Origin of the sequence: Methanoplanus limicola DSM 2279 (assembly GCF_000243255.1) — an archaeon.
Classification (GTDB): domain Archaea; phylum Halobacteriota; class Methanomicrobia; order Methanomicrobiales; family Methanomicrobiaceae; genus Methanoplanus; species Methanoplanus limicola.
Genome location: NZ_CM001436.1, coordinates 3,012,518 through 3,127,860, shown reverse-complemented (window position 1 = coordinate 3,127,860; position 115,343 = coordinate 3,012,518). Strand labels below are relative to the sequence as shown.

The 115,343-nt window shown below is 44.4% G+C and carries 98 protein-coding genes (2 of these 98 running past the window's edge); 39 read left to right on the top strand and 59 right to left on the bottom strand.

The genetic code is table 11. The features are described from left to right. Positions 1-113, bottom strand: the 5' portion of a protein-coding gene (locus tag METLIM_RS14930) for a DUF86 domain-containing protein (protein WP_048146094.1). 391 nt of this gene lie to the left of the window's left edge; only the first 113 of its 504 coding nucleotides appear in the window; it begins with the start codon at positions 111-113; the stop codon falls past the left edge of the window. 110 nt (positions 114-223) lie between these two features. Next, positions 224-652, bottom strand: coding sequence for a nucleotidyltransferase domain-containing protein (locus tag METLIM_RS14925; protein ID WP_004079749.1), 429 nt, complete (start codon positions 650-652; stop codon positions 224-226). Between the two features lie 192 nt (positions 653-844). On the opposite strand from METLIM_RS14925, the gene nadX reads away from it, so the two are divergent. The 3 genes from nadX (at position 845) to nadC (ending at position 3,525) form a co-directional block, all read left to right on the top strand. Then, positions 845-1,603: an aspartate dehydrogenase gene (nadX, locus tag METLIM_RS14920; protein ID WP_004079748.1), complete on the top strand. Its 759-nt coding sequence runs from the start codon at positions 845-847 to the stop codon at positions 1,601-1,603. 174 nt (positions 1,604-1,777) lie between these two features. After that, positions 1,778-2,680, top strand: a complete 903-nt coding sequence (gene nadA, locus METLIM_RS14915; RefSeq protein WP_004079747.1) for a quinolinate synthase NadA — start codon at positions 1,778-1,780, stop codon at positions 2,678-2,680. Continuing rightward, complete coding sequence (nadC, locus tag METLIM_RS14910; RefSeq protein ID WP_004079746.1) at positions 2,680-3,525, top strand: carboxylating nicotinate-nucleotide diphosphorylase; 846 nt, start codon at positions 2,680-2,682, stop codon at positions 3,523-3,525. The genes nadA and nadC overlap by 1 nt, the downstream gene beginning before the upstream one ends. Positions 3,526-3,843: 318 nt before the next feature. On the opposite strand, the gene METLIM_RS14905 is transcribed toward nadC, so the two are convergent. The 7 genes from METLIM_RS14905 to METLIM_RS14875 all read right to left on the bottom strand — a co-directional run bounded on the left by METLIM_RS14905 (position 3,844) and on the right by METLIM_RS14875 (position 11,872). Then, the gene (locus tag METLIM_RS14905) at positions 3,844-4,332 is read right to left on the bottom strand and encodes a chemotaxis protein CheW (RefSeq protein WP_004079745.1); all 489 of its coding nucleotides are present in this window, start codon (positions 4,330-4,332) and stop codon (positions 3,844-3,846) included. 24 nt (positions 4,333-4,356) lie between these two features. Beyond that, entirely contained in the window at positions 4,357-6,786 is a 2,430-nt protein-coding gene (locus METLIM_RS16315) for a methyl-accepting chemotaxis protein (protein ID WP_004079744.1), read from the bottom strand. Between the two features lie 342 nt (positions 6,787-7,128). Continuing rightward, positions 7,129-8,982, bottom strand: coding sequence for a ferrous iron transport protein B (feoB, locus tag METLIM_RS14895; protein ID WP_004079743.1), 1,854 nt, complete (start codon positions 8,980-8,982; stop codon positions 7,129-7,131). After that, complete coding sequence (locus METLIM_RS14890; protein WP_004079742.1) at positions 8,983-9,630, bottom strand: metal-dependent transcriptional regulator; 648 nt, start codon at positions 9,628-9,630, stop codon at positions 8,983-8,985. A gap of 113 nt (positions 9,631-9,743) precedes the next feature. Next, on the bottom strand, positions 9,744-9,980 hold the full coding sequence (locus METLIM_RS16795) for a hypothetical protein (protein ID WP_157202334.1): 237 nt from the start codon (positions 9,978-9,980) through the stop codon (positions 9,744-9,746). Further along, positions 9,929-10,393, bottom strand: coding sequence for a methionine-R-sulfoxide reductase (locus tag METLIM_RS14880; protein ID WP_004079741.1), 465 nt, complete (start codon positions 10,391-10,393; stop codon positions 9,929-9,931). Before METLIM_RS14880 ends, METLIM_RS16795 begins: the two co-directional genes overlap by 52 nt. Before the next feature lie 132 nt (positions 10,394-10,525). Next, positions 10,526-11,872, bottom strand: a complete 1,347-nt coding sequence (locus tag METLIM_RS14875) for a PEGA domain-containing protein (protein WP_004079740.1) — start codon at positions 11,870-11,872, stop codon at positions 10,526-10,528. A gap of 200 nt (positions 11,873-12,072) precedes the next feature. On the opposite strand from METLIM_RS14875, the gene METLIM_RS14870 reads away from it, so the two are divergent. Together METLIM_RS14870 and METLIM_RS14865 are read left to right on the top strand one after the other, a co-directional pair. Further along, a complete protein-coding gene (locus METLIM_RS14870) occupies positions 12,073-13,872 on the top strand; it encodes a YIP1 family protein (protein WP_004079739.1) in 1,800 nt (599 codons plus the stop codon). A 3-nt stretch (positions 13,873-13,875) separates the two neighbouring features. Continuing rightward, the gene (locus METLIM_RS14865) at positions 13,876-15,252 is read left to right on the top strand and encodes a PKD domain-containing protein (protein WP_004079738.1); all 1,377 of its coding nucleotides are present in this window, start codon (positions 13,876-13,878) and stop codon (positions 15,250-15,252) included. Between the two features lie 87 nt (positions 15,253-15,339). On the opposite strand, the gene gpmA is transcribed toward METLIM_RS14865, so the two are convergent. From gpmA to METLIM_RS14850, 3 genes are all read right to left on the bottom strand, one after another. Continuing rightward, on the bottom strand, positions 15,340-16,086 hold the full coding sequence (gene gpmA / locus METLIM_RS14860; RefSeq protein ID WP_004079737.1) for a 2,3-diphosphoglycerate-dependent phosphoglycerate mutase: 747 nt from the start codon (positions 16,084-16,086) through the stop codon (positions 15,340-15,342). Positions 16,087-16,136: 50 nt separating this feature from the next. Beyond that, positions 16,137-17,618, bottom strand: coding sequence for a zinc ribbon domain-containing protein (locus METLIM_RS14855; protein WP_004079736.1), 1,482 nt, complete (start codon positions 17,616-17,618; stop codon positions 16,137-16,139). A gap of 197 nt (positions 17,619-17,815) precedes the next feature. Next, positions 17,816-18,403 carry a DUF2115 domain-containing protein gene (locus tag METLIM_RS14850; RefSeq protein ID WP_004079735.1) on the bottom strand — a complete coding sequence of 196 codons (588 nt, stop codon included), beginning with the start codon at positions 18,401-18,403 and terminating at the stop codon, positions 17,816-17,818. A 124-nt stretch (positions 18,404-18,527) separates the two neighbouring features. Between METLIM_RS14850 and METLIM_RS14845 the strand changes: the two genes are divergently transcribed. After that, positions 18,528-20,165, top strand: a complete 1,638-nt coding sequence (locus METLIM_RS14845) for a ribonucleotide reductase N-terminal alpha domain-containing protein (RefSeq protein ID WP_004079734.1) — start codon at positions 18,528-18,530, stop codon at positions 20,163-20,165. Between the two features lie 78 nt (positions 20,166-20,243). On the opposite strand, the gene METLIM_RS14840 is transcribed toward METLIM_RS14845, so the two are convergent. The 3 genes from METLIM_RS14840 to METLIM_RS14830 form a co-directional block, all read right to left on the bottom strand. After that, positions 20,244-21,140 carry a hypothetical protein gene (locus METLIM_RS14840; protein ID WP_004079733.1) on the bottom strand — a complete coding sequence of 299 codons (897 nt, stop codon included), beginning with the start codon at positions 21,138-21,140 and terminating at the stop codon, positions 20,244-20,246. Positions 21,141-21,236: 96 nt separating this feature from the next. After that, entirely contained in the window at positions 21,237-21,707 is a 471-nt protein-coding gene (locus tag METLIM_RS14835; protein ID WP_004079732.1) for a hypothetical protein, read from the bottom strand. Positions 21,708-21,966: 259 nt separating this feature from the next. After that, a complete protein-coding gene (locus METLIM_RS14830; RefSeq protein ID WP_004079731.1) occupies positions 21,967-24,000 on the bottom strand; it encodes a sodium-translocating pyrophosphatase in 2,034 nt (677 codons plus the stop codon). 597 nt (positions 24,001-24,597) lie between these two features. On the opposite strand from METLIM_RS14830, the gene METLIM_RS14825 reads away from it, so the two are divergent. After that, positions 24,598-25,311 (top strand): hypothetical protein, encoded by a 714-nt coding sequence (locus METLIM_RS14825; RefSeq protein ID WP_004079730.1) that lies wholly within the window; start codon positions 24,598-24,600, stop codon positions 25,309-25,311. A 231-nt stretch (positions 25,312-25,542) separates the two neighbouring features. Here METLIM_RS14825 and METLIM_RS14820 read toward each other — a convergent pair whose 3' ends face one another. After that, positions 25,543-26,184 (bottom strand): TMEM175 family protein, encoded by a 642-nt coding sequence (locus METLIM_RS14820; RefSeq protein WP_004079729.1) that lies wholly within the window; start codon positions 26,182-26,184, stop codon positions 25,543-25,545. A 349-nt stretch (positions 26,185-26,533) separates the two neighbouring features. On the opposite strand from METLIM_RS14820, the gene METLIM_RS15855 reads away from it, so the two are divergent. Then, positions 26,534-28,279 (top strand): MASE3 domain-containing protein, encoded by a 1,746-nt coding sequence (locus METLIM_RS15855; RefSeq protein WP_217177988.1) that lies wholly within the window; start codon positions 26,534-26,536, stop codon positions 28,277-28,279. 49 nt (positions 28,280-28,328) lie between these two features. Here the strand turns inward: METLIM_RS15855 and METLIM_RS14810 are convergent, their stop codons facing one another. Then, entirely contained in the window at positions 28,329-29,555 is a 1,227-nt protein-coding gene (locus METLIM_RS14810) for an adenosylhomocysteinase (RefSeq protein WP_004079727.1), read from the bottom strand. 102 nt (positions 29,556-29,657) lie between these two features. Here METLIM_RS14810 and METLIM_RS14805 point away from each other — a divergent pair, with 102 nt between their 5' ends. Both METLIM_RS14805 and hisF read left to right on the top strand, forming a co-directional pair. Continuing rightward, positions 29,658-29,912, top strand: a complete 255-nt coding sequence (locus METLIM_RS14805) for a hypothetical protein (RefSeq protein ID WP_004079726.1) — start codon at positions 29,658-29,660, stop codon at positions 29,910-29,912. 99 nt (positions 29,913-30,011) lie between these two features. Continuing rightward, positions 30,012-30,824 (top strand): imidazole glycerol phosphate synthase subunit HisF, encoded by an 813-nt coding sequence (gene hisF / locus METLIM_RS14800; RefSeq protein ID WP_004079725.1) that lies wholly within the window; start codon positions 30,012-30,014, stop codon positions 30,822-30,824. 103 nt (positions 30,825-30,927) lie between these two features. Here hisF and METLIM_RS14795 read toward each other — a convergent pair whose 3' ends face one another. From METLIM_RS14795 to METLIM_RS14785, 3 genes are all read right to left on the bottom strand, one after another. Further along, positions 30,928-31,863, bottom strand: coding sequence for a Rossmann-fold NAD(P)-binding domain-containing protein (locus tag METLIM_RS14795; protein ID WP_004079724.1), 936 nt, complete (start codon positions 31,861-31,863; stop codon positions 30,928-30,930). Between the two features lie 219 nt (positions 31,864-32,082). Next, positions 32,083-32,229, bottom strand: coding sequence for a hypothetical protein (locus METLIM_RS17230; RefSeq protein WP_217177987.1), 147 nt, complete (start codon positions 32,227-32,229; stop codon positions 32,083-32,085). Beyond that, positions 32,214-32,456 (bottom strand): AbrB/MazE/SpoVT family DNA-binding domain-containing protein, encoded by a 243-nt coding sequence (locus tag METLIM_RS14785; protein WP_004079723.1) that lies wholly within the window; start codon positions 32,454-32,456, stop codon positions 32,214-32,216. The genes METLIM_RS17230 and METLIM_RS14785 overlap by 16 nt, the downstream gene beginning before the upstream one ends. Positions 32,457-32,804: 348 nt before the next feature. On the opposite strand from METLIM_RS14785, the gene METLIM_RS14780 reads away from it, so the two are divergent. Then, complete coding sequence (locus METLIM_RS14780) at positions 32,805-33,317, top strand: hypothetical protein (protein WP_004079722.1); 513 nt, start codon at positions 32,805-32,807, stop codon at positions 33,315-33,317. Positions 33,318-33,429: 112 nt separating this feature from the next. Here the strand turns inward: METLIM_RS14780 and METLIM_RS14775 are convergent, their stop codons facing one another. The 8 genes from METLIM_RS14775 to METLIM_RS14740 all read right to left on the bottom strand — a co-directional run bounded on the left by METLIM_RS14775 (position 33,430) and on the right by METLIM_RS14740 (position 43,429). Then, the gene (locus tag METLIM_RS14775; RefSeq protein ID WP_004079721.1) at positions 33,430-34,323 is read right to left on the bottom strand and encodes a mechanosensitive ion channel family protein; all 894 of its coding nucleotides are present in this window, start codon (positions 34,321-34,323) and stop codon (positions 33,430-33,432) included. Between the two features lie 2 nt (positions 34,324-34,325). Beyond that, complete coding sequence (locus METLIM_RS14770) at positions 34,326-35,339, bottom strand: hypothetical protein (RefSeq protein ID WP_004079720.1); 1,014 nt, start codon at positions 35,337-35,339, stop codon at positions 34,326-34,328. A gap of 158 nt (positions 35,340-35,497) precedes the next feature. Continuing rightward, positions 35,498-37,114 carry a phenylalanine--tRNA ligase subunit beta gene (gene pheT / locus METLIM_RS14765; RefSeq protein WP_004079719.1) on the bottom strand — a complete coding sequence of 539 codons (1,617 nt, stop codon included), beginning with the start codon at positions 37,112-37,114 and terminating at the stop codon, positions 35,498-35,500. After that, a complete protein-coding gene (gene pheS, locus METLIM_RS14760) occupies positions 37,114-38,751 on the bottom strand; it encodes a phenylalanine--tRNA ligase subunit alpha (protein ID WP_004079718.1) in 1,638 nt (545 codons plus the stop codon). Before pheS ends, pheT begins: the two co-directional genes overlap by 1 nt. Before the next feature lie 5 nt (positions 38,752-38,756). Then, positions 38,757-40,010, bottom strand: a complete 1,254-nt coding sequence (locus tag METLIM_RS14755) for a tryptophan--tRNA ligase (RefSeq protein ID WP_004079717.1) — start codon at positions 40,008-40,010, stop codon at positions 38,757-38,759. A 20-nt stretch (positions 40,011-40,030) separates the two neighbouring features. Continuing rightward, on the bottom strand, positions 40,031-41,026 hold the full coding sequence (gene endA / locus METLIM_RS14750; RefSeq protein WP_004079716.1) for a tRNA-intron lyase: 996 nt from the start codon (positions 41,024-41,026) through the stop codon (positions 40,031-40,033). A gap of 130 nt (positions 41,027-41,156) precedes the next feature. Next, positions 41,157-42,002: a deoxyribonuclease IV gene (locus METLIM_RS14745; RefSeq protein WP_004079715.1), complete on the bottom strand. Its 846-nt coding sequence runs from the start codon at positions 42,000-42,002 to the stop codon at positions 41,157-41,159. A gap of 23 nt (positions 42,003-42,025) precedes the next feature. After that, positions 42,026-43,429, bottom strand: a complete 1,404-nt coding sequence (locus METLIM_RS14740; protein ID WP_004079714.1) for an aldehyde dehydrogenase family protein — start codon at positions 43,427-43,429, stop codon at positions 42,026-42,028. Positions 43,430-43,654: 225 nt separating this feature from the next. Between METLIM_RS14740 and METLIM_RS15850 the strand changes: the two genes are divergently transcribed. After that, a complete protein-coding gene (locus METLIM_RS15850) occupies positions 43,655-46,210 on the top strand; it encodes a PAS domain-containing protein (protein WP_004079713.1) in 2,556 nt (851 codons plus the stop codon). An 82-nt stretch (positions 46,211-46,292) separates the two neighbouring features. Here the strand turns inward: METLIM_RS15850 and METLIM_RS14730 are convergent, their stop codons facing one another. The 18 genes from METLIM_RS14730 to METLIM_RS14635 form a co-directional block, all read right to left on the bottom strand. Continuing rightward, positions 46,293-47,747 carry a methyl-accepting chemotaxis protein gene (locus METLIM_RS14730; RefSeq protein WP_004079712.1) on the bottom strand — a complete coding sequence of 485 codons (1,455 nt, stop codon included), beginning with the start codon at positions 47,745-47,747 and terminating at the stop codon, positions 46,293-46,295. 332 nt (positions 47,748-48,079) lie between these two features. Next, positions 48,080-48,466, bottom strand: a complete 387-nt coding sequence (locus tag METLIM_RS14725; protein ID WP_004079711.1) for a HEPN domain-containing protein — start codon at positions 48,464-48,466, stop codon at positions 48,080-48,082. Next, on the bottom strand, positions 48,463-48,780 hold the full coding sequence (locus METLIM_RS14720; protein WP_048146088.1) for a nucleotidyltransferase domain-containing protein: 318 nt from the start codon (positions 48,778-48,780) through the stop codon (positions 48,463-48,465). Before METLIM_RS14720 ends, METLIM_RS14725 begins: the two co-directional genes overlap by 4 nt. Positions 48,781-48,872: 92 nt before the next feature. Next, positions 48,873-49,505, bottom strand: coding sequence for a hypothetical protein (locus METLIM_RS15845; RefSeq protein WP_004079709.1), 633 nt, complete (start codon positions 49,503-49,505; stop codon positions 48,873-48,875). A gap of 36 nt (positions 49,506-49,541) precedes the next feature. Next, positions 49,542-51,326 (bottom strand): DUF3821 domain-containing protein, encoded by a 1,785-nt coding sequence (locus METLIM_RS15840; protein WP_004079708.1) that lies wholly within the window; start codon positions 51,324-51,326, stop codon positions 49,542-49,544. Positions 51,327-51,881: 555 nt separating this feature from the next. Continuing rightward, positions 51,882-52,751: a TdeIII family type II restriction endonuclease gene (locus tag METLIM_RS14700; RefSeq protein ID WP_004079706.1), complete on the bottom strand. Its 870-nt coding sequence runs from the start codon at positions 52,749-52,751 to the stop codon at positions 51,882-51,884. Between the two features lie 2 nt (positions 52,752-52,753). Next, positions 52,754-53,980 carry a DNA methyltransferase gene (locus tag METLIM_RS14695; protein WP_004079705.1) on the bottom strand — a complete coding sequence of 409 codons (1,227 nt, stop codon included), beginning with the start codon at positions 53,978-53,980 and terminating at the stop codon, positions 52,754-52,756. A gap of 92 nt (positions 53,981-54,072) precedes the next feature. Further along, on the bottom strand, positions 54,073-55,503 hold the full coding sequence (locus METLIM_RS17225) for a PKD domain-containing protein (RefSeq protein WP_004079704.1): 1,431 nt from the start codon (positions 55,501-55,503) through the stop codon (positions 54,073-54,075). Positions 55,504-55,722: 219 nt separating this feature from the next. Next, a complete protein-coding gene (locus tag METLIM_RS14680; protein WP_004079703.1) occupies positions 55,723-56,682 on the bottom strand; it encodes an isocitrate/isopropylmalate dehydrogenase family protein in 960 nt (319 codons plus the stop codon). Further along, on the bottom strand, positions 56,679-57,485 hold the full coding sequence (locus METLIM_RS14675; RefSeq protein WP_004079702.1) for a DUF7714 family protein: 807 nt from the start codon (positions 57,483-57,485) through the stop codon (positions 56,679-56,681). The genes METLIM_RS14680 and METLIM_RS14675 overlap by 4 nt, the downstream gene beginning before the upstream one ends. Further along, on the bottom strand, positions 57,482-57,955 hold the full coding sequence (locus METLIM_RS14670; RefSeq protein WP_004079701.1) for a LeuD/DmdB family oxidoreductase small subunit: 474 nt from the start codon (positions 57,953-57,955) through the stop codon (positions 57,482-57,484). The genes METLIM_RS14675 and METLIM_RS14670 overlap by 4 nt, the downstream gene beginning before the upstream one ends. Before the next feature lies 1 nt (position 57,956). After that, on the bottom strand, positions 57,957-59,168 hold the full coding sequence (locus tag METLIM_RS14665; protein ID WP_004079700.1) for a 3-isopropylmalate dehydratase large subunit: 1,212 nt from the start codon (positions 59,166-59,168) through the stop codon (positions 57,957-57,959). After that, positions 59,165-60,292: a homocitrate synthase family protein gene (locus tag METLIM_RS14660; protein ID WP_004079699.1), complete on the bottom strand. Its 1,128-nt coding sequence runs from the start codon at positions 60,290-60,292 to the stop codon at positions 59,165-59,167. The genes METLIM_RS14665 and METLIM_RS14660 overlap by 4 nt, the downstream gene beginning before the upstream one ends. Next, a complete protein-coding gene (locus tag METLIM_RS14655; protein ID WP_004079698.1) occupies positions 60,273-61,454 on the bottom strand; it encodes a thiamine pyrophosphate-dependent enzyme in 1,182 nt (393 codons plus the stop codon). The genes METLIM_RS14660 and METLIM_RS14655 overlap by 20 nt, the downstream gene beginning before the upstream one ends. Next, positions 61,455-62,429, bottom strand: a complete 975-nt coding sequence (locus METLIM_RS14650) for a radical SAM protein (protein WP_004079697.1) — start codon at positions 62,427-62,429, stop codon at positions 61,455-61,457. After that, positions 62,426-63,304 carry a methanogenesis marker protein 11 gene (gene mmp11 / locus METLIM_RS14645; RefSeq protein ID WP_004079696.1) on the bottom strand — a complete coding sequence of 293 codons (879 nt, stop codon included), beginning with the start codon at positions 63,302-63,304 and terminating at the stop codon, positions 62,426-62,428. Before mmp11 ends, METLIM_RS14650 begins: the two co-directional genes overlap by 4 nt. Beyond that, the gene (locus tag METLIM_RS14640; RefSeq protein WP_004079695.1) at positions 63,288-64,244 is read right to left on the bottom strand and encodes a DUF1743 domain-containing protein; all 957 of its coding nucleotides are present in this window, start codon (positions 64,242-64,244) and stop codon (positions 63,288-63,290) included. The genes mmp11 and METLIM_RS14640 overlap by 17 nt, the downstream gene beginning before the upstream one ends. A 153-nt stretch (positions 64,245-64,397) precedes the next feature. Further along, complete coding sequence (locus METLIM_RS14635) at positions 64,398-65,654, bottom strand: TolB family protein (protein ID WP_048146080.1); 1,257 nt, start codon at positions 65,652-65,654, stop codon at positions 64,398-64,400. A gap of 223 nt (positions 65,655-65,877) precedes the next feature. Here METLIM_RS14635 and METLIM_RS16790 point away from each other — a divergent pair, with 223 nt between their 5' ends. From METLIM_RS16790 to METLIM_RS14615, 4 genes are all read left to right on the top strand, one after another. Further along, positions 65,878-66,108 (top strand): hypothetical protein, encoded by a 231-nt coding sequence (locus tag METLIM_RS16790; RefSeq protein ID WP_157202332.1) that lies wholly within the window; start codon positions 65,878-65,880, stop codon positions 66,106-66,108. Between the two features lie 15 nt (positions 66,109-66,123). Continuing rightward, a complete protein-coding gene (locus tag METLIM_RS14625) occupies positions 66,124-66,411 on the top strand; it encodes a hypothetical protein (protein ID WP_004079692.1) in 288 nt (95 codons plus the stop codon). 238 nt (positions 66,412-66,649) lie between these two features. Next, entirely contained in the window at positions 66,650-67,132 is a 483-nt protein-coding gene (locus METLIM_RS15835; RefSeq protein ID WP_052300935.1) for a hypothetical protein, read from the top strand. After that, the gene (locus tag METLIM_RS14615; RefSeq protein ID WP_004079690.1) at positions 67,107-67,844 is read left to right on the top strand and encodes a winged helix-turn-helix transcriptional regulator; all 738 of its coding nucleotides are present in this window, start codon (positions 67,107-67,109) and stop codon (positions 67,842-67,844) included. The genes METLIM_RS15835 and METLIM_RS14615 overlap by 26 nt, the downstream gene beginning before the upstream one ends. Positions 67,845-68,021: 177 nt before the next feature. Here the strand turns inward: METLIM_RS14615 and fhcD are convergent, their stop codons facing one another. Further along, positions 68,022-68,909, bottom strand: a complete 888-nt coding sequence (gene fhcD / locus METLIM_RS14610) for a formylmethanofuran--tetrahydromethanopterin N-formyltransferase (protein WP_004079689.1) — start codon at positions 68,907-68,909, stop codon at positions 68,022-68,024. A 590-nt stretch (positions 68,910-69,499) separates the two neighbouring features. Between fhcD and METLIM_RS14605 the strand changes: the two genes are divergently transcribed. The 10 genes from METLIM_RS14605 to METLIM_RS14560 are packed head-to-tail and all read left to right on the top strand — an operon-like array spanning position 69,500 to position 79,209. Beyond that, on the top strand, positions 69,500-69,769 hold the full coding sequence (locus METLIM_RS14605) for a 4Fe-4S binding protein (RefSeq protein ID WP_004079688.1): 270 nt from the start codon (positions 69,500-69,502) through the stop codon (positions 69,767-69,769). 24 nt (positions 69,770-69,793) lie between these two features. Next, on the top strand, positions 69,794-70,951 hold the full coding sequence (locus METLIM_RS14600) for a 4Fe-4S binding protein (RefSeq protein ID WP_004079687.1): 1,158 nt from the start codon (positions 69,794-69,796) through the stop codon (positions 70,949-70,951). Between the two features lie 16 nt (positions 70,952-70,967). Further along, complete coding sequence (gene hdrC / locus METLIM_RS14595) at positions 70,968-71,549, top strand: CoB--CoM heterodisulfide reductase subunit C (RefSeq protein ID WP_004079686.1); 582 nt, start codon at positions 70,968-70,970, stop codon at positions 71,547-71,549. Positions 71,550-71,552: 3 nt separating this feature from the next. Continuing rightward, the gene (gene hdrB, locus METLIM_RS14590) at positions 71,553-72,458 is read left to right on the top strand and encodes a CoB--CoM heterodisulfide reductase subunit B (protein ID WP_004079685.1); all 906 of its coding nucleotides are present in this window, start codon (positions 71,553-71,555) and stop codon (positions 72,456-72,458) included. Between the two features lie 13 nt (positions 72,459-72,471). Next, entirely contained in the window at positions 72,472-74,499 is a 2,028-nt protein-coding gene (locus tag METLIM_RS14585; RefSeq protein WP_004079684.1) for a CoB--CoM heterodisulfide reductase iron-sulfur subunit A family protein, read from the top strand. Then, positions 74,500-74,925, top strand: coding sequence for a hydrogenase iron-sulfur subunit (locus METLIM_RS14580; RefSeq protein ID WP_004079683.1), 426 nt, complete (start codon positions 74,500-74,502; stop codon positions 74,923-74,925). A gap of 24 nt (positions 74,926-74,949) precedes the next feature. Then, positions 74,950-75,342: a molybdopterin dinucleotide binding domain-containing protein gene (locus METLIM_RS14575; RefSeq protein WP_004079682.1), complete on the top strand. Its 393-nt coding sequence runs from the start codon at positions 74,950-74,952 to the stop codon at positions 75,340-75,342. A 14-nt stretch (positions 75,343-75,356) separates the two neighbouring features. Beyond that, on the top strand, positions 75,357-76,670 hold the full coding sequence (locus METLIM_RS14570) for a formylmethanofuran dehydrogenase subunit B (protein WP_004079681.1): 1,314 nt from the start codon (positions 75,357-75,359) through the stop codon (positions 76,668-76,670). A 4-nt stretch (positions 76,671-76,674) separates the two neighbouring features. Continuing rightward, on the top strand, positions 76,675-78,390 hold the full coding sequence (locus METLIM_RS14565) for a formylmethanofuran dehydrogenase subunit A (protein WP_004079680.1): 1,716 nt from the start codon (positions 76,675-76,677) through the stop codon (positions 78,388-78,390). Positions 78,391-78,408: 18 nt separating this feature from the next. Then, positions 78,409-79,209, top strand: coding sequence for a formylmethanofuran dehydrogenase subunit C (locus tag METLIM_RS14560; protein ID WP_004079679.1), 801 nt, complete (start codon positions 78,409-78,411; stop codon positions 79,207-79,209). Between the two features lie 226 nt (positions 79,210-79,435). On the opposite strand, the gene METLIM_RS14555 is transcribed toward METLIM_RS14560, so the two are convergent. From METLIM_RS14555 to METLIM_RS14505, 11 genes are all read right to left on the bottom strand, one after another. Next, a complete protein-coding gene (locus tag METLIM_RS14555; protein ID WP_004079677.1) occupies positions 79,436-80,224 on the bottom strand; it encodes a formylmethanofuran dehydrogenase subunit C in 789 nt (262 codons plus the stop codon). Further along, a complete protein-coding gene (locus METLIM_RS14550) occupies positions 80,221-81,921 on the bottom strand; it encodes a formylmethanofuran dehydrogenase subunit A (RefSeq protein WP_004079676.1) in 1,701 nt (566 codons plus the stop codon). The genes METLIM_RS14555 and METLIM_RS14550 overlap by 4 nt, the downstream gene beginning before the upstream one ends. Then, positions 81,918-83,207: a formylmethanofuran dehydrogenase subunit B gene (locus tag METLIM_RS14545; protein WP_004079675.1), complete on the bottom strand. Its 1,290-nt coding sequence runs from the start codon at positions 83,205-83,207 to the stop codon at positions 81,918-81,920. The genes METLIM_RS14550 and METLIM_RS14545 overlap by 4 nt, the downstream gene beginning before the upstream one ends. Further along, a complete protein-coding gene (locus tag METLIM_RS14540) occupies positions 83,204-83,587 on the bottom strand; it encodes a molybdopterin dinucleotide binding domain-containing protein (protein WP_004079674.1) in 384 nt (127 codons plus the stop codon). Before METLIM_RS14540 ends, METLIM_RS14545 begins: the two co-directional genes overlap by 4 nt. 375 nt (positions 83,588-83,962) lie before the next feature. Next, positions 83,963-85,816: a molybdopterin biosynthesis protein gene (locus METLIM_RS14535; protein ID WP_004079673.1), complete on the bottom strand. Its 1,854-nt coding sequence runs from the start codon at positions 85,814-85,816 to the stop codon at positions 83,963-83,965. After that, positions 85,810-87,012 (bottom strand): molybdopterin molybdotransferase MoeA, encoded by a 1,203-nt coding sequence (locus METLIM_RS14530; protein ID WP_004079672.1) that lies wholly within the window; start codon positions 87,010-87,012, stop codon positions 85,810-85,812. The genes METLIM_RS14535 and METLIM_RS14530 overlap by 7 nt, the downstream gene beginning before the upstream one ends. After that, positions 87,009-87,194 carry a hypothetical protein gene (locus tag METLIM_RS14525; protein ID WP_004079671.1) on the bottom strand — a complete coding sequence of 62 codons (186 nt, stop codon included), beginning with the start codon at positions 87,192-87,194 and terminating at the stop codon, positions 87,009-87,011. The genes METLIM_RS14530 and METLIM_RS14525 overlap by 4 nt, the downstream gene beginning before the upstream one ends. Before the next feature lie 299 nt (positions 87,195-87,493). Beyond that, a complete protein-coding gene (locus METLIM_RS14520) occupies positions 87,494-89,047 on the bottom strand; it encodes a hypothetical protein (RefSeq protein ID WP_004079670.1) in 1,554 nt (517 codons plus the stop codon). After that, complete coding sequence (locus tag METLIM_RS14515; protein WP_004079669.1) at positions 89,044-90,009, bottom strand: vWA domain-containing protein; 966 nt, start codon at positions 90,007-90,009, stop codon at positions 89,044-89,046. The genes METLIM_RS14520 and METLIM_RS14515 overlap by 4 nt, the downstream gene beginning before the upstream one ends. Then, a complete protein-coding gene (locus tag METLIM_RS14510) occupies positions 90,010-90,924 on the bottom strand; it encodes a DUF58 domain-containing protein (protein ID WP_004079668.1) in 915 nt (304 codons plus the stop codon). Continuing rightward, a complete protein-coding gene (locus tag METLIM_RS14505) occupies positions 90,921-91,931 on the bottom strand; it encodes an AAA family ATPase (RefSeq protein WP_004079667.1) in 1,011 nt (336 codons plus the stop codon). Before METLIM_RS14505 ends, METLIM_RS14510 begins: the two co-directional genes overlap by 4 nt. A gap of 222 nt (positions 91,932-92,153) precedes the next feature. Between METLIM_RS14505 and METLIM_RS14500 the strand changes: the two genes are divergently transcribed. From METLIM_RS14500 to METLIM_RS14465, 8 genes are all read left to right on the top strand, one after another. After that, positions 92,154-96,122 carry a NosD domain-containing protein gene (locus tag METLIM_RS14500; RefSeq protein ID WP_004079666.1) on the top strand — a complete coding sequence of 1,323 codons (3,969 nt, stop codon included), beginning with the start codon at positions 92,154-92,156 and terminating at the stop codon, positions 96,120-96,122. A gap of 43 nt (positions 96,123-96,165) precedes the next feature. Next, positions 96,166-96,870 carry a hypothetical protein gene (locus METLIM_RS14495; protein ID WP_004079665.1) on the top strand — a complete coding sequence of 235 codons (705 nt, stop codon included), beginning with the start codon at positions 96,166-96,168 and terminating at the stop codon, positions 96,868-96,870. After that, positions 96,867-97,682, top strand: coding sequence for a hypothetical protein (locus METLIM_RS14490; RefSeq protein WP_004079664.1), 816 nt, complete (start codon positions 96,867-96,869; stop codon positions 97,680-97,682). Before METLIM_RS14495 ends, METLIM_RS14490 begins: the two co-directional genes overlap by 4 nt. Before the next feature lie 2 nt (positions 97,683-97,684). Next, positions 97,685-98,227, top strand: a complete 543-nt coding sequence (locus METLIM_RS14485) for an ECF transporter S component (protein ID WP_004079663.1) — start codon at positions 97,685-97,687, stop codon at positions 98,225-98,227. Then, a complete protein-coding gene (locus METLIM_RS14480) occupies positions 98,211-99,692 on the top strand; it encodes an ABC transporter ATP-binding protein (protein WP_048146076.1) in 1,482 nt (493 codons plus the stop codon). The genes METLIM_RS14485 and METLIM_RS14480 overlap by 17 nt, the downstream gene beginning before the upstream one ends. Before the next feature lie 439 nt (positions 99,693-100,131). After that, complete coding sequence (locus METLIM_RS14475) at positions 100,132-100,956, top strand: hypothetical protein (protein ID WP_004079661.1); 825 nt, start codon at positions 100,132-100,134, stop codon at positions 100,954-100,956. A gap of 208 nt (positions 100,957-101,164) precedes the next feature. Next, complete coding sequence (locus METLIM_RS14470; protein WP_004079660.1) at positions 101,165-106,573, top strand: Ig-like domain-containing protein; 5,409 nt, start codon at positions 101,165-101,167, stop codon at positions 106,571-106,573. Between the two features lie 307 nt (positions 106,574-106,880). Then, positions 106,881-108,128, top strand: a complete 1,248-nt coding sequence (locus METLIM_RS14465) for an ATP-binding protein (protein ID WP_004079659.1) — start codon at positions 106,881-106,883, stop codon at positions 108,126-108,128. Between the two features lie 350 nt (positions 108,129-108,478). Here METLIM_RS14465 and METLIM_RS14460 read toward each other — a convergent pair whose 3' ends face one another. After that, entirely contained in the window at positions 108,479-108,703 is a 225-nt protein-coding gene (locus tag METLIM_RS14460; protein WP_004079658.1) for a hypothetical protein, read from the bottom strand. 624 nt (positions 108,704-109,327) lie between these two features. Here METLIM_RS14460 and METLIM_RS14455 point away from each other — a divergent pair. The 5 genes from METLIM_RS14455 to METLIM_RS14435 all read left to right on the top strand — a co-directional run. Next, positions 109,328-110,143 carry an energy-coupling factor transporter transmembrane component T family protein gene (locus tag METLIM_RS14455; protein WP_004079657.1) on the top strand — a complete coding sequence of 272 codons (816 nt, stop codon included), beginning with the start codon at positions 109,328-109,330 and terminating at the stop codon, positions 110,141-110,143. Between the two features lie 8 nt (positions 110,144-110,151). Next, the gene (locus METLIM_RS14450; RefSeq protein ID WP_004079656.1) at positions 110,152-112,737 is read left to right on the top strand and encodes a PEGA domain-containing protein; all 2,586 of its coding nucleotides are present in this window, start codon (positions 110,152-110,154) and stop codon (positions 112,735-112,737) included. Positions 112,738-112,977: 240 nt separating this feature from the next. After that, on the top strand, positions 112,978-114,009 hold the full coding sequence (locus METLIM_RS14445; RefSeq protein ID WP_004079655.1) for a substrate-binding domain-containing protein: 1,032 nt from the start codon (positions 112,978-112,980) through the stop codon (positions 114,007-114,009). A gap of 90 nt (positions 114,010-114,099) precedes the next feature. Further along, entirely contained in the window at positions 114,100-114,786 is a 687-nt protein-coding gene (locus tag METLIM_RS14440) for an ABC transporter permease (RefSeq protein WP_004079654.1), read from the top strand. 5 nt (positions 114,787-114,791) lie between these two features. After that, positions 114,792-115,343: the 5' portion of an ABC transporter ATP-binding protein gene (locus METLIM_RS14435; protein WP_004079653.1), read on the top strand. Its footprint extends 531 nt past the window's final position; the window shows 552 of its 1,083 coding nt (coding positions 1-552); the start codon lies at positions 114,792-114,794; its stop codon lies off the right edge, out of view.

Sequence of the window (115,343 nt, the reverse complement as noted above, 5' to 3'; positions counted from 1 at the left end):
AGTATAGTGAAAGTTCTGTCGTACTCAGTTCCCATGAAAAATCTCTCCCTGATTTTTTTATCTGTCTGACAATTGTTATATGGTGCTATGAATTCTTTATTATGTCTTTTCAATTCCGGTTTTCATTTGTTTTTCATTTATCTCAACAGCAGTTTTTCGGTCTCCGAATTTCAGAACGGACTTTCTGGTGGGACCGCTGTAGTTATTAATTATTTCCGGCTAATTATTTCAGGCTGAATGAACTGATAAACCTCTTATTAACTCTCCTTCGCATTGGTTCAGAATCAAAGTACTCAAGCAGGTTAGCTCTTGTAATATCCCGGAGATACCGGCTGTCCCTTGAGAAGAGAAGTATTCCGTCGTATATTATTCCCATTTTGACAGTAATTGGCATAAGGCTGAATATCTCAACATCCAGAACCTTTGAGGAGTATGACCCGGCTGTCTCTATCTCATTTCTCTCAGCCGGTTCTCTGAGGAGAACTGCAATATCAATATCGGAGTATGGCTTTGAACAGCATTTTGCATGTGAGCCGAAGAGATATACTGCCATGACAAAAGGATATGCCATCAGCTCCTCACATACTGATTTCACAAGTTCCTTCTCGTCATCAGTCAGATCAGACTCATTCAGTTTTTCCGGAGAATACATATCCTGATTTACAATATACTGTTGATTTCACTTATTATTTCTCCTCCTTTAATTACTCAGGATGCAAAAAAGTCACTCATGAGCAACGGCTCACAGACGATAGATGATAAATATAAGTTTTTCATAGGAGAATTAAAAAAACCCTGAATCAATAAAAATCCTTAACCACTTAAAAGCACCAATAATAATGAAATGATCAGGGTCGGTCTGCTTGGATGCGGCAATGTGGCTGAAGTTATTGCAAAGGATAGTGCAGGATTTGAGATTTCTGCCCTATATGATGTGGATTTCCGGCACTCAAAACACCTGTCAGAATTAACAGGTGCACCTGCTTTTGAGAACTTTGAGGAGTTCATCTCATCGGAATTTGACATAGTGGTAGAAGCTGCATCAGTAAGTGCAGTTCTCACCCATGCAGAGGATGTCCTGAAATCCGGAAAAGACATCGTAATTCTATCCGTTGGTGCATTTGCCGACCCGGAATTTGCTGCAGCAATAAAAGATACTGCAAAAAAATCAAAAAGGACAGTCAGAATCCCTAGCGGGGCAATAATGGGCCTTGACAATCTGAAGATTGGACAGATCTCAGAACTGAAGAGGCTTTTATTAAAGACTACCAAAAACCCGAGATCCTTAGGCATAGAAACGGATGAGAAGATTCTTCTCTTCTCTGGCAGGGCGGATGAGTGCATAAAGCAGTACCCCAAAAACATTAATGTTGCAGTAGCGCTCGAAATAGCATCCGGACACGAAGTTGACGTTGAGCTGTGGGCAGACCCGGAAGCTGACCGCAACACACATGAAATATTTGCAGAAGGGGAATTCGGGGAGTTTTACCTGAGAATCAGAAACAACCCGTGCCCCGATAACCCTGCAACAAGTTACCTCGCTGCACTTTCAATAATAACCCTGCTCAAAAACCTCGAAGAACCAATAAAGATTGGGACCTGAGAACTCCGGAAGGATAAACCCCGGATAATTATATATGCTGTGCTCTGCCAGCATATAATTAGTATAACAGATTTCGGGGGAGATATAACTAAACTCCCTCTTAATATCAGATTTGTCCGGTCACGAAAATCCTAAAAACCCGAAAAATTCAAAAAAATCTGGAATGAGCCTGCTATGACAGTACAGGAAGAGATAATAAAACTAAAAAAAGAGAAAAATGCGATAATCCTTGCCCATAACTATGAACCCCCTGAAATCCAGGACATTGCCGATTTTACGGGCGACAGCCTTGAACTTGCTCTCCGGGCGACTGATGTAACTGAGGATATCATCATATTCTGCGGTGTCTTATTCATGGCAGAGACCGCAAAGATCTTAAATCCTAAGAAAAAGGTCATCCTGCCGGCAGAAGATGCCGGCTGCCTGCTTGCTGATCAGTTAAGTGCAGAGATGATAAAATCGGCCAGAGAGGAGTACCCTGATGCAGAGGTCGTATTGTATGTAAACTCTACTGCCGAATCAAAAGCTTACGCAGACATAGTCTGCACCTCAGCAAACGCCATTGATGTCGTAAAATCTCTCAAAAGCGACACTATACTCTTTGGACCTGATTCAAACCTTGCATCCTATGTTCAGGGGAATCTCCCGGACAAGAGGATAATTCCGCTGCCAAAAGGCGGAAACTGCCCTGTGCATGAGGTATTTACTCCCGATGATGCCATATCCTCAAAAGATAGGGGGTATACAGTAATATGCCACCCTGAATGCCCGGCAGAGGTGCGTGAACACTGTGATATTATAGCGTCCACCGGAGGCATGATGAGAAATGCAGAACTCTCGGATAGATGGGCTGTAATGACCGAAAAAGACATGGTTTACAGACTCAGAACAGAATATCCCGGTAAGGAATTCCTCGCATTTGAAAAAGCGGTCTGCAAAGACATGAAGAAGATCTCTTTAAATGCCGTTTTAAACTCCCTTAAGAGCGAAACTCCGGAGATAAACCTCTCCAGAGGTGTTATGAAGAGAGCTGAATCATCGATCAGACGGATGATAGAACTGAGCAGGAATAAATAATGACAATTATCCGGAAACTCCTTGAATATCTCGATGAGGATATGCCTTTTGGCGATGTCACATCTGCGGTCATAATTCCGGATGTCAGCGCCGAAGCAGAGATCATCTCAAAGGCAGAAGGTATAATTGCCGGTCTTGAGGAGTCATCGCTCCTGTTTGGTCATCTCGGCCTGACTGTCCGTTTCCTTAAGCAAGACGGCGATCCGGTAAAACCCGGTGATCTGGTGATGACAGTATCCGGCAGTGCAGGAAATATCCTGACCGCCGAGAGGACCTGCTTAAATATCATCAGCCGTATGAGTGCCATTGCAACGAAAACAGACAGAATCGCATCATTCGTCCGATCAGCAAACCCAAATGTAAGAATCGCCGCTACCAGAAAGACAGCCCCCGGCCTGAGATATTTCGATAAAAAAGCGGTTGTGACCGGCGGTGGAGATCCTCACCGTGACTCCCTCTCTGACGGATTTTTAATAAAAGATAATCATCTTGCTCTCTGCCCGCTTAAAGAGGCAATACTAAAAGCAAAGAAGTATTCTGCGTATAAAAAGATCGAAGTTGAGGTAGAAAAGCCGGACAATGTCCTCATCGCCGCAGAGACGGGTGCCGATATCCTACTCCTTGACAATATGACTCCTGAAGATGTCATCCTCTCATCAGAGATGTTAAATGATGCCGGACTCAGAAAAAATGTTATTCTTGAGGTTTCAGGCGGCATTAATCCCGAAAATATTGAATCCTATGCTGTATGCGATATAGATATAATAAGCATCGGGGCACTGACACACACTGTTGAATGCTTCGATGTATCCTTAAATATCAGGGGCGGGCAAAAATCCGCCTGAAAAAAGTATTATATTTTTCCGGTTATTAAATGGCCGGTATTATGTCTCTAATCCGGATAATTTCACTTTAATTTCTGGTTTAATCTATAATCCGGAGTGTTCCTGTCGTTCGGGTTTTACTGGGTTCTGGTTTTAATTATCATTTATTCTGGATTTTAAGAGATATGGCGGTTATGATCTTCTTTTTTCCCTGTCTTTCATGTTCTGTTGCCGGCACCTCCTTATTTACAGACTTTTCCCTTTAAATCCGGTTATTTTTCACTGCCGGAAGATTCCCTCTGGGGGCTAACCGGATTATCTCCGGCAGAACGGATCATTTTATTGCAGGTGCTGTTCTGTTTTTACTCCTTCTTCACTGAGAGTATTTTTCAATATCCCTCCAATATCAATCCATATCACAAGATCCTTCTTATCTGAATCCTGCTCATTGCTGATTTTAATTATGCCCTTTATATATGCCTCTTTTGAGAAAGAGGTGTCCATCTTGTCAACATCTTCATCTGATATCTGAAGGACACTTTTTACATCATCTACAATCATTCCGATTTTAGAACCTCCGACAGCGTCGGCGACAAGGACAATTATCTTTTTTGATTCTGAATCTCCACCCTCCGGGAGTTCCATAAGCCTGTTAAGATTGAGAATATTTGTTATTTCACCACGTAGATTGATAATTCCGGCAATATGTGGTGGTGCTTTTGGTACCGGAGTTATCGGCATCATCTCTACGATTTCCTGTGCCAGCTGTATATCGAGGGCATACCTCGTCCCTGCGATCTCAAACTGCACAACATCAACTGCTGTCATAATATCTTCTCCCTGTCAGTCTTTTCAGGTTCTGAACCTGCCCATCTCTCTCTCAAGATCTCTTGACAGTTCATTTACCTCATGGATTGCACTGCTGATCTCCTCAACCGAAGCACTGGCTTCCTCTGCAAGGGCTGCAAGCTCTTCCGCCTCTCTCTGCACGTCCTTGGTCATGTGGGTGCCCCTGTCGGCAGAAGTTACCACATTATTTGCAATATTGGCCTGATCCTCAATCGCCTTTGTAATCTCGCCGATATCTCCGGATACCCGTCCTGCATTCACAATAATTGTATTGAGCGCTTCAAGTGCTTTTGTAACGCTTGAGACACCGTCCACAATCTCATTGTTGGCCGATTTTATCGAACTTGCAGTTTTTTCACTGCTCTGCCCTATTGAGGATACCACCTTGTCTATCGAACTGGTTGCCTCCCTTGCCTCAGCAGCAAGGTTTTTGACCTCCCCTGCGACTACAGCGAACCCACGGCCATGCTCTCCTGCCCTTGCCGCCTCAATTGCTGCATTCAGTGCAAGAAGATTTATCTGTCCGGTAATGTCGTTAATCAGCTTTACGACATTGTTGATCTCCTTTATCTGTTCGGTAAGGGAATTGATCTCGGTGACACTCTGGTTTGCGATAACCTCAACATTGTTCATCTTGGAATTGGCATCATTGCCGAGCTTCTGAGCCTCCTTTCCTATCTCTACGACGTGATTTGCAGCGGTGAATACCTCCTGTGATGTTCCGGCAATCTCCTCATTTGATGCCGACAGGTCAGCAATCTGCCTGTTAATATCCTCTATCTGTTCAAGAAGTGATTTTGTCAGTTCCGCCGTCTTCTGGCTTGTTGTTGCAACTCCCTCTGCTGCCTTTGCTACCTCATCAGTACCCTTGCTGACCTCATTGGAGTTCATAGCAACCTTCTGTGCAATTCCGGTTGAGGAGTTGATGGCTTCAGATACTGAAATGCCTATATTATTGACTGCTTCCTTAAATACTCTGAATTCACCCTCCATCCTGAGCTTATCATTGACCCTGACACCAAAATTCCCGTCTGCAAGTTCTCCTGAAACCCTTATTGCCTCGGTAACCGGAATTTCCACAGCATCAAGCATCTTGTTTATGCCGTCTATCACTTCTTTGTATGCACCCTCATATGCACCGGCATCAGCACGTTCATCAATTCTGCCCATTACGGCGTTGTCGCTCAGACGGACAACATCCTCAATCATATCATTGATATTCTCCATCATTCTGACTAAGGAAGGGAGCAGTTCATCCTTCTCGCTCCTGCGTCCGATCTTTTTCAGTTCGTCAAGCCTTGAGAGGTCCCCTCTTGAGGTCCTTGCCGCGATATCCTGCACATTTAACAGCCTCATCTTTACAAGGCTGACCTCTTCGGTAATGTTTGAGTATATGCCCTCGTATTTTCCGGAAATGTCAACAGTATAGTCATTGACTGACATCTTCTTTAAGACATTTTCAACCTCAGTGATTGCCTGAAGTCCGTCTATGGAGCTGTTGATGTTCTTTCTGAGGATGTCAAATTCACCCCTGAACTGCTCGTCAATCCGGTCTGGTATTTCACCTCTGGCAATCATTTTAATTCTGTCATTGACTATTACAAGCGGTTCCCTTATTCCGGATGATATTTCATTGAGTTTTTCTATAAGTTCTCTGTACACCCCGTTATGGTCTGAAACTTCAGCTTTGTGCTTAAGTTCTCCGTTTGTAAGTGCCACTCCAATGTTTTCCGCCTCTTTTACTACGGCCATGACACTGTCCCTGACTCTGGCAATGCTTCTGTTTATATCCTCAATCTCTTTTTTTATCTCACCTGTGTACTCATCTGCCTCCCCGGCAGCGAGGCTGAGGTCAGGGTCACCAAGAGAGATCTTTTCAAGGTTTTTGCCTATTTTTTCAATCTCTCTGCCAAGGTATTCAGTGATGCTCTCGGCCTCTGACACATCGACAATTGAGGTGTTGATATGGGTTACGGCGCCCGATTCATCAGTAATTGGTGTACTGAATATTCTGACTGAGTACTGCCTGCCCCTGAAATCAGCTTTAAAAAGCCCTTCAACCTTCTCCTTTCTCTCAAGTGCATCAGGTGTTCCGAAACCTTCAGTTTTATCAATATTAAATTCCTTCCTGAATCCTCTGATGTCAAGTCCTGTAAGCTCAGACTTTGATCTGCCTGAAAAGACTATCATCTCATCATTGGCATCAGTTATCTTCAGTTTTTTATCAAAGAGGACCATAGGTACAGGGGTCTTCATGACTGCTGTATAGAGAAAGTCTGCTTTTCCTTCAGTCTCCGCTAATTTATCCGCCAGTTTTTTAACCGAATCTGCAAGACCGCAGGCCTCAGGAGGTAGTTCCTGTAGTCCGGAATCCGGAATACCTTTTCCGGCCAGAATTCCATTTATTATCTCTTCAAATTTGTCGTAATCCATAATTTTTCACTCCTTATTGTCTCTGCTGTCCGGCTGCAACTGATGTGCGCCTTTTGCAGGGATTGTTACGGTATTGTAGTGGCTGAATGCCATATATATATTTGCTTATTGGCCAGATGTGGCTTTATTTTTGAAAATATTGTCTTATTGTGGCTATTGCTGTGCATTAATATCTGTCATATCTGTATTCTGTTAAAACAATGCAGAATGGTAATGTTTAATATATATAATTATCTTGTGAATTTTGAATTTTGACAAATTTCTGCCGTAAGTTTTCCCGTTTTAGTTGATGTGGTAAATGTCAGAAAAAAAGCTGAAAAAATGTATATTTATATTTTTGCTTCAGAGGTATGACCAGATGAAATGAATCAGTGACCCGACAATGAGGCCGAGAGTAAGTGTATATGCTGAGACCAGAGCGGCGATCTTAACTCCCATCTCACGGTATAACACTGCAATTGTGGATATACAAGGTACAAAGAGGACGCTTACCACAGCGAATACATATAGCTGTATTCCTGTCATTACACTGCCTAAATCGGCAGTCCCGGCAAGAATCGCAAGCGTCTCAAAGGCCATCTCTTTTCTGAGTATCCCAAAGAGCAGCGATGTCGAAGCGTAATCCGGCAGTCCAAGCGCTGCATCCATTGCCGGTGCAAATACATCCTGGAATGCCTGAATTATCCCGCCGTACTGCAACAGTCCAAGCACTATACTGCTTACAAGCAGAATCGGCATTGCTATGAATATAAACTCCTTCATATGCAGCCATGCCCTTGAGAGTGTCTGCTTAGCTTTCGGCATTCTTAGAGGAGCCATCTCAAGTATCATCCCGTACTGCTCTCCGGGTGTGAACTTTGTAAGTACAATTCCTGTGAGCGCAATGAGAGCAAAGACTATCAGATATACTGATAACGCAGCCGGAACTCCGACAAATACAGCAACAATTCCGGCGATGATGACTGTCCTTGCCGAACAGGGCACCATTGTAATCAGAAACGATGCGATGACCCTCTCCCTCTTTGAGAGATGGCGTATGCTCATCACTGCCGGAACATTGCATCCGAATCCGAGGACCATCGGGATCAGTGCCTGCCCGTGCATCCCGATTCTGTGCATCGCCCGGTCGGCAAGAAAAGCCGCCCTTGTCATATAGCCTGAATCCTCAAGGATTGAAATTAATATATAAAAAACAAATACAAATGGAAATGCTATTCCAAGACCTGCCTGGAGGGCAATTACAAACGAGAAGCTGACCTGCTCGGTGAGCGGGTCAAGGCCCATAGCCAACAGAGGTTCTACGGCATACTGTTCAAATAAAGATACTATCATCTCTTCAAGAAAAGATCCGACAAAGAACACAATCATAAGTGTTGAAAGCAGTATCAGGGCGAGTATGGGTATTCCCGGAAAATACCTTGTCAGATATTTTTCGAACCGGAATTCTTTCTTCTCCCCTTTTTCACTTGTGACCTCTTCTGATATCTTCGCTGCTTCATTATGTCTGTTTGTGGCCATTATCTGGTACACAGACATCCTGTGCTCCTCTTCAATCTCGGCCGATATCGTCTCGGCGGTATCTGTCAGTTCAGGATTCTGCATTATCCCTTCAAGTGTGAGAATGGCCTCAAGCCTTGAACATTCAGATAATTTTACAAGGCTTCGTATTCCGGCTTCAACATGCCTGTCATAGGGCACCCTTGCTTTTATCTTTGATGCCGTCTGAAGGGCAGCAGGAATTATACTGCCTATATTCTTTCCTTCGGTTGCCGTGGTTGCGATAATTTCGCACCCTAAGATGTCGGAGAGTTCTGCAAAATTAATGTGAATATTCTGCTTTTCTGCTTCATCTATCATATTGAGGACGACGACAGTCGGAATTTCGTATTCCGCGATCTGGAGCAGAAGATAGAGGTTTCTCTCAAGGTGGGTTGCGTCAAGAACCGCTATGAGGGCATCAACATGTTCATTTCTGAGGTATTTTCTGACCTCCTCCTCCTCTTCAGATTTTCCGTCAAGTGAGTATATACCCGGAAAATCAATTATCTCAAATTTTTCCTTCTTATAGCATACATTTCCCGAACAGAGGTCCACTGTTGTCCCCGGAAAATTTGAGATCTCAACCCCGATTCCGGTCAGCTGATTAAATATAAGGGATTTTCCGACGTTTGGGTTTCCAATAAGTGCAAACTTCATCTATTCTTCCTTTTTCTCAACAAAGACTGTATTTGCAATCTCCGGGCTTATGGCAACTTCACTTCCCTTTACTTTTATGAGGAGTGCTCTCCTGTCAAGCTTTCTGACAATCTCTATTGTCTCACCCGGAACTATACCCAAATCGTTCAGCCTGAAGCCTCTCCCGGGCCTGCCTCCGACACCAACGACCTTCAGTTTCTCCCCTTCACCAAATAATGTCAGCCTCTCGGCTGTGGTCTCAATACATGGTCTCTGTCCCTGCCTCCATCCGTGGCATCTCCCCGGCCTGATCAGATATTCATTCAGTTTTTTTATTGTGTCATCAGATGCAGAGTGCTCAATCTCGCATGCCTCCCTGGAGGCTGTTTCCGGATCCATTCCAAGCATTTCGGTGAAGAAGCATTCCAGAACTTTATGTTTCTTTGCGATGCAGCGTCCTTTTTTTAATCCTTCTTCTGAGAGCCTGATCTTCCCGTCCGGAAGAATATTCAGGTAGCCTTCTGACTCAAGGGCAGTAAGATCATTTTCGGTTTCAGATATGCTCCGCCCCATATGCTCTGCAAGAATCTCTTTATTATTGATATTTTGTGAGATCTCCGGCTCTCCGGATAATATCTCAAGGTAGTCTTCACATAATTTTTGATCCATTCAAAACCCTCTTAGTTTTATCTCCGATTTTAGAAATTGTTTTTGCAGGTCTGGCATTGTTCAAAAAAACCTGAAATAAGTATTTTCCGGGATTTTTATGCTATTAATGTACATTATCTACCGGCTGAATATCTCTTCTCTTCACTCTTCTCTTCACTCTTCTCTTCACTCTTCTCTTCACTCTTCTCTTCACTCTTCTCTTCACTCTTCTCTTCACTCTTCTCTTCACTCTTCCGGCAGTATTTCCGGTAGTGCTGCCGTTTCGCGGTGGTATTGCCTCTTCTTCCGGAAAAGATTTTTATCTGCCGTTTTTTTCCCTGACAAAATCGAGAGATACTGAATTTACACAATGACGTATATTTTTCTCTGTAAAACCCTCTCCCTTAAAGATGTGGCCGAGGTGTGCCCCGCATCGTCTGCATACAATTTCAGTGCGGACGCCATCCTTATCCGGTATCTCTCTGACAGAGTCGGCTATCCGGTCATCAAATGACGGCCATCCGCATCCGGATGAAAATTTTGAACCGGAATTATATAGTTTTGCTCCGCACCTCCTGCACGTATAGATTCCCTCTTCAGAATGGTTGTTGTATATTCCGGAAAATGGCCTTTCTGTTCCTTTGTGTATTATTACTCTCTTTTCTTCGGGAGTCAGTTCCCTGTATTTTTTCTGTTCCGCGGTTTTATTGTTGAACTGAATGTCCTTATTTTTGTCTGATTCTCTCTCATCCGCATCTTCATTTTTTTCAGAATATTCTGCCATAATACTGCCTTCTTCTCCTTTCATCTGACAATAATGTCATTGTGTCTCTCCGGCTTGATTATGTTTCCGGCTAAAAAAATTATTTTCTGAAAAAAAGAGTGCCTTTTTAGGATTATTTATGGAAATTATATTTCAGTCTTCTCTTCGCCTTCTTAGCGTTATAATTATGCAGACTGCCATGAATGCTGCAAATGCCGGTAAAAATCCGAATCCGGGAGTGATGGCTGTTGGAATTACGGATGGTGTATCTGATGTCTGTGAACTTTCTGGCGCAAGTCCAATTGTGAGCGGTTCTGTCTCTCCGGCAGTGGCAGTGATCTTTGATATTGCGTCCTGGTAGCCTGAAAGTCTTAGTGTTACGGTATGCTGACCTGGATTTACGGCTGTAACTGTGGACGGTGTGACTAGTCCGGTGTAGATGTTGTCAAGGTATATCATCGCACCCGGCGGAGTGGATGTTACCTGTAATGACCCTGTATTCTGAGATGACGGACTCTCTCCCATCACCGCGTTTATTATGACAGGTTCTCCGCCCCGGACAATATTGACATTTGTTATGTAATTCGGGTAGTCATCAAGAGTCAGGCTTAATGTATGCGGTCCTGCTGCTACATCTCCTATAGGAAATGGCTGTCCTGCCATTGTCTCCCCTTTGTATATCCCGTCAAGGTGAATCTTTGCCCCTGCGGGGTCTGAGGTCACAAGAATTTCCTGTGACTGGTCGATTGATTCAAGCGTGGCATGGACTGATACCTGCCCTCCGTCATAGACATTTACTGACTGTTTCCAGTTGTAATATCCGTTTTTTGTAACCGAAATTTCAACCGTTTCGGTTGAAAGTCCGGTTATGACATAGGGCGTCCTCCCGACAATCTGCCCGTTCAGCGATACAAAGGCATCTGTTGGATTGGATGTTACAGAAATCGATCCCGGTGACTGGAGTGTAAGATATACATTCTGTATTGTTCCGGCAGTGACATAGACATCGGTCTCTGCATTCTGGTACCCGTTGTATTCGGCCTCAACTCTGCACGAACCTGCCCTAAGTCCTGAAATGGTCAGTGGCGAGAGTCCCTGGTAGATGTCATTGATGTGAACCCTTGCCCCTGTCGGGTTTGTGGAGATATAAAGGGATCCGTATTCCGACTGTGTGGGTGAAGCCATAGGGTTTAGGGTGATATATACGTCACTTGTCTCTCCTGCCGGCGGTGTCGCCGGAAGTGATGTTGATGCCGTATAATAGCCTGATTTCTGCACGGTTATTGTACTGTACGGTGTGCCTGTTGTATATACTCCGACTGACAGCACACCTGAGTTTATCTGACCTTTGTATGTACCGTCAAAATATACATCGGCACCGTCCACATTGCAGTGAATGCTGTACCACCCGACACCTTCGCCTGTTGCTGCTGCGGCATGTACTGTTATCAGGAGTAACAGAGTTAATGCAGCCGCCAGTAACTGTTTATTGTATCTCATGTATCAGATATTGGAAGAATTGGTTAATCTATCTTTGGAAGGATTATCGTTCTCATTTGTCTGACTTCCGGCATGCCGGAAAACCTTCAGTATTTCATTATTTCTGCTCTTACAACAAATCCTTTGTATACTGCCGTCAAATACTTTTTATCAAAACAGGCAGGCTCTGATGCTGGCAGACTGCCTGGATATTAAACCGGGTGATTTTAACGAGAATTCCTGAACTTGGAAGCGGTGAAGAGATTATTCTTGAGATGGCCTCAATTGGGGTTAAATCGATTGAATTCAGACTTTTCCTTACAAACAACCGAATAATTCTTGCGGAAGACAGGACTAAGATGAGTGCACCTGTTGAAGTTCCTCTTCAGGTGCTGAAGTATGTCAGTGCGGGCCGGAATTTATCCGATGAACCGACACTTTCACTCTCCCTTTCTGCACCTGATGGTTCACAGAAGAAGATGGTCCTGGTTTTTATTCAGGATTTTTCCGGTACAAGGGATGCAGAGTGCAGTTATCTTCAGCGTGAGATCGAGTCACTGATCTCAGTTGACAAGTCTTCAAATCAGTTCGCAGGGAAGGGTTACGTTCCGCGTTCCGGTGGGAGAGCAGAGCCTAATGTTAACAGCCGGACATCTCCGGCAGGTGTATCTTCTGCAAAGATCTCTCTTTGTGCGCCTAATGTCGTTGTCAAGTCCAGGGAATATACTCTGAGGCTTGAGGATAAGGTATTCCTGCTTGTTGATGAGAACAAACCCAATAAACCAAGTCAGATTCCTCTTGATGCGGTCCGGAGTGTTGAGGGGCTGACAGGTGAAAGCGGTGAGCCTGAGTTAATCTTCATGGTTGAAGCCGGAAACGGCAGTATGAGAAGGATGGTTCTCTCTTTTTCCGGGTGGTATGAGGGAGGGCGTTTTGCGGAGCGTGATGCCTGGGTATCGGTAATTCAGGATTATATTGCAACAGGTGAGTTTGGAAATCCTGTGCTTGCCGGATTTCTGGCTGACGGGAGTTTCCCGTCAGGTTCTCCGGGCGCGGGCAGTAGCAGTGGCGGTCATTCACAGGAAGTTTTGGACAGTTCACTCTCAGGATTTGATGCAAAACCGCCTGTATCTTCAGCCTGTCCTTCATGCGGCGGAGTTATTCCTCCGGGGGGAAAGTTCTGCAGTTTCTGCGGCAGGGAGTTTTCCGGTGACATTCCGGCGCCTTTTCCGGGTTCCGGGGCTTCTGTGGATGACGGAATTCCGGGCGGCTCCGGAATTTACGATGCTGAGGGCGGAGAATTTATGGATGATGCACCGCAGAAGTCCGGCACCGGCAGGATGGGAAAACGCCCACTGTCCAAAACCACGAAGAAGAGAGTTAAGAGGAGGAGAACTCCCCGGAAAGGTGTTTTCTCCGGCAGTGAAAAGCGTCCCGCAATGGCAGACAATACCATTCCGGGAAGGATTGTCAGTTTTCTGACAAACCCTTCCGGTGGATTCCAGATGACTAAGGGGCAGGATCCTGTCGATGCAGTGCCGTACTTTGCCCTTGTTATAGTGGTGTTTTCATTTGTGAATTCATTTTATCTCTTTCTTATTGGCGGTGGTGCCAGTGCGGCTGAGTATCCGGTGTTCTCATCATTCGGAGATTTGTGGGGCATGGTCACCGGTATGCTTGAGATGGTGGTTATTCTTGTGCTAATTACCATTCTTGCCGGAATTTTCCTAAGGATAGGGCTTATTATTGCCGGATTTAAAGGCAGCAATGAGGATGAGATAAGAATTGCGATGTACTCGGCAACGCCTTTCATCGCCGGAGGTATTATCCCGTTCTTTGGTCTGATTATCGCACCTCTCTGGTCCGCGTACCTGCTTATGACCGGAGCAAGGGAGACTCACGGTACAACAACCGGTCAGGCACTGATAGCGGCAGGGTTCTGCATTGTTATGACAGTTCTGCTCTTTGGGTTTTTTGTCTCAGCCGGAGATTCGGGTTTTTCAATATTTGGAGGTGTATGAGGTATGAAGATGAATGCTGTTATTTTAATCATATCTGCGGGCCTGCTTCTGATAGTCTGTCCCGTGTCTGCTGCAACAGCAGACTGGACTTCTTCTCAGGGTGAGAATTCAGAATATCTGACTGTCAGTTTTACAGGCAGTATTTCCGGTGCAAACGCTTCCACAGCTTCCCAGTGGGTATGGAATTTCGGTGACGGGACCACAGGGACAGGACAGACAACCACACATACATATGGCACTCCGGCGTCTGATGATGATCTGATATGGACCGTAAACCTTACAGTCACGACCGATGCTATAGACGGTTCTGAAGTAATTCGGGTGGCAGACAGGGATATTACACTGACCGAACCCTCTCTTCACGCCAGTTATACTGTATCCCCATCATCTTCAGGCGATGCTCCGCTGACTGCGACTTTTACAGATGCAACTTTCGGCAGGCACCGCATTATATCCTGGGATTTTAGGGACGGAAGTTTAACAACGACCCAGAATCCTGTAACACACACATTTGAGACTCCCGGACAGTATTATGTTAAACTTACTGTTAACAGAGATAGTTCTCAGGACTCCTGGGAGAAAAAAATTGAAGTTTTGAACCCAACTCCTGTGCCCCTCTTTCACACAAATGTATCATCCGGAAAATATCCTCTCACTGTTCAGTTTACAGATGACTCCGGGATCTCTTATGGGAATATTACCGGATGGTCATGGGACTTTGGTGACGGATGCACCTCATCTGAACAAAATCCGGTTCACACATACAATGACGTCGGTAATTATGACGTTAAATTAACGGTTACGAGTAATGCGGGCAAATATGACACTTTGACCCGCACAGACTGTATCAATACAGAATCAGGTTTTTCTGTATCATTTTATGCCGATAATACTACTGGCCGGGCACCGTTTACTGTGAAATTTACATCCACTTCGACCGGAAATATAGACAGTTATTTCTGGAAGTTTGAATGTGAAGATGTTCATTCTGATTTTTCCACCAAAGCCAATCCCGAGTACACATTCAGGCATGCCGGGGAATATACGGTTACACTTAAGGTGACTGTATCTGAAAACGGAACCACATTCTCGGATAATGCAACAAAAAAAGATTATATTACAGTGACTGAAGCACCAGTGACGGCGACTGCAACACCGACTGCCGCACAGACTACAGCAACTCCAACACCTACAGCAGCACCTGCGGAAGCGAAGAGTGCATTAAATGAGAGTGATATGGCATTTGCTGCCGGAAATTCAGGCGGAACAAAGATATTCGGACTTCCCGGAACTGAATTTTTCAGGGGGAAGTTTGTCAGGTACCACGGTTTTTACCAGGATTACCTGCATTTTATCACATCCATCTTAGGGATGAGATAATTCCGTAATATCAGAATTAAAACCGGAATTAAAAAAAGAGTATCCCGGAATATCCGGGAACTGATATATTATTCTATCAGGCGGGGATTACTTCTTCTTTCCCTGATCTGCAACCGCCTTAGCAGCAGCCTCTATCTCATCCTGGTTGCCAAGGTAGTAATGCTTAATCGGCTTTAAATTTTCATCAAGCTCATAGACCAGCGGAATTCCGGTTGGGATATTAAGTTTCGGAATATCTCCGTCTGAGATATTGTCCAGATGCTTTACAAGTGCCCTCAGACTGTTGCCGTGTGCGGCAATAATTATCCTTTTTCCGGATTTGATTGCCGGAGCAATCTCATCTTCCCATACCGGCAGAAAGCGTGCGACAGTATCCTTCAGGCATTCTGTACCCGGTATATCCTCTGGTCTTAGCGCGGCATAGCGGCGGTCATGAACAGGATGTCTCTCATCGTCCAAAGAGAGTGCCGGAGGTGCTGTATTGTAATCCCTGCGCCAGATAAACACCTGCTCCTCACCGTATTTCTCTGCTGTTTCCGATTTGTTAAGTCCCTGAAGAGCACCGTAATGCTTCTCATTGAGCCTCCATGAGCGTGTGACCGGTATCCACATCAGGTCCATCTCATCAAGGGTTATCCAGAGTGTCCTTATGGCCCTCTTAAGAACTGAGGTGTATGCAGCATCAAACTCATAGCCCTCGTCCTTCAGCAGTTTCCCTGCCGCTCTGGCCTCAGTTATACCTTTTTCCGAGAGGTCAACATCTGTCCATCCGGTAAACTTATTCTCCTTATTCCAGATACTCTCCCCGTGCCTGAGTAATACTACCTTGTACATCTAAAAACTCCTAATAATGTATCCGGCTTAAAAAAAAAGTATCTTGTCATTTACAGACTTGCAGTAACTGTCACACTGCCGCCTGTTTCTGTTGTGCTTCCGGTTGCCTTAACCATAGAATCCTTAATAATTTCAACAACCATTTCTTTCCCCGGACCGCCATCAGCCTTTGTAAAGGTAGCGGTAATACTGCCTGACGGGCCTGTTATAGGGAATGACTGTGATCCGAATTGCTCCTCTAATCTCTGCATGTTTGAGCCTGAGCCGAATGTACCGTCCCATTCACCCGGATAATATACCCAGACCTCCCATCCTTTATCGTAATTGGCAGTTGTCTGCGAAGTGCCTGATGATGTGGTTCCTGATGAGGTGCCGGTATTTGTATTGTCTGCCGCCGCACCTGTTCCTCCGTTATTGACTTCCGCACCTCCGCCTGAACCGCCAAACATTCCGGATGTGAAGGCAAATGCAACAACACCTATGACAACAACTGCGATTATTGCCGGAATCAGAATCTTTGGCAGACCTCCGCCCATTCTTCCGCCCCCGCCGTAGTCATCATAAGGATCGCGCCCGCCCCTCTTATTCGCCTTCTTCTGCTCTTTTCTGTATCTTGCCTCCTCCTTCTGTCTCTCTTTTTCAGCTTTCTTCTCTTCTCTTAAAGCTGCTTTCTCATTCCGGTCAGGTTTCCTGCTGGTTCTCGTTCTCTGACTGCTCTGTTCATAATCATGATATCCCGGGTCATCAGCAAGGCTGTATCCGCCGCCTGAAGGAGTCGGAGGTGTACGGTAGTTGTCCTCCGGAAATCCGGTATGCCTCTGTGCTGGAGGAGGTGGCGGCGGTACGAAACCTCCCGCCTGTCTGCCCATATCGTCAGGGTACGCCGGACGTGAAGGCGGCACAGGTATATGCGCCGGTGCAGGCGCGGCGGCTCTGCCGGGAACCGGCACCACTTTTCCGCCACAGGACGGACAGAATGCAGAATCCACAGGTATATTTGAGCCGCAGAAACGGCAGAACTGTCCGGCTCCTCCGCTCTGTGTGTGGCTCTCCACCTGTACCGGATTTTCGTTCTGTTGCCGCAGTATCTGTGGGGCAGTCTTTTGCGTATTTACGTTTGCAAAGGGATCGCCGCCACCTGACATCGCCTGAACAGGAGGTGTGACTGCTGCCGCAGGTGCGGCTGTATCCTTCTCAACCAGTCGTCCGAGTTTTTCAATCCAGTCGTCCCTCTCTGCAAATCTGTAACCCTCTTTCTGTGTGAAATTAAGGATCATGTCGCCCTTATCCCCTTCAGGCTTCTGCACTGAGAATATGATTCTTGGAATTCCTTTTTCGTCAGCTGAAGGAGTATAGTCCTTTATAAATCCAAGGGGAAAGACAAGTTCCTTTCTTTCATATAGTTCGTCTCCTTTTTTTGCGAATATTATCCTTTTATCTGTCAGAAATGCATCAAAATCTACATTTTTTACCCTGACATCAGGCGAAGACTTTAATAATCCCTCTCCCTGTCGTAATTTTGGCTGGTACATACTAATGAATTTTAATTATGTCAGGAATATGTTTTAATTTAACCGGATGGTTCCGGTTATTTTATGCTGTTTTTCCTGTGATTGGCAGGAGTTTTATAACGGATACTCATCTTCCGGAATTCTGACTCTTTAATATGGGTGGATTTTACTGAATATTTCGTGGAGGTTTTCTTATCCGGTTCCCGGCGCGGGACAGTTCACAGATAATCTGGGTCCTGAAGTGCCGGGCAGAAATTGCATATTGAGTTTGGTATCTCTTCCTCCTTCTCCCTGATAGGGCAGTAATATTTCCCGGCCGTTTTCCTGACCACCGCTCCGCCCGGGAATGGTGTCCCAACCGGATGTCCGGGTTCTTCAAGTACAAACATGGCATATGCATTCAGGAGATAGTAAAAAAGGCTGAATGACGGATATCTGTCATCGGGTATGAATGACGGGAGATTTACATCTGATTTGAAGCACCCTTCTGGAATCATCATGCAGAAATTTCTGTATGTGTCAATGTCATGAACCGGTCCGCTGTACTTTGAGAAATCACCGTCACGGTACTTCGTGATAAGTTGATGATAGCGCCCGAAGAACCATTCTTCAGCATATGGCCTCAGTTTCTTCCTGTAGATTTCAGGCAGAATCTCAATATCGTACCTCACCCTTGCACCGATCATCTGGAGATCGTACATGCTGAACTTAAGCAGTTCTACTGCAAGGTATTCGGCAAGTGCCCCTCTCATTTCAATTGAAAGCATTTCAGATGATATTCTTTCTATATTCTCTTTTGTATCCATAATATCCGGTTTTAATTATATTCTCTCCTTCTCTGTTAACTTTTTTTGGCAATCAGTGTGATACAGGGTCTCATTCACTCCTGCCAGGTACTTATTTATTCTTTCCGGGTGACTGGAAAATCAGGTGGTTTTTATTCTCCGGTCATATGATGAAATATCAGGAGATCTCCTCAGGGCACGCTATCTCCTGCCCGGCGAGTCCGGATACTGTGATATGTGCAGGCGTGTGGCCGGATATATCGGGGCGTGTGATGAGGAGAAGAATGAATTTGAAGAGATAATGCTCTCTAAAAAATTCCTGCCAAACTCTCCGACTCTCATGAATGCAGGCTCTGGTAAAGGGCAGTTGTCAGCCTGCTTTGTCCTTCCGGTAGGGGACAGCATAAGGGAGATATTTGAAACCCTGAAAAATTCCGCTATTATTCATAAAAGCGGCGGCGGCACCGGTTTTAATTTCTCATCCATAAGACCGTCAGGTTCTCAGGCCGGATTTCCGGGCGGTAAAGCCTCAGGGCCTGTATCATTCATAAAGATTTTTGATTCTGCCACAGGTGTTATTAAACAGGGCGGGCGCAGAAGAGGTGCAAACATCGGTATTCTGGATGTTGACCATCCTGATATTATTCCGTTCATAAATTCCAAGAGGGCGGAAGGCCGTCTTAGAAATTTCAATATCTCCGTAATGGCCGATGACAGTTTCATGAGATCGCCGGATGATGGTATCCTTGAAATTATAGCCGGAAATATCATCAGAAACGGAGAACCGGGCATCCTCTTCCGGGATACAGTCAACCGGAAGAATAAAGTGCCCGGACTTGGCGTGATTGACGCGGTAAACCCCTGCGGTGAAGAGCCTCTTCTTCCGTTTGAGAGCTGCAACCTTGGCAGCCTCAACCTCTCCGAATTTGTATCGTCCGGAGAATTCCGGTATGACCTCTTAAAAAAATCTGTCAGGACTGCCGTTTGTTTTCTTGACAATGTCATTGATAAAAACCGTTATCCGTTAAAAGAGATTGAAGATGCAACCCTTAAGACGAGAAAGATCGGTCTTGGGGTTATGGGATTTCATGACATGCTGATAAAACTCGGCATTCCGTATGAGAGTCCCGGAGCACTCCAGGCGGCAGGGGGTATAATGTCGCTTATTGAATCTGAATCTGTCGGGGAGAGCAGAATTATTGCAGAAGAAAAAGGGGCATTTCCCGCAATTGGGGGGAGTATCTGGGAGTTTCCGGTGAGAAACGCAACGACAACGGCAATTGCGCCCACTGGTTCTATAAGCCTTATTGCCGGATGTTCGTCCGGAATTGAACCGTTATTCGGCCTGGCTTACCTGAGAAGGCATCTTGCCTCCCGTGAATATTTTATTGTTCATCCTCTCTTCTCAAAGGCTCTTGATTCCGGGTTTCTAAAGGATAAATCCGGAATTATATCTGAGGCTTACAGTAAAGGGTCTATTTCCGGGCTTGAAAGCCTCCCTGAAGATTTCAGGGCACTCTTTAAGGTGGCAGATGAGATCGGCTGGAAGGCACATATCGATATGCAGGCGGTTTTTCAGGACCATGTACATGCCGCAGTAAGCAAGACGGTCATGCTTCCTGAACACTCCGGCACTGACGATGTCATTGATGCAATCTATTACGGGTGGAGAAAAGGTCTGAAAGGTCTGACTTTCTACCGCAATAAGAGCAGAAGAGATGCTGTGATGACTACAGGGGATGGATGCGTGATTCTTCCGTGCCGCAGCGGATTTTGTGCCTAAAAAAGCTGATAAATTTAATTTTCAGGCAGATTTTCGGGCAGTAAATCCCGGAAATTCCGCCTCTCCTTAAGTTTTTCCTCAGTCCCTTCTGAAGGCCGCAAGAAGAATGAATGCCGCTGCAACTCCTCCCATTGCTGCAAATCCTGCAAATCCGGGTGAAGACGTTGTTGAAGGGGTAGGCTGGACCGGTGGTGCCGGTGTTTCAGGCACTTCTGTCTGAACTGCTGTTGGGGCCTCAGTTGCTGTGGTTTCTTCAGGCACATCGGGGATCTCAGCAGCCAGAATTGCACTTCTCTGCATGTCATAGATTGTAAAGTCAGAGATGTCCTGCGGTCCTGTCATCATCTCCGCTCCGGGGCAGAGGGATGATGATGCCTCTCCGAAGTTGTAGGTTATCTTCAGGACATACTGGTTGTCGCTGTGATAGCCGAATATACGGGTCATGCCCTCAGCGAGTGTCCTCTTCTCAATCTGCCTGTCTCCCTTATAGACTGTCACTGTTGCCGAGGGTGCAGCGCATATCGTTCCCTCGCATGCATTGCAGTTTGGGGTTGTAGTATATTCTATTGAGTACCCGTCATAATATGGAGACAGAAGTTTTGCCGGGTCTCCGAATACCATAGTCAGGCGGCTTTCGGTTGTGGTTGCTGATGAGATTTTTCCTATGGCAACCCATTCTCCACCGGCACCACCAAGGATGCATGCCTCAACAAGATCTCCCTGCTTTAATTCATTGTATATATGCGGATTGTCTGTGCTTCCGGCAACAATGTTGTTTTTAAGACTGCTTTTTGCGTATGGTACCCATTTTCCGCCTTCATAGACTTCAGATACCTGCATGGTCATAATCTGTTTTGAAGGTTCAAGTCTTGAGACCTTTCCCTTGTAATTCTCTTCCAGAATCACTGCTGAAGCACTGACTGCCAGAAGTGAGACTGTTAACAGTAATAATACACATCTCGTATAATTTTTCATCCGGAAATCCTCCCTGGAATAATATATTCTCTATATAGTCCGGGATTTTAAAAAAGGTTTGTTTATATATTTATCATCCGGCAGGTAAATTCCGGTCTATTTTTTTATCTTCTTTCCCGCATCCTTAAGGATATACTCAAGTGTCCGGGTAAGTTTTTTTCCGGCCTTCTTTGCCTTCTTCTCTATATGCTCTCTGCCTTTCGGTGTGCCAAGAATGGTATTCCCAAGGTCAACAACATCTTCAATGGCCCTTTTTACTGAATCCCTGGCTTCATCTATTGTCTGTTCGACATCTGTCTCATCCTGACTCTCATCCTTTTTTTTCCCGGATTTTTTCCGCTTATCTCCCTTTTCTTCGCCTGATTTCTCTTTTTTCCCTTTCTTTTTCTTTGATTCAGCCTCCCCTTTTATCCGTGACTCTTTCTCTTCTTTATCATTGCTTATCTTCTCTTCAGCATCCCTCTTTGTATCTCCGGCTTTCTTCTCTGCTTTTACATTCCATTCTTTTGTTATATTTTTTCTCTCTTCCGGAATGATATCCTTGTATTTGTATTTTTTTCCGACCATTTTTAAGAAAACTCCATTATTTTTTGTGACTGATCTTTTACAGACTGCAATTTAGGCTGTCTGTTTATAATTACTATGAAGCATGTTAAAAGTAATTAATATTTTCTGAGTTCCCGGCTTATGTTTATAATTGCGGATTGTATACTCTTTTAATGGTGTCATATCAGCTTACAATAACTGTTTAATGACTAAAATAATGACGAAATATGTCGGTATGTCTGTCTGCAAAGAAAAGTGGGCAGATTTAAAAAAATTATTTTCAGATTATGAAGAGCGGTGCAAAGACCACTGCCACAATTGTCATAAGCTTGAGCAGGATGTTGATCGCAGGCCCGGATGTGTCCTTGAAAGGATCTCCTACTGTATCTCCTGTAACTCCTGCCTTATGTGCTTCTGATCCTTTTCCACCGTAATTTCCAAGTTCTATGTACTTCTTTGCATTGTCCCATGCACCACCGGCATTTGCCATTGTGATTGCGAGCATGAACCCTGATACAAGTGAACCTGCCAGGAGTCCGCCGAGAGCACCAGGTCCGAGTATATATCCTACAACCAGTGGTGCAGCTATTGCAAGAACTCCCGGAGCTATCATCTCTTTCAGAGCAGAATTTGTGGAGATTGCTATGCATGTCTCATAGTCCGGGTCTGCTTTTCCTTCCATGAGTCCGCTGATCTCCTTAAACTGCCTGCGGACCTCTATTACAATCTGATAAGCCGCTCTTCCGACAGCCATCATCGTCATGGATGAGAAGAGGAAAGGCAGCATTGCTCCGATTAAAAGACCGATGAAGACACCTGAGTTCATGACATCGATATATTCAAGCCCGACTGCTATCCCGTAGGATGAGAAGAGTGCCAGAGCGGTAAGGGCTGCTGAACCGATTGCAAAACCCTTTCCTATTGCAGCTGTTGTATTGCCAACTGCGTCAAGGGTGTCTGTAATCTTTCTGACCTCGGGTTTCTGGTGGCTCATCTCTGCTATACCGCCTGCATTATCTGCAACAGGGCCATATGCATCAACTGCGAGTGAAATTCCAAGGGTTGCAAGCATTCCCACAGCTGCAATTGCAATGCCGTAGAGTCCTGAGAGTAAAAAGGATACATAAATGGCCACACCAATCACAAGGACAGACCAGACTGTTGACTCCATACCTTTTGCAAAACCGGTGATTATGTTTGTAGCTGCTCCGGTTTCACATGATGCCGCAATGGTAATCGTCGGCTTTCTCTCATATGATGTATAATACTCTGTTATCTGTCCGATTATGAATCCTGCAATAAGACCGGCAATTGTTGAGAGGAATACATTGAATCCGTATTCTCCAAGCATCATTCCGGTTATGAAGTACGTTGCAATAACCACGAGGATGAGTGCTGCAATAAGGCCTCTGTTAAAAGCCATATGGATGGCAGACGATTCTGTCTTCGTTGTCCGGACGAAGAATGTCCCGATTATTGCGGAGATAATACCCACTGCTGCAATTATAAGTGGCAGAAGTACAGTGTTCATCACCGGAATTCCGGGGAATGTGAGTGCAGCTGTTGACGCACCAAGAAGCATAGTGGCAAGAATTGACCCTACGTATGATTCATAAAGGTCAGCACCCATTCCTGCTATGTCGCCTACATTGTCGCCGACATTGTCTGCAATGACTGCCGGATTTCTGGGGTCGTCTTCAGGTATGCCTGCCTCAACCTTTCCTACAAGGTCAGCACCGACATCTGCCGCTTTTGTAAAGATACCTCCTCCAACACGTGCGAAGAGTGCAATTGAGGATGCTCCCAGTGAAAATCCTGCAAGTGTGTTTACAATGACAGATATCTCACTTCCCGCAAGTATATTTGAAAGTCCGATAAATGCCACTGAAAGCCCGAAAAGTCCGAGACCGACAACACTCATTCCCATAACTGTTCCGCTTGCAAACGATACTTTGAATGCTTCAGCAATACCGCGTGTTGCGGCATTTGTTGTCCTTACATTTGCGTAGGTTGCTGTAAACATTCCAATATATCCTGCTGTTGCGGAGAGAACTGCACCGAGGACAAAACATCCTGCGGTAAGAATTCCGTTTGGCAGAAGTACTGCAATAATAACTGCAAGTACAACGACAAACACGGCTATTGCACGGTACTGTCTGTTAAGATAGACCATTGCGCCGGTGTGAATTGCCGCTGCAATTTTTTTCATGACATCAGTGCCTTCACCCTCTCTCTTCACCCGCGTGTATGAGACGCCGGCAAAGATGATTCCGAGAATGGCACAGAGAGGTGCCAGATATATCAGCATATCCATATTATAACCATCCATAAGTGCATAATCACTGTCCGGAAAAAAGTTAAGATATTTCTTCCGTTGACTGGATAATTTTCAGTTTTAATGAGAATTATCCGGCGAATTGCCTCAGGTATAATTTGCTTATAATTGTTATTTTTTATAATAAATATAAACTGTTTAGAAAAATATTTCCATCCTGCTTATTTCAATGTTTTGTAGAATTAATTTTTGGGCCTATATAATCTCTGTATCTCTAAATAGCTGGCATTAATCTCTTTATTTTTTTGAGGCATTTTGAGTATTAAAGGCTTAATTATATGGTATGAACTGGTTTTTCAGCCTGTGCGGCAGAAATAATGAAAATATCTGCTGCATTGCAGAGTTCAAAGCGGCAGGTCATAATTCTTTAGGGATGCACTGTCTGAATTAATCCCTGAATATTTCTGAGAACTTTTTTCTCCATAACGCGGGAATAAATGCCTGAACCGGCTGATAATTAAGCCTGATGCCGGAGGCGAGGTCCACATGTGAATTTCCGGATATGAGGGGCAGCAGCTGTACTGTTACTGCTACTGCTTCGCCAATATTATCTGCATTGGGATTGAAAGAATTACGATGAATAATAGTCTTTTTCTTCTGTTTGCAGGATTAATATGCATCGTCTTCTCATGCGGCTGCATGAATGAGGAGATTAGTCTTGGTAAAGGCCTTTCACCTGAAAAAGTGTCCTTTGAATCTGAAGTATTTCATTATGATGACTATATTGAGTTTGTTTACCGGCCTGACAGTCTCATACCGTCCACATATTTTGTGACATATTCTGCTGATGTCAGCGGCAGCACTTTCTATGCAGAATCTGACAGAAAGTATGACGGAATTTTCAGAGATAAACCATTTAAGGTCAGAATTCCGCTTGACAACCGGACGTATGAAACGATTGGCTTCAATATTGCAGTTGTGGATCACTGGGGAAGGACGGTTGAGCAATCTGAACTATCTGTTGAAGAGATGGAGGCATCTTGGGCGGATCTCTCCCTGAGTGTATCTGATCTTCTGACCGGTTCTGATTATGGCAGTCTTGTACAGGTTTCCGGCAGGGTATCTGGTCTTAATACTGATGAGTCTGACTTTTTCAACCTGACATCAGGGGGCAGCACTGTCAGGGCATTTTACCGTGATATTGTCCGTGAAACCGGCACAGCAATGCCTGATGCAGATATATCGGCTCTCTCTGACGGAGACTATGTTATATTGTCCGGTGAGCTGCAGAAAGGCGGGAATTTCAGCAGCAGAAATGATTTCTGGATCTATGAGGTTATAGATCTCTGAAATTATAGATGGCTCTTCGTCAAATTGTGTGGGTAGTTATTACAACTTCTATCAAATCATCCGCCTTTTCAGAAGGATTATATCGAACTCCTTAAGGCAACTGAAAGATTCATGGAGTTTGTGGCTGAATTGCAGGCTCAACCGATCAAATCTTACCCATACAAAACAGCGAAGAACCTTATAGATCTCTGAATTATCCGGTATTAATTCAAATCCACCTTATTTTTGTTTCTATCCGGAATTATGGCTGTTCAGTTGGCTTTGCCTTTTTTTGTAGACTCTTTTTATTATCTGGTGGAATGCCGGTATGAGCAGAAAGAGGAATGTTGAACCTGTTGAAGATACTGTATATGCAAAGATTATGATTATTATGCATATTACAGGGACCACGAGGCTTTTTGCGATAAAGTATTCAATATATTCCTTTTCGATATCTCCGGATATAAGGCCGCCTTTTGAATTTGCATAATATATTGCCATAAGATTGAGTGACCCGATCAGGAACAGGTTGCCTGCATAAACTGCCACTGCCGGTGGATATTCACCATAGTCACCTATAAGATCGGTTGTGAAAGGTACAAGCGCTACAAAGAAGAGTGTCAGAATATTAAGCCAGACATAAGTATTGTCCACTTTTTTTATTGTTTCTGTCTGCCTGTGGTGTGCACACCAGAATGATGCCAGAACGAAGAAGGCTATTGCATAATGCATTAACTGCGGCAGAATAGTCTTAAGGGCCGGTATGATGCTGCTGCCGTCTGTTATCGGAATTTTTGATATATCTATCGTAAGAACGGCAAGAGTGAGGGCTATAGCATAAATTCCATCGGTCAGGGCTTCAATTCTGTTCTTATTCAACTGGCGTGATATCATTGTTATTTCCCGTTCTTTTTTGTGGGCTGAAGTTCACAGATGTTTTAATATTTCGGCAGGTTTGAGTTATAAATTATTATAATTTGTGTATTTCCCGGATTTATAATTATATCCGGGCTGTCTTTTCCGGAATAATATCTGCCCGGGTTTCATCTTCTCTTTTGAATTTGTGAATTCTTTTTTCACAGGTTATTCCGGGATCTAATCTTTTTTTGAATTTGCAGTTACTTTAATTAACTTTCAGAATTACCTCTTTAAAGTTTATATGGATCCTTTGCCGGCAGAAGATGGGAATAACAATTTATCTGACAGTGAGATGAGCAGTATCAGCAGCAGGTTCATTTTACTGATGATTATTCTTGCTGCTCTCCTCTCCTCCCTGTATAGCTATGTCCTCTTTCATACGATGATTGAGCTTTTTACAGTTGTAATTACCGGCCTTATCTTTGTAATTGTATGGAATCTTAAGGACAGAATTGATAACAATTTCCTGCTTGTGATAGGTGTTGCCTGCTTTTTTATAGGGGCTTTTGATTTTCTGCATACAATATCCTACAGCGGCATTGATGCTTTTGATACAGGATCTTCTAACCTTGCAACTCAGTTATGGATAATATCAAGATATATTGAAGCCTTCACTTTTCTGTCCGCAATACTTCTGTTAAACAAAAGAACTAATCCCTACAGGCTTTTTTTATTGTATCTCTTCCTTTCAGCCGGATTGCTTCTTACAATCTCTCCTCTGGGCATATTTCCGGACTGCTACATCGAAGGGGAAGGTCTGACGCTCTTTAAGATAATCAGTGAGTATATCATATGTGCCGTTCTTTTTGCTGCTCTTCTTCTCCTTTACAAAAATAAGGATTACTTTGATCCGGATATTCATGTATTAATATCTGTCTCCATTATATTCACAATTTTAGCTGAAATCTCATTTACTACATATCTGAGCGTCTATGGCTTTTCAAATCTGATCGGGCATATCTTCAGGATAATTGCATTTATATTTTTGTACAAGGCGTTTGTGGAGTCTGCCCTGAGAAGGCCGTTTACAACCATTTATCATCAGCTAAAGGAGAGTGAGCACCAGTTTAAGATAAAGTTCATCTCTCTTTTTGACAATATGGCCGACGGTGTTGCATTTTTTAAGGTGATATTTGATGAGGAGGGATGTCCTTATGATTTCTGTATGCTTGAGGTTAACAGACATTATGAAACAGTAAGGGGTATACCCAGGGAGAAAGTCCTGAATAAATGTTCCTCAGATCTGGACAGTGAAATAATCAGGGAACATTTTGATGAGATTATGGGTGTCATCCGGACCGGAAATCCGGCCAGGTTTGAGTCTTACTCATCTGATTCAGGCCGTTATTATGTCTGCTCAGTCTTCTCCTATGATATAGGTTATTTTGGAATAATTTATTCTGATATTACTGAAAGAAAGCTCTCGGAGAATATGCTCAGGAATTCTCTTGAAGAGAAGACGGCTCTTTTGCAGGAGGTTCATCACAGGGTCAAGAATAACCTTCAGGTTATAATCAGCCTACTTGACTTAAACAGGCATGAATCCGGGAATGAGATGATAAATGAAGTCCTTAATGAGACCCAGTCACGTATTATTGCTATGTCTCTTGTTCATGAAGCAATTTATCTCTCTGATAAGGTCTCCACCATTGATGCAGACTCACATCTCAGAACCCTTGGTCTGGAGGTGCTTGCCTATTATGCAGCAGACTGTGACATCATACTTGATGTGGAAGCGGACGGGTGTTTTTTTGACCTTAAAACCGCAATTCCAGTAAGCCTTGTTTTCAATGAGCTTATTACCAATTCTGTCAAATATGCCTTTAAGGGCAGGAAAAATGGCAAAATAACCTTCCGGGGTGAATGTAAGGACGGTTATGCCAATATGATATACTGTGATGACGGTATCGGAATAAGCGGAGATATAGATCTCATCAATTCCAGGTCACTTGGAATTACAATAATTACAAGTATTGTCCGTTCTCAGCTGGACGGGACTATTGAGCTTGTTAAGAATGAAGGTGTCTGCTGGAAGATTCGTTTTCCGCTTAAAAAAAGGTATGGTGCCTGATTCTGCATTATGTGCAGTTCAGGCCGTAATCAGTTCAGTTAAATACTATTTATGTTCCGATATCCCAGGAGTTCATATAATGCTCCTGTTCTTCGGTAAGCCTGTCTATCTCGACACCGAGTGACTTCAGTTTTATTGAGGCTACACTGACGTCTATCTCATTCGGAACTTCATATACTCCGCCTGTAAGTCCGGGTCCCTCCCTCAGGATATAATCCGAACAGAGTGCCTGGAGTGCGAAGGAGAGGTCCATGACCTCAATCGGGTGGCCCATGCCTTTCATTGTTGCAAGGTTTACAAGGCGGCCTTCAGCAAGTATGTTGATCCTCTTGTTGTCAATGATGTAGGTCTCTATACTGTCCCTTGCCTCGTATCCGTCCTTGTTTGCCTCAAGCCAGGGTATGTCTATCTCGACATTGAAGTGTCCTGCATTGGAGAGGATTACACCGTCTTTCATATTCCTGAAGTCTTTTTCAGAGATGACGGATGTATTTCCGGTTGTTGTCACAAAGATGTCTCCTATCTTTGCGGCTTCTGCCATTGACATTACATGGTATCCGTCCATGTGTGCCTCAAGTGCCCTTCTTGGGTCGATCTCGGTTACGACAACCTTTGCACCGAGTCCGTGTGCCATCTTTGCAAGTCCCCTTCCGCAGTACCCGTATCCGGCAACGACAAACCATTTCCCGCCTATGAGGCTGTTTGTGGTTATCATTACTGCTGAGAGTGCACTCTCTCCTGTACCGTGGACATTGTCAAAGCACCTCTTCATAGGTGTGTCATTGACGGCTATTACCGGAAATTCAAGTGCTCCGTCTGCTGCCATTGCACGCAGGCGGTGAATTCCGGTTGTTGTCTCCTCGCATCCGCCCACGATATTGTCCAGGAGTTCTCTTCTTCCGGTGTGGAGCCTGTGTATCAGATCCATTCCGTCATCGATTGTGACTGTGGGGTTCTGATCCAGCACTTTGTCGATTGCTGCGTAGTAGTCTTCATTGCTGCATGCACGCTGTGCGTAGCAGTGAACGCCTTTTACCCTGTCAAGTGCCTCTGCGACATCGTCCTGTGTGGAGAGAGGGTTGCATCCTGTGATGTAAACCTCTGCACCGCCTGCTGCGAGAGTTTCGACAAGAACTGCGGTCTTTGCCTCAATGTGGAGTGCCATTCCGATCTTCTGACCTGCAAGCGGTTTTTCAGCCTCAAATTTCTTTCTGATCTCCCCGAGCACTGGCATGTACTGCCTGGCCCATCCCATTTTAAGTTCTCCTGATTTCAATATATCACCTAAATTATCTATGATATCTATTAGTTTTCTGACTGATAGGTAATAGTTATTTATCCCTGGGTGTAAAACGGTTTAAGAATTTCAGGTTTTTTTATGGGTAATCTTCGTCCTGTTGATGTACGGCTTAAGGAGGAATTATTGAGATATGGCGAGAATGTGCCGGTTAATTCCTATGTGGACATGGATGAGGGGACTCTCTGGAAAAAACTCCCGTCCGGAAAGATGCGCAATATTACCCGTGATCCGAGAAATGTCCTGATTGCTCTTGAGCATTATGGTATTGGTGTAGAGGAGACGAGGCAGCGCTGCCGGGAAGGGAGAATCAGGTGGGATGAGTTTAAGAAATAGGTGGTATTTTTAGCCTATTATGCGTAAATCCGCCTGCCAGAGTCCGGCGGCAGTTCAAAAAGTGTAAATACGTTTGAGAGTTCAATATATTCTTCAGCTATGGCATTAACCAAACGTATAATTCCCTGCCTTGATCTGAAATCCGGGCGTGTTGTGAAGGGCACGAACTTTTTAGGCCTTCGTGATGCCGGTGATCCCGTTGAGCTTGCGTGCCGCTATAATGACCAGGGTGCGGATGAAGTAGTATTTCTTGATATTACTGCATCAAAAGAGGGGAGAAGTGCCCTTATTCATGTCATCGAGAGGGCGGCGGATGAGCTGTTTCTCCCGCTTACTGTTGGTGGCGGAATAAGTACGACTGGTGATATGACTGCCCTTCTGCGTGCAGGTGCGGATAAGGTATCTGTCAATACGAGTGCCGTTAAAAATCCCGGACTCATCAATGAAGGTGCGGAGATGTTTGGGAACCAGTGTATTGTTGCGGCGATTGATGCCCGCCGGAATGATGAGATGAAGGACGGTGTGAATGAGATTGTTATGCCTGACGGAAGTGTATGCTGGTATGAGGTTGTAATCTACGGGGGCAGTAAACCTACCGGCATTGATGCCGTTTCATGGGCGAAGGAGGCTGAAGAGCGTGGCGCCGGTGAGATTCTGCTGACCTCGATGGAGACTGACGGCGTTAAGCAGGGTTTTGACATTCCGGTAACTGCAAAGATTGCGTCTGAGGTTGGAATTCCGGTTATAGCCTCCGGCGGTGTGGGCAATATTCAACATTTTTATGACGGTTTTGTTAAAGGTCATGCCGATGCCTGCCTTGCCGCGTCAGTCTTTCACTTCGGCGAGATGACTGTCAGGGACGTTAAAGAGTACCTGCTCAGAAGGGATGTTCCTGTCCGGATGGACTGGTAACACCTGTCCTGTATAGTTTTATATGCTGTTTTTTTTGATTCCGGCAGCTTTTTTTTGCTCTGCCGGGATTTCTGCATTCTGCGGGACTTATAATATATATTTTTCAGGGGAAATTCAGCTTAATAGTGTTTTCTGAGATTATAACTGCCTTTGCTATCGCAAGGTCCTGAATGGCAAGTCCGGTGGAGTCAAATATTGTGATCTCATCACTGCTTCTTCTGGCTTTTTTTCCGAGCACATACTCCCCGATTGTGCCGGAAATCTCTTTTTCGGTATAATATCCGCTGCTTATGGGTATATTTATCTCCCCGGAATGAAGGGCCTGTGCATAGTCGTCCACAATTACTGTTGCCCTTTTCAGCAGAGTTGCTTCAAGCTCCTGCTTGCCGGGTGCATCAGCCCCTATGGCGTTTATATGGGTTCCTTTGTTTATCCATTCATCCTTTACTACCGGTTTTACGGAAGGTGTTGTGGTCACGAGGAGGTCACAGTCGCAGACCTTCTCAGGTTTTTCTGACCTGCATTCATATCTGCTGTATAACTCACATAGTTTCTCTGCATTTCTCCCGTCCCGGCTCCATATCCTGAGTTCTTCTATCTCAAGCTCAGCGGCGGTTGCCGCAATCTGGGCCTTTGCCTGATTTCCGCTTCCCATTACTCCCATTACAACGCTCTTCTTCGGGGAGAGGTGCTTTGCGGCAACTGCACCGGCGGCGGCTGTCCGGAGGTCGGTCAGTTCTGTTGCATTCATCAAAGCATATGGATATCCGGTTTTTGGATCGATTAGTATAAGAAGGGCCATCACAGTCGGAAGTCCGTGTTCCCTGTTGTTGGGGTGGACATTAACCACCTTCACTCCTGCTATATTTAAGGAGGGTATATATGCCGGCATTGTCCTGAAATCACCTTTGTCAAAGAAGATGTAGGATTTTGGCGGCATCCGGACATTTCCTCTCCCGTGCTCAGAGAATGCCTCTTCTATTGCATTATTTATTAATCCGAGATCTGCATTCTCGCTGGGATTGGGGTAATATCTCATATTAAATGGATAATTGTAATGGTTAAAAAGAGTTTTCTCCGGTGAATATGTGAACCATTACCTCTTCAACCTGACTGATTTTTTCTATTTTTAGTATTCCTGCCGAATATATTACGATTTTTTTTATCCATTGTGAATATTCTCTGTGTCCGTGCGAAGCTCTTTAGGTTTAAACTGCCTCTCTCAAAATCTGAATTGGTAATCTCAACAGAATAGTTGTCATTTCTTTGCCGGCGTTATCTGGCATACAATAATATCTTCTCCTTCAGGAGTTGCTATTACCAGAACAGGCCTTCTCTTAAAGTCAGATAGATCAGAGAATGGAAATGGTACAGCCAGAACTTCCCCTTTTACAAATTTTTCCATGCTTTATCTTCTTCTTTTGAAAGCCAGTCTTTTGCCAGCACTTTTTCACTTGCGTGTGCACATGATAAAGCATCATCTATCTCCTCAAGTGGTCTTATTTCAATTCTGTCGTCATATGCCAGAAATGCAACTTTAGTTCCTGTCCCAAACATATCCCTGATGCTTTTTGGGATGACAATCTGGCCTTTTTCTGTTATTGTTCCGGTTTTCATATCAATAAGTGGCATGGGTCTTACATTTCTTATTTGTAAGATGTGATATTTAACTGATTGTCTAATACCGGATATCTGTATATTCCAGATTATGAATCCGGGTTTCCTGAGGGGATGTCTGACTAAATAATGATTTAATGCTCTTAAACAGCTGTTTAAGATAATAATGTTCAGGTTAAGCAGGGATTATACCGGACAGCAATTAATACTGTTTAAGGCTGTAATTTATTCATGCCCGGGGAACTCCAATGCTTATCTGCTGTTGGCACATCTGTATGCTGTAAAAAGAATATCTGCAATGGATGATTATTAAGTGATTAATTTTATCTGGATTAAAAATAATGTAAGTCAACAGGTGTTATTATGGATTCAGGTTTAAAAGCATTTATTCTTATTACAGCTCTTTTTATGGTCGCTGTTATGGCTGCCGGATGTTCGGATACGGTTTCACAGCCGGTGCCGGCAACGGTGGCAACCCCCGTCCCTGCTGCGGTTTCAACCCCGCAGGCGACATTGGAGATTCCGACAGTGCAGGAGACTGAGTGGACTGTCTGGCGTGAGGGAACAAACACATTAAATCCACTAGGCGGTTATTTTACATATACTCCGAGTGCACACGGACAGAGATTTGACAAATTAAAGGTTGAAGTTAAGGCTAATCATCCGATAACTGTCCTCTTCTTAAATGATGAGAATCTTAAGGCATTTAACACTAAGATGGCGACAAATACCGGAGAATATGAGACGATTGCAAGATACGATGATGTAAATTACAAAGTTATTGAACAGTTCTCAGCTGAACCTTTAAATGTTGTACTCTGGAATCAGGGCAATAAACTGGTAACTGCGGATGTAAATATCTGGTATGCCGAGTAATATTCCCGGAAAAGATAGTTACGTGGTATTGCGGGCAGAGATACTGAACAGTTTTCAGATGTATTTTCAGAATTCCGGATATTAATCCGGAATGTCTTACATTGTCCGGATCTTAGTCTCTTTTTAAGCTGACACTGTCATTAACGTTTAAAAAACTGTCCATTATTCCGCCTGATACTTCATCATCTGCATATGTTTTTGGTTCATAAACAGAAGGTGGCTTAATCCCGTTTTTCTTCATCTCATTCCATGCACGCACTGTCATATCTGACATAAACTCAAATTCATACCTGAGATCATTTACATACGCTTTTGCCCTGATTCTTGTAAAGTACGGGTAATTTTTGGTTAATATCGTATATGGCCTGTCACTTGTAATATATACATATCTGGACGACACTACTGCATCTCTCATAATTCTCATTGCTTTCTCTATATCAGAATCAGAACTGATGTATATATCATTTACAATCATCATCTCCATTGAGCCTGCATTTCCGGATGAGACACTTTTATCGAAGATGAAAAAGTTTGGAATTGAGACTTCAGAGTCGTCCGGTGTAACAATTCTTGTTGCCCTAAGGCCGATATCCGTTACTTCCCCATAACTGTCCCCGACTGAGATCTTATCTCCGATCTTAAAAGGACGTTCAAATATAATCACAAGCCCGCCCAGAATATCTGCAAAGACATCCTTCAGACCAAAACCGATTGCAGCACCAAACAGTCCGGAAAATGCGACAAGAAGGGATAGTGACGGCCCTATTATCTGTATTATTGCAAGGTAGAGGGCGACTGCATAGACGATGATTTTTAGCAGCGGAATCATCATTGCTATTGCAATCCTGTACTGGCCCGCCCTCTCCGAAAGTCGCATTAGCAGAAATCCTGAGATTTTCACAACCGCCCATGCAAGTATCAGAATATATGCTATTGATATCAGAAGTCCGGGGTCAAATTTATCAAAGGATATATTGCTTATATCAGAAGTTATGCTGTCAGCCATAATTACCACACCATCCTGATTCTTTTGAGGTAGTCCCTTGCCTGAACAAATCTGAGTGGATCTATCGAATATCTCCCGCCTTCATTGAAGATAATACCGTGCAGGGTGAGTTCAAAGAGTTTTGCGACAGAATCCTCTGTTCCTGTCATGTCAGTGATCTCCTTTTCAGATAAAGCGCCCCATGTAATTATCAGCAGCAGAATATAGGACTCATTATAGTTCAGACTGATATCAGAGTCCCTCGATGAGATCCCGGAAAGCCTGAACTGGTTATCATTAACTGATTTTCTCCATAATTTCTTTGCAACGCCCAGGTTACCCCCCGATATTGAAGTAATCCTTTCAAAGGCGTACTCTTCCGCATCACTGCCAGTCAGTACTTTTTCCACATTGCTCTCATATACGGGTTTTGGGAAGGGGACTGTCTTCTCTGAATATGGTAATTTCTTCTCATACCAGTCAATATAAATGCGTTTCCGGTCAGATTTCGGGCGGTCATCGATATATTCTGTTTTTTTCTCAGACTCTCCCCTGATAATCTCCATCAGCATATCAGGTTTTGCCGGTTTTATACGTATAACCTCCTGAAAATATGAATCTGCACCGGTTGCTGCTGATATGTAATTCCACGCGAAACAGTTCCAGAATGTGATATATATCCTTTCATCTAAAGATATCTCTCTTAAAAATCCGGTGAGGTTTTCATATCCGCCAATTCTTCTGGAAAAGAGGTAGTGGCAGCCCTCAAGAATAACAATATCCTTATCCGGGCATATCTCAGTCTGTTCGGGATATTTGTACTGAACTGATCCAAATTTGTGCCGGCAGACTCTCTCTTTAAGAATGTCGTGAAGTCCGTTTATTATAAGATAATCTCCGGCATATGGCTCTGATATGACAGCAATATTTTTGATTGAACTGTCCTGCGATATTTCGATCCTTTTAATTATTTCAGAGATCTCCCTGCCAAAAGGCAGGCCGGCATATTCAGCCCCGCTATCAGAACCGGAATTCATATTCTTTTATGAATTCTGAAAGCATTTTAATATTTGCAGGAAATCTGATGGGCTGTAAAAAAAAGTCACTCATGAACCAGCCGGTTCACAGATAATGAATGAAACAGTGTATTGTTTCATAGGAGATAGGGGAGATCTCCGGAGAGCTCTCCTGAAATTTACCGGTTCATCACCCTGAGATCAATCTCAAATCCGGCAACAGGCTCTGCCATCTCAAAGTTCACGATAACCTGTGGGTGAATCTCGCCGAATGACCCGATCTTTTTATTTTCCACATATATATCGCCCCTTCTTCCGTCAAGGAACGCCGGGTCGTCAGATTCTTCGACTCTGTATTCGAGATCTGCCTCTCTCATGAAGAGATCTACAACTGCATAAATCTCTGAGAAGTCCGCCTCAGTGTGCATCGTAACACCGGCAAGCTTCTGGAAGGTTTTTTCATCTTCAATCACATCTCCGGTTGAAAAGAGCCTCTGCGGAAGCTCCCTGTGCTGGTTGTTCCTGAGAGTCTCCATTAACAGAGGCAGAATATCGGTTCTGACAAGGGTCTGCTCCTCTGATATCGGGTGCTTTACATAAAGAGTATAATCAGGTTTTTTCCTCTGCATATTTGAGTACATAACCCTCTCGTTTGAGAGTGTAAAGGGCATCATCTCAAGATAGCCTGTGCCTGCCATGATTGTACGTGCAGTGCCCATGATTCTGTTCACCGGATTTTCATGCCCGATTGTTGATGTCGGCGGAAGCAGTGAATCGATGTTCTCATAGCCGTATGCCTTTGCAACATCCTCGAATATATCCCAGTCATGTAGTATGTCGGCACGGTAGCAGGGCACAAAGACCTTTAATATCTCCTTATCAACCGGTTCTGCACCAAATCGCATCTTCTTTAAGAGTTGTGCCATCTCGATTATATCAATATCAATTCCGAGAAGTTCTCTGCACTCGCTTAACTTTACATCCCTGACCTTTGGTGCTAAACTGGGCATCGAAACTCCGTTCACCTCAATGCTCTCAATTTTGCCTCCGGCCTGTGCAAGGGCAGAGCAGATTATTTTAACGGCTGTCATAACAGCCCTCTCGTCCGTTCCTGTGCAGTCCAGCAGGATATTCTTCGTGACTTCGGTGACCTTTGTCAGCTCACCGTTTATAATCGGCGGGAATGAGAGGACATTGTCCTCCGAGTCTGTAATCAGCGGGTACCTGTCAAAGTCCTGTACTATGTGGGCATAATCGACACCTTTCGGGTGCTTCTCAAGGATCTCATCAAGAGTCATCAGTTCGTCTTTGTCAAGCGGCACAAATGTCCTGGATTTCGGCGATGCAAAGTACTTAAACGGCGGCTTTACTTTGTCAAGGTCATGCACTCCTATTGCAACCTTAACTCTGCCTCTGCCTACAGCCCAGTGCAGTGACTCCTGAAGCCCCATCAGGCATTCGATTGACTCGTTATTGAATGAAAGTCCTCTGATGACAGCGGAACCGAGGTATGGCCTTATATCCTCAAGTCCTGGTTCAATCTCAAATGAGAGTCCCGAGGGTTCTGTGCTGTACTCCGGAAGTCCGGATTCAAGCCCCATAAATCCTCTCATCGCCCTTGAAACTCCCTCTGCCGAGAAGAGGTCAGGCCTGTCGGGGAAGAATTCAACATCAAAGGACTCCTCTTCATATCTCTCGATGTCTGCTCCAATCATCGGGATTTCCTTAATGATTGTATCCCTATCAATTCCTGAAAGCTCTTCAAGATATCTGTATGGCAGTTTGATAATCGGCATCAGCGCACCTCCTTTCTGTTTACCGGTTCATTTCTTATCCAGTTTACATCGCTTCTGTACAGTTCACGCAGATCCTTTAAGCCAAGTTTGAGCATTGCAACCCTTGATACTCCAAGCCCCCATGCAAGAACAGGGTAACTGATTCCCCACGGTGCTGTCACCTCTTCCCTGAATATTCCGGCACCGCCGAGTTCAACCCAGCCAAGCCCGTCAACCCAGACTTCAGGTTCAACTGAGGGTTCGGTGTAGGGGAAATATCCTGGGCGGAAACGGACACTCTCAAACCCGACTCTGTGGTAGAACTCCTTTAAAAAGCCCATCAGGTGCCTGAATGAGACATCTTTATCCATAACGACACCTTCAAGCTGTTCAAATTCGGGAGTATGGGTTGGATCTATGGCCTCACGCCTGTACACCCTGCCTATGCAGAACGCTTTCAGCGGAGGTTCGGGATTTTCCTTTAACAGCTGAATTGACAGGCTTGTCGTGTGTGTTCTGAGAACGCACTCTCTTGCCTTCTCTTCCCTCCATATCCCTCCCCATCCGGTAGATGAGGTCTTTCCGCCGGTCTCATGTATCTCCTTTACAAGATTGTAGTTCTCCGGAAGTTCACGCTCAAGGTCCAGGAAGAAGGTGTCCTGCATCTCCCTTGCCGGGTGGTCCTGCGGCTGGAAAAGTGCATCGAAATTCCAGAACGAACTCTGCACGATCTCTCCTGCAATCTCGGTAAAGCCCATCTCAAGGAGGATTTTCCTCATGTCGTCAATTATCTCCTGGTATGGGTGCTTTTTTCCGGCGTAAATCTTCTTAGGCGGAGTCTTTACGCTGTACCTCCTCAGTTTAAGGTTTCTCCACTCGCCCGTCCGTATCTGGTCGCTTGTCAGTGTGGCTGTCTCAGCCCTGAGATCGATTCCTGACTCTACAAGGGCAACTCCCTCTTCGGTTATAGCTACTTTGTATGTTACAGTCTCGATCTCTTCAGCAAGCTTTCTCTTTAACAGTTCCTTCATTCCGGGTTTGTCTGCCGTTGGGTCAGACAAGGCGTACTCGTCGTCACCTTTTGGTGCGTCAGAGATCTTGTTTACCATCCCGTCCTTTATCTCTACCCAACCCTTCTTCCTGAGCCATCCGATTCCAAGCTTTGATGCCGGATGTTTCCTGAGGTCTTCCATAGTGACTGATTTGTCAAATGAATCGAAGAGTACCCTCTCAGGCAGTCCTTCCCTTCTGTATTTCTCACCCTCTTCTGTGATTTTGCAGGTGGCTGCTGTTGTCTTAATGAGATCTGCAAGTCCTTTATCCTGAAGCAGAAGTGCATGTGATACTATCGCCTCTTCGGTAGTATCCATTATTTTTGCAAGATAGGCAGCATCAGGCTCTTTCATCGGGCCGAGCGTCTCTTCTGCGGTCTCCTCAAAGAGTTCAATTGCTTTTTTTATCGGCTGGAATGCGAGATTTTTTGTATCTTCGAGAAATTTTAATGTCTCTTTCAGAGGGTTTATTGAATGCTTTCGGGCTGCCTCAACGCTCTTTATGGTCTCTGTAATCGGTTTTACAGACTCAATTCTTGCTTCTTCAGCGTCCCTTAAGGGTTTAAGCACTGCAAGAAGCTTCTTTTCATTTAATGTAAGGTCCATTTTTCTCACTCCCCGATCAGATGCTCTGTCTCGTCCATCTTCTCATTAAAGTCTGAGAGGAACTCCTTAACCCTTTCAAAGGTCTCTTTCTTACAGGTTCCGCACATAAGTTCCCCGGCTTTGCAGGCCCTGTACATCTCCTTCACCTCATCATCCTTCTCAGACATATGAAAGAGGTTTAAGAGATATACCGAGCATTTTTCAGGCTCACCGCCAAGTTTCTTCTGCTCTTCAAGTGTCATTCTTCCACCTGTCAGTGAAGCCATGACTTTCTTTTTCACACTCTTTTCAGGCTCATCAAACCGGAAGAGGCTGTCGGGGATACTGCTCGACATCTTGCCGCCCTGCAGCCCCTGAAGGAAGGTGTGGTATGTTGAAGACGGTGCGATAAACCCGAAACCGCCGTTTTTAATCTCGATCTCCCTGACTTTTGCCTCGACTTCTTCGGCAGAGGCCCCTTTAATGTCTATGTGTCCCTCGTATCTTCTGCACCCGGAAAATGCACTTTCTACATCGTCCATCGCCTTTGATGGTGCATTCTTTGACCTGACTGAGATATAACCTTCCCGCTCTTCCACAAGGAACATTCTCAGTTTATATGCGACATCACGGGTGAGGCGGATGTGCGGATCCTGGTCAATTCCTACAGGTACTATAGTCGGTGCAGGGCCTGCATCGGTCTGGGGGTACAGAATATCTGCCACCTGTGTTGCAACGCTCATGGCATGTGCAAGTGCCGTATCCTGTGAAAAACCGTATATTGCCGATAAATCTGAGAAGTTGATCTTTGTTGCACATTCAAATGCCAGATCTTTTAGCTTATTGTTCCTGCTCTGGTAATAGGTATTTCCCTCAAAACCAAGGGCATAGAGACAGTTTAGGTATTCTTTCCCGAATTCCCTGCATTTGTCCCAGGAGATACCCCTGACAGCATGTGCCTCGCGGTCTGCAATTGATATATATCCTGTTCCGCCCTGCTTAATATGCCAGACGACCTCTTTCATCACCATCAGGTGGCCAAGATGCGGATGTCCGGAGGGCATGAATCCGGTCATGACATTGAAAGGTTTTTTCTCTGCCATTGCGTCTGTGATATTCTTATAGTCCCTGTGTCCGACAACAATCTTTCTTCTGAAGAAGTATGCCGGTTCTTTGACCTGGTCAATCACATCATCAAAGCGTTCTATTCCGAATTCACTGAAGAGTTTATCCGTTTCTATATTCTGGTTTCCTGACCACGGATCGATTTCTGACTGCATATTTTATTCCAACTATATGTTTACATTTTTATTCTTGCGAATTCGATATACTCTATATTGTTTTTATCCACAGATGCAAAAAGCATCTTCTTTCTGACGCTGTGGGCAAGGCGGACAGATCTTGAGATCACACTCATCGGCATGAATTCCTCTGATGGAAGGGCATGAACAAGCAGTTCCGAATGCTTCTTCTCACCGGAATATACCCTGAAGTGATGACCGAATTTATAGGCTGTCCTTGCTATCTGTCTCTTTTCGCGTAGGTCTTTATAGACGACATATTTGCTCTCAATCTCATGATCCTCCTCTGCGGCGATCTCTGAGAATGAGCTGATGTCCGTATCCCTGATCTTCAGTAGTTCTCTCTCAAGCAGATAGAGAACTTCCGGAGGGGAGAGGAGGAGCCGGTCTTTGTCAAGCCTTGTCCCGAACCATGCTTTCTCAAGGCTGCTCTCAGGCGGGGTTTTTATTACTACCGAACGTCCGTACAGGATTCCCGTAACCGTTTCCGGGCTGTTTTCAGCTACACCTTCGGGAATGTCGTTTGATTTGACCTCGTAGTAGGTTATCTCATCCTCATCGTCAACAACTCCGACAAGGAACTGCTTTCGCATATTCTTTGCCGAGGCTATGTCATCGAGAACTTCATTGAAGCCTACGAGATCTCTTTCGGCAAGCACCCTTATCATAAACTGTGAGCGTCCTGTGCCTGGTTTTTCACCACGCCTAAACACCCTGAAATCGTGCGGTCCAGCCTGTATGACATATCCTCTCTCCCGAATGTCCCTGTACAGCAGGAATCGTCTCATAAATTTCGGGTCGGCAGACAGTTCTGAGGCGAGAGTGTCAAAGTCATATCCGTCCAGTTCGATTTTGTCCCTTCCGAGAAGATAGAGCGCCTCTTCTCCTGAGAGGGCAAGCCTCTTCCCTGCCGGCCTTCCGTATCCGCTGTTGGTATAGAGAGATTTTCCCTCAGGACCAAGGGTTATTTTTCCGTCTGTAAATTCAGCCTTCACTTCCGGATAATTTTGTTTTTATTTCCTTATGCCTATTTGGGTATGTGACAGAAAAAGGGGGTATTGTGTGGGTATACTGTTTGCGGTTTTACCGGTCAGATCAAAGTGTGAGGGATTAATTGTTCCTGATTTATTCCCTGAAGAGGGATTTTACATGGGCGATATTTCCGGTATCATCTCTCACCTCGTTTACCGGAGTTTCAAGTATGAATGGGATCTCTCTGAGCTTTGGGTGGTTCACGATGCGCCTGAAAGCGTCGTCGCCGATATTTCCAAGCCCTATATGCTCATGCCTGTCAAGGTGTGAACCGAGAGTGCCTTTGCAGTCGTTTAAGTGAATGACCTTCAGTTTATCAAGGCCAATTTCAGAGTCAGTCAGATCGAGGAAGGATGAGAGTCCTTCTTCTGTGGTGATGTCATATCCTGCGGCGAAGGCATGGCATGTGTCTATGCAGATCCCTACTCCGGATTTGTCGTTTATACTGTCGATAATTTCGGCTATATCTTCAATATCGCCTCCCATTGAATTCTTTGTGCCTGCCGTATTTTCAAGCAGCATCATCACCTCCCCTCCCGACTCTTCGGTGGCGAGATCAATGCACCCGGTGAAATGCTTTATTCCGTCATCCCTGCCTGCACCGAGATGGCTTCCAAGGTGTGTTACGAGATATGGAATTTTCAGCATTCTGCATCTTAAAACCTCTTTTATCATCGCTTCTTCTGATTTCTGCCTTATCTCTTCCCTGGGTGATGCGGGATTGGGTAGGTACGGCATATGGGCGATAGGCGGGTAAATGCCTGTTCTTCTTATGCTTTCAATGAATCTCTCCGCTTCTTCCTCTTTTATTTCCCTCGCTTTCCATCCGCGCGGATTTGAGGTGAAGATCTGAAAGGTGGTGCAGCCCCTCTCAGCCGCACGTCCGACTGCAAGGTCTATGGATTTTGAGATTGATACGTGGCATCCGACATTTATCATTATTCAGCTGCTCCTTCTCTCTTTCAGGGCGTCATTATGACAGTTTTCTCTTTCATATATCTCTCAAGTGCACAGAGGCCGTTTTCACGCCCTGAACCGCTCTCCTTCTCCCCTCCAAACGGTACTTCCGGGGGTATTTTAAGGTGCCTGTTCACCCATACGATGCCTGCATCAAGCATTTCTGAGGCCTCAAATGAGTTTTTAAGTGATGTTGTCCAGACTGAGGCGCCAAGCCCGAATTTAGTTCTGTTTGCTTCTTCAATAGCTTCATCCATGTTTTTTACAACCGCAACCGGAAGGACTGGCCCGAATATCTCTTCTGTAAATAGTGTGCAGTCCTTTGGTGCTCCGGTAATGACTGTCGGTTCAAGGAAGCTGCCGCATTTAAGGTCCGGGCTGTCGGGTATTTCTCCTCCTGTCAGTATTTCAGCATCGTAATCTTCCTGAATTCCGGCAATAACTCCGGCTGTTTTATCTCTGGCCTCCATGTCGATTAAAGGTCCCATCTTTGTCCCTTTCATCATGCCGTTGCCCGTTTTAATCTGTGAGACCTTTTCTGTGAGTTTTCTTTTAAATTCCTCAGCAATATCCTCCATGACATAGAGGCGCTTTACGGCCGTACATGTCTGTCCGCAGTTGTAAAACCTCCCTGCAACCGCACCTGCAACCGCTGAGTCAACGTCAGCATCACGGCATACAATCATTGGATCGCTTCCTCCCAGTTCGAGTGTCAGCCGTTTTCCTGTCCCGCATGAGAGTTTCTCAACAAAATTTCCGGTCTCAGCCGACCCGGTAAATGAGAGTGCTGCAATCTTTCTGCTCTCTGCCAGTGCACTGCCTGCCTCACTGCCGCTTCCGGTTACAACCGGGAGGACATCTTCCGGGATGCCGCATCTGTGCAGTATGGATGCGATTTTCAGGCTTGTAAGGGGTGTTTTGGATGAAGGCTTCACTATCAGGCAGTTTCCGGCAACGAGTGCAGGTCCGGTCTTCCATGCCATAATCAGCACAGGCATATTCCAGGGAATTATTGCCCCGCAGATGCCAAGCGGTTTTTTTACTGTGAATGAGTAGCCGTAATCGGATTTGGGCAGAAAGTCACCCCTTACAGTTCCTGATATGGATGAGTAGTATTCAAGTACTGCTGCACAGCCCTGTATCTCGTTTTTTGCCTCAGATAGGGGTTTTCCCTGCTCTGCCGTAAGGAGTTCCGCAAGTCCGACCTGCTTGTTTCTTATCTCCTGTGCTGCCAGAAAGAGCATCTTTCCCCTCTCACGCGGACTTTTTGCTGCCCATCCTGAAAAGGCATCTTCTGCCCCGTCTATTGCAGAATGTACATCCTCTTTTGTGCATCTGTTAACTGTGCCTGCCCTTTCGCCGGTTGCAGGGTTTATAATCTCGATTATATCAGGTTCCTTTTCGTTCACAGGTATGACTCCGGATCTCTTTTCAGGAGATTGTATTCAGGATTTATAAAACATCTCCACTGAACTTATATTGTTTCTCAGATTACTCCGTTGTGACACAGTTAATGCTGCTCTTCTTCCGGAGAGGTATAATTGCGGTCTTTTTGGATTTATCCGGATGAGGATGCGAAAGGATTATATGACTGCCGTCTGCTATATCTGAATCAGAGGATTTTTCCGGTTAATATGTCAGATGATAGTAATTGCAGTATTTCTGCGGGAAAAAAATGCCTTGATAAACTTTCGGAATTGATCTCCCTGGAAGTCTCCGGCGATGAGATCTATGGCATCATGGCCGAAATAATCTCTTCTGTATTTCGGGAACCGGAGAACACGGGCGCAGTAATATCTGTAGGTGATGAAGTGTGGCATTCATCTTCTTATGACTCTTCAAAGGAATGTCCGGTATTTTTAAAGAGAAACCTTGAACTCAGCGGCATAAGTTATGGTTATATAAATGTCGTCTATTATGGCAGCAGTTATTCCGGCGATGAATATTTTACAGATGCAGATGAGTTATTTCTGGATGCAGTCTCCTGCCGGATTTTAATAATATGCCTGAAGGACAGCAGCAGGGCTGAACTGAACCGCTGTAATGCGGATGCCGGTGCTTACAGGCAGATTTTAAACAACAGTCCGGTCATTGCATTTTTATGGGAGACCGGTGAGGGCTGGCCGGTCAGGTTTGTCTCTGACAATGTAAGTGTTCTTGGGTACAGTCCTGATGATTTCTATTCCGGAAAAATTCTATATGCCGACCTAATCCACCCTGATGACTTGAAGAGGGTCGAAGATGAGATATCCGGGCACCTCTCCGCCGGGGCTGATGATTACTCACAGGAGTACAGGGTTTTTAATCGTGACGGTGAACTGCGCAATATTTACGACCGTACGATTGTCAGGAGAGATGAGGAAGGCAGTCCTGTTTTATTTGAAGGTATTATAATCGATATCACAGAGCGGGTTGTAACGGAAGAGGAGTTAAAACTCGCAAATGAGAAGTACTCGACTGTATTCAGCCTGAATCCGGATGTCATCATTCTCTCGACTCTCGATGAGGGGGTTGTCCTTGAGGTGAATGACAGATGGGAGTCTTTCTCCGGAATTCAGCGTGATGATGTCATAGGCAGAAAGATACTTGATTTGAATTTTTACCTATGTCATGAGGACCGTGAAAGGTATGTCAGGGAGCTTGAGGAGTCCGGTTCTGTTCTTAACTTTGAGCTGGATCTGAATATTCAGGATATGGTCCGGACTGTTTTTATGTCTGGCAGAATTATCGAACTTGAGGATGCGAAGTGCCTCATTACAATAATCCATGATATGACCGGGCAGAAGATCATTGAGGAGAAGTTAAAGGAGAGTGAGGAGAAATTCAGGGCGGTAAGTGAGACTGCAACTGATGCCATATGCATAATGGATGATTCCGGAGCTGTAGTCTTCTGGAATAAGGCTGCCGGAGAGATGTTTGGATATTCGTCCGGTGATGTTTCGGGCAGGAATTTTGTCGATGTTTTTGTCCCGGAAGGCGGGAATATCGGTGCTGGTGACGGTCTGTATCCATATATTAATAAGATATTTGAATCTGAGCTTTTAACCCGTGATTCTGTCAGAGTTCCGGTTGAGATCTCCTCGTCGGTGCTGGAGTCGGGCGGAGAAAAATTCATTGTTTCCATTATCAGGGATATCTCCGAGAGGAAAAAGTATGAAGATGAACTTAAGGATGCAGCTATCAAAATAAGAACAGTCTTTGATTCAATAGGCGATGCGATGTATGTAATTGACAGGGATTACAGTATCGTTGATGTCAATAAGGGAATTTATGATGCATTCGGGTTTAAACCGGAAGATCTTACTGGCCGGAAATGTTATAGCGTCTTTCATGGTGCAGATAAACCCTGTGAACTCTGTGCTGCGGGGGGTGTTTTTAAAACGGGCACTTCCGGCCGGGTTGAGAAGTCTGTAATAAATCCTGACGGTTCAGTTGCATACTATGATACATTTGGTTCTCCGATAACCGATCTCTCAGGTAATGTTATTCAGGCCGTTATCTCTGCACGCAATATTACTGATATGAATAATTACCGGAGTTCTCTGGAGGAGGCAAATAAGAAGCTGAATCTTCTCTCAGGCATTACGAGGCATGATATTTTAAACTCCATTACCATAGCCACCGGTTATCTTGGTCTTATGAAGGAGAATATTCCGGCTGAGGACAGGGATTATGCTTCAAAGCTTGAAATATCGATAAAGAACATACAGAGGCAGATCGAGTTTACCCGTGATTATCAGGATATGGGTGTAAAACCTCCTGAATGGCAGGTGATTGAACCAATTATTCTTGAGTGCCTCTCCGAGGGTGGAGGTGTGCCTTCAGGGGTTCATGTGACACTTGAGATTAAACCTGTTGTGGTCTATGCCGATGTTATGCTTAGGAAGGCCTTCTGCAATATTATCACAAATGCCTATAAGCATGCTTTTGGTATGAAGAATTTATCTGTAATTTCCGGAAATGAGAATGGTAACCTGTTAATCAGGATCTATGATGACGGGAGCGGTGTGCCGGAGGACAAAAAAGAGAGTATTTTCCGGCCGGCATTTGGAAGAAAGCATGGTTATGGGTTGTTTCTGGTCAGGGAGATTCTTTCGATCACAGGAATTACAATTAAAGAAATGGGCGGTGAGGGTGAAGGGGCCTGCTTTGAGATTACTGTCCCTTCGGGCAAGTGGCAGTCTGTCTGAAAAAAAGAGTCCGGTATATTTTTTTGCCGGAAAGCCTGTGCAGATTATTTTTTCTGATTTATGGACAGGATTTCTGATTTTTTCAGATTTTATACCTGTCCATGCTGGCCGATAATTCCTTTACAAGGTCATTTACTTCGTGGATTGCACTGCCGATCTCTTCTATTGATGCACTGGCTTCTTCTGCAAGCGCTGCAAGTTCTTCTGCCTCTTCCATTACATTGCCTGTAAGTTTTGATCCTTCGTCTGCGGCATTAACTACGTTTGTTGCAATGTCGGCCTGGTTTTCAATTGCACCGGCGATCTTTCCGATGTCGTTGTTGACCGTTTCTGCATTCTTTATAATATCGTTAAGTCCGTTTATCGCCTTGTTTACGCTTGATACACTCTCGGTTATCTCAAGGCTTGCGGATTTGATTGCCTCTGCCGTTTTTGCGGATGACTCCTGTACTCCTTTCACAACCGTTTCTATATTTCCGGTTGCCGCCCTTGCCTCTCCTGCAAGGTTTTTGACCTCTCCGGCGACTATGGCAAATCCGCGTCCCTGTTCGCCGGCGTGGGCGGCTTCAATTGCGGCATTCAGGGCCAGAAGGTTAATCTGCCCTGTGATGTCGTGAATCAGGTTAACTACTCCGCTGACCTCTTTTATCCTCTCTGCAAGGCTGTTTATCTCGCCCACACTTTTGTTTGCGATTACTTCCACACTGTTCATGCTCTCTTTCGCTTCGTCTCCGGAGATCTGGGCTTCCTTTCCTATTTCAACAACATGGTTTGCATTTTTAAGTACATCTTTTGCTGTCGAGGAGATCTCTTCGTTGGATTCCGACAGGTCGGCAATCTGCCGGTGTATGTCCTCGATATGGCGGTTGAGCGTCCTTGTCATTGCCGCGGCGTTGGTGCTTGTTGTTGCGACCTTCTCTGCCGCAATTGCGACCTGGTCAGAACTTTTGCCTATCTCGTTGCTGCTTGAGTTTATCTTGTTAAATGAGCCTTTTGCTTCCTTAATTGTAGCTGAGAATATCTCTCCGACGTTATTGAGGTTATCTTTTATGGTTTTTATGTCACCTTCAAATGTGAGATTTTCATCAAATCTTGCACTGAAGTTTCCCTTGTCGAATTCCTCTGCAATTTTTATAATCTCTTTCACTGCCCGGTTTATGCCTTCGCCTACTTTGTTGACCGAGTTTTTGAGGAGGAGGAAGTCGCCTCTGAATTTGTTTTTATCTTCTATTTTAGCATAAAATCTGCTGTGTTCATACTCATTAAGAACTTTTAGTGTTTCTTTAAACGGGGTTTTGTATGAGTTTATTACTGTGTTGAAGGATTCAGCAATTTCCCGGAATTCCGGTGATAGTCCGGATGTTTTTATCTCTGTATCTGTTTTTCCTTCGGATATCTCTGCTGCTGCTCTTTTAAGATCGGTTGTAAATTCCCTTGCGGCTTTGTCCCTGTTATTGCAGGCTTCCTTTATCCTGTTTAATTTCTCACTGTCAGGAATTCCGGATGAGAGTATTGATCTGATGTCTTCGTATTCCATTTTAGCTCCTTTATTTTTATCTGAATGATTTATTTAACAGATTTGTTCCACGAATTAATTTTGCAGATTTTTTTTGCTGCCTGTAAGTATATTATCTGTTATGTCTGCAAAGTCTTTGATAATATCGGTTGTTTATCCTGAAGGGATATACATTTTCCGGGTTGATTTTTATTAAGAGTAAGGTATATTTTGGTTGATTTTTGGTGCCTAAATTCGGCTATGATGTCAAATATTCGTGTTTCTGATCATATTATATTGTGTTGTATTGTATTAATTTATTATATATTGTATGGTATTGTATTAATTTATGATATATTGTGTGGTATTGTGTTTTATTCAGATTCACTGATTATTCTTTCAGCTTCCCTGACGAACAACCGGGCATTCTGAAGTATTTCACGTGCTTCAGATATTTCGATTTCAATAAAAGATGCATAATCAGCATTCTCACGTGCTTCTTCTGCAATATTTAAAGTTCTCCCGTATTTTTTGTCCATTATACCTGTTTTCACAAATTCATTCCCGATGGCTGAAATAAGACCTTTATGTGTTTTGAACTTTATTCCTTTAAGCAATAGAAGTGCTGTTGAAGCAAGGTACATAGCATAATAAGACCTGTTAACTGAATCTTCTGAATAGTTTTCGTTTAAAAGGCTTTCAGCAGCTTTAAGTCTCTCTTTTGATTTTTTGATCAGGGCATTAATTTCAGGATTGTTCATACTGCAATACCGTCCGCGGAAATATTTCTGAAAAATGAGAGGTATTTTTTCTTTTGGTATTCAGTTTCATCGAGCACTTTGACTGAGATATAATGGCCTGATTCAATGCTCATATCAAAGGCTTCACTGATGATAGAATGTTTAAGTCTGAAATCACTTATCTTTGTTATAACCAGTATGTCAATGTCTGACATTTCTGTTTCTTCATGCCTTGCTACTGATCCAAATACTATTATATCTTTTATTTTATCTCTGAATTTTAATCTTATTAACTCTGAAAATTTTTTGGCAGTATTCAGCATTTCAGAATCCATTATCTGAATAATTGTTATAATCAGAGATATAATTTATTGTAGTGGGTAAGGGAAAGAAAAAAATGTTTTTGTTATGCTATTTTTTCAGAAATTCACAGGAATTCAATCTTCCGGACAAGGAAATAAGCAATCATTGCAGCATCTCCGACATCAACCTCTCCGTTGCCGTTGAAATCAGCAGAGATTTCTGGCTGAATTTTATCTGCAACCATGTAAGATACTTTTGAGACGTCCCCTATGTCCACAAAGGCATTTGCGTTGAAGTCTCCGTCAATTCCTGCAACAGTCAGGTCAAATGTCCGGCTGTCCCCTGGCTGATAAAGAAGTCTCTCATCTGCGTCATTGCTCCAGATTTTAAAGACGATCTCCTGATTTATTACTTCTTCATCCCCTTCAACCAAAAGTCTGTCATCAAAGAGACCTTCTCCGCCGTAGGTTCCTGCCTGATTTACAACAAAGCGTCCGGCTTCTTCCTCACCGATAAATGCCCTGATGATTGTGCCGGATGGTGCCGGGATATCACCTATCATAACGCTTCCTGTAAATTCACATGGCAGTACCGGAAGTGCTTCTGCATCTGCTCCATCCATCCCATCGGGTATTTCCGGTACTGCAAATGTCGCTGTTGCTGCCGATGCAATTCCTGCAAGGAAAATTATCCCCAGGGTGAGGATAATTCCGGTGAATAACCTATTCCTGGATTTTCTCATACTAAATTTTGTCATATTATATTCCTCCATAATTACTTTTCATAGATTAATTCAGCTGAGTGCTGCAATTGTACCTTCCTCTTTCATCCATACCCAGTATGCCTTTGCGGGATTCATATCTCTTGTATCGCTGTATATGCCGCTTCCGCCACTGATAATTGCTGTCTCATACATCTGCTCTTCTGAATCCCATCCTATGGCTTTTGTCCATTTCCCTGAAACATCAACCAGTGTGTCCTTTGCAGTTGCAGGAGTGAGTGATGAAAATCCTACTGCATTCCAGCCAGACTGAAGATCTTCTGACGGTGGTGTCTGAAGCGGATTTGAGTCATACTTCATGGATACTTCGGCGCTGTTTGCATCATTGTTATAGATCCAGATTCCTTCAAGAGGTTTTACTTCAGTGTCTGCCTTAACAGTGTCCCATTTTTTGGATGATGCATTATACATCAGAGCTGAATGGCCACCGGAATCAATATCTCCGAATATCTTTCCGGCTGTATTGTTCCCGTTTTCAAGGCGCTTTGGTGTTGATATGAAGTTCCATCCCGGATTCAGGCTGATTGTCGGCCCTTCTCCTTCTTCTGTTACTTTTATATCAACAGTGTCGTAGATATCATAATCAAGTTCAGTGTAACTGAGCCATTTTTCTGCTCTGACTGTGTACTTCCCTGTTTTTGTATTGCTGTCTGTTGTAAGTCCGACTGTGATTGTTCCGTCACTTCCTGTCTTTGCTACAACTGCCCATTCATTGATTGTACCGTCTGCTGCGTATGGTATATCCTGCCCGACTGTTGTTCCGTTCATGTAGTAGGTTGTATCAACTGTTGCCTGGTTCAGGGAATATACATCATCCTGATTTTGCAGGAACTTTGGCGGGCAGTCTGTTGTGTTTGAATAACCGTTTGTTCCGGATAACCAGACTGTATAAAGTGTCTTTGGTGCACCTGCAATTGTTACTGTGAAATCATCCTCTTTGATAACCGGTTCTTTGGTCGCTGTTATTGCAACATAATCTTCCTCAACAGTGAGAGTTGTAATTTCCGATTGTGTTACTCCGGTAACAACTCCGAGATTGTCTTTCATGCCGTTGACATTGCACTGTGCATAGACTTTGTATGTCCCTGTTTTGTACATGTCCGGATCAAGTTTCCATATGGTCTCCATATTTCCGTTTGGTATCCAGAAAAGAGTGTTTGCAGGCTGAATTGAAGTTATACTGTTTGTCCATGAGCCATTATACAGTGCATTAAGCGTTGCACCCTCAGGTGTTTCTACAAGAACATTTATCCCGGAATATCCTCCTCCCCGTCGTGAAAATAGTGCCTCAAGGTTGCTGTCAATACGTATGGCAATGTTGTCATCTGTTACTGCTTTGAGATTGGAAATGTCTTTTTTGGTATTAGCGTTAAACAGTGATACTGAAAGAGATGCTTCCTCAACGTAGAATGAAACATTTACTGTTGCTGTACCCGGATTGAAATACCATGCTCCCGTTTTTCCAGTGAAAATATCCGGTGATACGTAAAAGTCAGTACGGTCTGAGATTGTTATTATTGATGAAGGAGCATCGGTTGCAGGGTTCGCTCCAGCAGTATACCAAGCAATAGTTGGTTTTGGTTGCCACCAAGCTGTCGCATTGGAGATGTCAAGCCCGGCTTCCCCGATGAAAACTGTATCTCCCGAATGTATGGTCGTCCCATAACTTCCGGCCATAACCGGTGATGTCATCAAAAACAATGCAAAGATAAGCAGAAGCGCTGATTTCAGGATTATTTTTCCATTTTTTAATCTTTTCACTTCTGAGTAATTGTCCTTTATGTGTGATCTGTTCAAATGAGATTCCTCCTGATTTTTATTAAACCGGCGGACAAAAAAGTGGCTAACCTGTTAATCCTCCATCGCCCGCTAACATACAGGTAATTATTACCGGGGGTTTCGCTGAGGTCATATTTTATTCAGAGCCCTAGCTCACAGTCCTGAAATTAAAATATGATATACATAGTAAGTAATATTCCCCAATATCCCACACCCCATAACCCGTTTATAGTAAACCGGATATTTTCCATTGTGATTTTATTGCATATATCTGTGTCGATATTGATCTGACAATGCGGAATTACGAAATTAAATATCCTGATTATAATGGTTAATCCGGGAATTATTTTTATCTTACAGTGAATCCCGCCCCCCGCCGGCATACATCTGGGTCCATATATACAGCACAACGGCAATAAGTATCACAAATATAAACCCGAATACCGGAACCCGGAGCCAGACTGAACCGTCATCACTGTCATGGTTGCCTGATTTATATGCCGGAGATCTGCCGTCAGATCCTGAAAAGAATGGACTTTTTTTGTGAGAGATCAATCTGAAATGATAAGATACCTACTCGTAATAATAATTCCCTGTGGTTTCCCTCAGCAGATCAAATTCCGAATTATAACCTTTAGGAGGTGAAATTGCAAGGTATTCCCGGTAGATTTTCTCTCTGTACTTCGGGCCGATTTCATTTACTGCTGAGATAAAGGCCTCATATGTTCCTTTTCCGCCAATGTAGTCCCAGAAATCATTTCCGATCAGGACAACTTCGTCATTTTTCATATCAAACCATCTCGCCGGAAAACTCCATGAATAATTCTCACGGGTTCCATAAGGATTGTATGGCAGGGCAAAGTAGGCACCGTCAATTACAGACGGTTCCATGCAGTGAAGTTTCAATATCTTCTCTTTACTCACTTTTGTCTGATCGCTGTTGGGTAGTGGAGCCTTAAGTTCAAAGGCATATTTTCTGTCATTATTACGGTCCTCAACATAGAGGTCACATACTACTGAAACCGGAATTAATTCCCCTTTTTCTTTTTTAATATAGGCAAGTTCTTTTTCCCAGTCTGGTTTTACCTTATTATCACCTTTTGCTGAATGCTCAAGTCTGTTAAGAGTTTCTGCAATTCTGTGCAGACGTTTCTCTCTGATCATTCCGTCTATTCTGTATCCGGTAGTTCCATACCCCATGCCGTTTGTGGCAGCAACTACAGCCAGTTGTTCCCACACCTTTCCAAACGGAGTTACAAATCTCCTCTCGAAGTGCGATCCCTTAAATATTTCATCAGGAACAAGTGCGGCATAAAGAGGTTTCTTTAAATGATGTTCCTCTTTTACAAAGGGATCAGAATCAAGGACCTTATCCATAATTTTATCCATCAGATCTTTTATGACAGTCTGAATGGCATTTTTCATCTCATCAGAATCAGACATAACTACACTTTTTTCCAGATGAAGATGGATTCATAATATTCTCCTGCACGTCTCCCGGTTCTCCGGTTAACATGACGTTGAATTATATCCTCAACTTCAATCTCAAGCGAATCTGCAATATCGTCATATAGATTATCCCTGTCATTGGCAACAACAACCAGGCGGCCTTCAGGTTCCATTGAATTTATAGCTCTCCGGAAAACTTCAGCAATATCCCTTTGATAATTTTCCTTTGCATTTTTGCTTTTCCCTTTTGCTGCCGGTCCTATCTCTCTTTCTCTCTTATCCTCAAGACCAAGCAGATGGTATGCATATGCATGCTGCTCATGATAATCAATCAGTCCTACATAAGGGGGGCTTGTGATTACTCCGTTTGATTTTGGGAAATCTGCATAGCGGCAGTCTTCGTGGCGTATTTCTACGGATGCATCGGTTTTAAGTGAAGAATATTCTGTAACTCTTTTAATAGTGTCCGTACTGTAGCGTTTTAAAAATTTAAAGGCAACCTGTGTGGGTTGACAGATTCTGTTATGCTTGTAACAGTGGTACGGTTCTGTCACAGGTTTTTTTGGGAAATCAAGGTCAAAATGTGTGGTAAGCCTTGCAGATCTGGCAGATCTGCTTAGAATAACTTTTAAAAGATCTTTATACTGATAATCTCCACTTTCAATAAAGTAGCGGTATGTCAGAAGTTCTTTTAAAGCCTGCGGGGCAAACCACATATTAAGATATTCGTTATTTTCCTCAGTTAGAAACGGCTCTTTTGTGCATTCTGCCCAGAGTGTCTGCTGTTTAGGCTCAGTCTGGGTTGAAATTCTTACCTTCTCAAGAATATCAAGAATTTCCCTTCTCATTGAAGGAATGTCATAATCTGAAGTTTTTGCTCTTGTTAAAAGGACATTAAATGCTGATATATCATAACCAATTGAATTAATTCCAAGTTCGTTAGCCTGAACAAGAGTCGTTCCGGAACCACAGAATGGATCAATTACTGTCTGCCCCCTGACAAAATATTTTCTTAGGAATACTTCCACAAGCTGTGGAATATATTTTCCAAGATATGGATGAAGGCGGTTAACGTGCCTGGTACGTATTCTCTCAGGCAGATCTTTCTCACTCCAGTTCAGATTCAGATTATTTACGGGAGTAAATGGCGTAACTTCTTTTGGATTGGTTGGTATTTCTTTAAATGTATATAATCCCACTTTTTGTTCTTCATTGGTAAGCATGTTAAGGTCCCTGAGTGATAATTATGATTTGAACCCGGAAAGGTTAATCTGATCAATCTGATAGTATGAGTTGAATCCGGAACAATAAATATTTACAGTGTATCCCGTCCCCCGCCGCCGTACATCTGCATCCACATATACAGTACAACGGCAATAAGTATCACAAATATAAATCCGAATACCGGAACCCAGAACCAGACTGAACCATCATCCCCGTCAGGGTTGCCTGATGTCGAATTACCTGATTTATCTGCCGGATTTCCGCCGCCTGAACCTGATACACTGCTGTCTGAACCGTAAGGGTTGTCCGGGTCAGAACCACCCGGAGTTACGGTTGCAGTTGCGGTTGGAACATACGGAGAAGGACCGTCTGTCTCAGTTGGGTCAGGATTGACGGGGGCAGATCCTGCGACATTAATATATGCAGTCTTTGTCAGCGAATCACCTGAGTCATCATTTTTGATTACCAGAGTGACATCATAAACTCCGGGATAGTAGTATGTATGGGTCGGAAAACTTACATATGACATCTTTCCGTCACCAAAATTCCATCTCCACTCAGTCACCCCTCCTTTTGACCTGTCAGTAAAAGCGACTGTCAGGGGTGCGTCACCTGTGAGCGGACTTGCAGAGAAGTTTGCAACCGGAGGTTCAATTGACGGGCCTGGCGGATTTACCGGCCCTGAAGTCGGAACCGGTGTCGGACTGCCTGGCTCAACAGCAGTTATTTTTGTCCCTAATACTTTCCTGTCACTCCCAAATGAGTTCTCAGCTGTCAGTGCAACCTCATATTCACCTGCACGTGAATATGTATGAACCGGATTCTCTTCAGTTGAAGTATATCCGTCACCAAAGGACCACAGCCATGTATCAGGATTATTCGCTGAGAGATCAGTAAAAGTAACCTCAAGAGGTATATCTCCGGATCCGGGCGATGCACCAATCTCTGCTACAGGAGCAAGTCCGACTGCAATATAATTATCACGAATTATGTAGCTCGTTCCTACCGCACTCTCAACAATTAATGATACATCGTATGTCCCTGAAGCCGTATATTCATGAACCGGATTCTGAAGCACTGACGTTGTCCCGTCTCCAAAATCCCATTCCCATGATGTCGGGGATTCGGATGAGAGATCAGTAAATGCAACAGTCAGAGGCGGAGTGCCGCTCACAGGACCTGCTGTGAAACTTGCGGTAGGCTCAATGCCAGCCCTGATATACTTGACTTTTTTGCCTGTACTCTTTCCGTATGCATTTGTTGTGATAAGTGTAACATCAAAAAATCCTTCATCCATATATATGTGCTCAGGATTCTGAACTGTTGAAGTCGCCCCGTCCCCAAAATCCCAGCTCCATGTTACCGGATTTCCCTCCGAGAGATCAGTGAACTGAACTTTCAGTGGGTTTTCTCCTGACACCGGAGAAGCCTTAAATAATGATACCGGTTCAGGTCCGGTTGCACAGACAGGCGATATTAATCCAATAATCAAAACCAAAACTGCAATTATGTATGTCCGCATATTTTCCCCTCACAACCAGAACCGTATCCCCGGTTCCAAACTATGATATTATTCATATATTTATTAACAATTAATAAATCTGCTGTGAAAAAATGTCTGATTCTCCTGTCCCGGAGAACAGAAGAACGGTTATACTGCCTTAATATAGTTGATCTGAGAGCCTTAATGAATCTTATGCAGTCTTCCGGCAGATATATCCCGACTACCACAATTTCACTTTTATCTCATAATTCCGGCAATGACCTTCTCACCAAAATCTGCTGTTCTAATGTCTCCACCGAGATCAGGAGTTGAAATGCCTTTATTAAGTAGCGCCTGTATAGACTCTTCAATCTCATTTTTAGCTCCATCAACACCAAGATAATCAAGAAGCATACCTGCGCTTCTGAGTGCCGCCACCGGATTTGCAATGCCCCTTCCTGCAATATCCGGAGCACTCCCGTGAACCGGTTCAAAAAGGGCATTCTTAACGCCGTAGTTGCCGCTCGGAAGTGTGCCCAATCCTCCGGTTAAGAACCCGCATACATCACTCAGAATATCCCCGAAGATATTTGTTGTGACAATAACGTCATAGCGCTTCGGGTGCATCAGGACATCGAGGGCAAGGGCGTCAATATACATCGGCTTTGAAGCAATGCCATTCTCTTCGGCTACCTTTATGCAGGTGTCCCTGAAGAGAACATCAGACTTCAGCACATTGGCCTTATTACCGATGACAATTTCTTTTTTTCTCAGCTTTGCCCTTTCGCATGCAAACTCCGCAATCCTTTCGCTTCCCTTCCTGGTTACAACCCTGAGTGTGGTCGATCTCCCGTCCCCCGTCTCCTCAATGCCGGAGTAAAGCCCTTCGGTATTTTCCCGAACTATCTCGATATCAAATCCGGGACCGGATACGGGTCTTAGGTTTGCGTAGAGATCAAGTTCTTTCCTGATTCTGAGTATGACACTTTTATAGTCCGGGTGAGGCACGGTTGTGATTGCACCGAATAAGACAGCATCTGATTCTTTCAGGAGATCTATATCCTCATCAGTGACTGCCTCACCGGTTCTCTCCCACCTGCCATAGCCAACCTCGGCATAAATATACTCAGCATCCAGAAGGTAATGCCTGACGGCTTCTTCAGCAACCGGTGTAACTTCCTTTCCTATACCGTCCCCCGGCACAACAGCAATCTTCATATTTTTCTCCATGCACTTACTGCTTCATAAACTGCATCAGAGATCTCCTTTGGAGATACTCCCCAGTGCACTGCAACTCCGGTTCTCTCGCCCACGTACAGCCCGGATCTCTCCGACCTGCAGCAACGGGCAACAAAAGGCTCCTCATCTGCAAGATCAAGCGGACATATATTAATGAATTCAAATTCCTTTTCATCCCCATACCACTCGGCAACCATCTGCCGTGCAGTCAGGCATCCGGCAATCCTCTCACCGCCTTTTAGTCTGTCATTGTCAAGTGTCTTATCAAACCCGGCCGCCCGGCAGGGATAGACATCTGCCTTAATATCTTCAATGTCAATGATATGGTGTACAAACTCAATTTCAAGGCCGCCGAATATCCCCGTCTTCTCAAGGTTTCTGACAGTTTCGGATAATACCGGAAAGGGTGGCTTTGAGTCGTAAATGTGAACTTTCAGAAGAACTGACAGATCAGGATCTGCAACAAATGTCATATGGCCGTCAAAGCCCTCAAAAATTGTGCATTTTCTCCCTGAACCGGCAGCCTTCCTGATTAAGTCCGCCCTGTCATGCAGGATGACCTTTTCCGGATACAGCCATGTCTCATCCGGCCCTGAGATCTTCTTATACTCCCTGACACTTCGTAGAAGCCCCCCCTTCTCATCCACTTCCACAGTTCCGGTCTCAAAAGTCCCGTCCGGAAATTTCCGGATTACATACCTGCTTAAAAAATAGATCTGATCCTCACCATAAGGTGCGGATTCAGCCATTCCGACCTCTTTGCAGTGCCGGGGAAAGATCATCTCCTCTTCCTCATATACTCGATGAGTCCGCCTGCCCTGATAATCTCCTTCATACTCTCGGAGATCGGTTTTGCGTCATAGCGAATACCGGCAACCTCAACCCGGTCTTCATCGGCTGAGAAGATAACTTCGTCACCGTCCTTACATTTTATCTCATCTGTCTCAAAGACCAAAATTCCGGTGTTCACCAGATTTCTGAAGAATATCCTTGCAAATGAGGGTGATACCACGGCAAGGACCCCTGCCTCTTTAAGTGCAATTGCCGCCTGCTCACGTGACGATCCGCAGCCGATATTCTTTCCGGCAATTATTACAGATCCTTTAAGCCTGCCTGCAATATCAGGGTCATAATCCTCAAAGGCATGATCTGCCCAGACCTTACGGTCCTTTGTCCTGAGATACCGCCCTGCGATTATCATATCGGTATCGACATCCTCACCGATGCATACCGCTGTTCCTTTATTTTCCATCTCAGTTCTCCTCCGGAGATCTGATCTCGCCTGCAAGGGCACTTGCGGCGGCGGTTGACGGAGAGCAGAGATAATATTCAGCACCGACTCCCATTCTGTTCTTAAAATTCCGGTTGGCAGTCGAAAGTCCTACCTCACCTTCACCCAATACGCCCATGTGCATACCAAGGCACGGCCCGCATCCCGGTGTTCCGACGGCACATCCTGCCCTGATAATGTCGAGCAGAATTCCGGTGGAGACAGCCTTCTCAAGCACACTCTTTGATGCCGGGACAACAACCGTCCTCACCTTTACTGTCCTGCCCCTGACAATGTCGGCAAACCGTTTCAGGTCTTCATACCTCCCGTTTGTGCATGTCCCGACAAAGACCTGATCAAGGGCTGTTCCGGCATACTTCTCAACCGGAACTCCAGTATCTACTCTGTGGGGGACTGCAAGCATTGGAGACAGAATCCCGAGATCGATGTCGATCTCCTTTGCATATGACGGATTCTCAGCATTCTGCCTCTCAGACTCAATGCCCAAATGTGCGAGATATTCTGCTGTCACTTTGTCTGAATAAAAAAGTCCTGCCTTCGCTCCTGCCTCAATTGCCATATTTGACATGGTAAGCCGGCCTTCCATCGGGAGACTTTCAGCACCCTCACCTGTGAACTCCAGTGCCATATATGAAGCCCCGTCCATGCCGAGCATCCGGATATATTCAAGTGCTGCGTCCTTGGCCTCGGTATGCCCGGTCAGTTTGCCTTCAAGATTTACCCGGATTGTCTCCGGAACCTTAAACCATGTCTCACCTGTCTCCCAGATGGCGGCCATATCCGTTGCCCCTACTCCGGTTGCGAATGCACCGAATGCACCGAGCGTGCAGGTATGTGAGTCAGCACCTACAACAATCTCTCCCGGTCTGCATACGCCTTCACTCATCACCTGGTGGCAGATTCCGCATCCGATGTCATAAAAGTTAACCCCGGCACTTTTTGAAAAATCCCTCAGTTCGTGCTGAAGTTCTGCCGTTGTCGAGTTGTTTGCCGGAGTTATATGGTCGTAAATTATTGAGATCTTACCCGGATTTTCAGGCTTAACCCCGCCCATCTTCCTGAATGAGTCAAGTGCCAGAACACCTGTTCCGTCATGTGCAAAAGCCCTGTCAACCTTCCGGTCAACAAAACTCCCCTCCTTTCCACCTAAAATTTTTTCAGAAAGTGTTGTCAATGCTTCTCCTCCCTGGCCTCTTTTAATATTGCAAGAAGAACTTCCGGTGTTATACTGCACTTCCCCTCACTCTTGGTTTTTATCTGCTCCAAAACCCAGGCACATTCATCTCTGGTTATACTGCACCCAAGGCATTTTACTACATGCTCAAGGGCTTTTCTTCCGGTATGCTTGCCAAGTATGAACTTTCTCTGCCCGCCCACAAGTTCCGGAGGGAAATACTCATATGCGGACGGTTCAACGAGCATTGCGGCGATATGTATCCCGCTCTCATGCGAGAATGCATGGTCCCCGACAACAGCCTTGTTCTTTGCGACCTTAATTCCGGAATACTCCTCCACCATTTTAGAGGTCTTCATAAGCGGTGTCAGGTTATAACGGTCAATTCCGCCTTTCATCCTCAGTGCCACAAGCACCTCTTCAAGAGCAGCGTTTCCGGCACGTTCACCAATTCCGTTTATGGTTGTATGCAGCTGAAATGCCCCTGCCTGTGCGGCTGATATTGTATTGGCGGTTGCACAGCCCATATCGTCATGGCAGTGGACACAGAGCGGGTTTTTCAGGGTCTCTGTAACATCAAGGACAGTATTGTACATCTCAACCGGAGTCATGCACCCGACAGTATCGGCAATACTGCTGTACTTTGCACCGGCCTCATATCCTCTCTCAAACATCTCTTTTAAGAACGAAATGTCGGTCCTTGACCCTTCCTCGGCGGAGAACCTCACATCAATGCCGTGTTCGGTTGCGTACTCCACCATTCTGAGCGCTTCCTCAAGCATCTCCTCGCGGGTCTTTTTGTATTTAATTCTTATATGCAGGTCGGAGGTTGCAAAGAAGATCGAGACGAGATCGACACCACAGTCAATGGCAGCATCCACATCGCTCTTAACGGCTCTTGACAGGCAGCATGTCCGTGCGGAAAGGCCCATGTCTGCTATCTCCCTGACGCATCTCTTCTCATTTTCAGAGACGCTTGGAAATCCCGCCTCAATGACCTCAACCCCTATCTCATCAAGCATAAGGGCAATACTCTTCTTCTCTTCGCAGGTGAATGAGACACCGGGTGTCTGTTCACCGTCTCTTAATGTGACATCACATATTTCAACATTTAATTTTTTCATGTTTCTCCCCCGCAGGGCATGCCCCGCTGATAAGGATGACCTTTGGCCGGTCAGGCTTTTCATTCAGATATACGGACAGCTCTCCGGTGCTTCCGCGTTTGATTGAATCCGAGCTGATAATTTCAGGTTCTGCCCACTGTATGTACCTCAATAGATCGGGTGAGTCCTGCCCTCCGGTCATTCCCATTTTTTTGTTTAAGAGGACAATGACCAGAACGGGCAGTTCTTTCTCAAAGACATCGATCAGGGAGTTAATTCCGGAATGGAGCAGTGCGTAGTCGCCGGTAAGGGCAATGCCTGTACTCTTCGCGGCAGCTGCAACTGACGATCCAAGGCCGTAATTTGCAATACCGAAGTTATACGGCGGATTTTTGGAGAGAAGTGAACATCCGGTGTCGCAGATGACCTCTCTTTTGGAATCTTTTATTGCTGAGAATAATTCTTTGTACGGGCAGTTTCTGCACAATGTCCGTGCATAACCACGGCCCGGCATGGTCTGCGGGTTTTCTGTCCTCGTCCGGGCTTTTGGATTACTGTCGTCTGCCGGAGGATATGTTAGCGGAAATTCTGTCTGCTCATACATATCCGCCGTTATATTTCCGGCTGATTCACACCGTCCTTTCATGGTCAGCAGAGGGTCAGCAAGTTCTCCTTTCAGGTCTTTGCGCATCACAGTGCCGGATTTGGCACTGTTTTCAAGAATGTCTTCAGTAACTTTCAGTATGGCCGGTCTTGAGAACCGCTCTGATGCCTGAAAGGCCGTTTCTGCGGATGAGAAGAGGTTATCTCTGTTGGGCACTATGAGGGGCACATCTGCAACCTCTGCATAATGCGTTGAATCCTGGCAGGTCTGTGATCCAATGGCTTTTGTATCGTCTCCGGCAATTATCAGCACTCCGCTGATTATCCCCTGATAAACCGCGTTTACCATAGGATCAGCGAGAATGTTCATTCCGGCATTTTTTACGATCACTGCCGAACGCCTGCCTGAGAGAGAGTCTCCAAGGGCATATTCAAGGGCTGTTTTCTCATTTATGACATATTCTGCATCAACTTTCTCAGCAAGATCTGTCACCGGATATCCGGGGACGGTGTAGTAAGTATCTGCTGCTCTCAGCAGTGCATCTGCAAGTATATCACAGCCGGACTTCTGATTTGTCATCTAAAAATCCCTCCCTGGCACAAGATCACAGCCGGTGCAGGCTGTGCACATAGTCTCTGCAACTCCGGTATCAAGTCCGTTTTTGAGTAGTTCGTCATCAAGAAACTCTGTAATATTCAGGATTCTCTCACGTGCAGGTCTGCTGTATCCGGCTTTCTCAGACATCTCTGCCTTAGGTGTCAGCGGACGGATGACCGGAATTATGCCAAGAGCTGTGACTTCTGAGATGCAGGCTCTCATCTCTGAATCACTCTCACCTGCACCAAGGATTATATTGGTAAAAACCCTGTTCTTCCCGAAAAGCCGCACGGATTCTATGAGTGCGTCCATAATCTGATCTCTCTCCATCTCCGGGCAGATCTCCTGAAAGAGTTTCTCTGTTGCAGCCTCAAGGTTGAACTTCACCTCCAAAACTCCGAGATCAAAGAGCTTTTTTGGAGTTTCCTTAAGGGGGTATATAGAAACTCCGACTGGCAAGCCGAATCTCATAACCCTTGTTACAACCTCAATGACCCTCTCCTCATCCTCTTCGGGAGAACCTATAACTCCGCTTGTAAGTGAGATGCAGTCTATATCAGGCAGAACTCCTTCGATCATCCTATCAATCTCTTCAGGACTCTTGAACTTCTTCTCCTGGGTGGGAACAGAGCAGTATCTGCACCTGAATATACAGCCCTCACTGACTGTAATAAATGCCTGCCGGGGGCAGTGAAGGGTGGCAGGTTCTACCCTCCCTTCGACTTCCTCTCCCTCAAACTTAAGTACGGCATTATCTCTGTCAGTGATGACAATCTCAACCGGACTGTCATCCGTAATGCTTAACCGGACTCTCATGTTTCCGGATGAAAAAAAGACCGATCCGCCCTCTCCTGATGACGGGCCTGCCTTTGAGAATGAAGTTATACCCTCAGTTCCGCCTGTAATCTTTGCAGTGCCCGCTTCCAGAAGTCCGGCCTTTAATTCACACCATCTCATATCTTCAGAGCCTCTTCGTAATCTGTATAAAATGGAATTGCAGCCGCAGCACCGATAATTCCCCTTCCTTCAATTCTGATCTCAAGAAGTTCTCTTATCTCTTCAAACTCAGCATTGCTTACTTCTCCGGCTTTAACCTGCTCCCCGTATTTTCTGAGTGGTGTTGTATCAAAACCGGAGAATGCACATAGCCCTGTCTCATCCGAGAGTGTGTACTTCCTGACAAGCTCTTCAAAACTGCTTATAAGTTTCTCAGGCTCTCTGGTGGCGAATTCACATGCAATTGCCACACAGTTTTTTGTTCTGTAAGGAACGGGAAAGAGCTGAACTATTGTATGGGAGAGATATCTTGAATTCTCATCCTCAACTGCCTTTGATATATTATGTGCAAGTGTCCACGTTGCACCCTCCTCGGCAGTATCGGTATCATCAATCCCGATTACAACCCTCTGCATCTTTGGAAGGGTAATTGTCGAACCGGCAACCTTCCCTCCTCCGCATGGCTCTGATGAACTTTTTATGACACCCTTTGCAGTGGATCTGCACACCGATGCTCCTACTCCTCCGCCGCCCATGCCGACGTATGATATGGATATTTCATCACCGGAAATTTCCGCACCGCATATTCCGGCAGGGAAGTATGAACCCTCAAGCTCAAGGTCCACACACCCTGTACTCAGCATAAATCTCTGGGTATTTCCCACGACTCTGACTGATTCTGTAAGCGGACTTTTCCTGTAATGATTTCCGGCCCACATCGCACCGCCAATACAGTCAAATTTTTCTATAAGCTCTATCCTGGAGTTGTCCTCAGAGCTTACAGCAATTATCTCCGGATAGGAGATGGAATATGGATTATTAAAGATGTTCTCCATACAGCCCCGCCGCCTCAATTCCTCTGTTTGCCCAGAGCACTGCACCAAGAGCACCGATTCTGCCCTTGCTCTTTGCAGAATCTATATACTCTATGCCAAGCCTTTCTGCTTCAGCCTCGCACTCCTCAACATTTAAAACTTCAGTCTTAATCTTTTCAAGATACGGTGATTCGGGCTGTGTAAGTCCACGCCATACTGCAATGCCTGTATCCTCACTGACAGATCTCTCCTCGATAAACTCCTTTACAAATGCAAGCAGTTCATCCACCTTATCCGGCCGGACAGCAAAATTGAGTGCAGATCCTACGCAGTTTGTCGTCTTGTTCGGGACCTTCGGGTTTAACTGAATGAGCCTCATGTCGAGGTATTCAACACCTTCAATGGTGCACGCCTCGGCACATTTGGATGCAAGCACCCAGGTTGCCCCTGACTCCTTTGTGTCCGTGTCGTCAATTCCGATTGATATTTTGACATATTTCGGTGAGTAGATCCTCGTCCTGCATGTCCTTGCCCCGCCTGCCTTTAGATCATCTTCTGTCGGGTATTCTGTTCTGATAACACCCGGTGCCTGCGGCAGGCATACTGCAACACCGACACCGGCGCCTGCAATGCCTGCCCAGTCGGTTGCCACAAGGTCACCTTCTACAGATACACCTTCAAGCGCCTGTCCTCCGATGTCATCACCTGCGGCACCAAAATTAATCGGGAATTTGCCGATTTTTGCTGATATGGTCATTGATGCACCCTCAACACTTATTGATTCCACAGCACCGCCGGCACGCCTGCGGTTCATCACATCCCATTCAATTGCCCCTCTGTGACAGCAATGTTCGATAATTTCTGCCTTCTCTGCTTCTTCATCAACTATAACCAGAAATTTTCTGCAAAACATTGTGCCAAAGCGTTCTCTGACCTCTTCGGGAGTTAATATAATAGTCAATTGTTTGTCACCGAAATTTTCGTTAACAGGATTTTCGGCAACAAAGTATATAATGGGTTTGGTTTTTGCCGGTTTCTCTCTGAAATGTAGCTGGTTTTTGAATCCGGGTGTGCGTCCTCAGTTGTGCTGAAGCCTGAAAATCTATTTTCTGCTTCAATATCTCTTCCCTGCGATGAGGACTAATCCGGAAATTACTGCAACCAGTGACAGTTCCAAAGAAGTACCTGATTTTCTTTCAGCAGGGTATTTATCCTGATCATTTATTCCTTTGTTCTCTGAATTCTGCTGTGTAGTTTCAGTGTATAAAGGATCACTGTCTGATGCTTTTAGGGAAGACATCTCTCTTATTTTTAATGTACTGCGACCATCCACAAAATCAGACCACATTACTGTACTGCCGGATATCTCAACTGCTCCGGGATATTCATTACCGGTCACTGCTACCAGTGTTTCCCTCTCTTCATTAAGGTCATAAAGCCATATTTTATAGTGCTCTTTATATCTCCTGTCGCTCCAGACAATATTGTCGCCGTCAATTTTTGGTTCTGATATTCTCGCACCTGGCGATGCGATAATTTTTGTTTTATTTGTCGAAATTTCGGTCAGTAATAGCTGCTGTGATACCTCTTCTTTCAGAAATGATCCAAAGTCCTCATCAAACCGGTATACTACTTTTTCACCGGATATGTCGGGGGATGAAAAAACGCCATTTTTTTCATCACCGATCTGCCATGATACAGAGTTTTTGAGGTTCATAATATGGACAGTATTTTTCATCTGACCATACCGGTCATCCTGAAATACTATGTAGTCTCCTGAGGCAGATACCGATCCCTGCCTTCCCGGAATTTCCTGATGTATCAGTCTCTTTTCGTCAGGATAATATATGTAAATGTCACTCATTCCGGAACCGGAATTCAGCATAAATGAATCTCTTCCGGTGATAACAACATTCCCGTTTACGAGTTTTAAATCACTGACTGATTTAAATTTATCGGGGATTTCCATCGGCATATCTTCTCTGTCCGGGTATATATTCAGGGTAATTTCGGGGCCTGAAAAGTCGTTTTTCTCAGTGATTTCAGCCCATATTATTGTGTCTCCACAGATGTCCATATTTATGCCATCCGGATTTCCGGCAGGCAGTGTTACAATACTGGCCCTGCTGATATTGTATCTGTACAGTTTAACCCATCCGGGTTCGTCACTATCAGGGTAGATTTCTGAGATTAATATGTTCCCTGAGTCAACTATTCCATAGGCATAGGCGCCTTCTTCAGCTGTAAATATTGTCACTTCATCGCCCGGGATGCCGGCTGCCTGAACACCGGGGAGAATAATCCCGGTGATCAGGAGCAGGGAAAAAAGTATCTGTGTTTTTCTGCTTGCGTGATCGTGCATATCATTCACTGAATATAATATCTTATCCCATGAGGATATATGTCATATCTGATTTCCGTCCAACAATTTAGAACTGGTACAATCATCTAATTGCAGATTGTTGGATGGTTATCAGAGAGATAATATTTATTCAAAATATTATAACTTTGTCTGTGCCATAGAAAGGTACAGGAAAGGAAAAGTGAATAAATCGAGGAAATTTACAGTGTTCGGGATTTTTTTAATCCTGGGGATGGTGATATGTTCAGTATCTCCTGTCAGCGCTCTGAAAGCAGAAGCAACAGATGAACAGCTGAAAGTGATGAATGAGATCGAAGGAACTGATATAACAATTGGTGAATACCTGCAGAAAGTCTGGCCTCAGTTCTATGATGAACTTTCAGAAGAACAGAAAGAAAAAGTAAACTGCTGGAAAAAAAGCTGGCCAAAAAGTTTATCTGAAAATCAGGTGTCTGAAAGTTGAAAAACAAGGACATCAATGTCAACAAATGCTTATATCGGCAGTGGAACGAACAGAATCTCTTACGGTGGTGATTCAACTGTCTATGGAGGAACACCACAATATCATTATATCGAGGTGAAATTGAAAAACAGCTCTGATCAGGTTGTAAGCTCAACAGCATACAGCAACTCAGCAAGTTATATTGACGCATCCAATCTCTATATGTATCCTGCATCAGGATATTATAACTCAAATGCATGGAGCTACTCATTAAGTCCTGACGCTGAAGACTCAGATTCAGCAGGCCCAATGTATTATTCATGATCTCATTTGAGATCACTTTTTTGTTGGATGATTGTCAGAGAAATGATATATATTCCGGTTATCCAAAAGGTAGTTTAAATAACTGTTAATTCCTTTTGAATTAATACGGGAATTATCTAATACTCATTTTAGAGGTGATACTATGAATACAAAATTCAATCGGCAGATTTCCTTAATGAGACAAAGAAGAAGGTTTCCTGTGATATTTCAGTTCATACTTCCGGTTATTCTACTCTGTATGATTATTATTCTGCCTGCACAGGCATTATATGCGGAGGCTACAGAAGAGCAGCTTGAAGTTATGAATGAAATTGAGGGGGCAGATATAACAATCGGTGAATACCTTCAGAAAACATGGCCGGAATTTTATGATGAGCTTTCATGTGATCAGAAAACCAGAGTGGACAGGTGGAAAAGAGGATGGCCAAAAGACTCTGTAATAATTGAGGAGAATAGCCGGAACTGGCATAGCCAGAATATAACTTCATATTCCACTGCGCTCAACATAAATCTCAAATGGGAGGATGAGAGATCAAATCTGAGCCTTATGGTATATTCCCCAAAGGGAGATATCTTCGGACCATTTTATGATGACATAGATGGTGTAAGCAATGGGCAGATCTATTTTTATATCCGGAAAGATGACGGACTTCCTTTTGGGGAATGGTGGTACGCTGTAGAAGGTGAGAAGGTAAATGGCACACAAAAATACTGCATATAATATATCCGGCGTGAAGCTTGTAGTGCTCTTCACTATATGGGTGCTGTTTCTGGTTGTCCCGGCATCTGCATCATATGATGAAGGGTATACTATTACAGATTCAGCTGTTCCGGGGGACTATATTGACTCTTCAGGAACTGACAGTATCAGGGATTTTGAAGATGTGCCGTTATGGATTAAATTATCTGTGATGTCGGGATTGTTTGTTTCATCACTCTGTTTCATAAAACTTGTTCCTTTTATCGGCAGGATACTGGAGAGTAAGAATCCGAATCTGAAAAGAAGTAATATTATGGAATTTATCCACAAAAATCCGGGTTGCACTACAACCGAAATAGGCAGATGTACAGGTCTAAACACAGGAACTATCAGGTATCATATCCGCGTGCTTGAAAGGGAAAGGGATGTTGTATCAATAAATACAGGGCATAAACTATGTTATTTCCAGAATAAATCCAGATATGGGCATGATGAGATGGTTTTTATTGCATTTTGCCGGAATGAGAAAACAAAGGATATTGTTCGTCTGATCAAAGACAGGCCTGGGATTTCACATAACCATATCTCCAGGATTATCAGTCTCGATAAGAGTACAGTTAACTGGCACATAAGGAGACTGACGGATTCCGGCATTGTAAGCTCCAAAAAAGAAGGTAAATTCACCAGGTTTTTTATCTCTGAAGATATGGCAGATATATACCGCAGTTGCTGAACGGACAGTCCGGAGGCTTAAGTGTGAATCCTTTAACTGTTTAATCTTCAAAATCTTAAAATGGGGTTTATCTTCATTTTTAGCCCTGAATCAGAGATTCTGGTCTTGTTCTTACCTGCGAAAAAAAGAATCTGTTGGTTTTTTTTACCGGAAATTCCGGTTCAGTTAAATTTGGTTTTATAATCCAAGGATCTCTTTAAGATCGAACTTGAACGGGCCGAGGCTTCCGCCGAAGTTTCCTGCGGTGATGAATTTGATTCCCGGAATCATTGTTGCGGCTTCAATGCCTGCCTTTGTTGCTTCCTTTATTGAATCCTCGTCAACTCCGTCAATGACGATCTCATAAACTGCACCAACACCTTCAGGTACAAGTGACCCTTCTACCTTGTCACGGATTGACGGGCAGTACTTCTCGTTTGTTGTTGCCGGCATGAACTTGTACTTGTTTGAACCGACCTTTGAGCCTGATGCTACAACTGGGAATGAGCACATACATCCTGGAACAAGCATAATTGCATCCACTGCTGACTCTGCTGCCATGAGTGCTGCGGGGATGTTCTCACCCATGATGAAGAAGTTGCCGCCTGCGACACCTTTTACAATTCCGAAGTTCTCCTCTCCGATGTACTCTCCGTTCATGATTGGAATTGCCCAGCATTCGCGTCCGCCGACTTCTTTTTTGTACTCGAATCCGTCGCCGAAGAAGTGGAGTTTCACATCAATTCTCTCTTCTGCGTCAGGCATGCCATCAAAGACTGCTGTTGTTGGCTGTGTCAGGACACATTCTGCGAGGCGCTCTATTACCTGCTCCTTAAGCTTCTTTTTTCCTCCTGCAAAGAAGAGAACGGAGATTCCGGGCCTGCCGTCAGGGGTCTCTGATGCATCAACTGCACCTTCAATTCCGGCTTCACATGGACATCCGATTGCTGATGTTGCGAATCCTGTTGCTTCGGTTGCTGCCTGGATTGCCCACTGTTCATTAATTGCCGTGATTATTACTCTGCATGCCCAGTTTGGGAATGCCTCTGCATAATTGTCATCAATTTTTACGCCATTGAGTTCCATATCTCATATACCTCATTTAGCTATGGTTTAATTTTCTATCCGGGAAGTTAAAATAATGTTTCATTTTTATCCTCGGATGTCTTGTATTTTTACCTGTTCCCCGTATCTCTCTGACAGGTGCGGCACGTTATTACAGTGTGGCGCATGATCCTGCGATCAGATCACTGCGGATTGTGATTTTCCCAAAGAATCCGGGACTAAAATGTGGTTATTTTCCTGTTCAGGTTAAATTAATCTCTTTGGATAAAACGGCGTGTAGCTAAATTATTTTTAAATTTTAAGTATTGTATTCTCTTTTATACTGAAATCCGGCAATTTTAGGCGATTATTTACGTTTTGTTTTTTCGGAAAATCCGGTATTAAAATCCCTTAACTCACTATAAGGGTTTCTATTTTAATTTCAGGACGCATGCGGGGTTTTTCGCCCAGTAAATAAGTTTGATTTTACTATTTTGTTTTGTAAATATGTATTCTCTATTTTTTTAGATTTTTGCGGGAAAAAACAGGGTATTACTTCAGAACCTTTATCTATATTTTTTACAAACTTTTAGCGATCGATTTAAGATCGATATAGCGGTGCGTGAAAAAAAATGGCATTTGCTGTTCATGTAAACATGGAACGTTGTACAGGCTGCAACAACTGTGTGGTCGCATGCCCGGTTGATGCACTTGAACTTTCCACTGTTGACCCTGTAACAACAGAGAAGATTTACAGGGTTGTCAATGGTAAGGCAATTGTGCTCGACTTTGACCACGAGTTATGTGCCGGATGCGGAGTATGCATCTCGGCGTGTCCGTATGGCGTTATTAAACTTGAAGGGCGTTGGAAAGACATGGTACAGGTTCCAGGAGAGGCCTAAATATTTTAAAGGAGTGTTAAAGTAATGAATACGCTTTTCCCAAAATACTCCCGTAAACAGGACGGTGATATAATCACAATGGAGCAGAAGCTCCTCAAACAGGTAAACAATCTTGTGCTTGACAATGGCAAGTGCACAGGCTGTGGTATCTGTGTAGAGTCCTGTCCGGAAGAAGCAATTAGCATTGGCCCTGTAGGCGCTGTCCGAAAGGGTTCAATTGAGTATGGTCAGTCAATTTCAATCAATGAAAAAGATTGTTCATACTGTGGTGTTTGTGTAGTAATGTGTCCGTTTGGGGCACTTGATTTAAAGATTGACGGAGAGTCAAGACTTCCTATTGTAGAAAAAGAGGGTTTCCCATCCTACGATGTAACAAGAATTATCGATGATGAGAAATGTGTCAGGTGTACTACCTGTGATGACGCCTGCCCACGTGATGCAATTAAGCGTGATGTGCCTGACTTTGAGGGAGTTGCAGCAGACGGCCTTAAGAAAGCAGAGGCAGTTGAATGGAAGGTAAACTTCGAATGTGATGATGAGAAGTGTACAGTCTGTGGTCTCTGTGCTGAGGTCTGTGCAGCACTCAATGTTGAGAGAAAACCATTTACAGCAGAGTCCGGAGTGCCTGAGGGTATTGTAAAATGGACAGAGTCACTCTGTGATGGCTGTGGTGTATGTGCTGAGATCTGTCCTTCAGATGCAATTACTGTTGCAAAAGAGGGTGAAGCAGCTCAGAAGAAGTATGGTAAAGTCACAATTGAAGAGAACTGCTGCAGCTGCCGCTGGTGTGCAATTAACTGTCCAACAGAAGCAATTACAGTAACTAAGCCCTTTGAAGGTACAATTGAATTCCATGCAGAGAAATGCCCTGGTGGCTGCTCAACCTGTATGGATATCTGTCCGGCAAATGCAATCTATATGCCATCACCAAAGTCCCCTGCTGATATGCACGGAGAAATTGAAGCAAATATTGCAGTCAATGAGGACTTCTGTATTCTCTGTGGTGTATGTGTCAATGCATGCCCTGGTGAGGATATAATTGTCATGAAGCGTACAGGCATCAATGTATCCGGAAAGGAGACAGATCTCTTCTTAACGATCAAGGAAAAACTTCTCCAGCCAAGAACTTCCAGGGTGAAGGAGAGCGTAGAAGTTGGCGAAGTGGAGCTCAAGACAGTTTGAGTGAGGTGACAATAATATGGCTGTAGAAAAGAATTACGGAAATCCTGAGCTTGAAGAGAAACTCAAAGATCAGAATTATTATCTTGCTGATTCAAACAAGGACTTTTCAGAACAGGTTGGAAAAATCAGTGGCACAATCTATCACATGTGTTACCAGTGCGGTACCTGTACCGGGTCATGCCCGTCTGCACCCCGCAGTTCGTACCGTATCCGCAAGTTCATGAGAAGAGCCGTTCTCGGACTTGAGGATGAGGCACTTACCGACCCTGATCTCTGGCTCTGCACAACATGCTACTCATGTTCAGACCGCTGTCCGCGTGATATTCTGCCAACCGATGTAATAATGGCAATGAGGAATCTCGCGTTTAAGAGAGATATTGTACCACGCAATTTCCTCAAGACAGTTCAGCTGATCTATACTACCGGTCACGGTGTACCAAACAATGATGTAAACCGTGCAGCACGTGAAAAACTAGGTCTTCCGAGAGATCCTCCGACAACACACAGCTATCCTGAATATATGGACGGAGTCAGGAAGATTATGGACTTCTATAAACTCAAGGCAGAAGCAGACAGAATTCTGTCGGAGGGAGAGTAATTTATGTCAGGACATTTTGATCATTCATACGCATTCTTCCTTGGCTGCATTGCTCCAAACCGTTATCCCGGTTGTGAAGCAGCAGCTATTCAGACAAGTGCAAAACTTGGTATCGAACTTCTACCTCTCAAGGGTGCAGGATGCTGTCCGGCACCTGGTGCATTCGGTTCAATCGACCTGAATGTATGGTATGCACTTGCAGCAAGAAACCTTGTCCTTGCAGAAGAGATGGGAAAGGACATCACACTCATCTGCAATGGCTGCTACAAGTCCATCTACGAAGTAAACCACAAACTTAAACACAATGACGAACTCCGCGACGGCGTCAATGAGGTCCTCGCAGAGGCTGACATGGAGTTTAAGGGTACAATAGACGTCTGGCATCTTGCAGAACTCTACTATGACGAGAAGATCTGCGGTGTTCAGAAGCTTGCTGACAGTGTCACACGCCCTCTTACCGGAACAAGAGTGGCAGTCCACTACGGATGCCACCTGATGAAGCCGGGCAAGGAGCGCCACTTCGGTGACACAGAAAACCCTACATGGCTTGAAGAGATGGTTGAGGCACTCGGTGCTGAGGCTGTGTACTACAGAAACAGAATGCAGTGCTGTGGTGCCGGTGGCGGTGTACGTGGATACGATATTCTCCACTCACTTGATATCACAAACGAGAAGATGATCAACCTCCGCGAAGCAGGAGCAGATGCACTTACTGAGGTCTGTCCGTTCTGTCAGCTTCAGTTCGACCGTGGTCAGATTGAGATCCAGGAGAACTTCGGTCAGACATACAACCTTCCGGTTCTCCATTATAATGAACTTCTCGGCCTTGCGCAGGGCATGTCCCCACAGGAACTCGCCCTTGACCTGCATGCAATAGACTGCAAACCATACCTGGAGAAATTAGAGTAAGGAGGTCTGAAAAATGGCAGAAAATCAGGAACCAAGAATAGGTGTATTCATTTGCCACTGTGGTACAAACATCGCAGGTTCACTTTCTATTGAGGAAGTAATGAACTATTCAATGACACTTCCGGGTGTTGTTGTTGCAGATGAATACCAGTATATGTGCTCAACACCAGGTCAGAACAAGATCATTGACGCAATCAAGGAACACAACCTGAACGGTATCGTAGTTGCAGCATGTTCCCCACGCCTTCACGAACCAACATTCAGGACCGCAACAGCAGAAGGTGGACTTAACAAGTTCCGTTTCGAGATGGCAAACATCCGTGACCAGAACTCATGGGTTCACATGCATGACTGGGACGGAGCAACATCAAAGGCAAAGGATCAGGTCAGGATTGCGGTTGCAAAAGCAGCACTCCTTGAAGATCTCCAGCCAAAGTCTGTCCCTGTCGAACACGCAGCAATGGTCGTAGGCGCCGGTGTTGGTGGAATGCAGGCAGCACTTGACCTTGCAAATGCAGGTATCAAGACATATCTTGTCGAGAAAGATCCTACGATCGGTGGACGCATGTCCCAGCTCGACAAGACATTCCCTACACTTGACTGTTCCCAGTGTATTCTTACACCTAAGATGGTCGATGCAGGACGTCACCCGAATATCATTCTCAGGACATATACTGAAGTTGAAAATGTAGAAGGTTACATCGGAAACTTTGAGATCACACTCCGCAAGAAGGCACGCGGTACAAGAGACGGTGCCGAGATGATTGCAGATGGAATCGAAGGTTCAGGATGTAATGGCTGTGGTGACTGTGCAGAGGTATGTCCGGTAATTAAGCCAAATCCATTTGAGATGGGAATGGCCCCAAGAAAGGCAATTTATATCTACCACCCGCAGGTAATGCCGCTCCAGTACACAATTGACTTTGATTCATGTGTTAAGTGCGGACTCTGTGCAGAGATCTGTGGTGTTGAGAAGAATGCAATTGACCTTAATATGAAAGACGAACTTGAGAAAGTCAAGGTCGGCTGTGTAATCCTTGCAACCGGTTACGACCTCATACCAATTGAGGAGAAGACCGAATGGGGATACAAGAGACATGAGAATGTCATCACAGGTCTTGAATTTGAGCGTCTCATCTGTGCATCCGGACCTACCGGTGGAAAACTTATCCGCCCGTCTGATGGTGTAATTCCAAAGAAGGTTGGATTTGTTCTCTGTGCAGGATCAAGAGACAATACGGGCGGCGTTGCAAAGCCATACTGTTCAAGGTTCTGCTGTATGTACTCACTCAAGCACGCTCACCAGATCATGGAGAAGATCCCGGGTGCTGTTCCTTACCTCTTCTACATGGATATCCGTTCATTCGGTAAGATGTACGAGGAGTTCTACTACCGTATCCAGAATGAGGGTGCAAAGTTCATACGTGGTCGTGTATCAAGTGTTGAAGAAGACCCTGTTACAAAGAACCTGTATGTAAGAACCGAGGATACACTTCTTGGAAGACCTGTAACTGTAGAGTGTGAAATGGTCGTACTCGCAGCTGCGATTCAGCCAAAGCCTGACGCAGAACCAATCCGCCAGATGTTTGGTATTTCCAAATCACAGGACGGATGGTATCTTGAGGCACATCCGAAGCTCAACCCTTGCGGTACAACAACTGCCGGTATCTTCCTTGCAGGTGTCTGTCAGGGGCCAAAGGATATTCCTGACACAGTAGCACAGGCAGAGGGAGCAGCATCCGCAGCATCCATTCCAATTCACCAGGGAGAGGTTCAGCTTGAGCCTTACTTTGCACAGTGTGTTGAAGATCTTTGTGCAGGATGCGGAATGTGTGTTCCGCAGTGTCCATACGGTGCACTCTCACTGATTGAAAAAGATGACAAACAGGTTATGACCGTAACCGAAGCAAAGTGTAAAGGCTGCGGTACATGCGGAGGATTCTGCCCTGGTGGTGCTATACGCATGCAGCACTTCACATCACAGCAGATTGTGGCACAGATTGATGCATTCCTTCTTAACCCGCTTGGAGGCGAAGAGTAAATGTCAGACGGAGAATGGAAACCAAAGATTATCGCAATCATCTGTAACTGGTGTTCTTACGCCGGAGCAGATCTTGCCGGAGGAGCACGTATCCAGTACCCACCGGATATACGTGCTGTACGTGTAATGTGTACTGGCCGTGTTGACCCGCTTTTCATAATGAAAGCATTCCAGGATGGAGCAGACGGTGTACTTGTATCAGGATGTCACTTTGGTGACTGTCATTACCTTGAAGGTAACTATAAGTGTGCAAAGCGTATGTTCCTCGTGAAAAATGTTCTCAAGAACATCGGACTTAACGATAACAGACTAAGAATGACCTTTGTTTCAGCATCCGAGGGTGCAAAATGGGGTATGGTCATGGAAGATGTCGTTAAGACTGTAAAAGAGCTAGGTCCAAGCCCATTGGCTGAAAAAAAGAACTAATCCCATTTTATGGGGTGAATTATTGTGGCAGAAAAGATTGAACTGAACCTGATTTCAGGTAGAACAATCATGCAGGGCGTGACAATGGAGGGCGGTAAGGAAAAGCCTGCCTATCGTGATGCCTGTGGCATTATTGAACTCGACCCTGAAGATCTCAAAAAACTTGGGATATGGCACGGGACAAGTGTCCGTGTAGCCAGCCAGTATGGATGGGTTATTGTCAAAGCCATTAAGGCTACACAGGGACCCCACCCCGGTCTTGGATGGATTCCAATGGGGCCATGGGCAAACAGGGTAATTGATCCAAATACCTACTCTATGGGAATGCCGACATTCAAAGGTGTTCCTGTGACTGTCGAACCGGCACCTGATGAGAAGGTTCTGGACTCACTTGCAGTATTAGAGGAAATGCTTTAGTTGGTGAATAAATTATGACAAAACTGATAACAGATGTGGTTTGCCCGTTCTGTGGCACACTCTGTGACGATCTCGAAGTTGTTGTAAGTGACGATGGCAAAGAGCTTCTTGAGGTAAATAATGCCTGTGCAATCGGTGCTGAAAAGTTTCTTCACTCACAGGCAAAAGACAGGCTTACCCGTCCAAGAATGAGAAATGAGGATGGATCATGGAGAGAGGTCTCTTATGATGAGGCTGTTGAGTTTACCGCACAGATGCTTGCAAAGTCCAAAAAACCACTGATGTACGGATGGAGTTCCACAAACTGTGAATCACAGGTTGTAGGTTCTTACGTTGCAGAACTTGTGGGCGGACAGCTTGACAATACAGCAACTGTGTGTCACGGTTCAACTCTCATTGCAGTACAGGACGTTGGTGTACCAAGCTGTACTCTTGGAGAGGTCAAGAATCGTGCTGACATGGTAGTGTTCTGGGGATGTAACCCGGCACATGCACACCCGCGTCACATGAGCCGCTACTCCCTCTTCCCGCGTGGATTCTTTACAGCAAAGGGACACAGGGGCAGAACTGTTGTAGTGGTTGACCCAAGGCCTACTGACTCTGCAAGCCTTGCAGATGTACATCTCCAGGTTGAGCAGGGGCGTGACTATGAACTTCTCTCAGCGCTTCGTGTGGCATTCCGTAACGAACAGCTTCCTGACATAGTTGCAGGTGTTCCTAAGGAGACCATCTACGAAGTTGCAGAGAAGATGAAGAATGCAAGATTTGGCTGTATTTTCTTCGGAATGGGTGTAACTCACTCACTTTCAAAGAACCACAACATTGACATAGCCATTCAGGTAACCCGTGACTTAAACGAGTTTACAAAATGGAGCATTATGCCAATGCGTGGTCACTACAATGTTACCGGAGCCGGTGAAGTGTGGGGATGGCAGTTCGGATTCCCGTTCTGTGTTGACCTATCCAGAGGATTTGCAAGATATAATCCTGGTGAGTCTTCCTCAAACGATCTTCTCATGAGAGAAGAGGTTGACTCTGTATTTGTACTTGGCAGTGATCCCGGAGCACACTTCCCGTTCAGCTCTGTAAAGAAGATGAATGCACTTCCGTGTGTTGTTGTCGATCCTCATATCACACCTTCAACAGTTGTTGTAGATCTCCATGTTCCTGTGGCATTTGTCGGTGTTGAGGTGGGCGGATGTGCGTACAGAATGGACAATGTACCTATTGAATCTCACAAGGTAGTCGATGCTCCTGAAGGCATGCTGACCGACGAAGAGTTCCTTAAACTTGTCCTTGGACGCATTAAAGAGATTAAGGGGGTATAAATCAATGGCTGAATACATTATTAAGAACGGTTTTGTAGTTGACCCGACACAGGGTATCAACTGCGAAAAGATGGATGTAGCAGTTAAGGACGGCAAAATTGTCGATGCATCTGAAGTAAAGGGTGCAAAGGCAATCGATGCATCCGGAAAGCTTGTAATGGCCGGTGCTGTTGATGTACACTCCCACTCCGCAGGTCCTAAGGTCAATGTAGGAAGGAATTTCCGTCCGGAAGACAAGCTCAACTTCTACAAACCGGCAAAGGGTGTAAAGCGTATGGAAGCAGGTTTTTCTGTTCCTACAACACTCGGTTCCGGCTATACATTCGCAAGAATGGGATATGGTTTTGTAACGGAAGCAGCAATGCCTCCGCTATATGCACGCCACGTCCATGAAGAGATGAGGGATACACCTATCGTTGATGAGGCTGCACTCCCTGTCTTTGGAAACAACTGGTTTGTTATGGAATACCTCAAAAACAACGAGGTAGAAAATACAGCCAGCTACATCTCATGGCTTCTTAAAATGACAAAGGGATACGGTGTTAAATGCGTAAATCCCGGAGGAACTGAGGCCTGGGGATGGGGTATGAACTGTCTTACAATTGATGACCCTGTTCCTTTCTTCGATGTAACACCAAAGCAGATAATTACCGGTCTTATTGAAGCAAATGAGTATCTCAGGCTTCCACATTCAATGCACGTACACTCAAACTCACTTGGCGAGCCTGGTAATTATCAGATTACAATTGACTCACTGAAGTGTGCAGAGGGTATAAAGGCAGACAATGACTTTGGACGTGATCAGGTTCTTCACCACACGCATCTTCAGTTCCACTCATACGGTGGAGACTCATATATGTCAAAGAGGTTTGAATCAAAGTCTAAGGAAGTCATGAATTACTTCAACAGCACTGAGAATCTTACCTTTGATATGGGATGCGTAACACTTGATGAGACAACGACAATGACAGCAGACGGTCCTTTTGAGTACCATCTCTCTCATATGAACAATCTCAAGTGGGTAAACAAGGATGTTGAACTTGAAACCGCAGCAGGTGTCGTTCCGTTCATTTACAACCCGAATTCCTTCATTGGTGTTGCACAGTGGGCAATCGGTCTTGAACTTGCACTTCTCTGTAAAGACATGAAGAAGTGTTTCGTTACAACAGATGCACCAAATGCAGGTCCTGTTCACAGGTACCCGCGTGTTATCAAATGGCTGATGAGCTTAAATTCACGCAATGAGATACTTGATGCATGCAAATTCGGCGATTCTGTACGTAACCAGTGTTACATCGGCGAATTAGATCGTGAACTCAGTCTGTACGAAATTGCAGAGATGACCCGTCAGGGTGCTGCAAAGATGCTTGGTCTTTCCAATATGTTTGGTTCACTTAAACCGGGCATGGAGGGTGACGTTGTTGTCTATCCACTCAATCCGGAAAACGATCTCGGAGACGGTGAGAAGATTGAGCACGCTTTCGGGAATGCAGAGTACTTCATCAAGAAGGGAGAACTCATCATTAATGAGAGTGATATCATCAGCAACGGCAGCAAGCGTACATTCTGGGTAAATGCCGGAAAAGAGCTAACTCCACAGGTTGAGCGTGATGTGTCAGAGCGTTTCAAGAAATACTATACCGTTACCAGGAACAACTACGAGGTAAAAGAGCACCACTATGTTCCAAACGAGTATATGATTGAGGTAAAAGCTGCATAATCCGGAGGTTATTGTAATATGAGCACTGTAGAATTAACATTAAAACAGCAGCCTGAACTTTACCTTGAAACAGAGAAGATATCCCCTGATTCATTTGCCGGAAAGTCAGCTGATGAGATCGCTGCTCTTGATGTTTATGAGGGGAATCTTACCCATAAACTCGGTGATTATTTCACAATCTCCGGAGCTCCGGGTGAAACAGCACAGGATACTGTCATCAAAGTCAAAGGCGATCTCCTTCGTGTCAAGTGGATTGGCGCAAAGATGACTGCCGGAAAGATTATTATTGATGGTAATACTGATATGTACACCGGCGCTTTCATGGAGGGCGGCGAGATCACTGTAAACGGCAATGCCGGTCATTTCACAGCCCTCGGTATGAAGGGTGGCAACATCCACATCAAGGGCAGTGCAGGCAACTACCTTGGTGCTGCATACCGTGGAGACTGGCGTGGTATGATGGGCGGAGTCCTCCGCGTTGACGGTGATGCAGGCAGCGATGTCGGAACTTTCATGCGTGGCGGTGAGATTATTATCGGCGGAAATACCGATGTTCACGTAGGTACTCACCAGGAAGGCGGAAAGATAGTAATTAAAGGCAATGCAAAGAGCAAAGTCGGCGGTCAGATGGTCAAGGGCGAAATAATTGTTTTTGGCACAATTGACGTCATGATGCCAGGATTTGCGCACCGCGATAATATTGATCTAGAAGTAGATGGCACAAAGGCTAACTTTAAGCGCTTTGAGGGAGATCTCGGCGAGAGGCACCCAAAGTCTAAAGGGGTTGTCACCTATGGACAGCTATATATAAAAGCCTAAATCTTTTTTTTGTTTGGGTATCATGACAGTTATACCCAAATTAATGCAGAATAATTACCTTCAGGTTTCTTCCGAATCGGCAATTGCATATCTGGATACAGCCGGTTTCGTTGCCGGAATGGCAGTGCCGGGTATGAATTAAAAAAAGGGCGTGCTGATATTATCAGCTTCTCTTATCCGTTGTTATTTCTCTTATATTCTTATGGCAGTCCTGATCTCTGCCGGATTATTCATGGTACCTGTAATCCTTTGCGTAAATTTTTCCTTTTGGTTTACGGTTGGCATGGTCGCCTGTAAATTCAAAAAATCCGGCTTTAAAATCATCTAATTCTTTTTTGCTGTCTTCAAGCAGAAATGTGGGCAGGATATCATATGCAGTGCCCCTGACAATACATACTCCGCCTTTCATGTTCGCACCCGGAATTTCGGCATCCTTTCCGATTATGAGCTCTCCTCCGATCATCTCGGCACCGGGCATATTTCCGGCATTTCCGTCAACAACAATCTTTCCTCCCCAGAGTGTCTCGCCAAGGAAATCCCCGGCATCTCCATTTACATGGATAAGGCCGCCTCTCATGCCTTTCTTTTCACCGCGATATCCTGACCCGCAGTAGAGTGCGGCATTGCCTCTGCATATTATCTCTCCGCCTCTCATCTCCCTGCCGAGCCATGAATCCGCATTGCCCTTTACTTCAATCACACCTCCGGCCATGAAATTTCCGCAGTGCATCCCTATATCACCCTCAACAGTGATCTTTCCGCCGGTCATGTATTCGCCGATTCTCTTCACCATTGAACAGTCCCCTAAGAGAATTATATGAACATCATCAACAGATTCCGCTTCACCTTCTATCTCCACAGTGAACAGGTCTTCGAGTTTATGCTCCTTATTCCCTGACCAGATCCTGACTTCTGAGAGGTCGCTTTCCAGGAATGTTTCGGTTGTTATCTTTTCAGCTTCTACCGGAATATATGGATTTTTGACCTCTTTTCTCTTCAGCTTTACAGTCTTCATAGTCCTGTCTCCGTCTCAATGCAGATATTCCTGTTGAGGTATTCGTTTTCAACCGGATAATTGGCCATATTTACAGTATAATATCTCTCAAATCTTTTGATAAATTCCGGATCTTTTGAGATGTCATATTTTTCGGGAATCTTTGGTTTTACCCATATTGTTGCATTGTCTCCGAATACGAGACAGTTTCCATCTCTTGATACTGTCCTGCCGCGCTTTATAGTATGGGTGGTGACTGCAAGACCTTTTATCACCTTCTCATATTCCTGTGCAGGATCTATCTCTCCGGTTTTTACCGGATATATTGCTATGTCGGCTTCTGCTCCAATTCCAAGGTGCCCTTTTCCGAGTTCAGCGATGCCAAGCGCTTTTGCCTGTGCGGCCCTTGTCATTACAGCGATCTCATTCCAGTCCATCTCCCTGTCAAGTGAAGAAAGGAATGTACGTTTTCCAGTATCTTTCTGTAATGTTGATAACTCTTCATCTCTGTACTTGCTGCTCATAAGAAGGGCTATCACTTCAGGATATTTTACAAACGGTGCTCCGTTCGGGTTATCGGTTGCAAGCATGCACTGCCAGGGGTTTTTAGTCATTAGTGCAAGTTCAAGACCTATTGCCCACATGATTGAGTTTACGAGGTTTTTCTTAGAGTAGATTACCGGAATTATGCCTGATCCTGTCTCAAGCTCAACGTCATGATTGCTCCATTTGTTGTTGTACAGCCGGTATAGGTTAAACTCCATCGGGCCGTCGGCTGTCATTGTCGTTGTCTTGCCAAACATAACCTGCCCCATATCGATTGCTATCTGCGGTTTTCTGTTGATCATCCAGGCGACATCATCAGCTTTTGAGCAGAAATCTGCCCAGGATGACCCGCCGTAGGAGTGGAACTGGACATGGGTCATATAGAGGGTCTGACGCTTTTCGTTAAGGTCTGGTGTCCTCTGCATCATCTCAAGCGTGCATTTGTAATTGCCGGGTTTGCCCAGGTTGTTTGTATGGAGGTGTGCCGAATGGGGCAGATTAAGGAGTTCATTTGCACGGACAAGGTAATCAACGATCTCTGCCGGAGTGACTCCGAAGTGATCCACTTTACTGTGCATACATCCAACGTCCTTACCCCACCCCCACATCTCGGTCCCGCCGGGATTTGTAATTTTAACCGCAAATCCCTTTACGGCTGCAAGTGTCCAGCCAACGATAGCCGCAACTTTCTTTAAATCCTTCTCGGCGACTGCCTCCATGACTGCCCAGTTGCCGTCAAAGAGTGTGTTTGCCATTGTGTCCTGGAGGGTGTTGTAGGAAAATTCTTCATGAGTGTGCCTTGCCTCAAGGGGTGCCATTGCACCTTCAAGAACTGTGGTATATCCGAGACTGCTGTATCTGTAGGTATTTGCATATACAGTCGGGACACTGTATCCTGAAACAGGGTACATGTACTTCTGTGCCCTCCCACGTCCGGCACGCATATCCTCAGGACTCATGTAGCGTCCGAAGTTCACTTTCGTGCCGCAGATATGGGTGTGTGAATCGACACCGCCCGGGAGCGTAAGGTTGCCCTTTGCATCAATGACATTTGAGGAATCCTTCACCGATTCAACGATTTTACCGTCTTTGACGGCTATGTCCATAATTTCACCGTTAATTCCGTTTAATGGATCGATGACAAAGGCGTTTTTTACCAGAAGTTCACTCATTGTTTTTTCACCTCCAGAAGTTTTTTGTATATTCTGTCGATAATTTCCCTGTCATTTGGATGAACTGAATCTATCACTTTCTTTGTTCTGAGGGGTATGCCGTCCATTCTGTATGCTGTGCCCGGAGTTTCAATTCCGGTGACTGCAACGGGGATCTGAACATCACTCAACAGGGTTGTGCAGTTGATATGCGGGTCTATCTGGATTACAGGAATTTCTGCCATATGCTCTGCACATTTTTTTGGCATATGTGCAGCGGGATCACTGGCAACGACAAACATGGCATCGCACTCTTTTTTCGCGAGAATATCAACTGCTGTTGTCTCTCCCGGGTTGTAAAATGCTATTCCTCTGCTGAAATCAACGCCGTAAGGGTACCCTGTAAGCCATGTCATCACCTCGTTTGATCCGTAAACATTCCAGTGTCCACGCATAGCGCTTATGGTGAATTTTGTGTGCCGGCAGAGCAGGTCGGTCAGTTCAATGGCATTACGGATGTTTTTGTATTTGTTCCTCGACATTGTCAGGCCGAGGCCAAAGAAGATCGCTCCGAATTTTGCCTCCAGGCACATTTTGGCAACCCTTTCAAGCTGGCTTTTGGCAACTCCTGCAACATAATCCGGTAAAATATCTCCTTTGCCCCTGATTATTGCCCTTAATGCTGAAAATACAGCATAATCTCCGCCGGGTTTTATCTGGATGAACTCATCTGCAAGGTTTGCCGATTCTGTCTTTCTGACATCTGCGACAATCAGTTTTCTCTCCCTGAATGCATTGTCCAGAAAAAATCCGTCTGCATAGTTGGTGTATCTGCTCATATGCCGCGGGTGTGCCTCCACGGGATTTGCTCCCCAGTATATTATAAGGTCTGCCCTGTTCTTGACCTGTCCGAGTGTGCATCCCGGATGTCCGACTTCCTGTATTGCAAGGATGGACGGGCCGTGGCATATGGAGGACGTGTTGTCAATAACGCCACCTAAGAGTTCACAGAGGTGCACACCTGCGCACTGCGCCTCCCCCTGTGTTCCACTCCATCCGAAGAGAAGCGGTCTTTCAGAATCTTTGAGTATATCTGCCGCAATGCCTATCGCCTCTTCATATCCGGTCTCCCTGAACCTGTCACCGTCTTTTATAACCGGGTTGTTCAGCCTTTCGGTATGCATGAATTTGGCTTCTGCAAGGGCACATCCGTTATCGACACCGGTGACTCTGTTACCCTCAACGGTAACTGTGAGGTCATCGCAGAGGCATCCGCAGAAGGGGCAGATTACATCCGTTATTTTCATGGTGCTCTTCCCCCCATATCTTTGAACAACTCTTCTACTGTTTTTAAATCTTCATCTGTACTCTCAATTCTGACAAATGTTGATTTGTAGTCCGGCATTCCTGTTCCGTGTGTGTCATGGGAGGTTATGACATTGCAGTAAGGGCCGTAAGCGATGAATATCATGCCTGATGTGAGGGTTTTATCCTCAACCGCCCTCATGACGACTTCTCCGTAACTGCTGATTAATTTAATATGACTTCCTTCGTTTAGTCCGAGATCCATCATATCGAGCGGATTCATTCTGCATGCAGATGTCTCTCTCTTATAATCCGCTGAGAGTTTTCTTTCGACCCCCTCTCCCTGTTTAACAGTTCTTCCGGTAATCATGTGAAATTTCATATGGATCTCCGATTCTCCGGCAATTATTCCGAAATTTAATATTTATAATGCTGAGTAATAACTACTTATTTCGCAATTAAATTAAAGGTTTGTTCTTTGTTTGAATTTAAAAAAACGTAGTTTTATCTTATATGTTAATTATTGTGTGATGTTAATTAAATTCCATGAATAATTTTTATTTTTTTTGAAATATTTCCCCGCTGTTTTTAGATCTCTCTCTGAGAGGCTGCGGGTTTAATGGAATTTGTATTTTATTCTTAGATTCCTGATTTCAGCTGCTTATTTTCTATGCTGTTAAGATATTTGGTATAATCTCATGATGTTGTGTTATTCCGGAAAAAGGATTTTTTCCTTTTTTTTTAAAACCGTAAGCGATTAGACTTTTCTTATATCTCCGGTTTTTGAAGTGTCATATCCGCCAAGTGAGGTCAGCTGCGCTCTGAATTTGTCACTCTTTATTATCTCAAGTATTGCTTTTATTCTCTCGTCTTCTAAGAATTTTGCCGGTATTGCCAGTTCATATCTCTCCTTTGCAACCGGACTGAACTTCAGGCCAAGTGCCTTTGCTGCACTATATACGCACATTCCCCCGTCTGCCTCACCGTTCTTAACCGCAAGCGCGACATCGAGATGTGTAGTCATCTCTCTCTCATAGCCATTGACGGCTGAAGGGCTGATTCCATTCTCTCTAAGTATGTAGTCAAGCAGTATTCTTGTACCTGATCCCTTCTGCCGGTTAACATAGCTCAGTTCAGTTATTTCATCAAAACCAGCACCTGATATTGATGCAATGCCCTGCTCCCTCTCTGCAACACAGAATAAAGAGATCTCCTCACCTGCCAGATACTTTCTGATATAAGGGACATTGTAATCACCGTCATCTGAGAGGAGGTGGACGGGTGCGGCGTGGCAGTAGCTCTTCTTAAGCGCTAAAACTCCACCCATGCTTCCGGAATGAACAGAGAATACCTGAATGCCCTTCTCTGATGCAAGGCTTGCAAGATAGTCGAGGCATGGATCGTGGCTGCCGACTATCAGCAGGGAGTTTTCAGCAAGGTCGGGTGTAACGGTGAAATTTGCCTCTGTTTCCTCTCCGGAAGAGATTCCTTCGGATTCTGCCGGAATTTTAATGTATGCGTTTGCCCTGACGGCAGACATCTGAACACCTGCACCTCTTGACATGGGCACGCCGATATAGCGCCCGCCTACCTTTCCGACTGACATCATAACGAATTCATCAGTTCCGATTGGTGAGTGGAGCGATGTTGAGAGTTCAACATTGGTTTTGTACCTGTACGGAACTTTGAATCCATAACTCTCAACCATAGGCATTACTATCTCACGCATGATGGTCATGGCGGCGAGGGGATATCCGGGCAGTCCGATTACGGGCTTGCCGTTTATTCTGCCGATTATTGCCGGTTTTCCGGGTTTTATCGCTATGCCGTGAATGAGAACTTCGCCAAGTTCTGCAATAACAGACGCTGTATGGTCTTTTGTTCCGGCAGAAGATCCTGCCGATGTTATGAGGAAATCGTTCTCTTCAATCCCTTTTTTTACTGCATTTTTGATTAGGTCAAAATCATCTTCTACAATCGGGTAGCGGGTGAAGTCAACGCCTGCTTCACTGAGCATTGCTCCTGCCATGATGGAGTTGCTGTCTATCACCTTTCCGGGCTCAGGTTCACTTCCCGGCTCAAGCAGTTCAGAACCTGTCGGTATAATTCCGGCTCTGAGCGAGAGAACATCGACTTCTGATATGCCGTAGCTTGCAAGGGCGGCAGTGTCGTTGAATCTTATCCTGTGCAGTGAGGGGATTATCATCTCTGACTCCCCGATGTCCTCACCGACAGGGCGTACATGCTGATAAGGTGCTGCCGCTTTTCTTATGTCAAATCCGCCTTCAGCTTCCCAGGTGTCCTCGATCATTATGACTGCGTCATAGCCGGACGGGATGATATTTCCAGTGTTTAATCGCTTAAAATCTGTAATTAGAACCGGTTTTGTCTCGGCTGCGCCTTTTGTCTCTTCTGATTTTACTGCTATGCCGTCCATTGCAGAGAGGTGGAGCATGGGGACGGAGTACTTTGAAAAGACCGGACCTGCTGAGATCTTTCCGTGTGCATCCATAAGGGTTGCCTTACCTCTGCCAGGGGTCAGTGTGAATTCCCTCTTTATTGTATCCTTTGCTTCTTTTAAGGAGACCATGTCAAGATAGCGTTTTACCACAGGATCACCTCCACCTGCTCTCCCGCTTCAAGACCTTCGGAGCCTGCCGGGATTTTTAATACTCCGTCACTGTTGATAAGTGTGTTTAACAGCCCGGATTTTCCAAATACTGGCACTGCACCCTCAGGAGTTATCTTTACCCGTATGTAGTCCTCTCTTCCCTGTGCGGATGAGATATTCTGTATAAGGGTCAGGTTTTTTGTTCTGAACACCGTCTCCTGATCCCTGTATGCGTCAAGCAGTCCGGATATGAGTATGTGAAGTACGACATAGGCGGATGCGGGATGTCCGGGAAGCCCGATTACAGGTTTATCGAGTGCTTTTCCGATTATGGTCGGTTTTCCGGGTGAGATGGCAATGCCGTGTATCAGGACTTCTCCGAGTTCACCAATAATCACTGATGTGTTGTCCCTGAGATCTTTGGAGCTGCCTCCGGAGATGAGAACTATGTCGCACTCTTCTGAGGCTTTTTTTACAGCCGAAAACAGCGTCTCCCTCTCATCTGCGACAATGCCGTATCTCTTAGGTATGCAGCCGTGCTTCTCTGCAAATCCTGAGCATAGCATTGAGTTTACGTCCCTTACCTTGCCGAATCCGGGCACCTCTCCGACAGGTACGAGTTCGTTTCCGGTTGAGATAATGCCGACAACCGGTCTTCTGAATACACTGACTTTTAAAAATCCAAGTGCTGCAAGCACACCACATTCCTGTGGCCTTAGAGTTGTTCCTGCTTTTAGAACAACTTCAGATTCTGCAAAGTCCTCATCGGCAAAGACGATGTTTTCACCGTCTGCCATGGGGCGGTAGATGAGCACCTGATCGCCTAACTCTTCAGAGTACTCAACCATTGCAACCGCATTGGCACCATCCGGAACATTTCCTCCGGTCGGGACATATGCGCAGCTGCCGGGTTTTATATCGGATGCTGCCGGCTGACCCATCTCAACCCTGCCGGAGTAGTCAAGCATTGCGGGGAGGGATTCTGATGCGCCAAGTGTATCTTTGGAAAAGACTGCATAGCCATCGACTATGGACCTTGAAAAACCCGGGAGATCCATTGGAGAGGTGATATCCTCTGACAATGTTCTTCCATGAGCTTCTGCGAGGTCTATTATCTCTGTCTCTCTTTTTCCGGCTATGCTTTTTAATGTGATTTTTGCAGATTCTACTGATTTTAGTGATAAAAACAGGCTCATTTAAAGCAGCCCAGCTGACATTTTCTGATCTTTATGCTGTTTGCATTGCAGAATCTTGCAATGTCGATCTTTCTTATGTCATATTTTTCGCAGATGTCAAATGCCTGCTGACACTGGATCATATCTGTGATGCCGGCTTCTTCAAATGCTTTTGCGATTTTTATTTTCAAATCTTCGTCCATATATTTAATCTGATCTTTGGATAAGAATAGTTTATCGATATCTCTGAACTTTTGAAGAATGTAATGTTGTTCTGGATTATTTGGTTGTTGTTGATATTTCGGAATAATCTACTTTGTTAATTTGATTAAATTTAAAATCGTAAATGTTAAGTTATATTGTAAACTATGTTGATCTGCCGACCCTGTAAATATTACGGGTTAAATGTTCTTGAAATGGGATTAAGTTGGCAATGCCACAATGACACCGCTCTAATCTGCCGGAATTATATCCGGTTTTCTTTTTTTATGATTTATAATCCTTAATCGTCCTTTGGACCTGAGATTTTGTTATTACGTTTGTCTGCTGTTATTCCCGTTTTCTGTTCTGCAACTGCCGATTTGATCTCATTAAGGAGGTTTTTAAATTCCTCTTCCGTTATCCCGGTTTCAGAAAATCTCTGTTCTTCTGTGGATTTTATGATTCTGGTTACTGACTCGCCTATACCGGTCTGCCCGGCTGAGAGGAGACAGTCTCTGCATTCCCTGTCCGAGATCTCTTCTCCTGAAGAGAATTTATATGATATATTTCTCCTGAGTGCTCTCACCGCCATGCTGACGGCTTCTTTTTTATATCCCTGCATGAAGAGCCGTTCTGCATCCTTTAAAAGATCAGGCTCTCTTCTGCTTAGGTCATCGGGCGCAGGAGTTTCTCTGTGAATGTTACCCGGGTATTCTGTTATTACTGAATAGTATACATAGACTGCAATGGCATTGGCGGAGGCAAAAATAAGTAACAGTATGGGCATTACCCAGAATGGTACAATATCGTCCTTTTCCAGAGTGACTGAGATTACAGTTCCGTCTTCTGATACTGCGTGTATTTCTGCTGCATATATGCCCTTTTTGTATGTGAGTTTCAGTTCTGAATGAACCGCCGGACTGCCGTACAGTGAGATATTTACTTCGGTATCTGCTCTCTCAAATCCCTCTGCCTCTGTCTCTGTGATTATACCTGCCAGTGTTGCATTTTTCAGGAAGTCCTGCGGCAGAGTTATTGTCGCATTTGTCTTTTCAAGAATATTTTTTACTTCTCCTTCATCTACAGTGCCTGATACTGATACGGTTTTTTCATTGCCGTTTATGTATGCCGAGTAGAAACAGCCTGAATTTTCTCCTTTGGGATTTGCTGCAAATGAGGTTTTTGAGAAATTCTGTTCATACAGTGAACTGTTTATTCCGTTAAGTAATGTGTCATTATATGCGGCCCTTACTATTGCGTTTTTCCTGAACTCTCTCTCTATCTCCTCTTCCATAAGTGTCTTTTTCAGTGCGGATGAGTCGGAATACTCTTCTTCGGCTCTGATTTCACCGCTGCTCTCTCCGGGAGAATATGACGGCTTCTCCTGACTCTCTGCTTTTATCCCTGAAGTGCCTTTTACCGGCTCTGAGTTTAACGGGCTGTCACTGTTGTCTTCATCCGGACTGCTGGCAAAGCTTATGCCTATTCCATTCAGTTCCGAGCTGTATACAGGTGAATTTCCGTATTCAAACGAGATGTCTATTAAGAGGTCCCTGTTCTCTCCTGAACTTCCGGCTGAGACGTAATATGTCTCCTCTCCTGAAAATGCCGTGACCTGTTTTCTCTGTGAGGATGAGTATTCTCCGGTATTTGGGTCTTTAACCTTTAACACAAGGGTTCCGGGAAGATCCTTTCCGAGGGTGTTGGTGATTTTAACAGGTATCTGTGCCTCCTCATCTGATGAAAAACCATAATGTGCAGAACCTGTTGAGATGAATACGGCCTCTTCTGCACTTGCCGTTACGGTCAGTGCTGCTGTGAGCAGCAGTATGAGGAGGACTGGTTGAATTTTCAAGGGACTGCCTGCCTCCTTCCGAATGCTTTCAGTATGGCGGCAATCAGTGCGACCGCAGCAATCAGATAGAATATGTAATCTATGTCACTCTCCTCTGCCTCACGGATTATTGCCTGGTTCAGCCCCGAATAGATCTCACTTAGTGTCTCTTCATCTACTGATCTGAAGTATCTGCCGTCTGTCTCTTCGGCGATTTTTTTCAGTATCCCTTCATCCAGGTTGGCATAGAGGGGATTTCCGAATGTGTCATAGTCATAAAGGACAGGTTCGTCCGATCCAAGGCCGATGGTGAAGACCTGAATGTTCCGGTTTTTTGCAAATGATATGGCTTCTTCAGGGGTAATACCGCCTGCATTGTTCTCACCGTCTGATAACAGTATGACGACCTTTCTTCTGTCAGGTATGGAGTCGGCCATGTCAGCCGCAAGTGCGAGTCCGTCACCTATCGCCGTATTTCCGTCTTTTATGCTTACTGCCATCAGTTTTCTGCCGGTTTTTTCCTTGTCGGGGCTCAGGTAAGCGGCTGATGCCGCCCCGGAATCAAACGTCACGACTCCGGCAAAGTCCTTTTCTCCAAGGTTTTCTATCAGTGTGAGGGCGGACTCTTTTGCCACCTCAAGCCTGTCGGGTTTATAGTCGGTTGCATGCATACTCCCGGAGACATCCATTGCAAGGACGACATTTACTCCCTCTTTTTCCGTCTCAAGCGGCATATGCGGCCCTGCAAGCCCGGTGAATATCAGTCCGGATGCCAGGAGAAGGAGTATGAATACGGTATTTTTCGGGCTGAGAAATTTTCTTCTCCGGGTTTTATCTTCTGCCGCTGCCGCCTTTGCAAAGGAGAGTTTTGAAAATTCAAGGGCTCTGCGCCGGCTGTGCTTTTCGTGGTATATGTAGTAATAAATCAGGCATGGTATCAGGAGCAGTCCTGCCAGAAATTCCGGGTGGTAAAATCCGGACATTTATGCTGTCCTCCGGAAAAATGCTGAGAGTTTCAGATGAAGATCCCTGTAAGGGTCGGATGTTATAATGTTTAACTCCGGAATTCTGTTCTTTCTGAATAATTGTGAGAGATCTCTCTGGTATTCTTCTGTTATCTCCCTGTACCTTTCCCTGAAATTCCTGTCAGATGTATCGATCATCATCTGTTCACCTGTTTCAGGATCTGAGATCTCCACCAGGCCAATGTCCGGCAGTTCAGTTTCATGACTGTCTGATACTCTTATTGCCTGAACGTCATGCTTCTTTCCAAGGAGTGATATGGCCTCTGAGAAATCAGGTGAGTCAAAGTCTGAGATGATTATAATATGGCTCTTCCGTTTCAGTCTTGAGAGGAGAAATTCTGCGGCATTTTTTATGTCAGTTCCCTTTGAGGCTGTTTTGTGTGAGATTATTGTGTTTATGGCCAGTGCGGAGTGTCTTCTTCCCTTGCGTGCCGGAATAAATCTCTCTATTTCATCGGTGAATAAGAGGATGCCTGAAGCGTCTCCGTCTTTTAGTAATGAGTAAATTATTGTCGCTGAGATCTCAAGGATTTTTAATTCCTTTGAAACCCCGTCCCCGAAGGAGGATGATGCCGAACGGTCGATCATCAGATATACTGCCCTCTCCCGCTCTTCGTTGTATATTCTTACATGGGGCTTTCTGTATCTTGCAGTGACCTTCCAGTCCATTGTTCTGATGTCATCACTGTATTCGTATTCCCTTATGTCCGCAAGATCGATGCCGCCTCCCCTGAGTAGAGACCTGTGAATGCCCGTCTGTGTTCTCTCTGTCCGGCTGCGGCTGATTATTCTGATTCTGCTGACAATTTCAAGGCAGTCCTCAGCAGAATATCCGGCAAATGATGAATAATTCTCTTCCTCTGTAATCTTCAAGGGATCTTCACCTTTGAGAGGATTTCATCAATTATCTCCTCTGTTTCAATTCCGTCTGCTTCAGCCCTGTAATTCAGGAGAATTCTGTGCCTCAGAACCGGATGTGCCATCTCCCTCAGATCGTCCGGGATGACATAATCCCTATTTTCCATCACTGCTTTTGCCTTTGCGGACAGTATCAGGCTTATCGATGCACGCGGTGACGCCCCGAATTCTATATAGTCTCTGAGTTCTATTCCGTATTTTTCCGGGTGCCTGGTTGAATCAACGATCTCAGCGGCGTAGTTCTCGACAAGGGGGCCGCAGTACACAGCCCTTATCTGCGACTGTATCTCCAGGATGTCGCTGTTGTCAATTATCTTCTCTGCTGCCGGGCTGAAGCCTCCCGTAAAGTTCCTGATTATCCGGATTTCCTCCTCTTTTGACGGGTAGTTCATCAGAAGTTTTAGCATAAACCTGTCAGTCTGCGCCTCAGGCAGCGGGTATGTGCCTTCTGATTCTATTGGGTTTTGTGTTGCAAGGACAAAAAAAGGCGGAGTTATGCCGTGCCTGTCGCCCTGTATTGTGACCTGCTTCTCCTGCATCGCTTCAAGAAGTGCGGACTGGACCTTTGGCGGGGCACGGTTTATCTCATCTGCGAGGATTATGTTTGAGAATACCGGCCCTTTTACCGTTTCAAAGGATGACTTTTCAAATCTGTATATTTTTGTGCCTGTGATGTCAGCCGGAAGAAGGTCTGGTGTAAACTGGATTCTGCTGTAGTTGCAGCCTGTGCAGTCTGAGAGGGTCTTTACAAGGAGAGTCTTTGCAATGCCGGGCACTCCCTCCAGAAGGACATGGCCTCCTGCTGCAAAGGCTATTATTAGTTCCCGGATTGCGCTCTCATGCCCGATGATTACTTTTTTTATCTCGGATTCAAGGAGGAGAAGTTTATCTGAATAGTTCTCCGGAGATTTATCCGGTTTGTTTTCATCTATCTTTGGCCTTTTATGTTTATCTTCCGGCATTAAATTCACGGATAAGTTATTGAAGTTAAATATTTATGAAATTATCATGTCCTGTGGCAGGATCTGATTTATGTTTGGCGTCATGCTGTAAATGTAGTTAATTTAACCCAAAAATGAATTATGGCATTAAATGTGAGGATTTATATGGTTTCTGAAATAGAGAGTTATTGGTTATTTCAAAATTATTTATATCTAATACTTGTTTAACTTCGGTTGGTTCTCATGGTTTCTGAAAGATTTAATTCGTTTATTCCGGTACTAAAAATTCTGGCTGTAATATTTATATTGTCTATATCTGTTCAGTTAGTTGGGGCGAAGAGTGCCTCTCTGCCTGATTATAACAATCTGTATATTCAGACTGCAAATGATCCCCGCTTTGATGACTGGGGTAACGGGACATACTGGTTCTGGTTCCCTGAAAATGCGGGCCTTAATACCCTGCATATTACTGATGATTATACTGACTCCTACGGGCAGGTTACCCGGACTGCGGAGATGTCAGGATCTTTTTATGTCACAGATACGGGGGGGATGAATTATAAAGATGACATTCTTCTTCTTCTGGCTGTAAATGGTTCTGTAAGTGATAATTTCTCAGTAAATCTCAGATGCAACGGTTTACAGTGGACACCCAATTCAACCGGACATACTCCTCCTGTAGAGAGCGAGGTCACTTATGTGAAGGACTGTCTGAATGCAGACTTTAATAAGGATAATTTCTCCGTTTATGGTGGAAATAACGTAAAGCAGAACTGGAAACTTTACAATTCCTCCGATTATCCGCTTTATTACGGGCAGGACGTCTCGGATACCGACAATTCTTTTAAGCTGATGTTTATTGATCTCAACGCCGGTGTTTTAAATGCGGAGAAACTCGGATATACTTCACTTAGGAACAGCGGTTCACTGAAGGTCAATTATGAGTTCCGAAACCTTGATGACTGTTATGCAGCATTCAATGTCTATGCCTATGCCAAAATGCCCGAATCTGACACCCGCAGTGTGGATAAGACTGTGCAGTGGACCAACAGGCTCAATGATGAGTCCGGAAGATCAGTCAGCGGATATTCGGTCTGGTCCCTCTTTGTTCCTAAACTGACTTCTGTAACTGTTTCTCCGGAATCATCGGTGGTTGAACCTGCATCTGGCCTTCAGATGACTGCAAAGGGTCTGGACCAGGGCGGCAATGAGATTCCGGGTGTAATATTTGACTGGCAGTCAGATGACCTCTCTGTAGGGACTGTTGATTCAGACGGCCTCTTTACGGCAGTCAGCCGGGGTATATGCAATGTAACCGCGTCAAACGGAAGCATAATCGGGAAGAGCCGGATCGTTGTCTCTCCGGCCGTATCTCCCCTTTACGTTGCTGGTGACGGAAGCGGCAATTATACAGCAATATCGGATGCAGTAACCTTTGCTCACGCAGGAACTGAAATTATTGTAAGAGACGGCATATACACAGAGAGTGTGGATATTCCAAGAACTCTCTTTATACGTTCTGAAAACGGGCCGGATAAAACATTTCTCGATCTCTCGGGACTTCCGGCAAATACTGACGGATTTGTATTCAATGCAGATTCTGTAAATGTTTCCGGCTTTAATATAACAGGTGCGTCCGGTGATGGCAGCACAGGTGGCTATGCAGTAAGGTTCAATTCAGCATCTGACAGTATCCTGCATAATAATGTGATCTCCGGAAATTCTGACGGAATATATTTCAATTCCGGCGATAACAATACAGTTTCCGGTAATGTTATCAGCTGCCCGGAGTCTGCTGATCACTATGCCCTTTCTATCAAGAAGAATTCCGGTGCGAATAAAATTTTCCGCAATTCCTTTTTATCCGGAAATCTGAAGAAAGCAGGGCAGTCGTCAGGAAATCTCTGGAATACACAGGATATCTGGCAGTACACCTATTCGGACGGTTCTGAAGTCTATCAGGGCAGTTCAAAGGTGGGAAATTTCTGGAAAGGTTATGCCGGTGTTTCCGGGGATAAGCCCGGTATCGGTTCCTCTGCATATGAAATTCCTGATGTCGGAACTGACAGTTACCCACTGATTTCACCGGTCTGCAACTATACATTCGGCTCTTCAATTCCGGCAGGGGATACATTCTATGTCGGCCCTGATGAGGATTTCAGGACGATTCAGTCGGCGGTCGATGCCGCAAATCCGGGTTACAGGGTCATTGTCAGGGACGGGACATACTATGAATCAGTCAGTATCCGCAAAAACCTGACAGTCCGCTCTGAGAACGGTGCCGGAGCAGTGACAGTTCAGTCTGCCGGTTACAGGGGATTTTTCCTGAATGCAGATGGGATTCTGCTTGACGGGTTTACGGTTTCAAATGTTTCAGATGAATCGGATTCCGGCGGTATTTTCCTGTATAATGCCTCAGGCTGCACAGTTGCCAACAATTCGGTCGGTGGTGACGGTGTGGGTATTGTTATAGACGGAGATTCGGACAGGAATATTATATCATTCAATACAGTCAGCCTGAACTCTAACAGTAAGAGAATGTTCTCGGTAAAATCTGCCGAATGTGGTTATAACCGGGTATGTGAAAACACTTTCTCAAAAGGAAAGGGGCCAAAGGATGAGGGTTCCGGAAATCTCTACAATACCACTGATGTCGTAAAGAATTATGTCTATAATGGCCGGCAGAGTTCCTCCTTCCTTGGCAATTACTGGACTGGTGCGGATAAGACTGATTCTGACGGAAACGGCATCGCCGACAGTCCTTATTCAGACGGTGTAACTGATAATTACCCGCTTGTATCTGAATTCAGCAGTTATTATCTGAACGGTGATTATAACGGAGATGTTACTGAAGACGTTCCGCTCAACCCTCCGGAGTGCACATTCATTGGTGTTCCCGGTTCACAGTCGGTAGTCGTGGACAATAGTTCCGGACATGCCACAGTATCAGGCAACAGCATAAGACTTTCAGAGAACGGTTTTGATATAATCATAAACACAGTCAATCCTCCGGGTGGAAATATTGGCTCGATAACGGGTGACATCAGTTCAGTTGAGATTGTTACGTCAGAGATTAGAACTAATTTCAACATTACAGGTGCAGCGGGAGGTTCTGTATCAGTGAACCTGACCGGACTTTCTCCGGGATCTGAAATAAACTCCTCTGTAAACAGAACTGTTTCGGCAGGTGATTTATCCGTATTCTCATCCATTGTCTCTGCCGGAGGGCTTAATCCGGGAGATATTGCATTTACACTTCGTATTGTAAAATCAGCAGGATTTGATGGTCTTGTAAACAATGCAAATGTAACTATGAGAATAGGTTCCGGGTGGGTTGATGCACACGGCGGACCTTCAGCAGTCCGCATTTTAAGAATTGCTGACAGCGGTGACGGCCAGGTGCTTTCGACAACCTTTACAGGTCCGGTTAATGATGTTTACACCTTTTACGGCTACAGCCCGTCCGGTCTTTCACTCTTCGGCCTGTCATCCGTCTCTGCTCCCACGCCGTCAGGAGATACAGGTTCATCAGGCAGCAGCGGTGGCGGCGGATCAGGTTCAGTCGGAGTTGTATTTAAGAAAGGGGTGACTGCCGGAGAGGTGATTGATTTCAGTATCGGTAAGACTGCCATATATGAGATCTCCATCGTTGCAGAGAGGGATATGAAGGAGATTATGCTCACCGCAGAAAAGGGCAGGATGCCTTCAGGAGCAGTGAAGCCGTCCGGAGATGTTTACCAGTATATCAGCGTAACGCTTTACAAGGCAGATCCGTCAGAGATTGAGAGAACAACTCTCAGTTTTGCCGTTGATAAGAGTGCTTTTACAGGCGGCTGTGATCCTGAACTGACTGAGCTTGTTTATTATAATGCTGATGAAGAGTCATGGCAGAGTCTCTCCACTGTTTATGATGGTGAGAGAGGCAGTTCATATGAATTCTTTGCTGACAGTGCCTCGCTTGGAAACTTTGCAATAGTTCTGCATAAGAGTGATGCCTCTGCCGGAGAGAAAGTTCCGGCTGAGACTGTAAAATCAGGTCTAACAGAATCAGAACAGTCATCAGGTGATGGTAACTCTGTTTCTGAAGGAGAGAATAAAGAAATTCCTGCCAGACCGTCAGGTCTTCTCTTCGGAGGTTGGCTTTCGGTAATTGGTGCAGTCTGTATTACTGTAATCCTGTTGTTTGCTTCAGTGAGGAGAAGAGAAGAATGAATTTCGCTAAGAGTTTAAAGGAAAAAATTTTGAGGTTATATATATGAGAATTTTTGTAGCTATGGACGATACGGACAATCTGAATTCACGCGGTACAGGAAGGCTTGCAAGGGATACTGCAGAAGCGATTATGAAGGAGTTTCATGTGGACGGGATTACAAGGCATCAGCTTTATGTTCATGAGGACATTCCGTTTACATCGCATAACAGCTGTGCTGTGATTCATGTCGAAGCCCGTGAGGTGGATGACAAGGAGTGGCTCTTTGAGACTGCAAAAGAGTGCATGCTCAATGATTTTATTGAGGGTAGCGATCCCGGTCTTGCGGTGGCATGTTCCGATGAGGTTGTTCCGCCTCTGATCGCTTTTGGCAGGGATGCACAGAGGGTTGTACTCAACCAGGAGAAGGCGAGAGGGCTTGCAAAGAATCTCGGCATCCGTCTTGAGGGGCTTGGCGGTACTGAAGACGGTGTCATCGGGACAATGGCCGGGCTTGGCCTTGCCAGAGGCGGCAATGACGGCAGGTATCTTCTCTGCGGCAGGATAAGAGAACTTATGGGGCCGGCTGAGGTTGAGGATTTTATCAATGCAGGAGTTGATGCCGTCTATACCATTGACGGGCATGAATTAAGTGAAGGGCATATTATAGTTGAGGAGGACAAATTTGCCAAAGCCTGCCCTGTGGATGGCAGGAAAATAATTTTTGTTGAGAATATTGACGGACAGTATCACGCTGTAAAGAGAGGATGACCGGAACAGATAAGTTCAGAAGAAGGGTTGGTATTGCCCTTGCAGTTCTGATTGTCTTTGCAGGGTCGATGTTAGCCCTTCAGGTCGGCGGTGAGGAGTGGGTAAAGGGTATAAGCCCCGATAAGATTACCCCGCTCTCCGATGCCGGGATGAAGGAGACCTTTTACCCGGGCGACTTCAATTACGGGCCACAGGAGTGGAGGCCGTATAAGACTCCCATGAATATCTCAAATGCTCCTTACGGGGACAATGAATGGTACCTGATGTTTGTAAAAGCCAATGCGACACCGTATGGCGGCAATCCATCCTTTCACAGGAGGGGAAACGTGCTTGTGAATTATTCATTTGAGAACCTCGCAGGTACGGCTGCCTTTCATGTTATCGGTTTTGATGTAACTGCAAAATGCAGGACAAACCAGCAGGACGGCTATGGCTCCTCTTCGTATTATGTTACCGGAAATTCTGCTGCCGGCAGTTCTCTTCCGTCATCTTCACCGATGAGTTCGTGGAATAATGTGGCTGTTCTTCCGCCTGGTGAGTATGATACTGATGAAGGAGTGGAGGAGTATTATTACTTCATATACTTTGATCCGCTCTCAGGTGGTGCCGGTTCTCTTCACATCACCGATGAGAATACCCAGGAGAGGATAAAGGGTGGTGTTATTAAGACCACTGAGCAGTCCGGAAGTTTTTATATTACCCATACGGGCGGCAGTATTGTGGATGATCTGCTTATTGTCGTCTGTGTCAGTGAGGTGCAGCCTGAGGATTTCAGGCTTGATATTGAGACCTCATTTGTAAGGAGGGAATAAATTTGCGTATTGATAAGTATTTTTCACTGAATGAGATTGCCCTGATGTCAATCTGCGGTGCAATGGTCTTTGTAATGAAGATTATATTCAAAATTCCGGTGCACATCCCCGGCCATTCCGGGATATTCTGGGTTATTCCGTTGATTGTCGGAGTTTCGATTGTGAAAAAGCCGGGGGCAGGGATATATATCGGGCTGATTTCAGGTCTTCTGTCATCTTTCTTCGGCATTGGCGCTCTTCATCTCTTTGATATCTTTAAATTTGTGGGTGTCGGTCTTGCCACAGATGTGTGCAGTGTGCTGTTTGCGTACCGTTATGACTCCATTGCTGTAGGCGTGATTACCGGTGCGGTTGCGAATATCGTTAAGATGGTTATAAATTATTCTTTGCAGCTTTTTGTGGGTGTTCAGCCGTTTTTTATAATTGTCGGAATTGGGATCAGTTCATTTACACATATTATCTTTGGCGGGCTTGGAGGCCTGATTTCGGTTTTAATTATCCGGAGGCTTACAAGAGCGGGTGTTATCGGTGAAAAGGAAGGATAATCCGCTGATTCTGGTGGAGTCTTTATCATATTCATATCCCCGTTCTTTATCTGAAAGGAAAAAAGAGGCGATATCAGGGGTCAGCCTTGAGATAATGAGGGGAGAGAGGGTTGTTCTCACCGGGCCGAGCGGTTCGGGGAAGTCAACCCTTATTCAGACATTTATCGGTTTAATTCCGCATTCCGGTCATGGGAAGATAAAAGGACGGGTCTTTGTTGATGGTCTGGATACGTCCGGAACTACGATACAGAATCTCTCCGGGATTGTCGGTTTTGTCTTTCAGGACCCTGACTATCAGATTGTTTCCAATGAGGTTGACTCCGAGATTGCTTTCGGGCCTGAGCAGTCCGGTATTTCTCCTGAAGAGATCGAGGAGAGGATTGCAGGTGTTTCTGCGGTTTTAAATATCACTCATCTGAGGGGCAGGGAGATATCAGAACTTTCGTGGGGTGAGAGGCAGAAGGTTGCCATTGCATCTGTTCTTGTGATGCGGCCGGCGATTATTGTTCTTGATGAGCCTTTGTCCGGTCTTGATACAGCTTCTGCTGCATCACTTCTTAAAAATCTCAGGACTGTGAGTGATGAATGGGATATTGCGGTTGTGATCGTTGAGCACAGGCTTGATCTGCTTGCCGGTTTTATGGACCGGGTCATTGTCATGGATGACGGGAGGGTTGTGTATGACGGCCCTGTTGCTGACTTTTCCGGAAAGTCAGATGTCTCAGATATTTCATTGTTATCGGGGACTGAAGGCTTTAAGGCAGATTCAGGTGAGGTATCCGGCAGTCCTGATTGTTCTCCTGTACTGGAGGCAGTTGATCTCTGCTACACCTATCCTCGCAGCAAAAGACCGGCTCTTATCTCTGTCAATGCCTCTTTTTATCCGGGTGAGGCTGTATTTGTCTGCGGGCCGAATGGTTCGGGGAAGAGTACGTTTATTAAACACCTGAATGGTCTTTTAATACCTGATTCCGGCTGTGTCCGCCTCTTTGGTGAGGATATTGCCGGAAGGACGGTCTCGGAGAATGCACATTATATTGCCCTTCTCGGACAGCATGCGGATTATCAGCTCTTTGAGGAGACTATTGAGGCTGAGCTTGCATTCGGGCCGCGTAATCTCGGCATGGATAAAAGAGCGATAGACAATTCTGTTGATGAAACAATGAAGCTTATGAATATCTCTCATCTTGGGAGGAAGGGCAGACCGCTTAAGCTTTCGATGGGTGAGAAGCAGAGGGTTGCAATGGCAGGGCATATGATTATGGATACTCCCATAGTTGTTCTTGACGAACCTACACTCGGCCTTGACAAAGTTTTAAAGATGCACCTGGCCTCGACGATAAATGATCTGAAAGGTAGAGGTAAGACGTTTATCATCATTACTCATGACATGGAGTTTGCCCGGCTTTGTGCTGACCGCTATCTCAGGTTTGAGAACGGGTGTCTTGCAGGCGGGGACAGTTAATCAGAGAAAAATGCAGAGATATTGATAGCTCCGGATAATATGAATAAAACTGGATATTCCAGCAGAATTTACTGATTTTTCCAATTAGTTTTTCCATCAGATTTTTCGATTGGATTCTTTGAACCCTGTGAGTTCTCTCTTTTCCGGGATTAGTATTATTTTTCATTTTTCATTTTTCTGTATAAATTTTGGATTTTTTTATTATGAGCGGTTATTTTGTCAAAAATAATTCCATTTAATTTGAAATAGAAATGTATTTATCTTACTTGGTCATCTATTCCTTGTTAATAAATCGATCTTTTTAAACATATATTATTGATTGATATATTTGCGATTATGTTTGTTGACGTAAATTTAACCTTTTCATTCGCGGGATATGGGCGAGTTTAAAACAAAATTTAAATTTATATATTTCCGCATATGGTGAAGGAGGTAAAATATGACACAAAAAAACAAAAAAAGTATACTGGGCATAGCAACTGTCTCTGCAGTTCTCTTAATGCTCATGCTCTGCATAACGCCGGTTTCGGCAACGGATACGTTCTCAAGTTATAAGCAAATCTATGTTCCTGTGGGAAATGATGCCGGGGCAAGATTTGATCATTTCGGAAATGAGACTTACTACTACATCTTTACAAAATCCGGTGGTGGACTTAACTCTATTCATATCTCTGATAATTATTCAGATTATGAAGGTGACGTTTACTCAAATAAGGGTAATTCAGGAACATTTTATATTACAGATACAAGCACAGATACACAGTATCATGATGATGCTATTTTGATGTTTGCAGTACCTAATTCAGATTATTTAAATAATGAATTTATGAGTCTGACAGTTACTACGTCAGGATATCAGTGGACACCAACTGGTGATGGTCTGAAACCGTCCAATCCAGGTTCTTATCAGGCAAATTACTTCAGTGAGACATTTGATACTAGTGACTTTTTAGGAGGTACATCCAGTTGGCGCCCATCTTCTTTATCAAATTATCCTGTTTATAATAATCAGAATGTGTCTGCTGGCGAAGAGTTCAAATTTATTTTTATTGACCTGAATCTTGGAACACTCAATGATACTGCACAGAGCCTTACTAATTATGGTGCTGTAAAGGTGGATTATACTATTTCAGATTATAATGGTGATGCTGTATTTGATGCATATGCCTACTGCAATCAGTCAAAACGTGGCCAGGGTGTTTCATGGACCAACAAGCTTTCTGATATACTTGGAGGCAACAGCTGCTGGACTATTGATTTTTAATAATTAATACCAGCTTTTAAATTTTCTTTTTTTGTACATTAATTTCAATTTATATGTGCTAGGGCTATATTCCGGAATCTGATTTCGGAACTCTTATATTTAATAAATATCAGATAAAAATTTGTTAATTATTGTTGGCCGAATATTATATTAATTAAATTAATTTGATTAATTTAACTTATATGATGTGTAGCCATGGAGTTTTTTGATGAATGGATTGAACAATGGTCTGAAAAAAACATGCCTTCTGGCATTTTTACTTGTGCTTTTTGCCGTATCTCCGGTTTTTGGGGCGGAAACGGCTTTAAGTACAGGTGATATTTCAGGCACGGAACAGGTCACTGCCGGGATTTCTTATCTCGAAATTACACCTGTTTCTGCCGACATCCTCATTGAGGATACAGTACAGCTTACAGCAGCCGCCTATGATTCTGAAGGTCAGGAAACCTCCTGTACCGGATTAATCTGGGAAAGCAGCGATGAAACGGTCGGAACGGTTGACAGCGCAGGACTTTTCACTGCTCTGTCACCCGGAACTTCAACTGTAACGGTATTCTGCGGTGAACTTAACTCAGGATGTAATATTACAGTGTCTGAAGATGAATCCGAATCTGAGTCTGTTACTGAGACTGAAAGTGAGTCTGAATCCGGCAATCCGGATGAAGAATCTCCAGAGGAAGAATCTCCTGAAAATCTTTCAGAAGTATTCCCTGTAGAAGTTTCACCTTCCGAATCTGAACTTATCATCGGAGATGAGCAGTTATTCACTGCATCAGCCTTCAATGAATCCGGTTCAGAGGTCGCAGATGCTGAGTTTACCTGGGCTGTAAGCGATGAAACGGTCGGAACTATTGACAGCACCGGTCTTTTCACTGCTCTTGCAGAGGGAACTGTTACTGTCACTGCAACTGCTGGAGATTTCTCTGCCGATGCAGCAGTCACTGTATCCGGGGCTGAAATTCCGGAGGCGACATCAGAGCCTACACCGGAACATACATTAGAACCTACGCCTGAGCCGACAGCAGAACAAAAAACAATAACTGAGGTAATTTCCTCCATCTCAGCCGAGGAATCTTTCGGCGGAGTCATACCTGCGGTTGACAACGTCTATCTTAAAGTCGCGAATGCTGAAGGTGCCTATTACAATTGCTGGGGCAACCAGACTTATCGTATAAAATGGAATGGCGGCGGTGAAAATTCCCTGCATATTACAAATGACAGCCGTGGTTCTGATGGTTATTTTGTCAATTACGGGCAGATTACATATACAAATGATCTCTCAGGTACATTCTATGTCTCCACAACAGGAGGAAGAGGTTACCAGGATAACATTCTCCTGATGGTCGCGGTCAACGGAACTATTCCGGATGACTTCCGCCTGCGTATCCATGCAGACGGGTACCAGTGGACACCTAATTCAACACCTCACCTGCCTCCTGCACTACAGGATATAATCTATAATGATGCTACAGTTGATGAGTGGTTTGACAAAGACGATCTGATCTATGGGCCACAGACATGGCGTCCGGCTGTGAATATCCAGTACCCGATCTTCCCGAACCAGGATGTAAGTGATACATCCAACAAATTCAGCATTATGCTCGTGGATCTTAATGGTGGTGTCTTAACGGAAGAGACACTTAGAATCAGGTATGAAGCTGAAAATCTCAACACTATGCTGGCCTTCAATGTTTACGGCTATGCCAGAAATGTTCTTGGCTCAAGCATGAGTGATATTGTATATAATACAACTGAGTGGACAAACCGCCTGACAAGCACAGGACACTGGAGCGGATGGTATGTATCGGGAACGCCGCTTCCGGATGCTGCATCTGTTACAATATCACCTTCCACAGCTAATGTTCCGTTAAACGGGAAAAAGGAGTTCACTGCAACTGCTTATGATTCGGAAGGCAGTGTTATATCAGGAGCGCCTATAACATGGTCAAGCAGTGATGCCGGTGTCGGAACAATTAATGATGAAGGTTTATTCACTCCTGTTTCAGTAGGCAGCACAACAATTACTGCTTCTGCAAAAGGTGCTTCCCAGACTGCGGAAGTAACTGTAAGTGATCCTGTTGAGATAGTGTTGACAACGATTACATTAGATCCGTCTGAGATTGTGATGTACACTGATCATATAGAGAACTGTACTTTTTCAGCGACCGGTTATGACCAGTTTGGTGATGAGATAACTCCATTAACCTATACATGGACAAGCAGTGAACTCTCAGTGGGAACAATTGATAATGCCGGGGAATTCACCGGTCTTTCTGAAGGAACAACTATTATTAAAGCAACAAACGGAAGCATTTCAGGAAATGCAACTGTAACAATTAAGCCACGTCCGGACTGGTCTGTTTCTCTTATTGGGGCAGTGAACAGTACACTTACCCGTTCAAAGATAACTGAATTATCATCCGGAGGTCTTGAGTCATATACTGATAACAGAAACATCTTCTGGGAAGGAGTAAATCTCTCAAAAGTCATTGGTCTTGTGGATGACAGTAATCCATCAGGTTTCAATGAGACTCTTGCAAATCTTGATTATAATATTACGATTACAGGTAAGGCATCGGGTAACAGTAAGAATATTATTATTACCAGCCGTGAGCTTCTTGATACAGACAAAACATTCTTTTTAGCCTATATAATGGATGGTTATGAAATTCCGGAAACTCCTGTAGATGGAAGAACCTACTGGCCACTGAAGCTTACAGGGTCTGCAATTGCTAACTTTGGCAGGAATATTGAAGAAATCTCTGAAATTTCAATTGAATTCCCACCTGATGTTAGAAAAATTGTTTTATCCTCAGATTCTCTGAAAACGTTAGCAGGAGGTGAATCAATACAGTTTGCTGCAACTGCATATGGACCTGATGATCAGGAAATTGAATATATTCCATTTACATGGTCAGTATCTGACAGCTCTGTGGGTTCAATAGATCAGGATGGTCTTTTCACTCCAATTAATGCCGGCGAAACGGATGTTATTGCAGCATATAAATCAGTTGGCGGGTCTGTGACTGTAACTGTTATAGATAATTCTCCAGGTTCAAAGACATGGTATGTAGACTTGGCTGGAAATGGTGATTTTAAGACAATTCAGGCTGCTATTGACTATGTAAGAGATGGAGATCTAATTGTTGTCAGGGATGGTGTTTATTCCGAAAAAATAACAATTGACAAGGAAATTAGGTTAATATCTGAGAATGGTTATGATTCAACTGCTATTAAAAATTATAATCGCGAAGAATGGGCAGTTACAGTGACTGCAGACAATGTGCAGATTACAGGATTTAATATATCTGGTTTGCCTGATGCAAGTATTGCTTCAGAGGGAAGCCTGAAGATTAGTGGTTCTGATAATTGTATAATTTCAGAGAATTTTTTCTCAAGTCCACATTCGTTTCAAACATCTACAACTGAGAATTGTACAATCAAAAATAATACCTTTATCTCTAAAAGTAATATCTGTGTTGAGGAATTTAGAAATTCCACAATTTCTAATAATAATATTACAATGTCCGTAAGCCCTGGAGTTGAATTAGTCAGTGGTTCATTTATATGTGTGTCTGGAAATAATATTGTTGGGAATTCAGAAAGTTCGGTAGGAATAATGCCAGTAGTCTGTGATAATATTACGATTTCGGATAATAATATCTCAAATGTACTGGTTGGTATATCTGCTTATGGTGGCGGCGTTGATGTAAGATCAGCTAAGATCTTAAACAATACAATTTATTCCACTACAGATTCTATAAAGATCTTTAGAACCGGTAGTGACATTGAAATATCAGGAGACAAATTGAGTGGCGGAGGTAAATATGGTATCATTATGGTATATGCACCAACTGGGGATATTTCAATACATGGTAATGATTTAATTGAATCTAGTGCACCTTATGTGCTATATTTGCGTTCTATTAAATCAAAAATTGATATTTATGGCAATAATATTACAATCAATGAATTGAATACTGGGGGTCTTCTTTATGCTGCAATTCCAACCCTCAATTCAACCACACAGTACACCTATGAATACAATGGTGAGACTTTCACCGATTTCATAGGTAACAGTTACAACATTTATTCAGGATTTGATACCAATGGTGACGGTATTGGAGAGACACCGCTTGAGGAAGACGGAGTATATGACTATCACCCGCTGACAGGTACATACTCCGATTACAGGATTATTTCCGAAGGTAAAGTTGCACCGGAATCACAGAACACAACCCTGAACTTTAAGGGTCTTGGTGTGAAAACCGGTGCAGGCGGAAAACAGACTGCAACGGTTAACACTACCCTGACTGAAACCACTCAGAACGGCAACAATGTCACAATCTCACGTGCAAATTACGATCTCGTGATTGAGTATGACAGCGACATGGCAGTAACCGGAGACCAGATCACCGGAACAGTCAAATCCGTTCAGCTTAAAACCGAAAATCTCATGAAATGCAACTGCAGTGCAGGAAATGTGTCCGGTTCTCTGGTTGTAAATCTTAATGATATCCCTGACGGGGCAGGTGTGGATTCTTCCTTAATGGACGGAGCTACATCAGACCAGAATGCTGCATTCCAGCTTGCCGCCTCCGGAGACGGGCTTAAGGTTGATGCGGTCGCCTGCACATTAACAGTTGTCAGGCAGAACCTCGCAAACGGAAACGATGTTGAATCGGCAGTAATACGCCTTTCAGCAGATAAGGCATGGGTTGATGCACACGGCGGAAATGAATCCATAAAGATTATCCGCTGTGCAGAAGACGGGACAAAAGAGATCCTGGATACGAAATCCATAGCATTTGACGGTGTAATGGAGACCTTTGAGGCAGTATCACCAAACGGCCTGTCGGTATTTGGTCTCTCAGCTACAAGTACGGCGTCAACACCGTCCCCGGGAACATCAACCGGTTCTTCCTCCTCTTCCTCGTCATCAGGCGGCGGAGGCTCAAGCTCAATCGGCACAAGCCGTATTGACAGCATCGGAGCAGGGAAAACCGGAGTATTTACCCTTGGTGAGACTGCAATCTCATCAGTTGAGCTTCTAGCATCCGCTGAAATTCCTGAGATGATGCTCACATCCGAAAAGGTCTCAAAGCCGTCCGGAATTGACGAAGCTCCGGGTGAGGTTTACCAGTACATACAGATTAATGAATATCTTGCACCTGAAGGCAGCATGCAGATGGCAACCCTGAAGTTCAGCGTTGACAAGGGGTGGCTCTCATCTGTCGGCTCTTCAGATTCAGGGGTTAAGATGTACCGCTATGACGAAGACTCCGAGACCTGGGTCATGCTCTCAACCGTAGCAAACGGCGAGACAGATTCCGGTTATAAATTCTTCGCAGACACACCTTCATTCAGCCTCTTTGCAGTAACGGCTGAGAAGGGAGCGGCATCTTCCTCCGCTGTTTCATCCGGAACAACTCCATCCGCAGAGCCGGATTCCGGAATAAGCTCAGGACCGCAGACCAATGTCGAGCAGACAGTAAACGGTGCAGATACACCTGCAAAAGCATCCGGCAGCAGTGTTGTATTTGCAGTAATTGCAGTCTTTGCGATAATTGCGGTATGTGGTGTTGTTTACCGGTTCAGAAAGCCGGAGAATAAATAAGCTGCTGAAAAAAAAAGGAATAAATAAATAAGTAAAAGGCTGGGAAGGCCTATCCAAGAAATTTAAATTCTTTTTTTTACAGGTTTTGTTTTACTCAGATAATTATAGAAATTATCAACCTAATAATCGATCATATGGGAGCTCCGGTGATATTTAGCCGGAACCTGAACAAAGAACTCCCAAATTCCTAAATAATGCAATATTGCCGGGAGTCACAGATTAAGAATAACACATTACTGATGATGATTATTTACAAATATCGATATTGGAAATATACAAATATTTTAAAAATCAATATTGGCAGTATATGATCTCAGATCGCAGTCTTGAAGAACTGATCCTGGATCAGCATGAAGTTTTCGTGACAAAAGATCCGGGTGTGAAAAGAGAGATAGATCATCTCCGGTACATGCGGCACAATCAGATTGTGGTCATATCCGGGGTACGACGGTGTGGAAAATCCACTCTCATGCGACAGTTCGCAGATCATTATGAGGAATATTATTACATTAATTTTGATGACGAGCGTCTGATTAATTTTAAGGTCTCCGACTTCTCACGGCTGATGGTCATCTTTAAAAAGATTATGAAAAATGTCAGAACTATTTTTATTGATGAAATCCAGAACATAGAGGGCTGGGAGCGGTTTGTCCGCCGCATCCATGATGAAGGTTACAAAATATTTATCACCGGTTCAAATGCACGGTTGCTCTCTTCAGAACTTGGTACGCATCTTACAGGCAGATATACAAAAGTTGAGTTGTATCCGTTCTCATTTTCTGAATTTCTTGATTTTAGAGGTATTGAACCATCCAGGATAACATCGGAGAAAAAGGCTGATATTATCAAATGCTTTGATTATTATCTCGAAAACGGAGGATTCCCTGAATTCCTCAAATACGGTGATACTGAGTTCCTGAAAAGATCATATGATGACATCATTTACAGGGATATTATAGCACGCCATGGGATACGGGAAGTAAAATCCTTCCTGCTGCTGGTCCAGTATATCAATACAAATGCAGCCAAAGATGCAGGCTATGCATCACTTGCAAAAGCTGTTGGCCTAAAAAGCCCGGTATCAGTCCGTGACTATATTGGTTTTCTTGAAGAAGCATATCTGGTTTTTGAGCTGTACCGGTATGATGCCTCCCTTAAAAGGCAGTATTCCGGGCAGAAGAAGATGTATGTTATTGACAACGGAATGAGAAATACAGTATCTTTCCGGTTCTCAAAAGATACCGGACGGCTCTTAGAGAACATGATACTGATTGAACTGAAGAGAAGAGAGTCGGAGCTCTTCTTTTTCAGGGAAAAGAATGAATGTGATTTTATAATCTGTGAAGGTGGGCATGTCACCTCTGCAATACAGGTTTCATATGAACTTAACGGAGATAATCTCAAAAGGGAAACTGAAGGACTGCGCAAAGCAATGGCATCACTGGATCTTAAGTCCGGAATCATTCTTACATACAATCAGGAAGAAGAAATTGCAGATAAAGATGGAAAGATAATATATGTAATGCCGGCATGGCGGTGGCTGCTTGAGAGATGAGAATCTTTTCAGTCAGTTTATACTTTTTACTGATCCTGAACTGTAAATAATGGACTCCCACAAATCTGACTGAATATTCCTTCATCTGTTTCAGGAAGATTTAATTTTTCATAGCTCTTCTCCGATATTATAGGATTACATATGGCCCGGGTTTGATACTCGGCCCCAAGAAGGCACTTAAACCTTCAGAATATCAAAAAAAAGTCGGAACTGTATCTGAAAGTCAGGTGAATCTACCAGTACATAGAGGCAGAATAATTTCTTTGTCTCCTTTCTTCAGCTTCTCAAGTTTGGCTTCAAGCGTTTCGGATACATACAGGCTGTACAATTAAAAAACCTCAAAGTTATTGTCAGGAAATATCAAACTGGTTATCAAAATCTTCAACCGGAATGAATTTTTCTTTTCTGATTTTCCGGATTTTTTTAGTATATTCTTCTCTCACTACAAACTCCTCTTCAAGCTGGAACTTCATAAAATTCTCAATCTGTTTACTCATGTTTAAGCCCAGTCGTTTGCATTCAGAAGAGTATTTTTCATAGATGTCATCGGAAATGCTGAAGCTTTTTACACTCATTTCTATATCACTAATTTATTTAAATTTCATAAATCATATTTAATATTATTTAAACAGTCCATTTATTCTGCACTCACCGTATAGGCTAAATATTATGGCTAATTTTAGATTTTACACCCTGGGTGAGCCCCGTAAATTTTCAGATGTTTATATTCTAACTTTGCCGGTTTCCTAATCGGCAATATTGCTGAGAGTCACAGATTGAGGATAATACATTACTAATGATGAATATTTATGAAAATCAATATTGGCAGTATATGATCTCAGATTGCAGTCTATGCGATAATTGTGGTATGTGGTGTTGTTTACCGGTTTAAGATGCCGGAGAAGAAATAAGCCGGAAAGGCTTTTTTAAAATTTAAAATCTCTTTTTAGAATTTTAGAAGATTCCTGTTTTTCTGAAATATATTCGGATTATGATTTCTGATCAGATATTGCAGCTCTGTTTTTGGAGCCTGACATGTGCTGTTTAATGATGAAAACCGGATTTTATCTGGCTGTATCTCTTTGTGTTTATGGTCGGGAGTCATGTTCAAATGTTAATTATGTCAATTTAATTTAGTTTACATAATATTTTTAATAACTATTTTATCTTCTAAATTCTAAGTGTATTATGAGCAGATTATGGCTGGCGGCAGAGGGAAAAAAAATAAGAAAGGTTTAATCTACATCCCCGGAGATTCAGTTATTCATTGCCTTGATCCCCGTACAAAACTCCTGATGCTCGTAGTGTTCAGCATCATGTCCTTTCTGACTACAAATCTCATTATAATGACTCTTATATTTGCTTTTATCGCAGTTCTGGCCCGTAAGTCCGGGTTATTTACAAAATGGATTCATTCACTGAGACTTATTCTCCCCCTGATCATATTTGTATTCATAATTGATCTCTTCTTCAGCCGCGAAAATTCAGGCTTTGAATTAATTTCGGCACAGATTGGATTTATCCCGTTGTATGCAACCGAAGGTAGCCTCTGCTTTTCATCTGCCATGGTAATACGGCTCCTTATCATTGCAGGCATCTCATTTCTCTTCATCATAACGACGAAGTACAGCGATTTTGTAAAAAGTCTTCATAAGCTGAAGGTTCCTCCAATAATCTCCTTCTCTCTCGGATATGCCCTCAGTTCTACAACGACCCTCTCCAGGGATGCAAATAATGTTTTAGATGCCCAGAGATCAAGAGGGCTTGAGTTTGAAAAGGGCTCTGTTCTCAAAAAAACTGATAAACTTCTCTCATTATTCATACCATTAACGGTTATAATGCTGAACAGATCAAATCAGGTATCAAATGCCATGCAGTGCCGTGGTTATGGCAGTGCAGAGAGACCAACGGTGTACAATGCCCCTGTTACGGGGGCATATGACTATACTGCTATTTTTATCATAGCATTATTTCTCTTAACTGTAATCATTCTCTCAAATTATCTGTTAATTTAAGGTGTTCTATGAAAAATAAAAAAAGTAACGTGGCCGGATACAGCAAAATCTTTCTTCTGCTGCTTCTTGCATTTGCGGCTGTTCAGTGTGTATCTGCCGCAGATCTGCCCTCAAATCCTATTGCCGGTGAAATGCATGTAAATATCAATACCGCAAATTCGGGTGGATATTACATAAAGTTCGACGGAGGCGGCTTAAATGCTCTTCACCTGACCACAAGTACATCTGACTACTATGGGCAGCTTACAACCACCTCGATGCAGAGCGGAACGTTTTACGTCTCAGATACGGGGGGCAGGGGTTTTTTCAATAATATGCTGCTTATGATTGCCCTTAGAAAACCATCTGATGATGAAGAACAGATTCCTGATGATTTCAGAATTAAAATCCGGTCATCAGGATATAAATGGCCTTCTACAGGCATACTGAACATGCCTCCCACAGCCGAAAATACTGAATATGTCTCCGGGGCGGTGGATCAGGCATTCACATTAAGTTCATTCTCCTACGGCCCCCAGAAGTGGAAGCCGGCAGGAAATAACGACCCCCTGAACTATCCGATATACGGAGATCAGGATATGTCGGACGATGAGGAGTTCTACATATTTTTCGTGGACCTGAAAGTTGGAGCACTGGGTGAGAACTGCGGACTGACCGGACTTACGGACAACGGTATGGTGAAGGTCGAATACACCATTGAGAATCTGGATTCAGGTCTTGTCGCGTTTAACACATACGGCTGGTGTGCTGAGAACCAGGCAAACCAGGGAGAAGGCATATCGTGGACAAACAGAGTTTCAGGTGACGGTTCCAGCGGATATGTGGTAAATATCATCGGTTCAGGCGGTGGTGAGGGAGGTTCTTCCTCCGGAAAACTTGATTACGGCTCTGACCGTTCAGGTTCATCAGAGAGCTGGAAGCCCAAAGTCGGAAATCTCAACATCTCCTCCGTCCCACAGGGCGCTAAAGTTTACCTGGACGGGGTGTATTCCGGACAGGAGACAAATGCATCATTTGTTGATCTTCCGGCAGGGGATTACGTCATAACCCTTGAACTTGACGAATATGAGATCGCAGGGCCAAATACTGTAACTGTCAAGAGTGGGTATATCGTTGAAAAGGGATTTAACATGACCCGTGGGTCCGGCTCATGTTTCATCTCCTCCACTCCGGATGGTGCTGACGTCTTCATAGACGGAAAGGATACCCTCTGGCATACCGACTCCCTTATAACTGATGTCAAATCCGGAAATCATACTGTTACTGTTTACAGAGAGGGCTACGAACCGCAGTCTTCCAATGTCAGCATAAGGATGAATCAGAGATCAGAATTGGAATTTATCTTCGGAAATGAAGGCGGTGCACCGGAGATGACAGGCACATCTGGCGGAGATTCCGGTGCCACAGAATCAGGTGTCATACCTGATGTCTCCCCCCGTTCAGGTAATCTTCCGGCTGAAACAGACAGCATAAGTGGAGAAGAGGGTGATGGCGGTATATTCAGCTTCATTAACGAACTCTTCGGAGGGTTCTTCTCTGCTCCGACTGACAAAGCAGATGAACCATCTGAACCGGCAGGGCTTAAAGGCGACGCCTCTGCGGTTGATGCAGTGCAGGAAGTGCCTGAATCAGTAGAGATAGCAGATATAACAGACCCGGCAACTCCTTCAGATCAAAATCCGGGTGAGAATCTGCCGTCCGGGGACACAGGCGGTCTTTATGTGACATCTTATCCGGATAATCTTGACATTACCCTTAATAGTGTAAAGACAGATGTGAAAACCCCGCATTATTTTTACGGACTTAAGGAAGGTTCGCATAAAGTGCAGGTGACTGTTCCCTCTGATGCAGCAAAATCAGTACAGAAGAGTGTATTTATCATTGCAGGTGAGGATGGTTATGTAAAGCTTGAGCCTGAGGTTTTTACGCAGAAAATTCCGGTGACAATCCAGTCAAAGTACTTTAAGGACTCTGAATTCTTTATTGAGGGTGAATATCCGGGGTACACATACCCGTCCAAAGTAAATATCGAAAAGAGCGGGACATTTATTACCACAGAGAAGGACGGAGTATTCTATACATTCAATACCGGATACCGGGAAGAGAATTCAGTAATTAATATTGGGAATTCCGGCTCAGGAGATACTGCCGGCAGTATCTCTGTAACAACAGAACCCGATGGTGCTTCTGTTACAATAGACGGGCAGAATACCGGATTAAAAACTCCCTGCACAATTGGAGGTATTACAGAAGGCCATCATACTCTTGTGGTATCAAAAGCCGGCCATTATCCAGAGTGTAAGAAATTCCGGTTCGTAAACACCGGAGATTCGGGAGATTCCGAATATGATTTTATACTTGACGAATATTCATACGGCAGCCTGTTTATTGACAGCAATCCTCCCGGAAGCATGATCTATCTGAAAGGAAGTTATACTGGGGTTAAAACACCACATGATTTTGAATATATTCCGATTGGCAGTTATAATGTTGGGATCGTGTATAACCGCATAGTCTTTAAGGAAAGTATTGTAACTGTTGAGCCGTATGAGAAATCCGGAATAACCGTTTATAATACAACTCTCGACATATAATCTTTTTTTAAGGGTAATATACGGGTTTTTTCTGTTATTTTATTATCTGAGAATTGTGCTGCCATTAATGTGCAGTCTGGCTGGTAATTTTATATGTATGTGTGCTTTAAATATTAATTATTAGTTATAATTATTTATTGTGAACTTTTCTCTTTTCCTTCTCAATGTTAATCAGGTTTCATTAATGTTTCAATTTTTTTCAAAACAAATATTAAGTACTTATAATCAAATATTCAGGTGATGGAGATTAAGAATTTTAAGGTTCTGGCAATTCTTCTTCTGTCTGCATTTGCATGTGTGATGCTTACAGCAGGATGTACAGGAACTGATGGTTCAGCACAGACTGCAAATCCCACTGCAACCGCAGAGCAGACTGTAGCAGCAACTCCGGCTCCGGCCGAAGCTGCCCAGAAAGAGTACGCAGACAACGAACTGCTTATTGCAACCACAACAAGTCTTTATGCAACAGGTCTTCTTGATCAGCTCGCAGGAGAGTTCATGAACGATACCGGCGTTGACATTAAGATCACAGCAGTAGGCACCGGAACAGCCCTTGAATACGGTGCAAACGGTGATGTTGATCTCATTATGGTCCACGACCGTGCAAGAGAAAACGCATTTATTGAAGACGGCTCAGGCACTGACCGCAGGGTATTTGGCTACAATTATTTTGAAATCGTAGGCCCTGAGAGTGACCCTGCCGGAATTAAAGGCATGGCCCCGACAGAGGCTCTTGAAACAATTCTTGCAAAAGGCAGTGAAGGCGCTGAAGGCGTGAAGTTTGTCTCCCGTGGCGACAGCTCAGGAACACACGGCAAAGAGAAGGCACTCTGGTCTGTAGCAGGCTATGACTATGCCGAGTATGAACCTGTCTGGGTAAAAGAAGACTGGTATGTTGAGGCCGGCACAGGAATGGGCGGTACACTCACAATGGCAGACGAGATGGACGCTTACACTCTAACCGATATCGGAACCTACCTTAAATATCAGGGAGACGGAACTATCAACCTTGCAGAACTTGTAAATGAAGGCGATGACCTGATTAACATCTACGGCGCTATACTTGTAAATCCGGATAAATATCCTGACACCAATGTTGAAGTCGGAAAGGACTGGGTTAACTACCTGATTACTGATGATGTTCAGGACGAAATTAAGGTATTTGGCGTAAAAGATTACGGTCAGCCACTCTTCTTCCCTGCAATGGGCGCTTTGGATGTGCTCTCACCTTCAGGTGTAACACAGGACGAGATCTCCGCACCGATTGCCTGAACAATGATTCCGGAATTTCCGGAAAATCATTTTTTTCCTGGAATATATTAATATTCTCTGGTGTTTTACTGAATTAAGAGGGCTGATTATATGAATTATATTATTGAGGGTATTTATCAGGCCTTTGTATTGATTATCACCCTGAATCCTGAAGTAGTGGATATCACAATCAGGACACTGACGATAACGCTTGGTGCAACCCTTATTGCCTCGATATTATGTATCCCGCTTGGAATTTATATTGCCTTTAATGAGTTTTATGGCCGGAAAACTCTGATCAGTGTCATCCAGACATTATATGCCCTGCCTACAGTTGTTGTTGGTCTTGTGATGTACATGATCCTCTCCAATAACGGCCCTCTGGGGTTTCTTGACCTTTTATTCACTTCTACAGGTGTTATGCTTGGTCAGGTTGTACTGATCCTTCCGATAATTACCGGACTTACAATATCTGCCCTGTCAAACCTCGACTCAACAATCCGTGACACAATAGTCTCCCTTGGCGCAACTACAGGTCAGTTCTTCTCATCAATGATTCTTGAGGCAAGATTTGCAATAATGTCCGCCGTAATTATGGGTTTTTCACGTGCGATATCAGAAGTCGGTGCCGCAATAATGATTGGAGGCAATATAAAGGGCCACACAAGAATTCTTACTACTGCAATTACACTTGAAACCAATATAGGCAATTTTTCACTCTCAGTTGCACTCGGAATTATTCTCCTGCTTATTGCACTGACTGTCACAATGATTGTATCCAGATTTCAGCAGAGTTGAACAATATGATTGAGATTGATAATATCCATAAAAGTTTTGAGGCCAATAATGTCTTAAAAGGTGTTTATGCCGATATAAATAAGGGTGAAATATTCACAATAATCGGTCCATCAGGTCAGGGAAAATCAACACTCTTAAGAATTCTCAATACTCTTGAAAGGCCAACGTCCGGTCAGATTTTTTTTGACAGCAACGACCTTTTTTCCGGAAAAAAAACGCCTGTGGAAGTAAGAAGGCGTATGTCTATGGTCTTTCAGAAGACTGCTGTCTTTGATATGAATGTCTTTGATAATATTGCAATCGGGCTTAAATATCGAGGTTACAGTAAAACCGACATCAATGAAACTGTAAACCGGGCACTTGATGAGATTGGACTGTCAGGGTATGGCGGGAGAAGTGCTAAAACACTTTCCGGAGGGGAGATGCAGAGAGTTGCCCTTGCAAGGGCAATTGTCTCAAAACCGGATGTTCTCTATCTGGACGAACCAACTGCAAGCCTTGATCCTGTAAATACCGAGAAGATCGAGGACCTGATCCTGCACTACAATAAGGAATAT

What these genes read in the sequence shown, in the direction of transcription:
- METLIM_RS15835 (WP_052300935.1), top strand. Translation starts at nt 66,650, where the DNA reads ATGATTATTATTCTGCCTGCACAGGCATTATATGCGGAGGCTACAGAA.
- METLIM_RS14830 (WP_004079731.1), bottom strand. Translation starts at nt 24,000, where the DNA reads ATGGATATGCTGATATATCTGGCACCTCTCTGTGCCATTCTCGGAATC.
- METLIM_RS14925 (WP_004079749.1), bottom strand. Translation starts at nt 652, where the DNA reads ATGTATTCTCCGGAAAAACTGAATGAGTCTGATCTGACTGATGACGAG.
- METLIM_RS14775 (WP_004079721.1), bottom strand. Translation starts at nt 34,323, where the DNA reads ATGGCTGACAGCATAACTTCTGATATAAGCAATATATCCTTTGATAAA.
- METLIM_RS14530 (WP_004079672.1), bottom strand. Translation starts at nt 87,012, where the DNA reads ATGAGCCTGTTTTTATCACTAAAATCAGTAGAATCTGCAAAAATCACA.
- gpmA (WP_004079737.1), bottom strand. Translation starts at nt 16,086, where the DNA reads ATGTACAAGGTAGTATTACTCAGGCACGGGGAGAGTATCTGGAATAAG.
- METLIM_RS14570 (WP_004079681.1), top strand. Translation starts at nt 75,357, where the DNA reads ATGACAAAACTGATAACAGATGTGGTTTGCCCGTTCTGTGGCACACTC.
- METLIM_RS14555 (WP_004079677.1), bottom strand. Translation starts at nt 80,224, where the DNA reads ATGAAGACTGTAAAGCTGAAGAGAAAAGAGGTCAAAAATCCATATATT.
- METLIM_RS14585 (WP_004079684.1), top strand. Translation starts at nt 72,472, where the DNA reads ATGGCAGAAAATCAGGAACCAAGAATAGGTGTATTCATTTGCCACTGT.
- METLIM_RS14580 (WP_004079683.1), top strand. Translation starts at nt 74,500, where the DNA reads ATGTCAGACGGAGAATGGAAACCAAAGATTATCGCAATCATCTGTAAC.
- METLIM_RS14795 (WP_004079724.1), bottom strand. Translation starts at nt 31,863, where the DNA reads ATGAGATATTACCCCAATCCCAGCGAGAATGCAGATCTCGGATTAATA.
- METLIM_RS14660 (WP_004079699.1), bottom strand. Translation starts at nt 60,292, where the DNA reads ATGAAAAAATTAAATGTTGAAATATGTGATGTCACATTAAGAGACGGT.
- METLIM_RS14500 (WP_004079666.1), top strand. Translation starts at nt 92,154, where the DNA reads ATGGTTTCTGAAAGATTTAATTCGTTTATTCCGGTACTAAAAATTCTG.
- METLIM_RS14745 (WP_004079715.1), bottom strand. Translation starts at nt 42,002, where the DNA reads ATGATAAATGTCGGATGCCACGTATCAATCTCAAAATCCATAGACCTT.
- METLIM_RS14465 (WP_004079659.1), top strand. Translation starts at nt 106,881, where the DNA reads ATGATCTCAGATCGCAGTCTTGAAGAACTGATCCTGGATCAGCATGAA.
- METLIM_RS14835 (WP_004079732.1), bottom strand. Translation starts at nt 21,707, where the DNA reads ATGGTCGGAAAAAAATACAAATACAAGGATATCATTCCGGAAGAGAGA.
- METLIM_RS14565 (WP_004079680.1), top strand. Translation starts at nt 76,675, where the DNA reads ATGGCTGAATACATTATTAAGAACGGTTTTGTAGTTGACCCGACACAG.
- METLIM_RS14460 (WP_004079658.1), bottom strand. Translation starts at nt 108,703, where the DNA reads ATGAGTGTAAAAAGCTTCAGCATTTCCGATGACATCTATGAAAAATAC.
- METLIM_RS14865 (WP_004079738.1), top strand. Translation starts at nt 13,876, where the DNA reads ATGAAGATGAATGCTGTTATTTTAATCATATCTGCGGGCCTGCTTCTG.
- METLIM_RS16315 (WP_004079744.1), bottom strand. Translation starts at nt 6,786, where the DNA reads ATGGATTACGACAAATTTGAAGAGATAATAAATGGAATTCTGGCCGGA.
- METLIM_RS15850 (WP_004079713.1), top strand. Translation starts at nt 43,655, where the DNA reads ATGTCAGATGATAGTAATTGCAGTATTTCTGCGGGAAAAAAATGCCTT.
- METLIM_RS14540 (WP_004079674.1), bottom strand. Translation starts at nt 83,587, where the DNA reads ATGAAATTTCACATGATTACCGGAAGAACTGTTAAACAGGGAGAGGGG.
- METLIM_RS14605 (WP_004079688.1), top strand. Translation starts at nt 69,500, where the DNA reads ATGGCATTTGCTGTTCATGTAAACATGGAACGTTGTACAGGCTGCAAC.
- nadC (WP_004079746.1), top strand. Translation starts at nt 2,680, where the DNA reads ATGACAATTATCCGGAAACTCCTTGAATATCTCGATGAGGATATGCCT.
- METLIM_RS14675 (WP_004079702.1), bottom strand. Translation starts at nt 57,485, where the DNA reads ATGATCTTTCCCCGGCACTGCAAAGAGGTCGGAATGGCTGAATCCGCA.
- METLIM_RS14445 (WP_004079655.1), top strand. Translation starts at nt 112,978, where the DNA reads ATGGAGATTAAGAATTTTAAGGTTCTGGCAATTCTTCTTCTGTCTGCA.
- METLIM_RS14495 (WP_004079665.1), top strand. Translation starts at nt 96,166, where the DNA reads ATGAGAATTTTTGTAGCTATGGACGATACGGACAATCTGAATTCACGC.
- METLIM_RS14700 (WP_004079706.1), bottom strand. Translation starts at nt 52,751, where the DNA reads ATGTCTGATTCTGATGAGATGAAAAATGCCATTCAGACTGTCATAAAA.
- mmp11 (WP_004079696.1), bottom strand. Translation starts at nt 63,304, where the DNA reads ATGGAGAACATCTTTAATAATCCATATTCCATCTCCTATCCGGAGATA.
- METLIM_RS14785 (WP_004079723.1), bottom strand. Translation starts at nt 32,456, where the DNA reads ATGCCACTTATTGATATGAAAACCGGAACAATAACAGAAAAAGGCCAG.
- METLIM_RS14560 (WP_004079679.1), top strand. Translation starts at nt 78,409, where the DNA reads ATGAGCACTGTAGAATTAACATTAAAACAGCAGCCTGAACTTTACCTT.
- METLIM_RS14770 (WP_004079720.1), bottom strand. Translation starts at nt 35,339, where the DNA reads ATGAATTCCGGTTCTGATAGCGGGGCTGAATATGCCGGCCTGCCTTTT.
- fhcD (WP_004079689.1), bottom strand. Translation starts at nt 68,909, where the DNA reads ATGGAACTCAATGGCGTAAAAATTGATGACAATTATGCAGAGGCATTC.
- METLIM_RS14825 (WP_004079730.1), top strand. Translation starts at nt 24,598, where the DNA reads ATGAATAATAGTCTTTTTCTTCTGTTTGCAGGATTAATATGCATCGTC.
- feoB (WP_004079743.1), bottom strand. Translation starts at nt 8,982, where the DNA reads ATGAAGTTTGCACTTATTGGAAACCCAAACGTCGGAAAATCCCTTATA.
- nadA (WP_004079747.1), top strand. Translation starts at nt 1,778, where the DNA reads ATGACAGTACAGGAAGAGATAATAAAACTAAAAAAAGAGAAAAATGCG.
- METLIM_RS14545 (WP_004079675.1), bottom strand. Translation starts at nt 83,207, where the DNA reads ATGAAAATAACGGATGTAATCTGCCCCTTCTGCGGATGCCTCTGCGAT.
- nadX (WP_004079748.1), top strand. Translation starts at nt 845, where the DNA reads ATGATCAGGGTCGGTCTGCTTGGATGCGGCAATGTGGCTGAAGTTATT.
- METLIM_RS14890 (WP_004079742.1), bottom strand. Translation starts at nt 9,630, where the DNA reads ATGGATCAAAAATTATGTGAAGACTACCTTGAGATATTATCCGGAGAG.
- METLIM_RS14720 (WP_048146088.1), bottom strand. Translation starts at nt 48,780, where the DNA reads ATGGATTCTGAAATGCTGAATACTGCCAAAAAATTTTCAGAGTTAATA.
- METLIM_RS14515 (WP_004079669.1), bottom strand. Translation starts at nt 90,009, where the DNA reads ATGTCCGGATTTTACCACCCGGAATTTCTGGCAGGACTGCTCCTGATA.
- METLIM_RS14655 (WP_004079698.1), bottom strand. Translation starts at nt 61,454, where the DNA reads ATGACAAATCAGAAGTCCGGCTGTGATATACTTGCAGATGCACTGCTG.
- METLIM_RS14855 (WP_004079736.1), bottom strand. Translation starts at nt 17,618, where the DNA reads ATGTACCAGCCAAAATTACGACAGGGAGAGGGATTATTAAAGTCTTCG.
- METLIM_RS14875 (WP_004079740.1), bottom strand. Translation starts at nt 11,872, where the DNA reads ATGAGATACAATAAACAGTTACTGGCGGCTGCATTAACTCTGTTACTC.
- METLIM_RS14730 (WP_004079712.1), bottom strand. Translation starts at nt 47,747, where the DNA reads ATGGAATACGAAGACATCAGATCAATACTCTCATCCGGAATTCCTGAC.
- hisF (WP_004079725.1), top strand. Translation starts at nt 30,012, where the DNA reads ATGGCATTAACCAAACGTATAATTCCCTGCCTTGATCTGAAATCCGGG.
- pheS (WP_004079718.1), bottom strand. Translation starts at nt 38,751, where the DNA reads ATGGACCTTACATTAAATGAAAAGAAGCTTCTTGCAGTGCTTAAACCC.
- METLIM_RS14725 (WP_004079711.1), bottom strand. Translation starts at nt 48,466, where the DNA reads ATGAACAATCCTGAAATTAATGCCCTGATCAAAAAATCAAAAGAGAGA.
- METLIM_RS14550 (WP_004079676.1), bottom strand. Translation starts at nt 81,921, where the DNA reads ATGAGTGAACTTCTGGTAAAAAACGCCTTTGTCATCGATCCATTAAAC.
- METLIM_RS14695 (WP_004079705.1), bottom strand. Translation starts at nt 53,980, where the DNA reads ATGCTTACCAATGAAGAACAAAAAGTGGGATTATATACATTTAAAGAA.
- METLIM_RS14505 (WP_004079667.1), bottom strand. Translation starts at nt 91,931, where the DNA reads ATGCCGGAAGATAAACATAAAAGGCCAAAGATAGATGAAAACAAACCG.
- pheT (WP_004079719.1), bottom strand. Translation starts at nt 37,114, where the DNA reads ATGCCGATTATCAAACTGCCATACAGATATCTTGAAGAGCTTTCAGGA.
- METLIM_RS15855 (WP_217177988.1), top strand. Translation starts at nt 26,534, where the DNA reads ATGATTATTCTTGCTGCTCTCCTCTCCTCCCTGTATAGCTATGTCCTC.
- METLIM_RS14625 (WP_004079692.1), top strand. Translation starts at nt 66,124, where the DNA reads ATGTCAACAAATGCTTATATCGGCAGTGGAACGAACAGAATCTCTTAC.
- METLIM_RS14525 (WP_004079671.1), bottom strand. Translation starts at nt 87,194, where the DNA reads ATGGACGAAGATTTGAAAATAAAAATCGCAAAAGCATTTGAAGAAGCC.
- METLIM_RS14805 (WP_004079726.1), top strand. Translation starts at nt 29,658, where the DNA reads ATGGGTAATCTTCGTCCTGTTGATGTACGGCTTAAGGAGGAATTATTG.
- METLIM_RS14670 (WP_004079701.1), bottom strand. Translation starts at nt 57,955, where the DNA reads ATGGAAAATAAAGGAACAGCGGTATGCATCGGTGAGGATGTCGATACC.
- METLIM_RS14820 (WP_004079729.1), bottom strand. Translation starts at nt 26,184, where the DNA reads ATGATATCACGCCAGTTGAATAAGAACAGAATTGAAGCCCTGACCGAT.
- hdrC (WP_004079686.1), top strand. Translation starts at nt 70,968, where the DNA reads ATGGCTGTAGAAAAGAATTACGGAAATCCTGAGCTTGAAGAGAAACTC.
- METLIM_RS14455 (WP_004079657.1), top strand. Translation starts at nt 109,328, where the DNA reads ATGGCTGGCGGCAGAGGGAAAAAAAATAAGAAAGGTTTAATCTACATC.
- METLIM_RS14880 (WP_004079741.1), bottom strand. Translation starts at nt 10,393, where the DNA reads ATGGCAGAATATTCTGAAAAAAATGAAGATGCGGATGAGAGAGAATCA.
- METLIM_RS14780 (WP_004079722.1), top strand. Translation starts at nt 32,805, where the DNA reads ATGGATTCAGGTTTAAAAGCATTTATTCTTATTACAGCTCTTTTTATG.
- METLIM_RS14470 (WP_004079660.1), top strand. Translation starts at nt 101,165, where the DNA reads ATGAATGGATTGAACAATGGTCTGAAAAAAACATGCCTTCTGGCATTT.
- METLIM_RS16790 (WP_157202332.1), top strand. Translation starts at nt 65,878, where the DNA reads ATGGTGATATGTTCAGTATCTCCTGTCAGCGCTCTGAAAGCAGAAGCA.
- METLIM_RS14905 (WP_004079745.1), bottom strand. Translation starts at nt 4,332, where the DNA reads ATGACAGCAGTTGATGTTGTGCAGTTTGAGATCGCAGGGACGAGGTAT.
- METLIM_RS14475 (WP_004079661.1), top strand. Translation starts at nt 100,132, where the DNA reads ATGACACAAAAAAACAAAAAAAGTATACTGGGCATAGCAACTGTCTCT.
- hdrB (WP_004079685.1), top strand. Translation starts at nt 71,553, where the DNA reads ATGTCAGGACATTTTGATCATTCATACGCATTCTTCCTTGGCTGCATT.
- METLIM_RS17225 (WP_004079704.1), bottom strand. Translation starts at nt 55,503, where the DNA reads ATGCGGACATACATAATTGCAGTTTTGGTTTTGATTATTGGATTAATA.
- METLIM_RS17230 (WP_217177987.1), bottom strand. Translation starts at nt 32,229, where the DNA reads ATGGAAAAATTTGTAAAAGGGGAAGTTCTGGCTGTACCATTTCCATTC.
- METLIM_RS14600 (WP_004079687.1), top strand. Translation starts at nt 69,794, where the DNA reads ATGAATACGCTTTTCCCAAAATACTCCCGTAAACAGGACGGTGATATA.
- METLIM_RS14840 (WP_004079733.1), bottom strand. Translation starts at nt 21,140, where the DNA reads ATGAAAAATTATACGAGATGTGTATTATTACTGTTAACAGTCTCACTT.
- METLIM_RS14850 (WP_004079735.1), bottom strand. Translation starts at nt 18,403, where the DNA reads ATGGATACAAAAGAGAATATAGAAAGAATATCATCTGAAATGCTTTCA.
- METLIM_RS14755 (WP_004079717.1), bottom strand. Translation starts at nt 40,010, where the DNA reads ATGCAGTCAGAAATCGATCCGTGGTCAGGAAACCAGAATATAGAAACG.
- METLIM_RS14490 (WP_004079664.1), top strand. Translation starts at nt 96,867, where the DNA reads ATGACCGGAACAGATAAGTTCAGAAGAAGGGTTGGTATTGCCCTTGCA.
- METLIM_RS15845 (WP_004079709.1), bottom strand. Translation starts at nt 49,505, where the DNA reads ATGACAAAATTTAGTATGAGAAAATCCAGGAATAGGTTATTCACCGGA.
- METLIM_RS14450 (WP_004079656.1), top strand. Translation starts at nt 110,152, where the DNA reads ATGAAAAATAAAAAAAGTAACGTGGCCGGATACAGCAAAATCTTTCTT.
- METLIM_RS14615 (WP_004079690.1), top strand. Translation starts at nt 67,107, where the DNA reads ATGGCACACAAAAATACTGCATATAATATATCCGGCGTGAAGCTTGTA.
- METLIM_RS14440 (WP_004079654.1), top strand. Translation starts at nt 114,100, where the DNA reads ATGAATTATATTATTGAGGGTATTTATCAGGCCTTTGTATTGATTATC.
- METLIM_RS14650 (WP_004079697.1), bottom strand. Translation starts at nt 62,429, where the DNA reads ATGAGATGGTGTGAATTAAAGGCCGGACTTCTGGAAGCGGGCACTGCA.
- METLIM_RS14680 (WP_004079703.1), bottom strand. Translation starts at nt 56,682, where the DNA reads ATGAAGATTGCTGTTGTGCCGGGGGACGGTATAGGAAAGGAAGTTACA.